73 protein-coding genes, 1 tRNA gene and 2 pseudogenes are annotated in these 87,258 nt (G+C 59.7%); 34 read left to right on the forward strand and 42 right to left on the reverse strand.

The window, feature by feature from the left end:
• Positions 1–977, forward strand: a 977-nt coding sequence (gene cas6, locus HRF49_00695; protein MEP0813169.1) for a CRISPR system precrRNA processing endoribonuclease RAMP protein Cas6, incomplete at its 5' end; no start/stop codon positions are given.
• A 117-nt stretch (positions 978–1,094) separates the two neighbouring features.
• Here the strand turns inward: cas6 and HRF49_00700 are convergent.
• Positions 1,095–1,571 carry a DNA lyase gene (locus HRF49_00700; protein MEP0813170.1) on the reverse strand — a complete coding sequence of 159 codons (477 nt, stop codon included), beginning with the start codon at positions 1,569–1,571 and terminating at the stop codon, positions 1,095–1,097.
• Positions 1,572–1,837: 266 nt separating this feature from the next.
• Here HRF49_00700 and HRF49_00705 point away from each other — a divergent pair, with 266 nt between their 5' ends.
• Positions 1,838–2,299, forward strand: a complete 462-nt coding sequence (locus HRF49_00705) for a tryptophan-rich sensory protein (GenBank protein ID MEP0813171.1) — start codon at positions 1,838–1,840, stop codon at positions 2,297–2,299.
• Between the two features lie 134 nt (positions 2,300–2,433).
• On the opposite strand, the gene HRF49_00710 is transcribed toward HRF49_00705, so the two are convergent.
• The 24 genes and pseudogenes from HRF49_00710 to HRF49_00825 form a co-directional block, all read right to left on the reverse strand.
• A complete protein-coding gene (locus HRF49_00710; protein ID MEP0813172.1) occupies positions 2,434–3,456 on the reverse strand; it encodes an ADP-ribosylglycohydrolase family protein in 1,023 nt (340 codons plus the stop codon).
• A 17-nt stretch (positions 3,457–3,473) separates the two neighbouring features.
• Positions 3,474–4,079, reverse strand: coding sequence for a hypothetical protein (locus tag HRF49_00715; GenBank protein MEP0813173.1), 606 nt, complete (start codon positions 4,077–4,079; stop codon positions 3,474–3,476).
• A gap of 101 nt (positions 4,080–4,180) precedes the next feature.
• Complete coding sequence (locus HRF49_00720; GenBank protein MEP0813174.1) at positions 4,181–5,887, reverse strand: DUF262 domain-containing protein; 1,707 nt, start codon at positions 5,885–5,887, stop codon at positions 4,181–4,183.
• Positions 5,888–5,920: 33 nt separating this feature from the next.
• Positions 5,921–6,130 carry a DUF2188 domain-containing protein gene (locus HRF49_00725; GenBank protein ID MEP0813175.1) on the reverse strand — a complete coding sequence of 70 codons (210 nt, stop codon included), beginning with the start codon at positions 6,128–6,130 and terminating at the stop codon, positions 5,921–5,923.
• Between the two features lie 195 nt (positions 6,131–6,325).
• A complete protein-coding gene (locus HRF49_00730; protein MEP0813176.1) occupies positions 6,326–8,287 on the reverse strand; it encodes an ATP-binding protein in 1,962 nt (653 codons plus the stop codon).
• On the reverse strand, positions 8,277–8,810 hold the full coding sequence (vsr, locus tag HRF49_00735; GenBank protein ID MEP0813177.1) for a DNA mismatch endonuclease Vsr: 534 nt from the start codon (positions 8,808–8,810) through the stop codon (positions 8,277–8,279). The genes HRF49_00730 and vsr overlap by 11 nt, the downstream gene beginning before the upstream one ends.
• Positions 8,811–9,587: a phospholipase gene (locus HRF49_00740; GenBank protein MEP0813178.1), complete on the reverse strand. Its 777-nt coding sequence runs from the start codon at positions 9,585–9,587 to the stop codon at positions 8,811–8,813. It abuts the gene before it with no gap.
• Entirely contained in the window at positions 9,580–11,430 is a 1,851-nt protein-coding gene (locus HRF49_00745; protein MEP0813179.1) for a DUF1998 domain-containing protein, read from the reverse strand. Before HRF49_00745 ends, HRF49_00740 begins: the two co-directional genes overlap by 8 nt.
• A complete protein-coding gene (locus HRF49_00750) occupies positions 11,427–15,224 on the reverse strand; it encodes a helicase (protein ID MEP0813180.1) in 3,798 nt (1,265 codons plus the stop codon). Before HRF49_00750 ends, HRF49_00745 begins: the two co-directional genes overlap by 4 nt.
• A gap of 44 nt (positions 15,225–15,268) precedes the next feature.
• Positions 15,269–19,282 carry a hypothetical protein gene (locus HRF49_00755; protein ID MEP0813181.1) on the reverse strand — a complete coding sequence of 1,338 codons (4,014 nt, stop codon included), beginning with the start codon at positions 19,280–19,282 and terminating at the stop codon, positions 15,269–15,271.
• Positions 19,279–22,458: a DEAD/DEAH box helicase gene (locus tag HRF49_00760; protein MEP0813182.1), complete on the reverse strand. Its 3,180-nt coding sequence runs from the start codon at positions 22,456–22,458 to the stop codon at positions 19,279–19,281. The genes HRF49_00755 and HRF49_00760 overlap by 4 nt, the downstream gene beginning before the upstream one ends.
• Positions 22,451–23,569, reverse strand: a complete 1,119-nt coding sequence (locus HRF49_00765; protein MEP0813183.1) for a DNA cytosine methyltransferase — start codon at positions 23,567–23,569, stop codon at positions 22,451–22,453. Before HRF49_00765 ends, HRF49_00760 begins: the two co-directional genes overlap by 8 nt.
• 16 nt (positions 23,570–23,585) lie before the next feature.
• Positions 23,586–23,789 (reverse strand): helix-turn-helix domain-containing protein, encoded by a 204-nt coding sequence (locus HRF49_00770; protein ID MEP0813184.1) that lies wholly within the window; start codon positions 23,787–23,789, stop codon positions 23,586–23,588.
• Between the two features lie 255 nt (positions 23,790–24,044).
• Entirely contained in the window at positions 24,045–24,593 is a 549-nt protein-coding gene (locus HRF49_00775) for a gamma-glutamylcyclotransferase (protein MEP0813185.1), read from the reverse strand.
• Positions 24,594–24,625: 32 nt separating this feature from the next.
• Positions 24,626–25,405, reverse strand: a complete 780-nt coding sequence (locus tag HRF49_00780; GenBank protein ID MEP0813186.1) for a glucosamine 6-phosphate synthetase — start codon at positions 25,403–25,405, stop codon at positions 24,626–24,628.
• The gene (locus HRF49_00785; protein ID MEP0813187.1) at positions 25,405–25,731 is read right to left on the reverse strand and encodes a DUF5049 domain-containing protein; all 327 of its coding nucleotides are present in this window, start codon (positions 25,729–25,731) and stop codon (positions 25,405–25,407) included. Before HRF49_00785 ends, HRF49_00780 begins: the two co-directional genes overlap by 1 nt.
• A 170-nt stretch (positions 25,732–25,901) precedes the next feature.
• A complete protein-coding gene (locus tag HRF49_00790) occupies positions 25,902–26,972 on the reverse strand; it encodes an amidoligase family protein (protein ID MEP0813188.1) in 1,071 nt (356 codons plus the stop codon).
• Positions 26,973–27,221: 249 nt separating this feature from the next.
• The gene (locus HRF49_00795) at positions 27,222–28,499 is read right to left on the reverse strand and encodes a hypothetical protein (GenBank protein ID MEP0813189.1); all 1,278 of its coding nucleotides are present in this window, start codon (positions 28,497–28,499) and stop codon (positions 27,222–27,224) included.
• Positions 28,500–28,600: 101 nt separating this feature from the next.
• A pseudogene (locus HRF49_00800) lies at positions 28,601–28,801 on the reverse strand (VrlD).
• A gap of 13 nt (positions 28,802–28,814) precedes the next feature.
• A pseudogene (locus HRF49_00805) lies at positions 28,815–32,408 on the reverse strand (DUF4815 domain-containing protein).
• A 50-nt stretch (positions 32,409–32,458) separates the two neighbouring features.
• Complete coding sequence (locus HRF49_00810; protein ID MEP0813190.1) at positions 32,459–32,953, reverse strand: hypothetical protein; 495 nt, start codon at positions 32,951–32,953, stop codon at positions 32,459–32,461.
• A 13-nt stretch (positions 32,954–32,966) separates the two neighbouring features.
• On the reverse strand, positions 32,967–33,377 hold the full coding sequence (locus HRF49_00815) for a hypothetical protein (GenBank protein MEP0813191.1): 411 nt from the start codon (positions 33,375–33,377) through the stop codon (positions 32,967–32,969).
• Positions 33,378–33,550: 173 nt separating this feature from the next.
• Positions 33,551–33,700, reverse strand: coding sequence for a hypothetical protein (locus HRF49_00820; protein ID MEP0813192.1), 150 nt, complete (start codon positions 33,698–33,700; stop codon positions 33,551–33,553).
• A gap of 340 nt (positions 33,701–34,040) precedes the next feature.
• Positions 34,041–34,115: transfer RNA gene (locus tag HRF49_00825), tRNA-Asn, on the reverse strand.
• A 363-nt stretch (positions 34,116–34,478) separates the two neighbouring features.
• Between HRF49_00825 and HRF49_00830 the strand changes: the two genes are divergently transcribed.
• The 4 genes from HRF49_00830 to HRF49_00845 all read left to right on the forward strand — a co-directional run bounded on the left by HRF49_00830 (position 34,479) and on the right by HRF49_00845 (position 37,117).
• Complete coding sequence (locus tag HRF49_00830) at positions 34,479–35,480, forward strand: hypothetical protein (protein MEP0813193.1); 1,002 nt, start codon at positions 34,479–34,481, stop codon at positions 35,478–35,480.
• Complete coding sequence (locus HRF49_00835; protein MEP0813194.1) at positions 35,480–35,770, forward strand: hypothetical protein; 291 nt, start codon at positions 35,480–35,482, stop codon at positions 35,768–35,770. Before HRF49_00830 ends, HRF49_00835 begins: the two co-directional genes overlap by 1 nt.
• 9 nt (positions 35,771–35,779) lie before the next feature.
• Positions 35,780–36,241 (forward strand): hypothetical protein, encoded by a 462-nt coding sequence (locus tag HRF49_00840; GenBank protein MEP0813195.1) that lies wholly within the window; start codon positions 35,780–35,782, stop codon positions 36,239–36,241.
• A gap of 111 nt (positions 36,242–36,352) precedes the next feature.
• Complete coding sequence (locus tag HRF49_00845; GenBank protein ID MEP0813196.1) at positions 36,353–37,117, forward strand: DUF169 domain-containing protein; 765 nt, start codon at positions 36,353–36,355, stop codon at positions 37,115–37,117.
• Positions 37,118–37,162: 45 nt separating this feature from the next.
• On the opposite strand, the gene HRF49_00850 is transcribed toward HRF49_00845, so the two are convergent.
• The 7 genes from HRF49_00850 to HRF49_00880 form a co-directional block, all read right to left on the reverse strand.
• Positions 37,163–37,303: a type II toxin-antitoxin system HicB family antitoxin gene (locus HRF49_00850; protein MEP0813197.1), complete on the reverse strand. Its 141-nt coding sequence runs from the start codon at positions 37,301–37,303 to the stop codon at positions 37,163–37,165.
• Positions 37,304–37,379: 76 nt separating this feature from the next.
• Positions 37,380–37,736 carry a hypothetical protein gene (locus tag HRF49_00855; GenBank protein MEP0813198.1) on the reverse strand — a complete coding sequence of 119 codons (357 nt, stop codon included), beginning with the start codon at positions 37,734–37,736 and terminating at the stop codon, positions 37,380–37,382.
• A 269-nt stretch (positions 37,737–38,005) separates the two neighbouring features.
• A complete protein-coding gene (locus tag HRF49_00860) occupies positions 38,006–38,383 on the reverse strand; it encodes a hypothetical protein (GenBank protein MEP0813199.1) in 378 nt (125 codons plus the stop codon).
• 53 nt (positions 38,384–38,436) lie between these two features.
• Entirely contained in the window at positions 38,437–38,637 is a 201-nt protein-coding gene (locus HRF49_00865; GenBank protein ID MEP0813200.1) for a 2-oxoisovalerate dehydrogenase, read from the reverse strand.
• A gap of 38 nt (positions 38,638–38,675) precedes the next feature.
• Positions 38,676–39,299 (reverse strand): NYN domain-containing protein, encoded by a 624-nt coding sequence (locus HRF49_00870; GenBank protein ID MEP0813201.1) that lies wholly within the window; start codon positions 39,297–39,299, stop codon positions 38,676–38,678.
• Between the two features lie 97 nt (positions 39,300–39,396).
• The gene (locus tag HRF49_00875) at positions 39,397–40,647 is read right to left on the reverse strand and encodes a hypothetical protein (GenBank protein MEP0813202.1); all 1,251 of its coding nucleotides are present in this window, start codon (positions 40,645–40,647) and stop codon (positions 39,397–39,399) included.
• Positions 40,648–40,746: 99 nt separating this feature from the next.
• Complete coding sequence (locus HRF49_00880) at positions 40,747–41,874, reverse strand: hypothetical protein (protein ID MEP0813203.1); 1,128 nt, start codon at positions 41,872–41,874, stop codon at positions 40,747–40,749.
• Positions 41,875–42,068: 194 nt separating this feature from the next.
• Here HRF49_00880 and HRF49_00885 point away from each other — a divergent pair, with 194 nt between their 5' ends.
• Together HRF49_00885 and HRF49_00890 are read left to right on the forward strand one after the other, a co-directional pair.
• The gene (locus HRF49_00885) at positions 42,069–44,120 is read left to right on the forward strand and encodes a hypothetical protein (GenBank protein ID MEP0813204.1); all 2,052 of its coding nucleotides are present in this window, start codon (positions 42,069–42,071) and stop codon (positions 44,118–44,120) included.
• A 188-nt stretch (positions 44,121–44,308) separates the two neighbouring features.
• Positions 44,309–46,930 (forward strand): PKD domain-containing protein, encoded by a 2,622-nt coding sequence (locus HRF49_00890; protein ID MEP0813205.1) that lies wholly within the window; start codon positions 44,309–44,311, stop codon positions 46,928–46,930.
• Between the two features lie 150 nt (positions 46,931–47,080).
• On the opposite strand, the gene HRF49_00895 is transcribed toward HRF49_00890, so the two are convergent.
• Positions 47,081–47,257, reverse strand: coding sequence for a hypothetical protein (locus tag HRF49_00895; protein ID MEP0813206.1), 177 nt, complete (start codon positions 47,255–47,257; stop codon positions 47,081–47,083).
• On the opposite strand from HRF49_00895, the gene HRF49_00900 reads away from it, so the two are divergent.
• A complete protein-coding gene (locus tag HRF49_00900) occupies positions 47,241–49,793 on the forward strand; it encodes a PKD domain-containing protein (protein MEP0813207.1) in 2,553 nt (850 codons plus the stop codon). The two genes, HRF49_00895 and HRF49_00900, sit on opposite strands and share 17 nt — an antisense overlap.
• Before the next feature lie 87 nt (positions 49,794–49,880).
• Here HRF49_00900 and HRF49_00905 read toward each other — a convergent pair whose 3' ends face one another.
• Together HRF49_00905 and HRF49_00910 are read right to left on the reverse strand one after the other, a co-directional pair.
• Positions 49,881–50,885, reverse strand: a complete 1,005-nt coding sequence (locus HRF49_00905; GenBank protein ID MEP0813208.1) for a hypothetical protein — start codon at positions 50,883–50,885, stop codon at positions 49,881–49,883.
• Between the two features lie 17 nt (positions 50,886–50,902).
• Positions 50,903–51,235 carry a hypothetical protein gene (locus HRF49_00910; GenBank protein ID MEP0813209.1) on the reverse strand — a complete coding sequence of 111 codons (333 nt, stop codon included), beginning with the start codon at positions 51,233–51,235 and terminating at the stop codon, positions 50,903–50,905.
• A 66-nt stretch (positions 51,236–51,301) separates the two neighbouring features.
• Here HRF49_00910 and HRF49_00915 point away from each other — a divergent pair, with 66 nt between their 5' ends.
• Positions 51,302–51,511 (forward strand): 2-oxoisovalerate dehydrogenase, encoded by a 210-nt coding sequence (locus HRF49_00915; GenBank protein MEP0813210.1) that lies wholly within the window; start codon positions 51,302–51,304, stop codon positions 51,509–51,511.
• Positions 51,508–51,753: a type II toxin-antitoxin system HicA family toxin gene (locus tag HRF49_00920; GenBank protein ID MEP0813211.1), complete on the forward strand. Its 246-nt coding sequence runs from the start codon at positions 51,508–51,510 to the stop codon at positions 51,751–51,753. The genes HRF49_00915 and HRF49_00920 overlap by 4 nt, the downstream gene beginning before the upstream one ends.
• A 12-nt stretch (positions 51,754–51,765) precedes the next feature.
• On the opposite strand, the gene HRF49_00925 is transcribed toward HRF49_00920, so the two are convergent.
• Positions 51,766–52,923: an acyl-CoA dehydrogenase gene (locus HRF49_00925; GenBank protein ID MEP0813212.1), complete on the reverse strand. Its 1,158-nt coding sequence runs from the start codon at positions 52,921–52,923 to the stop codon at positions 51,766–51,768.
• A 194-nt stretch (positions 52,924–53,117) separates the two neighbouring features.
• On the opposite strand from HRF49_00925, the gene HRF49_00930 reads away from it, so the two are divergent.
• Positions 53,118–55,073 carry an aconitate hydratase gene (locus HRF49_00930; protein ID MEP0813213.1) on the forward strand — a complete coding sequence of 652 codons (1,956 nt, stop codon included), beginning with the start codon at positions 53,118–53,120 and terminating at the stop codon, positions 55,071–55,073.
• A 53-nt stretch (positions 55,074–55,126) separates the two neighbouring features.
• Here the strand turns inward: HRF49_00930 and HRF49_00935 are convergent, their stop codons facing one another.
• Positions 55,127–56,302, reverse strand: a complete 1,176-nt coding sequence (locus HRF49_00935) for an HD domain-containing protein (GenBank protein MEP0813214.1) — start codon at positions 56,300–56,302, stop codon at positions 55,127–55,129.
• A 206-nt stretch (positions 56,303–56,508) separates the two neighbouring features.
• Between HRF49_00935 and HRF49_00940 the strand changes: the two genes are divergently transcribed.
• A complete protein-coding gene (locus HRF49_00940; protein ID MEP0813215.1) occupies positions 56,509–57,315 on the forward strand; it encodes a GNAT family N-acetyltransferase in 807 nt (268 codons plus the stop codon).
• Here the strand turns inward: HRF49_00940 and HRF49_00945 are convergent.
• Positions 57,291–58,184: a prolyl oligopeptidase family serine peptidase gene (locus tag HRF49_00945; protein MEP0813216.1), complete on the reverse strand. Its 894-nt coding sequence runs from the start codon at positions 58,182–58,184 to the stop codon at positions 57,291–57,293. The genes HRF49_00940 and HRF49_00945 overlap by 25 nt on opposite strands.
• Before the next feature lie 29 nt (positions 58,185–58,213).
• The gene (locus HRF49_00950; protein ID MEP0813217.1) at positions 58,214–59,650 is read right to left on the reverse strand and encodes an aldehyde dehydrogenase family protein; all 1,437 of its coding nucleotides are present in this window, start codon (positions 59,648–59,650) and stop codon (positions 58,214–58,216) included.
• A gap of 252 nt (positions 59,651–59,902) precedes the next feature.
• Between HRF49_00950 and HRF49_00955 the strand changes: the two genes are divergently transcribed.
• The 11 genes from HRF49_00955 to HRF49_01005 all read left to right on the forward strand — a co-directional run bounded on the left by HRF49_00955 (position 59,903) and on the right by HRF49_01005 (position 78,050).
• Positions 59,903–63,004: a hypothetical protein gene (locus HRF49_00955; protein MEP0813218.1), complete on the forward strand. Its 3,102-nt coding sequence runs from the start codon at positions 59,903–59,905 to the stop codon at positions 63,002–63,004.
• An 88-nt stretch (positions 63,005–63,092) separates the two neighbouring features.
• Complete coding sequence (locus HRF49_00960; GenBank protein MEP0813219.1) at positions 63,093–64,400, forward strand: aspartate aminotransferase family protein; 1,308 nt, start codon at positions 63,093–63,095, stop codon at positions 64,398–64,400.
• A gap of 97 nt (positions 64,401–64,497) precedes the next feature.
• Positions 64,498–68,154 carry a S8 family serine peptidase gene (locus HRF49_00965; protein MEP0813220.1) on the forward strand — a complete coding sequence of 1,219 codons (3,657 nt, stop codon included), beginning with the start codon at positions 64,498–64,500 and terminating at the stop codon, positions 68,152–68,154.
• A 30-nt stretch (positions 68,155–68,184) separates the two neighbouring features.
• Positions 68,185–68,772 carry a hypothetical protein gene (locus HRF49_00970; protein ID MEP0813221.1) on the forward strand — a complete coding sequence of 196 codons (588 nt, stop codon included), beginning with the start codon at positions 68,185–68,187 and terminating at the stop codon, positions 68,770–68,772.
• Entirely contained in the window at positions 68,769–72,302 is a 3,534-nt protein-coding gene (locus HRF49_00975; protein ID MEP0813222.1) for a M6 family metalloprotease domain-containing protein, read from the forward strand. The genes HRF49_00970 and HRF49_00975 overlap by 4 nt, the downstream gene beginning before the upstream one ends.
• A gap of 37 nt (positions 72,303–72,339) precedes the next feature.
• Positions 72,340–73,959 (forward strand): IPT/TIG domain-containing protein, encoded by a 1,620-nt coding sequence (locus HRF49_00980; protein ID MEP0813223.1) that lies wholly within the window; start codon positions 72,340–72,342, stop codon positions 73,957–73,959.
• 9 nt (positions 73,960–73,968) lie between these two features.
• The gene (locus HRF49_00985; GenBank protein ID MEP0813224.1) at positions 73,969–75,669 is read left to right on the forward strand and encodes a hypothetical protein; all 1,701 of its coding nucleotides are present in this window, start codon (positions 73,969–73,971) and stop codon (positions 75,667–75,669) included.
• A 332-nt stretch (positions 75,670–76,001) separates the two neighbouring features.
• Positions 76,002–76,601, forward strand: coding sequence for a superoxide dismutase (locus HRF49_00990; GenBank protein ID MEP0813225.1), 600 nt, complete (start codon positions 76,002–76,004; stop codon positions 76,599–76,601).
• 111 nt (positions 76,602–76,712) lie between these two features.
• A complete protein-coding gene (locus HRF49_00995; protein MEP0813226.1) occupies positions 76,713–76,940 on the forward strand; it encodes a hypothetical protein in 228 nt (75 codons plus the stop codon).
• The gene (locus HRF49_01000) at positions 76,891–77,829 is read left to right on the forward strand and encodes a S49 family peptidase (protein ID MEP0813227.1); all 939 of its coding nucleotides are present in this window, start codon (positions 76,891–76,893) and stop codon (positions 77,827–77,829) included. Before HRF49_00995 ends, HRF49_01000 begins: the two co-directional genes overlap by 50 nt.
• Positions 77,830–77,879: 50 nt before the next feature.
• The gene (locus HRF49_01005) at positions 77,880–78,050 is read left to right on the forward strand and encodes a hypothetical protein (GenBank protein ID MEP0813228.1); all 171 of its coding nucleotides are present in this window, start codon (positions 77,880–77,882) and stop codon (positions 78,048–78,050) included.
• Positions 78,051–78,201: 151 nt separating this feature from the next.
• Here HRF49_01005 and HRF49_01010 read toward each other — a convergent pair whose 3' ends face one another.
• Positions 78,202–78,495 (reverse strand): hypothetical protein, encoded by a 294-nt coding sequence (locus tag HRF49_01010; protein MEP0813229.1) that lies wholly within the window; start codon positions 78,493–78,495, stop codon positions 78,202–78,204.
• 436 nt (positions 78,496–78,931) lie between these two features.
• Here HRF49_01010 and HRF49_01015 point away from each other — a divergent pair, with 436 nt between their 5' ends.
• A complete protein-coding gene (locus tag HRF49_01015; protein ID MEP0813230.1) occupies positions 78,932–79,666 on the forward strand; it encodes a hypothetical protein in 735 nt (244 codons plus the stop codon).
• Between the two features lie 42 nt (positions 79,667–79,708).
• Here the strand turns inward: HRF49_01015 and HRF49_01020 are convergent, their stop codons facing one another.
• Positions 79,709–80,020 (reverse strand): hypothetical protein, encoded by a 312-nt coding sequence (locus HRF49_01020; GenBank protein ID MEP0813231.1) that lies wholly within the window; start codon positions 80,018–80,020, stop codon positions 79,709–79,711.
• A 338-nt stretch (positions 80,021–80,358) separates the two neighbouring features.
• Between HRF49_01020 and HRF49_01025 the strand changes: the two genes are divergently transcribed.
• Entirely contained in the window at positions 80,359–80,667 is a 309-nt protein-coding gene (locus tag HRF49_01025; GenBank protein ID MEP0813232.1) for a hypothetical protein, read from the forward strand.
• Between the two features lie 97 nt (positions 80,668–80,764).
• Positions 80,765–81,265, forward strand: coding sequence for a hypothetical protein (locus tag HRF49_01030; GenBank protein MEP0813233.1), 501 nt, complete (start codon positions 80,765–80,767; stop codon positions 81,263–81,265).
• A 125-nt stretch (positions 81,266–81,390) separates the two neighbouring features.
• Here the strand turns inward: HRF49_01030 and HRF49_01035 are convergent, their stop codons facing one another.
• Positions 81,391–81,783: a four helix bundle protein gene (locus HRF49_01035; GenBank protein ID MEP0813234.1), complete on the reverse strand. Its 393-nt coding sequence runs from the start codon at positions 81,781–81,783 to the stop codon at positions 81,391–81,393.
• A gap of 612 nt (positions 81,784–82,395) precedes the next feature.
• Between HRF49_01035 and HRF49_01040 the strand changes: the two genes are divergently transcribed.
• From HRF49_01040 to HRF49_01070, 7 genes are all read left to right on the forward strand, one after another.
• Entirely contained in the window at positions 82,396–82,866 is a 471-nt protein-coding gene (locus HRF49_01040) for a hypothetical protein (protein ID MEP0813235.1), read from the forward strand.
• A 79-nt stretch (positions 82,867–82,945) separates the two neighbouring features.
• Positions 82,946–83,560, forward strand: coding sequence for a hypothetical protein (locus tag HRF49_01045; GenBank protein MEP0813236.1), 615 nt, complete (start codon positions 82,946–82,948; stop codon positions 83,558–83,560).
• Between the two features lie 230 nt (positions 83,561–83,790).
• Entirely contained in the window at positions 83,791–84,369 is a 579-nt protein-coding gene (locus tag HRF49_01050; GenBank protein ID MEP0813237.1) for a hypothetical protein, read from the forward strand.
• Positions 84,370–84,379: 10 nt separating this feature from the next.
• On the forward strand, positions 84,380–84,886 hold the full coding sequence (locus HRF49_01055) for a hypothetical protein (GenBank protein MEP0813238.1): 507 nt from the start codon (positions 84,380–84,382) through the stop codon (positions 84,884–84,886).
• A 299-nt stretch (positions 84,887–85,185) separates the two neighbouring features.
• Positions 85,186–85,548 carry a hypothetical protein gene (locus HRF49_01060; protein MEP0813239.1) on the forward strand — a complete coding sequence of 121 codons (363 nt, stop codon included), beginning with the start codon at positions 85,186–85,188 and terminating at the stop codon, positions 85,546–85,548.
• 2 nt (positions 85,549–85,550) lie between these two features.
• Entirely contained in the window at positions 85,551–86,465 is a 915-nt protein-coding gene (locus HRF49_01065; GenBank protein MEP0813240.1) for a hypothetical protein, read from the forward strand.
• Positions 86,466–86,671: 206 nt separating this feature from the next.
• The coding region (locus tag HRF49_01070) for a hypothetical protein (GenBank protein MEP0813241.1) at positions 86,672–87,258 on the forward strand (587 nt) is incomplete at its 3' end.

The raw sequence follows: 87,258 nt of genomic DNA on the forward strand, positions 1-87,258 counted from the left end.
CCGTGCACTCGGTTCCTTATTACAGGCTGGAGGTCGCGCTGAAGACCGGAGGGCCGGTTTGCGTCAACGGATTCTGGGGCGCGCACCTGCGAAGCGCGCTGGGCGTGGCCTTGAGGGAGTCGTGCTGCCCGTTTCCGGGCGCGCCGTGCGACGGCTGCCTTCTGCGGTTCGACTGCGCGTTTGCGACCGCGTGGCACACGTTCGTGCATCCGGACGACGAGGAGAGCGGGCTGCCGCCGGGGGTCACGACGAACCGCTCGCATCCGTTCATACTCCGGGCGGCAAAGAAAACTCCGGACAAAGTCGCGGCAGGAAGGATTATCAAATTCGGGATGACGATTCTGGGCGAGCACACGTACAAGACCGCGTTCTGGATAGTCGCGCTCAAACGGATGGCGGCAAGAGGGCTCGGCAAGGGGACGGCGCCGCTTGAGCTTGTGCAGGTGAAAAGGCTGCTCGGCAAGCGGTCGCGGATTTTGTACGACAAGTCGAAGCGGGCGGTGGGCAGGCCGGGCGAGCCGGACATGCTTCGGATCGGCGAGCTTCCCGCGCGGGCGGACTCGAACAGGCTGGTCGACCTGAAGCTGAAATTCGTCTCCCCCCTGCGCTTGAGGCGCAAGGACGAAGAGCCCGCCGCGCCCACGCCCAGGCTGATTTGGGAGGCGGCCGTGAGGCGCATCCAGGGAATGGCGTCCGCAAACGGGGCGCGGCCGCCGGAAGGATGGGGGGGGGAGTATTATTCCGAGGAAGTTTCGGGATGCTGGAGCAGGATAAAACAGGACAGGTGGAGCTCGTCGCAGAAACAGCGCATACCCGCGACTGGATTCGCGGGCGAAATCGAGATTGCGGACGCGCCGCTGGGCCACGTGCCCTGGTGGAACGCGGCGCAGCTTCTTGGAATCGGCAAGATGGCGGCGTTCGGGCTGGGCGCGTTCGAACTGGAAGTGAAGGGGGGGGAGGATTCGGGCGGGCGATAGCCGCGCCCGTTTCAAGCGGGGATTGTAAGCATGCGGGCATGCCGTCCGGCTTTGCGTTCTTCCACCATGGAGCGCTTCGTGCCGGCGGATGTCGCGGACGGTCCGCGGAAGCGGTGATTATTTTTTGTTGGGTCTAAGCGCGGCGGGATTTCGCGCCAATTGCCCGTGTACCTTCTCCCATTCCTCCACCGGGCCGGGAACGGGAATGAACAACGGATGCGTGCGTATTTCACCGGTCGTTTTCAAGCCGGCATAAATATCCGGCGCCCTCGACGCGAGTTTTCTCAATAGATGGCCGAATTCATACTCAATCTGTCCGGTGGTCACCTTGATTTTTCTGCATCTCGCCTTGCCTTCCAGCTTCGATTGGTCGAATTCATATCCCCGCTTTCCCGCCTCCTCGCATACGTGCCATAAATAGCGGTTGATGGCGTTTGCCGGATTTTGGAAGGCACGGAACCGGATAAGCTGCGGATGATTGAGGTAACCTTTGGTTTTGCCCAGAATGACCGACCTGGCCAGCAGCGCCTCCCGCCAGAGAGCGACAAGCCCCCTGGCGTCGAGATAGCAAGGATGGATCGACCACAGCCTCACGCCGCGCATTATAAACCGCGTGAACGCCTGAAGTTACGGCGGCGGGCGGCTTGATTTTCGCAGGCGTGATTTTAATTCCGTGCTCCGGATTTATTGCGGATTTGACTGTTTCGTCACGGTGCTGTTAGGGGGGAAAGGCAAGGGTATCCAAAATGGTTTTATAATTATGAATCTCTCCAAAACCTGCATGTTCAATCGGATTCGAGAGACAAAAGGAAGTGAATAGATAAATGGCAGGCAAGGAAGCGGTCCAACGCATTCAATCGATGCTTGCGCTGGGAATATGCGTTTCTCTTTGCCTGGGGGTGGGTATGGCGAGCGGGTATCTAACAGCCGATTCGGTTGCGGAATGGTATCCCCGTATTACTAAACCGTCTTGGACGCCGCCGTCGTGGTTGTTCGGACCGGTTTGGACCATACTTTATGTGTTGATGGCGGTTTCGGCATGGCGGATATGGACGCGGCATCGGCACGAGCGGGCGCTATTGTGCTTGGGGATTTTTTCGGTTCAACTTGCATTCAATGCTTTGTGGACCGGGATATTTTTTGGCATGCGAAATCCCTTTCTTGCGTTTATCGAGATAATTGCACTTTGGCTGCTTATCCTTTTAACGATCATTCTGTTTTTCAACCGCGACCGTTTGGCTGGATACCTGCTGATTCCGTACCTTATGTGGGTGACCTTCGCGGCTGCTCTAAACGGCGCCATTGCGTTCTTAAATATGTGAAAGCCTAGGGGTGTTTTAACGGCGCCTTGACCCGCCGGACTTGATCATGCTCCCCCGGGCGCAACCCTCTTCATAACCGTTCTCTTTCTCCTGCTGTTAACCGAAAACCTTCAATTTCAACGGGTTATCAAAAATCATGCGTTTCCCGATGAGGCGGAAGCGGCGTTGAGTCGCATTTCCTCTGCATCCGAATCCTCCGAGCAATCGGTGCCGACCAAACGCTCCGCCAGCTCCAAAGCGTCCACCGGCCAGAAGCACTCCGGGCGGGGACGACGCACATGCGGTTGTCCGGCCGCAGGGCGGCAGTTCAGCACGCATTCGGTCCACTGGGCAGGGATCGCGTTCCGGCCCCACACAGCGCCAAGAAGCGCGCCACAGATGGCGGCGTTCGTGTCGGTGTCTCCGCCGCGCATTACGGTGTCCACGACGGCTTCCTCCAGATTCGGGGCATGCAGAAGCTGCCACAGGGCGTTACGGAATGCCGTCAAAACCCACCCCTGCTGGTGGACATAATCGGCGGGTGGTGATTCGGCTGCACCTCGGACCGTATCCAGGAGACTCCCATCCACATTCATGTCTTCCGCCCAAGTTACAATCTGCTCGTATAAATCTCGGCCATTGCACCCCTGGTGGACGGAATGGGCAATCGCCATCGTGAACAACGCGTTGGCTTGCTGGCAAACCGGATGGGGATGGGTGATCGCGGCATCCTGTCGCGCCCACTCAGCCACATGCTCCAAATCATGATTGGCTCCGAAGATGCCCAGCGGGCTGATCCGCATCATCGCGCCGTTGGCCTGGCTGTCCGGATTGGGACGCCCACGCAGACCACCGGCGACGGTCATTCCGCAATCGAAGGGACCGGAGTCCAGCCAGAAAATGTAGGCATTCCTCGCCTCCTCGGGATCGTACCTTCCCTGGTCCACCAGCATGCGGGCCAGCAAAAGCGCCATCTCGGAATCGTCGGTCGGTTGGCCGGCAATCGTGTTCCAAGTGCCTCCGTCGGCAAGTTCACGGACGCCTTTCGGGTATTCCCGGCGGATGTCATTCCGAGCCCGAAACTCGACCAGGCTGCCAAGGGAGTCTCCGGCAAGCTGGCCGAGCAGACACCCTTGGGCACGGGAAAGCATATCGATGTCGAGGAAGTCGCGGTGCATTGAGCCGTCGCCTTCGTTCAATATTCCCATACGACCTCACAGGCCAGGTATTCGCTCAGCACCATCCGAATAAGCACGCCACCCGTTTCGACCACCGCATATCGATAACGATCAGGTTGAACCACGATCCAACCACCTGAGAGCGGGAGTCGGTCCGGAGATTTCCCGAACGCTCTCAGGAACGCCCGGCTCCCGATTTCCGGCCACAAGTCGATCTTGTCATCGCCGACGACCTGCTCGAACGCCGATCTTTGGTCATCGCTCAATATCTGTAGGGGCGCAAAACCGACTATGCTCGGTTTTTCCAGTTTCGGGTACAACTCATATGCAGCGTGCCCTCTTGCGAGTTTCAGGATCACGTTTCGAACCCGATCGGCTTCCGGCTCCCAAAACAAGTTGTCCGCCGCATCTCCTTTTCGGGCACTTTCTATCCTATGTCTCAGTGGCGGATTTTCTTCCAGAATCCGCTTTATATTAGGACGATGCATCTCGGAAGTTTCTGTACCACCACAGATAACGCAGTCCAAAAAGCAAGCCAGATATTGCTCATCCAGCGAAAACGAGGCGTTGCACCCTTGGCAGGCACCGACGACCGGCAACTCCGGTGGATAGGGTTCATCCAACAGGACCTTCGAGGGAACGTGGTCGCGCGTATCAGGATAGGTGCCGCAATAAACGCACATGCCCGTGTGACGTTGATCGATAAACAGATTCCGTGGGTCCATCATTGCGCCGCTTGTGCAACCTGATTATCCTGAGTCTTCTGCGCGAGAAGATACGAGAATTTATCTCTAATCAACTTCTTGCGCTCTTCAATGAAGTCTTCGAAGCGGTCGATCTTCCAGAGGTCCTTATCCTTCGGTACCAAGTGCATGTCGAGGTAGCTTTCCGGCTTGTCGGCAAACCAGATTTCAGGGAGAGTGTCAGCCTTGCCGCCAGAGCCGTTCTCCGCCTGCGTCAACAACATACAGTTCGCCAACTGGTCGCGCGCATCCTGTTTGTATTTCACGATGCTGAGCCGACCGGTTTCCGGGCTGACGGTCTTGATCTTTCTCAAGGCACTCTGTGGAAAGATGTGATCGACCTGCGGGAGGTTGTTATCGTAAGCAGGCGTGTAGTTGAACTCCCGGTACCACAGATTGAAAAGCAGATGGATCGAATCGGAACCGTAACCCATCTGCCAGAAACGATCCTCGGTAAGCTCGAGACTTCGTCCTCTCGAACGAACGGCATCGAAAAGATGGTTCAAGTCGAAGCCGTTCCGTTCCTTGATTTTTCCGACGCAGTCGTCGATGAGTTGGTCCGGAGTCCCGCTGAAAGCACCGCTGATCAAGGCGCGCAGTAGGTAGTTGTCTATCCCCTGCGCAGCCTTCCAGTTATCCGGGAAATGATAGCGGGAATAGACCAACGGAATCAGGACAAGATAGGACGGCAAGGCCTTGTCACATCGGATGAAGGTTTTCCCGCGGACGAAGTCCAGAACGTCTTTCAGCGCTTTCGTGATGTCCTGCCACCTGGTTTCGATTTCCTCACGCACACCCGGTTTGCGGAACTTCGAGACCTCATAGCGTGCGCCTTGATTCAACAGCGTAAGGCATGATTTCAAAACGAAATCACGTGTGAAAGCGAATCCGTGGCGGTTGAGGTCCGACAGGAGGCCCTCCATTTGTTCGTCGGCGCGGTCCCAGCTCGAGCTCAGCAAGGAAAAAAGCAGATCGGATTTACCCAACCGAGTGCCGCCGGAATTCGCCCGTATAAAGACTTCCACAACGTCGTCTTCGGTGTAGAGTTCGGCGTTTTCTGTGCTGTCGAGCTCCTGGTATGAAATCCCGTCGTCGGAATGAAAAGTCTTGAATACGATGCCGACGTGGCGGCTGATTTTGCGGCGTTCATCAGGGGAGAGTTCGCGGCCCGCTTTAGCGATCAGGTCCTCCGCGGCGGTAAGCGGATCGGCGGTATTGAAGACCAAGTCTTTGAATCTGATCCACGGAAAGCCTGTTTTGCCTGCATCGAGAAACGCAAACCTGAACTTGACGTCGTCCGGGGCGGACACCTCTCCGCTCAAAATGTCGAGGAAAAGCTCCCGCCCTTCATAGCTCCCGCACAGACCGATGAACAGGCTTTGAAGTCTCTGCTGACCGTCCAGAACCAGACATTTCTTCTTGCCGTTTTCGGGGACGTAAAAATCGCTCAACCGAAGCTTGCTGCGGTAGTTGTCGATGAACTTTCTGTGGCGGGCCTCAGCCCTGGTCTTCCATATCAGCAGAGTGCTGATGGGGTATTCCCTCAGAATCGAGTCGAAGAGACGGCAGATCTGGTCCTCGCTCCAGACGAACGGCCGCTGGATATTGGGCAGCCAGAAACCGCCGTCCTCGTCATGATTGTTCAAAAAACTGACGATCTTCCGCAGAGAATGTTTCGGAGTCTTCATTATTCAGCGCCGCCTCCATCGCTTTGCTAATTCTTATCCCTTGGGTGGATATGGGTCCTTGCCGTAGGTGTGCTCCGTTTGAATCGTCATATCCTTCTTGTGGATGACGACCTGCCCGAGCTCCTGGTTCTTTGCAGCTTCCTTGGCGCGGTTGATTGCATCCGCTTTTGTGTCGTGTTTGCTCAGCGCCCTGGACGCATTCTCTTCTTTGACCTTCCAGCCGCCGTCGGTATCGGGTGTCACATGGTAAGTTTTACGCTTCGACATCTTCATACCTCCTGATTTGAGTCGGGTTTCTCTTCGCGCCAGCGGACCGCTGCGAGTATCCGATCAATGCATGCATCGAAATCCTCTTCGACTTCATGCTGCCACAGGCGGATCACCGTCCATTCCATCTGCCGCAGTTTCAGATGGTTCTGGATTACCACTCCTGTCCCTCTAGTCGAACAACCCGTCGATTCGATCTGCCGCTCTCGCCCTTTCGAGATACGAGGCGTATGCGGCCCGAGCCCTGCCGATCAAAATCTCGTAAGTCAAGATTCTCGAACCGGGAGATACACTGTTCATCGCATCTTCGATCCGTTGAGAGGAATCGGGCGGGTTCGCGCCGACGACGAACACGACTTCAATTTGAGCTCGATCCTTTTCCTCCGCAGGCAAGATTTCCTTCATGGCGTCCACGTATTTGGCCCCTTGGCCAGCGAGTTCGTAAATACCAACGCGTACCGACGCTCTCTTCAACTCCACGATTACGTGTTTGCCAGCCAAGGTGCTGTAGCGAATGTCGACTCGACCATACTCCTCCTTAGTCCTGTCGTCATCGCGGAATGGATCGTGCGTACGCAATCTCCGCTCCATCTCCTCACTGCCCGTGGCGCGTTCCCACGCGGGGTCAAGCAGCCAAAGGTGATCGAACAGATACTTTTGCAGAACGCGCTCCCGGTGATTCTCGTCGACTAATCCCTGGAGTTCCTTGATTATGTCCAATCGATTGCGCACGATATCTCGATAAAACGACGCCTCCAAAGAGTCCCGGTCGGCCAGCAGTCGTAGAAGGGCATCCACGCCTTTCGACAACGCTCGTTCAAGCTCCTCGGCGTCCCCACGGAGTCGAAGCCGCTCGAATCCGAAAACTGCATGACGAAGAAGTGTCCTCTGGCTTTCCTCTTGGTCTGTATCGTCCTTTCCGACCTCCATGGTAGCGATACGTTCGAGAAGCTTTTCCGCTTTCGTTTTCCAACCCTCCGGCAAACCGTCGAGCCATTCTCCGATACGCGGATATCGTCCGCGCAATTCACTCGTCTTGTCCGTCGCTCTGAGTTCGCTCCACGTCTCGGCTATCCTGCGAAGTGCCTTCTGGAGGAAAACGGTCAGAGCTCCGACCCGAGCATCATCCTCGATGACCCTCTGCCGGTTGCTGGTCACGATGTCGGCAGATTCGGATGCATCGAGAAAATCCGCTTCTACCTGGCCGGTCAGATACTTTGTATAGACCTCTGCGCCTACTATCCTCGCCAACACATCCTCGTCCACCAACCGTCCCCGAGCGAGGACTATGATCGAATTTAGATTTCCTTCCGGCGTGGCAAGGCGTTTAGGACGATCCACAGTGCCAATCCACCCTTGTATTTGCCATTCTGGATTCCATGTTTCGTCACGGCCGTCCAGACTTTCCGTTTTCTTAAGATTCACGCACGATGTGGTGGCTACTGTCGTGTCGCCAAACGTCCAAAGATATTCGATGAATTTGAGATCTTCTCGATCGGTTGCGGTTACCTCCACCTCATTCACGAATACGCGGAAACCATCACTTCCAATGATGGAAAAGCGGCGGGCCAACCGGCGTCTAAGCGACTCCGGTGCCATCTCGCGAAGACGATTTCGTTTCAAGGAAGATGCAAGAATGTGAGTGCCATGTTCGTTAACGAACGTTCCCTGGGAAACCGCTACCGGTTCGGGATTGTATACACTAAGTCCTGTCTCCATCGCCCTTCTCAAATCACTGGATATGATTTTCAGACCGGCTGGCTCTGCACCGTTTGCTTGAGTCTTTATTTCGATCAGGTCAGCGATTGAAAAGAGCGAGAGCTTTCCGATGCCCTTCCGGCCCATTACCGATCGTCCACCAGGAGTCGTGTCGCCATCTCTCCGGCGTCGATAGCCGACTCTAAGATAGCGTTCGTTAACGGCATATAGGTCCATCCCGATTCCGTTATCTACGATTTCTATGCGGTCTCCGGAGATATCGAGGTCAATCCTCACTTCGGTCGCATCAGCATCCCAGGCATTCGCAACGGTCTCCGTAATCACGGCGGCGACACTACTGTATAGTCCGTCGGCCAAATGGTCGAGCACGTTGAGGTCAATAGTCATCCGATATGGATGTTTGTTATCGCTCATCGCGTTTTTCCTTTACAGGTTTGCCGCCTTCGACGTCGCCGCTCATCTCCAGGTCACGAACCGACACCATATCCGAATAACTAAGCTCTCCGAATCTCTCTTTGGACAATAGCCATGACCGCACGTGTGCACCCAATTTCTCGAGTTCCCCATCTTTCTTGCCTTTGAACGCACATTCCCAAACGACCAAAACTCTCCATTCGCTGGCCAGGAGGGAATCGTAGTTCTTTCTGTCACGCTTCTGATTCGCCTCGAATTTCTCGCGCCAGAAGTCCTTTCTCGATGCTGGCTCGGTAGCGAATTTGCACCCCTCGTGGACATGCCAGAAACACCCGTGCACAAACACAACTGACCTGAACCGAGGAAAGACGAGGTCTGGCGATCCGGGCAACTTTCGGTCATGTAGTCGATATCGTAGCCCCAGTCGATGGAGAGCTCGGCGAAGACGCATCTCGGGACCCGTGTCGCGCTGCCCGACACTGGCCATGATTCGTGATCTCGTTCGCCTGTCCACCGTATCCATTCAAATCCGTTCCACAGTTTCAGTCGCCACGAGGGCTTCGAGGTGCCTATGGAGTTCGTCCGGCAGGTGTCCACCCCGCACGAGCACTCCCAGTTCCATGTTTCTTTCCATGGCCGCCGTACTCAGGTTCGCGCTGGTGATGAAGGCCAGCTTTCCGTCCGAAACCGCGCACTTCGCATGTACGGACCCCGTGGGGTCGGCGACGCCTTTTTTCCCGTTTCCGACATACCAAACGTAAAGATTCACGGAGGGAACGGCGGTCTTCATCGTCCTGAAGGAATCGACCGTTACCTTTCCGCCACGGTCGGTCGAGGATTCCATAAGGATGTCCACCTGGACCTGACGGCCTGCCGCATCCTGCAATGCCTTGATTATCGATGACACCTCGTATGCGACGAAGCTCACGACAAACAGCCGGTTGCGTGCGGACTCGATAACCTCGCAGAGCACCTGTTCCGTGTGTCGGACGGGTACCATTCCCGTCGAAGGCCCTGTCCACACCATTTCCACGGAACCATGCCGCTCATGGAGCGCCGCGGTGGCCGATGCCCCGCGCAAGGCCGCGGCCAACTCGCCTGGACGCACCTGCTTGGCTTCACGCCAGGCGGCGTCCAACCGGCCGATTATGGACTTGTCCGCATTGGGACCGAAGACCGGCTTGACCAGTGCGAACTGTTCAACCGATCCCAACGACTCGATTTTCGAAGCGATTGCCGCCACACGATCGGGGTGCAGTTCCAAGCCGAGCTCCGCGACGATCTGCCATAGTTCATTCATTGCCACCGCCTCGCCCTTGAAAGAAAGCGGCATCGCGGCACTCGAACGTGTTCACGAGCAATGCCCTGTCCAGATAACGATTGCCCCGTTCACACGAGGTCTCTGCAACGAACGTGCAGGCGTGACAGGAAGCCACGTGCAAGGAACGATCGACGCTGGGATCGTGCTCGGAACAAAGCGGATCGGAAGAACAGATGGTCGCGCGTTCGAGAGCCTGGCCGATGAGGCGCCCCAGGTTCTCCGACTTTCCCAGTTCCACCAACCCACCGAGGGTTCCATCGGAATCGGCGGCAGCCGTGTAGATGATGACTCCGGCCATGGGTGAATCGGGGTCCGAACTCGCATAGATGCGCTCTCTGATGCTGGCCGCGTTGTATCCACACTCCAGTGCCAACTCCCGAATCAGGAGATGGGCGAACGTGTGGATCATGGCGTAGCGGATACCGGGGTAGCCCTCTTCGGGGTCCTGTCCACGAGCGTTTCTCCACCCTCTGTGTCCCGCTTCCAGTCTTTCGTTGCGACGCTTGACCGAAGTAATGTCTTCCCAGCTTCGAACGGCCTCCTCGTCGAATCGAATGAAGATTCCCTCACCATGCACCTCGCAAGCGGGAATCCAATCGGGACGTGCACGCGACAACGCCGCCATCGGAGGCCGCTCGTCCGGATCGGTGGTCTCTTCCGGAGCCTCGACTCGGGTGTAACCGATCAATGCGTTCACTTCTCTCAATCTTTCCAAGAGCAGAACGCCTGCGATTCTCCCCGTGTACGCGGCGGGGGGGGGCTCCGGTCGACTCATGAATTGCGGCCAATCGGTCGGAGGAGTGGGTGCCGTCAGCACTTCCCATTCGGGAATCTTGAGATCCCCCTCCGTGACGAAGGTATCGTCGCACTTGCCTTCCCGCCGCTCCTGAACGCAGCGCCAGACGTCTCCGATGTCGAAGCGTTCGATTCCCGGCAGGCTCCCGCTCTTCACCAGAGTCTTGATCACCACTTTCAATTCGTCTGCGGACTCCACGTCCGCAAAATATTCCCAACCGTCGAGGACGAGCTGGCTCAATTGATTCCGTTCAAGGGGGATAGCCAATACCGAAAGAGAGACGGGAAACCAACTGTTTGTGGCCCCAAGCAATACCGCCCGTGGAGATTCCTGGCACGATGCATCGAAAGTGTCGAGATGCGGGTGCCTTCCCCTGCAGGCCGGAAGATTCTGTTGGGCTTCCCGGCCGAACGCGTGAACGAGGGATCGGGCAGCGTCGCACGCATCGCATTTCACCCAGAGGTTCTCCGTCTGGATTGACGCCCCTCGCTCGAAGAAACGCAGCGTGCCTCTACACTCGGAGGGTCCGGCGTGAACGAACCAGTGCCATGGAAAATCGTCGAGATGTCCGTTCCTGCATGCCAGCAGAAAGCGGGCCGGCACCGCATCCGCGTTTTTCCCCTTTTCGCAGTTCGAATGCACGAAATGAGTCTGTTCCGGCCTGTAAGGATACGGCTTGATGTCGAAAAGGCCGGAGTCGTATTCCGCCAGCAACCCGCATTTCACGCAGCGCAACCATCGCGGAAACGGCCTGACCGGCACCCCGATCTTACCCTCCGCCGACATGGGGCTTGCCCCTTCCTCACGGACGAAAGGGGGAACACGCAGACGCTCGACCTGTGGGCCGAGCACCCGGCGAACGGCCGCGAGCAACCTGGCCTCCTCCACCGGCGGACATCGATCGACGTCCCAGCGATCGAGGCCCATGGTCACGACGGACAGGTTCGGAAGATCGACCAGCGCTCCGGGACCGTATGTCCAGAGCAACTGACTCGGGCGGACTTGCCCCACGAGATAGGTACTCATGCCTCACCTCCGTCGCTTTCCGCGTCTCTCGCCCTGGCGCGCCACTGTAGAGGGTCGGAGAGTCTGGCCACGTCCATGACGAGCCGGACACCGGGTTCGACCTCCCTCATCGAAAACGGCACGGTGAATTCGTCCCAGGCCGTCGCACCGGGTTTTTTCAGGAGTGCGGCGACGTCCCCCTGACCGCGCTCGGTCTCGTAGCCCAGTCTTCGTCCCGCCTTGATCGCTTCTTTCACCCATCGATCGATGCGATCCGCCACCATCGTGTCGGCACGCAACCGTGCCGCCTTGTCCTTCACTTTCCAGGCACGATCGGAAACCACGGTTCTCACGGTGGAGGCCTCCGGTCTCCCCGAGTTGTCCAGCGTCTGGGCACCGAGATTCGGATTCAAGTGGTCGTTCACGAGACGCATGACGCTCACCATCGTGCCCGTCAAACCCCTGTCCAACGCCCGGGGTGCGAAAGGCGTGACGGATTGCGCCTCCACGTGTTTGTAGAAAGTCGCGTGGTAGTGTTCGAAGGTCTCGTAGTGCGACAGGTCACGCGGACGTGACCAAGTCAGTACCGTGCAGACCAGACCCGGAAAGACACGGCCGACACGGCTGGTGGCCTGGATGTATTCCGCCGTGTTTTTGGGTTGCCCGTTGACGACCATCAGCCCGAGTCGGTTTACGTCCACCCCGACGGATAGCATGTTCGTGGCGAGGACGATGTCGATGGCGCGAGTTTCGCCTTTGGCCCAGACCGCCTTGAACTTGACCTCCAGTTGGTCGAGCTTTCTCGGTATCTCCTTGTTCGAAACGCGAGAGGTGAGTTCGTCGACGTTTCGAATGGAGCGCTGGCTGAGTCCCGGTCGCGAGACGTCGCTCATCTGGACACGATAGGAACGGGTCTGGACGTCGTCCTCCGCGAGCCGACGCATTCCGCCCAGTTCGCGTAGCGAATTGAAATAGCCCACCAAGGTCATGTACGGATCGGCCGCCTGCCCGAATCGCTCGAACAGGGATTGAGCGGCCGTGAGCAAAGCCACGTATACCCGGATGAGGACGGCGGGACGCGAGCTACCGGGCGAACAGATGCCCATATACCGGCGTCCGGGGTTCCTGTCTATCGATCGCTGGACGGAAAAGAAATTGTCCTCCACGTCGATACCATGAGGAGGAAAGACCGCCACGCGGCGGAGGAAGACGTTGTTGACCTGTTCGTCGGCCTTCCGGACGGTCGCGGTCGAAGCGACGATTTTCGGCCGGACCTTCTTGCCGTCGAACGTCCACGAGCAGAGTTCGTCCACGGCCGTTTCGTAAAGACCGACCATGGTGCCCAACGGACCGCTGATGAGGTGGAACTCGTCCTGGATGATCAAATCCGGCGGACGGATCGGCATCGTCGGTCGTGGTGTGGTCGCCGGGAGAGCCCCCTTTTTCCGATGAGTGCCGCTGCAATCGGCTCCGGGCCAAAGAAGCCCGTGACGCGGACATTCCGTCTCGGCTCTACCGAACAGCGTTCGCACCTGCCCTCGCCAAGCCATCATGGCGAACTTGTCGACCGTGGCGATCAGCATGGAAGGTGGGTGGCGGTATAGCTCGTCGTCCACCACGAGTACCGGTAGTCCGAGGCTCGGTGACTTGACCCTCCCGAATTCGCAGGTTCCGTATTTGTCGCCGCAGAAGATGAAGGTCCGGCCGATGTCACGGACCACTTTGACGTCTCGTCCAGGTACGATCTCGGAGCCGCACCAAGGACAGAAGGTGAGTTGCGCTGGTGTGGAACCGGTTCCGTACTTTCCGTCCCTTTCCCGCTCGATGGCTTCGTGGCTTTCCTGGGTAGTGTTGGGTGTCACGCGCTGTCCCACCCATAGCCCGATCGTGAAAGGCGTGGCACCCCACTTGGCGGTGTCCGCACGTCGCAGCACCTCCATGGCGCACATCAAAGTGGTGGCCCTTTGGAACTGCTGGATGGTGAGCAATCGCAGAGTGTAGCGCATGATCACCGCCAATCCCCGGCCTCCGTCGAGTCCGCCGAGGTTTCCCTGCAATCTGCGTATGGCCATGGTGAAAGCGGCCACGCCGAGGTAGGCCTCCGTCTTCCCGCCGCCGGTCGGGAACCACAAAAGATCGGCAAAGGCTTCCACCGGTTCCGTCCGGTCGCGGTGCGCGGGATTCGCCAGAGCGGGAACGGACAGCAGGATGAAAGCCAACTGAAACGGTCTCCACGAGCGGTTCTCGGGAACGTCGACGCTCGCGAGATCGACGGTTTCCCCCCGCCGCACCCTGAGCGAATGGACGCTGTGGACACGTTGCGACGCCATCGCTCTGTTTGCGAAGCGGAACGCTTCGAGCGCCGCGTCGTCGGATTTCAGAACCTCGATCCCCTCTCGAAGTCTTTCGAGAATGGATTCGCATCTGTCGAGGGCGGCCGTCGCCGGAGATTCGTAACCCCTCGCGTCGATACCTATTCTCGCACGCCGCTCGACAATCCAAGCGGCGTAGTCGCCCGCCAACGCATCGAGGACGGCGACGAGATCGGCACGTTCCATTTCCGCGAGACGCAGCATGTCGAGAGAGCCGTCGGACACCAGTCGTTTCATGACGGGTCTGTCGTCCGGAGCGGTTCCGGGTGCCTCGGTGACCGAGACCTCGTACCGGGGCAAAACGCGGGTCCTGACCTCGACTGCGCGTTCCGGATCGTCGGCCGACGGTGTGGCGTGGACGGAAACTCCGTGTCCGACGGCGAACTCGACCCGCCGCCGGTAGATCATCTCAAGCGATTCGCGTTCTTCGTCCGATCCGATGCCAGACAGCAAAGGTCTCTTTCTGAAGATGGATTGTCCTTCCGGGTCCCTGACGATCAGTTCGGGTTGAAAAACCCACGCCCGATCTTGATTTTCGTCGGGCTTGGTCTGACCGTTCACCAAGAAGAGGGTCACCAGCCGGTCGCCGTTCGGCAGCGGATCGCCGATGGTTCCCTGGACGACCACGTCGGGGCAGGCGCTGTCCATGACGATGGGGGCGACGACCCTGCGGTCGAACGAAACGGTCGCGGTACCGCCCGACGGTATCCGTTTCCAGCAGCGGAAAGGCTTTCCGTCTTCGGTCGTCCGCTCGCTTTCGGTGCGTTCGTACCTTCCCCAACTCGCTCGAACCTCGACGGCCTTCGTCGATCCGTCGACGCAAAACGTGAAACCGAAAGACGAGGGCACCAACGAGTTGCTGGTCGATGCGTCGGCCTCTCGGTCGTCGCCTTCCGGGTCGGCGGTCGCCGCGTCCGGCAGATCTTCCACCTGGTCGTCCGGCACTCGGGTGTCCGGCGGAGCGAGCTTTCCGACCAGGTACCGGTCCCGCACGCTCATCCCCACGATCTCCTCGACAGGTCCGTCGGCGGGCCCGAGCAAGTCGTCTTCGACCGCCCATTGCAGGAGATCCCTGATATAATTCCGTTCCTCCGCCGTTTTCCCTTCGAAAACGGGAAGCGCCGGGAAGTCGATACCACAGGCCGTCTTCAGGGCCGACTCGAAGGATGGCCATTCCAGGCGGGAAACCGCCACGGTCGGCGGCTGGATACCGAAATCGCTCAGAGGTCGGGGAGGTTCGACCGGAAGCAGCCCGTCGAGAAGCAGCGTGGTTTCATCTAGGCCGCACCGCACGCGGTAGACGCGTGCGAAGGATGCGACCCTGAACGATCCGAATTCCTCTTCGACTATCAGAAGAGCGTCGCCTTCCCGGACGCTGCGCAGGTCGGAGGAAACATGATCCACCGTGATCTTGAATCCATCCGAACGAGCATCCGGACCCATGCGGACGATCCACGCGCCTATCTCCACCCGTCCTTTCATATCGTTCATTTCCTTCCCCATCTCCGTCCTCTTACACCTTTTGCCATCGGCGATCTTTCACGGTTGAGTGTGACGAGCCTGTCCAGCAACACGGAAATCACATCCGTGGACAACGCCCACCGCCAGCGGTCGCTCGACGAGCCGCCCTCGAACTCGCGGAAGTCGTAGGCGACTTGCAAGTCGTCCCAACCGTAGGCGCGTGCCACTTCGGCATCGATGACGGCGAGCAGGCGGCGCAGTTCCGAGATCGTCGAGTCGTGATCGTCGGGCGAATGGATCGCGTTCATCACGTCGGTCAAGCCACAGCCATGCTGCCGACTGAACTCGATCGCGAGATGGTTGAAACGGTTGGCGGCTTCGATGCCCGATTGTGCCACGGCCCGGTCGGGGACTGGATACTTGGCGACCGATTCACAGATCGAAAGCGAGAGCGTCTCGCCGAGGTTCCCGCCGCTGAACTTTTCCAACCATGCGCGGAACCCCGTGCTCAGTGAAATGGCATACAGGTCATCCCGCTCAATTCCGATCAGCAGAACTTTGTTCGTGTAAATCCAGCCTGATGGAGCGAGCATCCCCACCGGATACTTCGTGTTCTTGGAGTAGCCGATGAAATGCTCGCGTTGCCGAATGCGCCGCATCAAATCGGCCCGGTGGTTCCAGAACTGCCACCAGCGGTCGATCAACCCCTTGTAGCTCTTGAGCGTCGCGGCCGTGCGCGTCGGTTTCACTTCCTCGACGAGGAAGCGATGCGCGATGGGCCACCGGCGGCGTATCTCATCCAGATCCATGTCCCCGATGTCGAGCGCCCAGCGTTCGATTCGGTTGAGTGCCGAACTCGTGATGTCGTCGCCGGTGACGTAGGGCCTCAACAGGCTGTCCGGTTCGCTATTCAGCCGCTCGAACCACGGGCTACTCGTCGTGATGACGAAGGCCAGTCCCTTGCTGTTGTCCACTCCAGCGAACGCAAAAGGTGCATCGGGTAGTGGCTGCGGCACCCAGACGTCCGCCGCCTCGGGTTCGAGCCGCGGCCCGATGCGCGGACAACGCCGACCATCGGCATCACAGTCGGCGCGCCACTCGCCCTTGAAAAAGCCGACGATGGCGACGACGACCGCTGCCGAACCCGGCCACGGCATTCCCTTCCGGGCGAAAAAGATGCTCCCGTTCCGGGCGATGACGCCGAGACCGACTTCGATCGCGCTGCCTTCGGCGATATTGCTCGTCGCGAGCATCCCGTAGCAACCCTCGGGGCGGAGTAAATCGACCGCCCGCCGATGGAACACGACGCAGAGGTCGATCTTGCCCGGTGACGCGCCGAGCACCATTTGGCACTGCCACTGCATCCTTTCGCCCAATGCGCCTTTCCACAGGCGATTGCCGAGAAACGGTGGATTACCGACGATTGCATCGAATCCGCCTTTTCCATTGACGAACACCTCCGGAAACTCCAACGGCCAATGGAGAGGCTTCCTCGGCGGCTTGCCCGGCGGCAAGTCGACGGAGAGGGCTTCGCGAGCCAGTCGGCTCACTTCTTTCCCAGACTTTTCGTCGCCGATAAGATATTGTCCCGCCAGCATCGCCAATGAATCCAAAGCGGATTCGATAGCCCGTGCGTTTCCGTTCGCTCGTAGGACTTCGCCGATCATGGCGTCCGCAACCAATTCGATGGATTGGAGTTTCTTCCTCGCTTCGGCGTCCAAGCGGGCCATGGTTTCGACATCGCGAATGTCCCGGATCGGAACTGTACGCAGTCGCTTCCTGATTTCCACCGCCTCGGCGACCGCGCCGGCCACGTTCTGGCCGAAGATGCGCTGCTGGTAGGGACCGGCGTCCGGGTTCAGTTTGAGTTTCGTGAGCTGGTCCAGCCGGTGTATGCCCAGGAGACTGTCGCCATGGCGTAAGTTGTGGTCGAGGAATCCGAAGGGACGCCCTTTCGCGAGAGTGATCAGCCAGATGGAGAGCTTGGCCAATTCGACGGCGAGGGGATTGACGTCCACGCCGTAGAGACACCGTTCGGCGATCAGACGTCTCGCGGTCAGCAGTCTTTCGTCAAGACCGCCGGGAAGGGGATCGGCTCCCCCGGCCGATGGCCTGACTTCTCCATCGGCGGTGATGAATCTACCTGCAGCCTCTTCGACCGCCCAGGCCTCGACCAGTCGCTCGGCGAGCCATCGGCACGCCTGCACGAGGAACGCTCCGGACCCCATGGCGGGATCGCAGATCTTGAGATCCAGCAATTCCGCCGGGGTTTTCAGTTTCCACTCCTCTCGCGGTACTCCCTCGGCTGGCCCGATGTAGGCGACCGGTTCCAACGTCGTCTCGACGATGCTTTCGGTGAGCGACTTCGGGGTGTAGTGCGTGCCCGTCTCGCGTCGGTCGGCACCCAGGGTGACCATGAAGGCTCCCTCGCGATAGACGATGGGGTCACCCCATGCGTCGGTTCGGACCAGATTGGCGAAGGGGCGAATGCGCTCGGCGAGCGTCGTGTCTCCGCCGCATACGGCGAGCAGCCGTCCGAAGACGGTGTCGTCGACGGGACGAGCCAATGCGTTTCGTATGGCGGACTCGCTGCGTTCGGTGGTTTCCTTCACCAGGGCGACGAGGGTGTCTTCACCGTCCATGCGCGCCGATTCCAATTCTGAGAGGGGGAGATTCGGGTTCTTCGCCTTTTTGGAACCTGTCAGCCCTATGGTCACGGACGGCGTCCGGGCGACGGTGTGTTCGAGAAGGCCTTCGTAGACATGGCCGATCTGCTCGACGTCGAGCGCCCTGTAGGAGAGCAGAAGGGCACCGCCGTGTTGTTCGAGCGATTGCAGCGAGCCCAGAAGCAGCAGGACCGTTCGGTTGTCTATGGGCAGCGGGTCGGCATCCGAGTCGCGCCAACTCGTCCCCTTGGATCGCCCTTCCAGGAACGGGAAACGATCCGGATCGAACAGCGAACCGCCCAGGGCGGGCATGCGAAGGGACTCGTGGTCGATCCCGCCGTGGACGGCCCTGAAGACCGAAAGAAGGCGTGCCCACGCGTCGTGCCGCCGATCGAGCACCTCGGGACCGTGACGATCCGCTTCTTCGGCGAGCTGCGCTCGCAGCGTGGATACGGCATAACACTCGTCGTAGACGGGATCGCCGGATAGCAGGAGTCCACGTTCTTCGGCGCACAGAACGAACACCAGTCGCATCATGACGGTCAAGCCGGCTTCGTAGAGCTCGGCGGGCGAGACGTCCCGGAGCAACTCTCCGTTGCGATCCGCGTCGGCTTTGTCCAGACACTGGACGAGAACTTCCACCGCACGGCGGACCTGCTCTCCGAGAGTGTCCGTGATCTCCTCCTGGTGCTCAAGCGAGCTGTCGAGCAACGCTTCCAAGGTCTCGTCCGACGGACCGAAACAGCGCCTGACGCTCCACAGGGACTGGAAAGCCTTGAGGGTGACCGGCTCCTGGAACCAAAGACGAGCGTACCAGGAGGCGGCGCTCGACGTCCCTCCCACCGGGGCGTTTACCAACATCCACCGTTCGCCTTCGGTGATCACTCCAAGTCGAACGGCGTGAGAGCGACAGAGTGCCGCCATTCGCTCGAGGAGCGACGCGGGCCATCTGTCGTCCTTTTGTACCTTTTCGAGGTCGGTCCCCGGTCGTTGGATGGAAACGAAAAGGCGAGGCTTGCCATCGGATGGCGACACTACCAGCCAGTCGGGAGCGAACGTCTCGGTTCTCTCCGGAGAAGCCACCGAGTACGCTTTGGCCATATCGGCATCCGTCGTCAGTGTCGAACCGTCGTATTCCAGAATTTCCGTGAACACGAGTCGAATCCACTCGCGATGAAGATCGGCGAGCAGAGAGTCGTCGTTCTCGACTGCATCACACCATTCTTCGTATGCCGCACGGAGGCGTTGCCGTTTTGGAGTCTCGACGACGTCCAAGCCCTGGGGGAACGCCTTCTCCAGGACAGGCACGGCGAGAAACGGCCCGGACACCTCGACGAGGGAAAGCCACTCCGTATGTCTCGAAGGGTTCGTCATGTCGGTCGTACCTTTCCGGTCGAGGAGCGAGGAACGAGGAAAACGACCGCCACGGGGAACGTTCTGGCAGTGGGGTCGGCATAGCGGCTTTCGACGGCGGCAGCCTCGCTTTTCTTCTCTTCGGGGATACGGGCGAGCCTGGCTTTCAACGCCTCGATATCCCTCTTCAACTGGTTGCGTTCTTCCTCGGGCCAGAGCGTCAATTGCACGAATTGCGGTCCCGAGTCGGTCAGTTCTTTCCGGATGCTTTTCGTCAGATCGTCGAGAACGGCCATGAGATCGGCGATCTCGCTTTCCTTTCTGCGATTCAACGTGTTTTCCAGATACTTCATGCGCTCCCGAGAGCGCGCTTCCACGGCCGCCCGGATCGCTTCCTCGTGTCTTTCGAATCGGTCCTTCAGGATCGCGAAAAGATCGTCGCCGGGAGCGACAGGCTCCGCCTTTTCGACGAGAGCTTCGAGTTTGCCCACCTGGGCGATCCTTCTGAAAGACTTGTGTTCCAGTTCGCCGCCGGAGAGAGTCAATTCCTCGTGGAGCCGATGATGCCCGCCGCCAGTGATGACCAGGCGCGACCAGATGGCCACTGTAGGCCGATCGAGTTCCTCGTCGGGAACCGCTCGAACGGTGACTCGATGTAGCGACTTGACGTCGTCCAGCTTCCAAATTTCCTCGCGCAGCAGGCGGAGGCTCATCTGGACCAGCTTGTGTTCGAGGTGGACCAGAACCACGTCGTCACGTCCCTTCGCCACTTCGTGGTCGAAGGTAATGGGGCGTCGTACTCCCGTGTGTGGATGTTCGAGCCCGACGGTCGCCCGTCCCCACGAACCGGGCAACACCGGCACTTCGAACGCCTTGCCATCGGGAACGCCCGGCAACGAAACCGGTTTCAGAGGCGGCTTCTCGGCAAGTTCGAGGGCGATTTCGACCGCACGGTGCAGGTTTTCCGGATCGAGATGAAAATCTCTCTTCGCCTCCACGAGTTTCTCGTGTAGACGTGCGATTCTCTCCTGCAGCTTGCGCTCGGCAGCGACGAACCGTCGCGCTTTCGCAGCCTTGGCCTCGGCGGCACCGGTGTCCAAACCCGTCCGTCTTCCGAGCATGGCCTCTTCTATCTGTTTGGCGATGACGGGGCCTACGCTGCCCAAATCCTCCCGGATCGTGTCCACCTTGAGGACCGCCCTCATGAGGTACTCGTGATCCCCTTCGATTTCGCCGACCTTCCGGTGTCTGGATATTTCACGAGGATCGAAGCCTTGGCTCACCGGGTGCCAGATGAAGACTTCCTTCTGCCTCTGGCCGTGACGGTCGATCCTGCCGTTACGCTGCTCCATGACGTTGGGATTCCAGGGAATCTCGATATGGATCAGGTAGTTGCAATGATTTTGAAGATCGATTCCTTCCGAAGCGGCGTCGGTCGCCAACAGAATCCGAACCGGGGCTACATCGGGATTCGCCTGGAAGGCCGCCTTGACGGCTTCGCGTTCGTCCGGGCGCATGCTTCCGTGCAGGATGGCGAGACGATCCCCTCCGAACCCGTTGGCCGTGAGAATTTGATGGAGCCAGACATGGGTGGCGCGGTATTCGGTGAAGAGGATGACTCTCTTTTCGTTCCAGTGTCCGTCAGGTTTCAGATAGGTGTCGAGCCAGTGGAGGATGGCCTTGGCTTTCGCGTCCACCCGGTTCTTGTGTTTTTCGGCCCATTCGGTGAGGCGGTCGAGCATGGCACGTTCCGTTTCACCCAGCGCTACGGCCATCTCGCTCGCCACTTCGACCGCTTCGAGCTGAGCCTCTTCCGCCTTCGCTTCGTCCGAGTACTCCTCCTCGCTTCGAACGATCGCCTTGCGGAGTATTCGGTCGTCCAATGCCGTGGCGGTCCGGGGGCGACCTCGTAGTAGCGTCTCTCTGTGTTTAGCCAAGGTGATGGCGAAAGCCATCGGAGACGAAAACAGTCGTTTTTTCAACAGCATGTGCACGAAGTCGGTCCCGAACTCGTACCGTGTTCCTTTGACGCTGTGGGCTCTCGTGGTCGTGAATTCGCGCAGCAAGCGATGGATATCCCGTTCTTCATCCGAATAGGCGATTTCCAGGCACTGGAGCCGTCGGACCGGGAAGATCGGTTCACCGTCGGCGTCGACGATGTCGCTCTTCATTCGTCTTACCATGACCCGATGGAGTTGCCTTTCGTCCGGCATCACCGTCCGGGCGAAACGTTGGTCGTCGAGAAGCTCCAGAAGGGAGGTGAACGATTCCTGATATCCGTTGTGAGGTGTCGCGCTCAAGAACAGGCGATGGGAAAAATGGGGAGCCAACGTTCGGATCAGTCGCGTGCGTTGGCTTTCCAGCGCGTATCTGGTCGCGGCCGCGGGCGCGACGTTGTGGGCCTCGTCCACTACGAGGATGTCGAACTTGCGTGGATAGGTCACGTGAGGAGGGAGAATGTCCTTGAGCAGCCGCAGCCCCTCTCCGGCTTTTATCCAGTCCATGGAGGAGATGAGTCGCGGAAAAGACGTCCACGGATTGGCGTGGATTCCCCGTTCCCGACGAAGCGTCTTGACGTAATCGGAATCTACGATACGGAACTCGAGCCCGAACTTCTCCTGCATCTCCATCCGCCATTTGACCTGAAGAGTTGCGGGGCAGACGATCATGACGGATCTCGCTCTGTGGCGCACCAGAAGTTCCTGAATCACCAAGCCCGCTTCGATGGTCTTTCCCAAACCGACGTCGTCGGCTATCAACAGATTGACGCGAGCCATATCGATCGCGCGGACGAGGGGATCGAGTTGATAGTCTTCGATGGTGATCCCGCTTCGAAACGGTGACTGCAGAAAAGACCTGTCCGCGTTGGTCGCGGCCCCCCAGCGAACGGCGTCGAGGAACGCTTCCAGTTTTTCCGTTTCGTCCCAACCGGTGATTTTCGGTAGTCCCGCTCTTTCCAGCACGCGAGCCCCCGGTTCCAATTCCCACAGGACTTGGAGGCTTTCACCGAGGGAGTCTTCGTCGAGGGCGGCCAGAGTGACGAGGTGCTGCTTCCCGTTTCCCGTCGAAGAGAAAGCGGATGCCTCGACGTCGCCCACGACCCACTGACGACGTCTGATCTCGACGAGTTGGCCGGGGTCGGGTACTGAACGGCTCCATACATATTTGTTTGTATCGGATCGTGATATCTCAGGCATTCGCTCTCGCTCCGGCGCTCGTTTTCCTTCGACTTTTTGTCCACCGATCGACATGGCGGAGTATGCTCAGCCCGATCACTTCTCCGAGTTTCGGTGGCACGGCGTTGCCGATCAACCTTCCTACCGATTTCTTGTAAATAGGCTGTCCGGGAGGAACGAATTCGTAGTCTTTCGGGAAGCTCTGCAGAATCGCCCCTTCACGCAACGAGATGGCACGATTTTGATCTGGATGTCCGAAGCGACCGTTACCGAATCCGAAGAACTGAGTGGTGATCGTGGGAGCCGGCTCTTCCCAGCACATGCGACCGTAGACGCTCGGATAGGTCTTGCCGGTTTTCTTCTTGTGACAGTCGGCTACCAGCGTCTTTTGCCAGTCTCGCCAAGTTCCTCCGGGTTTGGATGCCTCGATCCTCTTCTTGTTCAGGTCCGAAAGGATAGAGGCCTGATGCAATGGATCTGTCTCTTCCATCTCGCCCGCTCGCAAAGGCGGCAAATCGGCGATAGCATCCCTCACCGTTGTACGCTTTGACCCGAATTCCCCAGGAGACAGCAAACGAATGGGGCCGAGCTTAGAAGCCAGGAGAACGAGCCTCTGGCGGTGCTGTGGAATTCCATAGTCCTCACAGTTCACGATCCTGTGGTCGACGTGATATCCTGCGTCGTCAAGGCCGTAGAGGAATTCTTGGAAGACACCTAGGCGTTCGAGTCGCGGAACGTTCTCCATCGTTACCAGTTCGGGGGAAATCTCCTGAACGAGCCGGGAGAACTGACGGAGGAGCCACCACCGTTTGTCGTCCGGGGTCGCCTTCTGGTTGTAGGTGGAAAATGTTTGACAGGGAGCGCATCCGGCCAACAGACGGATGCCGTTTTTGCGAAATACCCGTTCGAGGTCTTTCGCCTCGAGGTTTTCGACGGATTTCAGAAGAAACTTAGCGGCGTTGTTCGCAGAGAAAGGATGCTCGCAGACAGGATCGATATCGACCCCAAGGCGGACGTCGATGCCCGCTCGCTCGAGTCCGCACGTCAGTCCGCCGGCACCGCAGAATAGGTCCACGGCGTAGACTTTGCGCTTCGCTCGGTTCCCTGTCTGTATCCGTTCGATCCGTTCCATGTTCTTCGATACCTGCCTACTCGGTCCTCTGGTCGTGTGATGAGGCACCTCCGGCCTTTACCCATTCATCGATTTCGTCTTTTTTGAATTTCCATAGTTGACCCATCCGGTGAGCGGGCATCCGGTGTTTGTCGATCCATCGGTACACCGTGTCGTTGCTGACACCGAGGTATTTGGATATCTCTTCCACCGACAGCCATCGGTCTTCGATCTCGGTCATTTCTCCTGCTCCCGCGAAATTTTACGGTTCACGACTCACCGCTCGCTTCGGACGTTCAAAGAGAGAGGGACGCACCTCTCCCATATTCCAATGGATTATGATACGCCGATCCTTTCCGATTGTCAACCGCAATTTGCCGCAGAAACCTGGATTTGTCTGTATCGATTGCTGCATCGATTTCTCGATTTTCCACCTCACCGGATACATACCGGAATAGATCCCTATGCGGGTCGCAAATCTGGCGTTCGAGAGAAGTTACCCGTTCCGGGGCCATCTTGAGGACCCTAACGGTTGCAGTCCCCGCTCTGTCGAAGGGAAACCGACGTAGAGCCAGACCGGAAGCACGGTTCCGTTGACCTGGACCGGTACCAGGACGCGGCGGTAGAGGCAGGGACCGCCGGGGTGAAACCCCTCCAGCCGGTCGATGGCCGGAAGGCGGGTTTCGGGATCGTCGAAGGTGAGAATCTCCCCGTACACGGGGCCCCAGGGCGCGCCTGTGCCCTTCTTCGGGAGCCGGTCGGGGGTTGGCTCGGAATTGGAAATGCGGGCCGTCACGTGCGCTTGTGTGGCCACGTCGGCGAGCGGGTTGGCGGTCCCGACGGCAAGGATGTCCTCCTCCGGAACCTCCAGGACCGGGATTCCGGAGGATGTCTCGAAGAGGCGGCCGCGGACCAAGGCGTCCCCCACCGCCAGGACTCCCCGGCAGAAGCGGTCGTGGTTCCAGAAACCGCGCTTCGGTGTGCCGTAGACGAAGAGCCTCAGCATTCCGTTTGTGTTCGGCTTCAAGGGTTCTTTCGGGTTCATTGCCTGGTTCATGGGGTTCATTGGAGTGTCTGTCATGGCTCCGCGCCTTTTCTCTCCCGGGCGACGAACTCGAAGGGCTCCACCGAATACGCGGCCAGGTCCTCGCGCCGGAACACCACCAGGCTCATGGGCGGGACCGCAATCTCACGCCAGCCTTTTTCCTCCGCCAGCACGGCGTCGAGGTATGCGGGGTCCGAAGCGTAGAGAACCGTTTTGCGGCGGGGATGCCAGCGCAGTTCCAACGGCCGGTTCCCCTTGAGCACAAAGACGGTGCCCGGGTCGGTCCGGCAGGCGATGACGGCGGTGATCTGCCCGCGGCAGCGGCGGAGCCGCGCCTTGAACCGCTCGATATCCATGGCACCGTCCCGTGCGGCGTTCGCGGCCAGGCGGAACAGAATTTCGCTGTCCACCTCGGCGAAGCGCCGCATCTTCCAGCGCCGGAACAGGTAGTCGGCGTTGTAAATGGTGCCGTTGTGGGTGCCGATCACCTCCCCGGCGCGGATCGGGTGGTTGTTGCTGTTGATCCGTTCGTCCCCGCGGGTGCGCCAACGGGTGTGTCCGATGAGGAGCGCGGCGCGGTTGTTTATGCTGGCCAGGAGTTCGGCGAAGGCCTTGTCCGTCACGAACCGCTCGGCCGTCACCGGGCGTTTGAAGAGCCGGTGCCCGCCGTCGGTGTCGAGCCATGCCGCGCCCGTGGCGTGGGGCTCGCGCTCCTCGCTCAGCAGCAGGCGGGTGAAGAGCCAGGCGAGATACTCCCGATCCTCGGCGCGTCGCCGCTTATTTCCGAAGATGACTCCCGCGAACCCGCACATCAGGATTTCCCTCCCTGCGGATCGACGATGAACCCGCGGAAGACGCCTTCGGCGTATTCCTTCGGATGCTCCTCGATCCAGTGCGCGGCGTCCGGCCAGCCGAGCTCCCCGGCCAGCCGGGCGACGACCGGCCGGTCGAGCATGTTGGTCAACCCCGAGAGCCGGACCGCGTCGATGCCCTGCCAGACCAAGGCGGGAATCGGTATCCGCGTGGGTTTGTCGTCCTGCACCTCGGCAAGGCCGTGTTTGATCAGGGCATCGAGGAAGGATGCCGCTTTTTCCTCGGGCGTGTCGCCCCGGACCGTAAGCTCGACGCCGGACAGCATCTTGGCGTTCCGCAGGACCATGTCGATGTAGTCCTCGAGGTCCCGCTGGTCGGAAAATAACGTGGCCCCTTTCATGGCCAGGACCACGTCGGTCACCGTCGCCCCGCTGAAGACCTCGCCGTCGCCTTCCATCGGCCGCCCATTGAGGGCGGTGTTTCGGATCAGCACTCTCATGACGCGCCTCCTTGCATCCCGCCGGTCTCGTCCCCCGAAAACACCGGAGGCCGGGGTTGACTCGGGCCATCCATGGCCCTCGCCCTTCGGGCGCGCCCTTGGCGCGTCCAATCCGGCTGTCCTGCCGGATTGTCGGGCCAGGCCTCCATGAGGGATTCCGCCTTTGGGGCGGGTTGTTCGTCTGGTTTCACCCTGCCGCGTTTGAAGGCCGAGTCCCCTGGCAGGGCGGCGATCAGATGCTTGCGCGCGGTCTTGAACTCGTCGCCGATGAGCCCCAGGTGGAGCAGGAAGACCCGGAAGTCGTACCGGGCGCTCTGCGGGTCGAAGGACCGCTTGCGGCTCGATGCCGCCCGGCCGTTCAGCGCCTTGGCCGCCACGGCCAGGACCAGTTGGATGTAGGCTTTCACCTTGCCCGCGTGGAGCGTCCCCTCGAACCAGCGGAACTCGACGGTGCCTCGGTACCAGACGTTGTGCAGGTTCACCCCGTGGTAGCGGGTGCTGTCGTAGTGCTGGGGCTGCCGGTTGTGGTAGCCGTACCAAATGTGGTTGAGCTTGTCCCTGGTCCTGGGACGGCGGCGCTCGATCTGGGCGATGAGGTCGTCGCTCACCGGTTTGCTGTAGTTGCGACGGCGGGTCTCGTTCACACCCAGGGCGGTGAGGATGAGCGCTTCCTGCTTGTAGACGATCTTGGCGAGGTTCGCGAGGGTCCGGCCGTCAAAGGCTGTGGCGTCGACGTGGACGTGGATGCCGCAACGGTCGTCCACCTTGGCTCCGCAGGCCCGCAGCGCCCGGACGACCTCCTGGAGGACGGGGATGTCCTCGTAAGACAGGACGGGGCTCACCACCTCGGCCCGCAAGTGTACCGGCACATTGATGAGCGAGCCGTCGGATACCACTTTCCAAACCCGTCCATGGTCGTCGGTGACCTCCCAGGGGTCGAAGCTGCCCGGGCTGCCGATGTGGCGGACCTGGCCGCCCACCACCGATTGGATCGCCTGGGCGACCCGCTCGCGCGTCCGTTTGACTGTCTCGATCTCGATTCCGAAGTTGATCCGGCGTAAGTCCATGGTCTCTCCTTACGTTCTGTAAGCCCGTTCCCGGCAAGGGATTGGCTCTTGTGTTCACACACATACAGGCTTCTTTCCGAACATAAAGCAAGGCGAAATCGACACATAACCCCTATGATTCCAATGAGTTATGTACATTGAGACGCAGCCAGCGGAAACACGCGGGATTACGGGGTTCCCCGGCGTCCGAAGAAAAGAGAGGTGTTCCGGGGATCAGCTCCGCTTCCAGTCGGTGCCGGTGTGTTTCTCTCACTTGCCGCCGCCCGCGAGGTCGGTGTTGAACCACTCGTCGCCCTTGGACGGGTTCGGGAGAGCGGCGTCGCGCTCGGCCTGTGTGCCGACGCCCCGATGGAAGGCCTCCCGCGCGGTTAGCCCCTGACCGAGCCGGTCCGGGCCGAGCAGGTCCCGCCATCCGAGGGCCGATGCCCGCAGCCGGGAAACGAAGGTCCGGTAGGCGGTCGCGTCCTTGGCCGCGCGGTAAAGGAGCAGCGAGCCGTCGGCGTCCCGGACCAGGCTCGGCGTGTAGCAGCGCTCGAGGAACGGCCCGCTGCCGTTCTTGAACACGGGGTTGATCTCCGCCTTGCGCCAGTGGACACGGTCCCAGGACCATGCATAGCCGATTCCTGCGTTTCCCGCGGAGCCCCCGGAGTAGAGCATCCACCATCTCCCGTCGGGAAGCCGTTCCACATGGGCGGCGGAGACGTAGCCGTTCACGCCTTCCCAAGGCTGCGGGTCGATCAAGCCGGAGAGGATCGGACCGTTCCCGAACAGCTTCAATACGACCGCATCGTGGGAGCAGGCCAGACCGAGGCTGTCGTTGCCGCCGGTCGAGGCGATGAAATACATGGCGTAGCGCCAGGTAAAAGGTCTTCCTTCGACCGAAGTGGGCCGCGAGTTGTACCAGAGGAACGACGGCCCGTAATGGCCGCGATTCCAGACCTGGACGCTTCCCTCGGTCACCAGGTCACCGAAACACGGGGTATCGCCCCTGAACGCGGCGGGGGCAACCGACGGATCACAGACTGCTGTGCGCAGTCCGGCCATGGCATAGGGCTGGTTGGGAACGTCCGGGTTCCAGTAGAGGATGCGCAGCCGGTTTACGGTCTCCAGCGTGCAGACCACGTGATAGCCTTCGGCCGCGATGCCGGTGACCTTTTTCTCCGTGTCCCAGGAGAGGCCGTCGTGGGAAAAGGCACAGCTCGTTCCCGCGCCGTCGCCATAATATGCGATGAAGTCCCGAACCCGAGTCCCGTCGTGGAAACCGCCCGGGGTCCGGAGGACGCGGACATAGTAAGCACGAGCTGCCGTCAGAGGCAGGACGTGCGGGTAGCGGTGGTCGAACACGACCGGCGGCAGCCCCTCGGGCGGTTCCGCGCCGGAGGGGACCAGCAGCAGGCCGAGGTCAACGGCGCGCAGCAGGTCCGGGGTCATCGCCTGAACGACGGAGTTCTTCCCGGGGCCGAGCGTACCCGTAAGCCCGGGCAATTCCAGAATCGTATCGGTGTTGCTCTTGATGGTGATGCTCATGGTTGGTTCCTCCCGGCCTGCGCCGCAAGCGCGGCGGCGGACAGATCCTCATGCAGGTATCCGGCGTCCATCAGTTCCCGGTTGATCCGCCCGGCTTCGATCTCCTCCCGCCGGATGCGGGCCATGAGTCCTGCGAACGCCTCCGCGGCCTCAGGCTCAATACCGTGCAGTTCCTCGATGCGCCGCATGCGGGCGTCGAGGTTGGCGAGCAGTTCGAGGGTGTGGTCCCGCAGGACACCGTCGCGCTTCTCTTGGGGTGATGGAATGAACTCCGTCAATCCGCCCTGTCTTCGAACGATCATAACATCCCTCCGATCAGCTCAGCGTCGCGCCGAGGGTGTGAATCCTCGGATACACCAGGTTGTTGCCGGTCATCTCCGCCTTGTAGCGGACCTTGTTTCCGTTCGGATCGGAGAAGGTTCTCGTGAGCGTGTACTCGGTCCACTCCTGATCGATCTCCCGCGTCGTTTGGATCGACATCGGTTCCCAGGTCGCTCCGCCGTTGTTGGAAGCGAACCAGTTGATGGTCGTCCCGCTCGGGATGTTCATCTGGGTGTAGACCTTGGTGGAGGACACGCCTTGGGTGAGCTCGTTCCCGCGGTTCAGATACGCCCCCGCAGGGTCGTTGAGATAGCCGATGAGATTCACGTCCTTGTAGTTCAGCGCCGGGGAATCGTTGACAGCGTTGCTGGAGAAGATGGCCCTGAGGAGCACCTGTCCCGCAAGGTTGGGCAACCGTTCCTCTTCCGCGGGCACGATGGCGTCCCAGATGACACCGCCGTCGGTCGAATACTCCCAGACGATGCCGCAGCCTTCCGGAATGGAGGAATACTCGTCCAGGTTCAGATCGCTGAACTGCACCCCGGTGATGGGCTGAAAGCGAACTTCGCCGGTGGACTGGAAGTCATAGCCATAGATTCTCATGGTGAGATCGGAGCCGTTGAGCGGCGTCCATGTCTCGGCGTTGGAGCTTTCCAGCAGCACACCGGCCACATAGGTCTGCCGGGTGATGACGCCGTTCTGCCCCAGTTACCCCAGGGTGGCGATGCGCACGCTGTAGTTGGTGCTGTTGGTGAGCAGCACGACCGCGTAGCTGGTGTCCGCCTGGGCATAGAAGGGATCGGCGAAGACGATTTTGGTCTCGGCGTTCAGGTTGACCTCGCCCGTGGCTGCGACCTTTTCGGCCAGCACGACCTCGTTCGGCAGTCCGGTTGTGACTCCGCGGATTTGCACCGTCACGGGCACCGTCGCGTCTTTCTGAGTGAACCAGACGCCCACGGCGGAGATGATGCGGTTTTCGGTGAAGCTGAAGGTCTGTGCCAGGGGATCGCGCCTACGGTTGCGGAGCTGCCATCGCCAAACGATCCGCTCGACCGGGACGCGGATGATCCGCGGCGGCGACGGCTGGACGATGATCTGCCGCTGGACGATGGTCCGCTCGACCGCGACCCGCTCGATGCGGGTGATGATCAGGGGATCGTTGATCTGCAGGTTGGCCTGCGCGGAGTAGACGCCGTCGGTTATCTCGACGATACGGTTGCCGTTGCGCGCGTTCTCGGGGATGACGAACGATGCGGTGACTCGGCCCGCGGTATCCGCGTGGACTCCCGACGCCACCACCTGGCCGTCGCAGCGGATTGTTACGTTGTTCGCGTTGGACAGGAAGTTGGCCCCGATCACGACGATCCCGGTCTGGCCGCGTCTGCCGATGTTCGGCGTGATCTCCACTGAGGCGTCGGGTTTTTCGAACACGGCGTAAGGGTTGATGTTCTTGACCTCGGACCAGTCGGTCTGCTCGATAAGTACGCGCCCCGTGGCCGGGAGGAGCGCGAGGCTTTCCTTGAACAAAGCGTTGCTTGCGGAGTGGTTCACCTCGAGCACGGTGGCCGAGGCGGCCCTGGCCGGTGCGGCGAAACTGCGGACCCGGTCGATGCGGGCGCTCCACTCGCTATGGTAGACATCGGATTGAGCGTCGTTCGAGAAGTCGTCGGAATAGACGCCCTTCTTGGTCTGGGCGTCCCGGTTCTGCAGCTCGTTGCTCATCTGAAACTGGGCGTCGTTGTATTTGAGGTCCTCGACGTCCTCGATGATCTCGTGGATCTGGTCCATGGTGATGCGTGTCAGCCCGAAATTGACGACCGTCAGGTCCACCGAGTTCGGCGGACAATCGACGCTGCACAGTCCGAGGGTGCCTTCCGGGACGATGGTCAGCTTCGGCCAGTCGGCCGGAGAACCTGCCAACCGTTTGATCTCGCGGGTGGTGGCGCAAATGATGTCCTTGCGGCCGATGTAGTAATCGTAGTCGATACTGCAGTTGGAGCCGCCCACCGGCTCGTCGCCGATGTTCGTGCGGCCGAAGTTGATGATGGATAGATTGCCGGATTCAACCTGAACGGGAGACATGGTCAGGCCGCTCGTGTTGGAGGCGGGCGGGTTGCCGCCCGCGATCTCGTCGACGCCGTCGTCGATGTAGAACGTGACCCCGGAGGCCACGTCCTTGAGCCGCTGGAAGTCGGCGCGGACCGTGTTTTGCGTGCCGCGATAGATGCGGTATCCGGCTGCTCCGCTGACCGGCAGCCAGGAGAGGCGGTTCATCTCACCGGTCAAAGTATCGCGCGACACGACCTTGGCCGAGTCGTACTGAGTCTCTACGGTGGCGCTCTGCGCGGTGACCAGATAGAAATACTCATCCGCCGCCGGGTGTCCCGAGCGTCCGAACCAGCCGCCGTCCACATAGTCCGTCCCCTTGATCATCTGTTTGGTGTAGGTCCAACGGACGGTGTAAGTCGTGCCGATGGCAGGTTCGTTGCCGGAGCCCAGCCAGTTCACGTAGTTCCCTGACTGCTGCCAGTCCGCGCCTTCCTGAAAGACCATCGCACCCTGGCTTACCTCGAGGATGTCCACCACCGGGTTGGGGACGAGCAGATCTTCGCCGCCCCCGACGGAGCCGCGGGTGATGTTGGAGACGATCTCCACGATGGCTTCGACCTGAGTGGTTTCCTTGAGAGGTGTGCTGTTGAGCGCGTATCGCCGGGTGCCGACCACGTAAGTCTTCTGCTCGCCCCGGACCGACTTGACTGCCGTGGATTTGGGCACCAGAGTTGTCGTGGGCATGTCCTTCTGCAGGCGGAAGCCCTGAATGTAAGCGCGGCCCGCGTTGGTGATCACCTCGACGTTCTCGCCGTCGTTGTCGCCGATAAAGCTGTCGAGTCCTTTCACCAGGTAGCTGCCGGCCTGGTCATAGGTCCGCTCCGCCAGGTTCTGGAGCAGCGAATTCAGCCCTTCGTTCGCGGCGAAGGCGAGTTGGTCCTCGGTGATCGACGCCACGGTAATGCGGCTTCCGGGCAACGTCCCGAGCAGGCCCTGGAGATAGAGGTTCGATTTCTCGCGGACGGTCGCGGTCACGTCGCCGGTCTCACGGTCGAACTTGTGGAGGGCGACCACCTTCCGCTGGGTCACGTTGTTGGGAAAGGCTTCGCCGCTCGTGTCGTGATCTTTGAGAGAAAGAACCCATTTCTCCCGCTCGGCGGTGGGTTCGCCCGTGGCGGGGTTGATGAGCACGGCGTCCTGGTTGCAGCCGTAGTTGTACTTGAGCAGCTCGACATAGACGTAATCCGCGCCGCTCGTCTTGGCCGGGTCATAAGTGAGCACCGCGCCGGGCACGCGCTCCAGGCAGCCGTCGATGTAGACCAGCCCCTCGGCCACGGTAAGCACATTGGCCGCGACCGTCACGCCGAAGCCGCTGACGATGGCCCCCTCCTTGAAGAGGATGTCCGCGAGCTTCCTGCGCTCGTGATTGATGATGTCCTGCTGCTCGTTGAGCTCCGAGTCGAGTATGTCCCGGTCCTGGTGGTAGCGGACCCGCTTGTAGTTTTTCGCCGGGTCGAACCTATCGCGCGAGATGGACATGGTTTTTCCTCCTAAATCTTGATGACCCCGACCAGCTCAACGCGCGTGTCCTAGGTCTTGTTGAAGTCGGGGATATTCTTCACTTCGTACAGGTAGCCGGGATCGAGCACCTCGCCGGTCGGGTTGGTGTCCGGGTGGTGAACGCCGTTCGCCGCATAGTCGGACTGAAGTCCGGCGATGTAGGCCACGTCGCCCCCGACGAAGCCGTATTCCCGGATGGTGATGCCGTTGGCCTCGTTTTCTTCGAAGCGGAAGAAGACGCCGATGGTCTGGGTCTCCTCGGCGGTTTCGATGTAATGGATGCCGTTGACGATGAGCGTCCCTTCCGGGTCCTCCTTGAGAAAGGTGCGCTTGTACTGCTTTTTGCGGGCCCGCTCGTTCTTGAGAGCTGTCTGGTCGATGTCCGGCGCGGGCGGATTGACGGGATCGGTGAACGTGGCGTCGCCCTCGCCGATGGCGCAGTGGGTGATGCCCTCGATGGGATCGCCCATGAGCAGCCGCGCGGTGAGGATGCGGCCCATTTTGACGATGAGTCCAAGTGACATTGGTATTCCTCCTTCAGGTCTGGATCGTGTGGCCTTCGCGGATCAGCACGGCGAAGACGGTCTGGCGCGCTTCCGCTTGACGGGATGTCTCGCGCACCACAAGCTGTTTCGAATCCGCCGTCCGCTCGATCCCGGCGAATACCGCGCAGCGGGTATCGCTCCGCCGTTCGACCGGCCGGTGAATACGGGCGGCTGCGTCGGAAAGGACCGTCGGGAAACGGACCACCCATCCCCGTAGGTCGAAGCTCCGCAGAACCGGCCGCACGATCACGGCCTGGATGTCGGCGGGGGCATCCACCTCCGCCGTGATCCTCAAGGCCGCGTCCGTGTCGCGCCGGATTGTCCGGGTCTCGGATACCGCGCCGACGGCCTCGAAAACGACCGCCGGGAAGGCCGGCATCCGGGCGCGGTTTATCGGAACCACGGGGCCCGCGAAAGGCGCTACGGCGAATCGATTTCCGCTACGGATTGCCACGTCTCAGCCTCCCGGTGATTCTGTTCGCCTTGCCGACGTTCCGGACCACCCGGAACATCGGGGTCAGGCGTCCGGCGTTCGCCTCGATCTCCTTTTTGTTACCTTGCCTCACCGTCATGGGATCACTCCTTCACTGCGCACCAGCCCGGGCCGGACAGGTTGAAAATCTTGTAGGTGACTCCGCCGAGATCGAGGACATCTTCGGAGTCCGTAACACCTCCCCCGCGTGCGTAGACCTCGATCAGTTCGCCCCGCAGTTCCTTGTAGGCCACCGTCGTATGGGCGGCGAGCCACGGAAACAACGCGATGAGCCCCTGGCGCTGGGTTCAGGCATCGTGTAAAAGAGGGTGAAAGGATGCAACGGGGCTGTTAAACAAGGCGGGTCAAAAAACGGAGAACGGGAGAATTCGGAAAGGACATTTTCGGTGAGCGCCCGTAACCCCCAGGGTTGCACCCGGCCCCCGGGCCGCGGGCTTCGAAACGGAGAATCAGTGTAAATGTGCGGGCGGGCGTAAGTCGGCGTGGACACGCCGGAAACGACGAGACCCCGAGGGGATCACCCCACGGGGTCTTGCGTTAACTAAGCACCGCCGAAATCAGCGGATTGAATTTTGGCTCCCCCGGGCGGATTCGAACCACCAACACACTGGTTAACAGCCAGCTGCTCTGCCGTTGAGCTACGGGGGAACGGGGAGAGGAAGTGTACCCCCGCCCTTTCCCGCTGTCAAGAAAAACATCCCATAAGCACCGGAGGAGGGCGCCGCGCGTCGCGCGGCCCGAAAACCGCTCTTTCCGGTTATCTCGATTGCGCGATAAATCGTTTGCGAATAGGTCTTGCGACGCCGCGGCCCGCAATGCCCGCAGCCCTCTTTTATTCACAACTTATCCACTCACACTTCCTTCCGTTGTTGATAACTTGACTATTTCCCCTCGCAAGCTATATCATGCCGGCTGCAGGCGCGCTCCGGCCGGGCTTGTCCCGCGCCCAGCGCCTTCCGCCGCCATGTATCGCCGCCCAATCCATTCTGCCCGCGCGGGCGGGGTGCATCTTTGAGGTACAGACCGAGAAAAAGGCGCAAACCTTGGGCGCTTTTCGTGGTGATAATGCTTTCTGCGGCGGGCGTTGCGTTCAACCAGTTCTACCTCTCGCCGCAAACCCAGGACAGGGCAACGCGCGTCGTCAACGGCGAGCTGACTTACGAGTTCGGCCCGTCCTATCCCGAGGCGCGGGAGATAACCGACCTGCCGCGCACAACCCCGGCCAAGCGGGAGGCAGCGCCCGTTTCCGAGGGCGACGGCGGCGGGATCGCGCCCCCTCCCAGCATCGTGCCGCGCGAGAACGAGGACGCGCCGCCGCAGGAGCCGCCCTCCCAGCCGGTAAAGGCTGAGCCCGCGCAGTTCAAGGACGCGGGATTCTTCGCGGGCGGCAAGGCGGATTCCGGCGTGGTGATATCGGGCATCCGGTTCGGCAGGGAGGCTTCCTACCGGCGCATCGTGATCGATTACGGCGTGCCGGACGCGTCGAATCCGAACAAACTGGTTCCGACCTCGGTTCATCCGAAATACAAGGTCGAGTACCGCTCCTGCCCGTTCCGTTTCACGGTCACGTTCGAGGGCGTGAAATATTCGGACAACGCGACCGTCCAGAAAAAGTACGCGCTGCCTTTCGGGCTTGTCACGGACGCGAAAGGGATGGTCAGACAGCTCGAATTCTTCGTCACGAAGCCGGCGATGTTCAAGGTGATAGAGTGCGACGACCCGGCTCGCCTTGCGATTGACGTGATGTACCGCGAGGACGCGGAGATTCCCACGGTTCAGGTCGTGCAGGTGATCGGAATCGACAGCGTCGCCGCGGCGTTCAACCTGATCGAGACGGGCGCCTTCCCCGAATCTTTCCAGCCGCAGGTTATTGCCATCGGCGAGCAGTTCTTCGTCGAGGGCATTTACGACACGCTAGAGGCCGCGGCGAAGGTGTCGGGCGAGCTCGAGAACATGGGCTACTCGACGATAATAAGCGAGAGGAAAGGCAACGCCTTTCCAGCGGAGAGTTGATGTTTCTCGAAGGCGTCAACTGGGCGGGCGTGGGGCTGATGATGGTGTCGCTCGCGGCGATGTGGATGCTTTTTGCGGCGGCGGCGCGCCGCGCGAAGGCCGAATCCGCGAGGGAGCAACCGCACCTGCGCGGCGTCCGGGAGCGCATCGAAGCGATAGAGGCGCGGGAGCGGATGAAGCACGGGCGCGCGATCCACGCGGACGGGCGCGCGCTGTCCCCGGACGAGATTTCGTTCCTCGATCGCGTTTCAGAGTGGCAGACCGAGCGGCTTTCACGCTCCAAGGGGTAGAATAGCCGGGTGTCGCAGGAAATCACAGCCGGCTCGGCGGGCGGTTCGAGCAAAGGAAAGAAGTGGGCCAAAAAAAAGGCCGGGCGCGGCGCGCTCGCGGTCATACTCGACCTGCTCGCGATCCTGTTCCTGGTAATCATCCTCGGCGCGGCGGTAGGCGCGATCGTCGCAACGGACTACGTTTACAACATCCTTGACGAGATGAGCAGCCTGCATTACGACGTGGTCGAGGAGCGCATCCAAAAGTACCGCGCGTACTTCGACAACCTTCAGCGCGAGGGCAACGACGTGCGGGAGAGCGCGCCGCTGATTGACAAGGGCGAGAAGTTCTATCTATGGCGCGTCACGCGGCGCGGCGAAAGCGAGGGGCGGCTGTACAAGTGGAAGGTTGACCTCCAGACGAACGAGGTCACCGCGGTCACATCCGCCGCGAAGGAGCTGGACGCGGCGCTTGGCTTCGGCGGCGGCTAGCGGGCGCGCAAATTCTCACATTCGCAAAACCGCATCCCGCGCGGGCGCGCGCGCGGTAGAATCGCGGCGCGGGCGCGAAGTCCGCGAATCCGTCTCCTTCGGAGGGAGGCAATGGATATTTCGTTTCGCGATTCGTTTCTGGCGCGCTGGGAGAAGTACTTCCCCGGCGCGGAGCCGCCCGTCGCGTTCTTTTACGCGGAATCGCCGGGCGATGCGGAAGTGCGCAAGCCGCAGACCCAGCACGCGTGCATCATCGGCGACCTGGCGCGCGTGCGCGCGGGCCGCGCGATGGCGTTCGACGAGTGCGGCGCGATCTGCGGCGGTGCGAAGCGGTATCTCGGATTCGCGCCGGGGCTGCGCGAGGGATTCGAATATTTCCTTTCCTACGGAATCCCCGGAAAGATGGATGGCGAGCGCTACAAAAAAACGCCCGAAATCGTCAAAGAACTTCTTGCGAAAATGCCGAAATTCGACGCGCCGAAACCGTACATCGTTTTCAAGCGGTTCGACATGCTTGACGCGGCCGACTCGCCCGACGTCGTCATTTTTTTCGCGACGCCCGACGTGATGTCCGGGCTGTTTACATTATCGGGATTCGACGAGGCGGAGGCCGAAGCGGTAATCGCGCCGTTCGCCGCGGGCTGCGGGAGCATCGTTCAATATCCATACCGGGAACTCGCGAACGGGACGATGCGCGGCGTAATCGGGATGTTCGACGTGAGCGCGCGGCCGTGCGTGCCGGCGGACAGGCTCACGTTCGCCGTGCCGTGGCCCAAGTTCGTGCGGATGGCGGAGAACATGGACGAAAGCTTCCTGATAACGAACTCGTGGAAGCTCGTTCGCAACAGGATGGAAAACGCTGCGCGGCGGGCGTAGGGGCGCACTGCGTGCGCCCGCATTTCTGGGATCTAAATAATTGCGCTATGCAGGAACGGGCATGCCGTCCTCTTCGAGGACCTCGATGTAAAGCCTGATGGCCGTCTTGATGTTGGCGATAGCCTCAACGCGGCTTTCGCCTTGCGTGACGCATCCCGGCAGGCTTGGGCATTCCGCCACCCACATGCCGGACTCGTCCTGGTAAACAAGAACCCTTCTCGAAGCAACCTCGGTCACGAAAAGATTATACCCCGAAATAGACCTAATCCTGATTTATCACGCCGCTGCCGCCCCACAACACCATCACAACGCCGTCCGGGATGCCGTCGGGGACAAGTTTGACCGGCATCATCAGATCGCCGGTCGGAGTCCACACGTCTTTGCCTTCGTTGTTGGGATACGCGAATCCTGCGAGAAAATATCCAGCGGGCTTCGCATCTTTCGGCGCGTCGTAGCGAATTGGCTGTCCGTTGTCGTCCAGTGGAATATAAACGAAATTGCCTGAACACACCATCCGCCTGCGCTTTTTTTCTATCGGCTCGTCCCAATTGAACGGATACGCGTCCCACCACGCGAAAAGATCCTTGCCTAGTTCGTATCCGAGGCAGAGGTTCGCCATTTCTTCCCCGTCCTCGCCAAAGCGCCCGCCTTCGCCCGATAGGGGTCGGGGATCAGATTTAAAAACATGCTTTTGAATCCGCATAGCATCAGATGACTGCGTTTTTAGTGTCGACAAAATGTTAACTGGAAAACGCGTAAGGTAATATTCTGACAGAATGCTTGGATTACTCATTGGGTCAAAAGGGTAATTGCCAATGTCCTCATTGAAACACTCAAGCGCGATTTGAACGTCGTGCAAGCTGTGTTGGGTTTGGCTGTCGTAAGTTATTATGCACATCTTAGTGAACGGGCTTGTGTAGGGATTAAGAAACCACGCGGCAAACGCACCGATGAAAAATCCGACAAAGCAGTCAAAATGGACCTCCTCCCTAAATGGCCAATAAAAAGCGTGAGTGCAAGCGAAAGGACAATAAGGACGGCGGCGAATGCCGCCAGCGAATTGTTGTATCCGATGGCATCGACGGGTCGCGTTTGATTCACAATATCCTGCCATGGAAAAGGATCAAGATTGAGATTCTCATTATTCCTCTGAAGATCCTTTATCCAACTTACTAGGGATACGGCACCTACGCCAAGGTACAAAGACAGGACGAATTTGCCAGTAATCTGCATTGCCCCGCGCCATCCGGGACGATCGACTTCCACCGAAATTTCCTGTTTAGCGGACTCAGTCAATATTGGCCACTTCCCAATTCCCGTCAAGAGCAGGAATAATAAATAGAATTGTTCCCGTCGTTTTCAAAAAACAGCCGCACGGCGTCCCTGGCCATCTCCTTCAACTCGGCCATCGTCTCGCCCTGCGTGAATATGGGATAGCCAAGCGCGCGGGCGCGGTATCCGCACTCCGGATCCTCGCGCACTTCAAAAATGATTTCGCTCACGGAATCACCTCCGGGAATAATATACCCGCCATGCAGGTTACCAATACGCAGCCATGTTACCAGCCCGCGGGCTTATGAATGCTGCCCGTGCCGTCGGTCAATCTGTCGGGCAGTTGGCAAGCGGCAAGCGCGTTTGCGCGAATGGGCCGGTAGAAATCGCAGGCGTTTTGAAGTGCTGCGCTGGCGCGCTTCTGGGGATTTACGATCCCGACGCGCTTGCCAGCCAAATTTCTTGCGGTTCTAATGGCCTCAAGCAAATCCGAGTCGTTTGTTACAACCAGGGCCGAATCAAAGCGATCCAACAAGGCGTCCGCAACCAAGTGTGTCGCCAAATTTACATCGGAGCCCTTCTCCTGAGTCTTAAGCACTTTGACAAGCTTTGGAGCATTTGGTGCCGATCCTGCCAATGGCAGTGCGACAACGTTGGTTAAAAACCTCCCCAGGTGTATCTCCACAAGGGGATTACATCTAAGCGCTCTCAGATAAACCTGTTGCCTGAACCTTTTTCCAGACGAACCGCCCCGGTCTTTCACAAGGGCGGTAAAGTATTTGACGCGCTGAATATCTTGGCCCGGCGCAAGTTTGCGAGTAAGTGCCACAAGATCGAGCCAGCGAAACGGCGAATCCTTAAGGCATCCGTAATACAGGTTGAAGCCGTCGATATAGGCGATTACGCGCATTGGAATGCAAAGGCCGCCGAAAAGGCGGCCTTGAGCCCGGCGCCGAGGCATCCGGGCGGGACGAACGTGCCGATTATACCCAAAAGGCACGGGATAGTCAACTTTTGAGTGGCTGTAAATGGATTTGCAACATTCCCGCCCCGTCCCCCGGCTCCGCGACAAACCACGGCATCTTGCGGCCGAACCGCGCCCGGCCCTCGTCCCAAATTGCCGCGAGAAGCGATTCGCTGCCGCGGATCGCGGCCGCAGAGAGCAGCGCGATCACGCACCCCCCCCACCCCGCGCCGGTCACTCGCGCGCCCAGGCACCGCCTGTCCTGCGCCAGCCGCTCGACCAGCCAGTCCGTCTCCGGAGTCCCGCATCCAAGCGAGCAAAGCGAACCGTGCGAATCGAACATCAGATTCCCCGCCTGCCATGGATTGCGGTGCTCAAGCGCGCTCCTGAACGTTTTCACCCGCTCGTTTTCGAGAAAGAAATGGTCGAGGTAAATCCGGTCGGTTTCGTCGAGCCGTTCGCGCGCCGCGGGATACGCGTCGAGGCCGAGCACCCGCGGATGCGAAACGCGCTCGTCTAGCTCTTTCAATTTCGCCGCGACGGACTCCATCCGCGCCCGAAGCGACGCGTACCGCCCGTCGGAAAGATCGCGGCGCACCCCGCTGAATATCACCGCGAATGCATATCCCATCTCCGCGAGAACGCCGAGCGGGATTTCCTCGAACTCGCGGTGGTAGCAGTCAAGCAAAAGCGCTTGGCCCGCGCGCGCGTGCGCGATCACCGCCGGATCCATCCATCCGCAAGGCGTCCCGGCGCGGCGCTCGGCAAGGGTAGCGATTTCGATTTTGTCGTCCGCCGAAAGTCCTAGCGAAAACATCGCGTCGAGCGCGCCCAGCGTCCCCATCGCGAGCGCCGCGGAGCTTGACAGCCCCGCGCCGACGGGCAAGTCGCCGGAGATGTGCAGGCTGCATCCGTTGATTTCGAATCCGCGCTCAGCGAGAATCGCGAGAACGGCCGCGATAATCGGATAACTTCCGGGCGATTCCGGCGAAACCGGCTCGATTCCGCGATTGGTAAATAACTCCGATGCAACGTTTATTTTTTGGGAGTGCGGCGGCTTGCCGCCGCCTGTTTTTTCCCCGCCTTGAGCACCGGCGAGCCGGTGCACTCCCATATTTCGGCCCGCGGCGGCGTACAGCGACGGGCCGATCGCCATCGGCAGGCAGAATCCGCCGAGGTAGTCGGTATGGTCGCCGATGATGTTGACCCGCCCCGGCGCGCGGAAAATCACTTCCGGCGGGGCGGCGAAAAGCTCCGTGAATCGCGTTCCGGCGGTTGCGGAAAGGTTTTCCATCGCCGCGAGTTTAGCATCGTATGGGAGTGCGGCGGCTTGCCGCCGCCTGTTTTTTCCCCGCCTTGAGCACCGGCGAGCCGGTGCACTCCAAAATCATTTTCAATGCTGCAAAAGCCACTCCCTTATTTGCCCCACCGCTTCCTCCGGCGGGCAATCCGGGCCGACGGGGAGGAATGTCACGTCGTTTAATTGATGCCGCAGCCACGTGACCTGGCGCTTCGCGTACTGGCGGGTGATAACCGCGGTGCGCTCGATCGCGGCCGCCGCGCTCGTTTTGCCGTCTATCACCGCAATCGCTTCGGGATAGCCATGCCCCAAAAGCGCGCGCGCGTCGCGCGGCACTCCCGCGGCAAGGAGCGCGCGCACCTCTTCAATGAAACCGGATTCGAACATCTGCTTCGCCCGCGTGTGAATCCGCTCGGCAAGCCATGCCCGGTCGGGAAGCAGCGCGAAGATTTTGTATTCAATGGTTCCAACCAAACGCGTACCGGGAAGCGCGCCCTTCAGGGCGCGTCCGGAATTCGATTCGTTTTCCGCGCTGCCGTTGTCATCCGCATTTACGCGGCCTGAAGGCCGCGCTTCCCGGTCAATTGTGTTTGCATATGAATTCCACTCCACGACCTGCCTTTCCGCGGCGGCGGCGACGTCCGGCGGCGCGATCCCCCCAAGCGGAGATGCGATTTCGCTCCGATGTAAATAACAATACCTTTCAATCGCGCGGGTGATCCGGTGCGGATTGAAAAACGATTCCGGCTTGATCAGCCCCTCAATCAGTTTGTACACAAGCGGCGCGACCGCGGCGGCCCCCGCGCCCTTCACCCACGCTTCAAGCGGCGGGCGCAACACCGGTGCCGCGGGCGCGTCGTACTCCATCCCGCCGGCAAGCGACTTGACGCACAGCCCGCTGCCGCCGACGATAATCGGAATTCTTCCTTCCGAAACAACTTCCGCGATCGCGCCAAGCGCCATCTCCCGCCAGCCGTGAACCGTCAGGTCGCACTTCGGATCGCACGCGCCGAGCAGCTTGTGAGGCAACACCGAAAGCTCGTCCGCAGACGGCTGCGCGCTGCCGATCTCCATTCCGCGCATCACCTGGCGCAGGTCGGCGGGGATCGCGGTCAGCGGGAAATCGCGCGCCAGCGCGACCGCCGCGGCGGTCTTGCCGCTGCCGGTCGGCCCCATGAGAACGGGAATCGGCGCTCCGAATTGGCTGTTTCTTTCGTTCATTCGCATTTGCCAAGTGAAAATCATAGCGCGTGCGCAAAAACTTTCCGGACATACCTGGCGCGTTGATTTTCCGAAAGCCGATGTTACAATAAATTTGACCGGCCGGTCAGTCAGCATCGGCATCCAGTGATGTGAGGGAATGCTGACGCCGATTCCACCGGAACCGCAATCGCGGAATCAAGGAGGTTTACAAGATGGGGAGTTTCAGATTCGCCGCAGCCGCAGCCGCGGCAATTGCCGTTTCCTTTTTGGCGTTTTGCGCATGCTCGGCGGGCGGGAACAGGAGCGCTTCGCCCGAAGCCTCGTATATTTCGGAAATAGACACTATGCTGGCCCCCTTGGGAACGGACCCGGCGGTTTTCGAAAGCCTGCGCCAGGAATTGAAGCGGCAATTGGAAATTGCCGCCACGGATCCCGGGAGATTCACTGCGAAGGCACCGACCGGCCCAGCTGGATACGTCGGCGACCTCGTCTACAGTCCTGGACCAAATCAGCTTTCTTGGACCTATGTCAACGCAGGCGATTACGACTGCAATGGCGAGGTTGGGGTTGCGGACATAACTCCGATAGCGCTTCACTTCCTGCATGCAATTGTTGTGCCTACAGGATGGCCCGATGCCCAAGATTACTTTATTGACGGCGATCAATCTGCCGAAATAGGCGTTTCGGATTTGACTCCAATCGCCCTGAATTTCCTCAATACCGTGGCTTCCTACGACATAATCACATCGGATTCCGAAAACGGAAACTACACAATGATCGGCAGCATCAGCCTGCCGTCCCCTCCCACTTTTCCATTCACGATAAACGCGGATATGCCGGCCGGATCCCTCGGTTGGATAAGGGTGCAGCCAATCGACGGAAACGGCAACGCCGGCGAACAAAGCAATGCCATTCAAGTAGCCGGAGTAAACCAGCCGCCGGTCGCGGATTTCAGTTATTCGCAAACCGGTGGATTCAATGTTGAATTCAACGGGACGTCCTCATACGACCCGGACGGCGCAATCGCACAGTACGAATGGGATTTTGAAAGTGACGGGACGTACGACTGGCAGCACATTTCCGGTATCGGGAATCACAATTACGGCGGGGCGGGCCAATGGGAATGCACGCTGCGCGTAACTGACGACGACGGCGATACTGGCACGATTACAAAAACCGTGTACGTCGTGCAGCTTGCGACGAATTGGACGCTGGTCGATCCGTTCCCTGTATCCGAGCATTACAGCCTTCCTTCCTGCACTTACATCGGCGACCAGCTTACCGGACAGCCCGCAATTGCTTTTTACACCGGTAATTTCGACACCGGCTTTGCTGCCGCGACCGACGGGTATGGCGCCGCTTGGGGTACGGTCACAACCATCGATACATATTTGATTAAAAGTCTTGCGCTTGCCGAAATCGGCGGGAATCCCGCTATTGCGTACAACGATTACACGAACCAGCAGCTCAATTACTGCAGGGCACAGGACTCCGCGGGTACAACATGGGGCAGTATCGTAGTGGCTGACGCAACGCAGTTGGCGGGTGAGCAGTATCTCGACATGATCGAAGTTGCAGGCAGGCCTGCCATAGCCTATTACATGGACGGCGCAATCGATTTCGTTCGTGCGGCGGACGCAACCGGAGATACTTGGCTTTCGCCTATTCAGCTGCACGCCTGGCCTCCGTCGGGCTCCTACCTTTCGATGGCGATGGTGGGAGGCAATCCCGCTGTGGCGTTCCAAAACAACTCGCCGGTGAATCCCAGGTACACAAGCGCGCTGGACCCGCAGGCTACAAGCTGGTCCCCGGAAGCCGACATTAATTCGGATGGCGATTCGAGCGCATGGATTTCGCTCGTGCAACTGGAAACCATACCCGCAAGGCCCGGAGTTTTCGGCAGCTGGAACGGCGCGACTCAGCTGGTCTTCTACCGAGCGATGGACACAGCCGGAACCACTTGGGAAGCACCCCTCGTTCTCACAGGCGGAACAGACTACGGCATCACCGAGGTCAGCGCCGCAATCGTCGGCGGTTACCCCTGCATTGCCTACGCGGAGCGCAATTACGTTAGCGGCCACACCAATCTCGCGTTCAAGCAGGCGGTCTCGCCGGATGGCTCGGTTTGGGCACCCACAGTCTACATCGGGCTCGACCTGACACCGGAGGACGTGACTTTGATCGATGTGCGGGGCAGGCCGGCGATCTGCTATTACCTACAGAGCGACGACACCACGCATTATGCGTTCAGTCCGGCTCCGTAGACTAACAACTTATAATCGGATTGCTTAGGCAAATCCGGGCAGCCGCCCTGCCAAGTCGCGCGCAATCGGCAATTACTGGTAAAATCATCGCGTCCGGCTTTTCGGGACGCTGACTCATAAAACTGCACGCGGGCTTCGGCCCGATTCGGGAACCCTTGTCGGGGCTCCAAAGCACTTGGAGGTGCGGAATGAAAGGGGCATCACCGTACGCGCGCATATATTGCGCGATATTCGCGGCGATAGCGGCCGCGGTTCTGGTCGTTTCATGCACGAAGGGATTCGGAAGATTCCCGAATCCGGAAAACAATCCCGTCCTGTCCGATATCGCCGCGCTGACGGCGCCCGACGGCGCGGACGCCGCGGTTTTCGAGCGGCTCAAGGGAGAACTCGCGAAGCAAATCGAGCGCCGCCTTGCGGACGGAGAAAAAATAGTCGCGAGCGCTCCAAGTGGAAACTTCGGCCGCGTGACCGACCTCGCGTTCGATTCCGGCGAGAACAAGCTCACCTGGAGCTACGTGAACACGGGCGACTACGACTGCAACGGCGAGGCCAGCATCGCCGACATCACGCCCGTCGCGATCAACTTCGGCGACCTCACCGACGACGGGATAGGCGACGACGCGCTCGAAACATGGATAGACGGAGACAAAAGCGGCGAAGTTGGCGTGGGCGACATCACGCCGCTCGCGCTCAACTTCCTTGCGACCGTCGCGTCCTACGACATTCTCACGTCGGACGAACTCGAACAGAATTACACCGTCATCGGCAACGTGGCTTTCCCAAACACTCCGTTCCCCGTGACATTCAACGTTGACCTTCCCGCCGGTGCGCTGACCTACATCCGCGTTCAGCCGATCGATCCGGAAAACAACGCAGGCGAATGGAGCAATCCGCTTGCGCTCTCCGGAAACGATCCGCCGACGGCCGACCTTCAGGCCAATCCGTCAACCGGCGCGCCTCCGCTTACCGTTGATTTCGACGCGTCCGGCTCGACGGATTCGGACGGCTCGATTACCGCTTACGACTGGGACTGGGACGGCGACGGGGCTTACGAGCAGACCGGCGGCTCCTCGCCGCTCAACGAGCATGTTTACACCCAAAACGGTTCCTACAACGCCACGGTCCGCGTGTGGGACGACCTGGGGGCAAGCGACACCGCAAGCGTTCTCATCGCCGTGTCCGATTCCGGCAACCAGTTCCCGATCGCGGATATCCAGGCGGCGCCGGAGTCCGGAAAGACCCCGCTCACGGTCGATTTCGATGCGGGCGGCTCGTTCGATCCCGACGGCTCGATAGTCGGCTACCGATGGGATTTCGACGGCGATTCCAACTGGGACGAGGACACGGGCGGCGCGCCGGCGGCATCGCACGAATACACGGTCGCGGGAGTGTACGAAGCCGCGGTCGAAGTAACCGACGACATGGGCGCGACGGACACCGACACGGTCACCGTGACCGTGTCCGACAATTCCGCCCCCGATGCATCGTTCACCTGGTCGGAAGGCTCGAATATGTTCGAAATCGATTTCGACCCGTCCGGTTCGAGCGATCCTGACGGGGGTATCGAGACTTACGAATGGGACTGGACGTCCGACGGAACATACGACCTGACCGAAACTACGCCCGACGTCGTCACATTCAACTACGGCCTGCCGGGAACGTACGACTGCACGCTCCGCGTGACGGACGGCGACGGCGCGACCGACACAGATACCCAGCAGGTTGTCGTTTCCGAGCCGGAGATGATCTGGAATTTGATCAAGCCGGCGGGAGACGGCGACTTCAAGTGGCCGGCGCCCGCGTTGATCGGCGGACTCCCGTCCGGCCATCCAGCGATAAGCTACTACGACGCCGACGCGGGCGAGATCCGGTACATTGCGGCGACCGACGATTACGGCGCAACCTGGGGAGCGCCGCAGACGGCGAGCATTGATCCCGTCGCGAACAACACGTTCCTGATTGAGGCGAACGGCAATCCCGCAATCGCATATCTTCACGAAACAGACTTCTTCCTGCGCTGCCAGAGGGCGGATGACCCGGACGGAACAACTTGGGGATCGAATCTTTGGATTGACGACACCTACGCATCAGGCTCGTACATTTCGATGACTGACGTTGCGGGATTTCCAGGCGTCGCCTATACGGACAACGGCTCGTGGGCAAGGTTCAGCCGCGCGCTCGACGCGGACGGCGACAACTGGTCCGCTCCGGTGGAGTTCGATTTGGGGAGCGTTAACGGCTACGTAAGCCTGTGCATGGCCGGCGGGATGCCCGCGATCGCGTACTACGACGATGTGCTGGGCGCGCTTAAGTTCGTCCGCGCGCAGGCCGAGGACGGAACCGCGTGGGGCCTGCCCGTGATAGTTGACAACGTCGGCGAAATCGGCTCCTTCGGTTACATTTCCATGGCGATGCTCGGCACTTCTCCAAACGTTCCGGCGATCGCCATGTCCGATTACACCACCGGCCGCGTTCTTCTTTACCGGGCGACCGATACAGAAGGGACGACGTGGGAAGAGCCGGTTGTTGTGGACGATGTGTTCGCTCATTTTGCGATATCGTTCGCGAATGTGGACGGTGTGCCGTGCATTGCGTATCAATCGTACGATACTGACGTTTTTCAGTACCATATTTATTTCAGGTACGCTTGGGATCCTTCCGGCAGCTCCTGGAGCAGCCCGATTGAAATTTTCAGCTCCCCGGTCTTTTGCCTGCGTTTGATCGACGTCAAGGGCAGGCCCGCCATTTCGTTTTACTCCTGGAGCATGCCCGACTACGGTCTGTATTACGCGTACAGCCCGCCGGGGTAAGCGACGGAGAATCGCCAGCCTCAATAGCATGAAAACCGTTTGACCGGCGCTTCGCGGCCGTGAAAAATCGCGCGCGCAAAACATCGAAAATCCCGGTTTATTTGGGTATTAATTCCTGCCGCCCAGGCCAAGCCGATGGCGGTGCGGAGGTTAGCCGGGCTTTGTTGCCGCTTCCTCCCCTAATAAAACCAAAACCAGGCAAACGAGGCAAAAGGTGATAAACAAAGGATTTCTCAGGCGGGCATTTCTTGCTTCGATCATGGCGGCCGTAATTTTGCTCGCGGCAATATCGTGCGGAAAAAACAGCCGGTTGGTTTCGCCGTCCAATCGCGAATCCGCTATTCGGGAAGTCGAGCGGCTCGAAGCCCCCGAGGGCGTCAATCCCGAAATACTCAACTTGCTCAAATCCGAACTCGTGCGTCAGCTCGAGGCGCGAAGCGACGGCAGAATTGCGTCGGCGCTGCCCGCAGGTGACTCTGCGACCGTGACGGACTTGATTTTCAACTCCCAGTCCAATCAAATGGAATGGACTTACACCAATCCCGGCGATTACGACGCGAACGGGGAAGTCGGCGTGGCGGATATAACTCCGATTGCGTTGAATTTCGGTGCGGTCACAAACGACGGAGCAGGCGACGACGCCTACGAATCTTGGATAGACGGCGACGGAAACGGCGAGGTCGGGGTGTCCGACATAACGCCGATAGCACTTAATTTTCTTGGGCAGATTTCGGGCTATTACCTTCTCAACGGTCCGTCGCAGACAGGGCCATGGACGACTGTGCAGACGATAACGCTCGACCAGCGGCTGCAGGGCTACCCGGTCCGTTTCCAGGGGTTCGGCACGACTTTTCCGGAAGCGTACTTCGCGGTCGTGGCCTTCGACGCGGACGACAACCGCGGCGAAATAAGCAACGTTGTCGCCTATTCCGGAAATGCCCTTCCCTCCGCGGTTTTAAACGCCGATTCGTTGTCCGGGCCTGCTCCCCTCACTGTAAATTTCGACTCATCCGGCTCCACCGATTCCGACGGGGTAATAGAGCGTTTCGAGTGGGACTTCGAGGGCGACGGTATCTTCGATCTGGACACCGGCGCCGATCCTTCCGCGATGCATGTTTACACAGCGCAGGGAAGCTTCTTCGCGACCGTCCGGGTCGTGGACAACTTCGGCGGAAGCGACACGGATTCGATTTGGATAAATGTCTCCGCCGAAGGCAACGAACCGCCCGTCGCCGCTTTGACGGCCGATTACTATCAGGGCAAAACTCCGCTTCTGGTCACCTTCGACGCGTCGTCCAGCACCGATTCGGACGGCACGATTGCATCTTTCCAATGGGATTTCGACGGAGACGGAACTTTTGATGAAGACACCGGCACGACTCCGGCCGCGTCGAACAATTACACCTTGGCAGGTACGTATTTTCCCGCGGTGAAGGTGACCGACGACGGAGGCGCATCGGACACGTTTTCAATCGAGATAACGGTATCCGAAAACCAGTATCCGTCGGGGGCGTTCGTTGTCAATCCGGTGGCCGGAAATCCGTGGGCATTCGAATTCGACGCATCGGCGTCGAGCGACCCGGACGGAAACATCGTGAGTTTCCAGTGGGATTGGGAAAGCGACGGTAATTTCGATTACGACGGCGGCGGCGACAGCATGGCGTCGCATATCTTTTCCGGGAACGGCCATTATAACGTTACGCTCCGCGTCACCGACGACAACGGCGCATCGGCCGACACGACGCATGAGGTGACGGTTGATGTCCCGCCTCTCATCTGGAACAAAACCGAGCCTTACATTTTGCCTTTCGGACAGGGCGTATTGTCCAGCCCGTCGCTTGCGATAATTGAAGGGACGTACGGCCCTGTTCCGGCAATCGCGTACAACGAATACAACCAATTCGTCGGAGACGCCATTTATTACGTTTCCGCCTCGGACTCGACCGGAGTTTCCTGGAATCCCCCCGCGTTCGTGCTGCTTGAGAAGGGCGCCTCGATCGATTTGCTTGAGGTTAACGGCCGTCCGGCGATTGCGTGGGAATCCATTTCCAATCACCTGACATTTTTGAGGGCGGACGACCTTGACGGCTTGACCTGGAGCGGCACGCCTTGGGTCAGCGATGTTTTCGGAAGCGGCCGATTCGCCTCCATGGCGATTTCAGGCGCGGGAAATCCGGTGATCGCTTCGTACAGCTGGTTCGACAAGCTGCCGTATTTTTCAAGGGCGACCGATCCTGACGGCACGACCTGGGCGTCCGACATCGAACTCGAAAGCGTCGCCGATAACGGCAAGCACATTTCGCTGGCGATTTTGGAAGGGTGGCCTTCGGTTGCGTATTACGATTATGCGAACGGCGACCTCAAGTACGCCTCGGCGGTGGAAACTGACGGCAGCGCATGGAACGAGCCGCTTACCGCATATTCGGACGGGGACGTCGGCTCGTACTGCACGATGACGACTATATATCCCGAATCGGGGCCGCCGATGCCCGCGATTGCCTGCTTGGACTACGCGAATCTGCGGATTATGTTCATAACGGCCGCGGACAGAAGCGGCTCGACCTGGAATCCGCCGGTGACTATCGAATCCGAATTTCCAAGCGGCCCCATGGCGCTTGGGCTGGTTGGCGGAAAACCCGCGATCGCGTACACCGCGAACATCGGCGCTTCCACGCCGCAATTGTGCTACAAGTACGCCTTGGACTTCGAGGGAACGGCATGGAGCGCGCGGCAGCAGGTGCATCTCGGGTATTGCGAATCGATAAACCTGGTGGACATCGATGGGCATCCGGCCGTGTCGTTCATAGACAACACCGCGGATCCGACAAAGCTGTACTACGCGTACAGTCCTGGGACGGAGTAACGCGGTTGCGGAATCGCGATGCGGACGCGGAATCTCCCGCGCTTGGTCCAAGCCCTCGCAGGCAGGTTTGGATGTACGTTCGAGCTGTCAATGCTCGACCGCGAATCCCGCAAGCAGGCTGTTCGCGAACACGACGCGCTTTTCGCCGGTTTCGGGATCGTAACGCATCACGCACAACGTGGCCTGCTGTCCGGGCTTTAGAACGCGGGAGCTGAAATACCAGAGCGCCCCGTCCGAGGCGATGTCCAGTCCGGTGGGCAAATTGAAACAATCGTCGATATATTTCGCCGATAAATCGGCGTTTAGCTCTGCAATGCAGCATTTGTTGCCGATCCGGTTATGGAACAACAGGTAGCTCGCCTTTGAATCCGGATTATGCACGATATTCGCAAGGGATGAACCGGTTAATTTCGCGGCAAGCGCACCGTCTATTTTGACAAATGCTTCTTTCGCTTCATATGTTTCCGGATTCAATTCGAAAAACCCGATTTTCTGCTCCCATTTGGAATACGGCATCGATCCGATTCCCGCTTCGTAATTAACTGCAAACAAATCGCCTCGCCCGTCGCTTCTTGGAAATACGACATACGCGTTGCCGACCTTGGTTTTCGGATTTGCATTCAATAAAGGCTTGTCATAAAGGCATGGCATGGGAGCCGTCATTCCAGCCGGAATGGAATCAGGAAAAACAAGATGGCTGGTGATTTCATCTTTCGCTAAGTCAATCCAAAGGATGTTCGATTCGTACGATTTTGCCTGATTCAATGCAGTTGGATGCGCTTCAATTGAAATTGCCACTGATTTTTGCATGAAGCTGTAAGCAGTCCGCTTTGGACCATATATTCCGAGTTGATTTGGCAAGGCAAACTCGTGCTTAACTGCATCGACTTTATCGTCCCGCCATTCCCATATAACTGTTTTGGCGGCGGCGGCGCCTTGGGTAAATCGAGTACTACGATTGTCCAATGCAAAGTGGGTAATCCCGGTGAACGTCGATTTCTTGGGCATTGGTTCAAGGCTGCGGTTGCTGGGATTGAGCATGTAACTTTCAAATCCCAAATCGTTTTTGGCTGGTTCAAAAGTAACGGGCATCTTTCCGCCCAGCAAGTCTATGCTCGGATAGTATGCGGGCTTCTGGGGATCGAAAATTGCTTAAATGTTCTCGCTTTCCACACCTTCTTGCCCTCGATGTCCGACGCCCGTAAAACCAGAAACTCGCTTTTAAACGGCGACTTTTCGCGAATAAACGTGTACATTCTCCGCATAACTGACGGCGATTGAGCGTACGTGCCGGGTAGAAAGGCTGAGCTGCCGATAAAAATCGCCCCCGTCGGCGGCTTCGGGGAGTAGTAATCCCAGAGGTTATAGCCCGCCGCGCCCGCCGCGGCAATCAGCACCGCAATAAATGCAACAAGCCGGATACGCCGACGCATGCGAATCACACGGGGATATTGTACTCCAGATGGCTTATTCTTCAGCGACTCGGAATTTAGGGTATAATCTGCTTGATGGACGAGATTGTATTCATCGTCGAGGAAGACGAATCGGGCGGTTACTGCGCCCGTTCCGTGGGGCACGGAATCTTCACGGAGGCGGACGATCTGGACGAACTGAAAGCGATGATAGAGGACGCCATCGAAGCCTATTTCTTCGACTCGCCCGCAAAGCCCTCGTCGTACTCCATCACCTACAGCAACATTCCCGTTCCCGCAAGATGAGGATTCCGAGGGATTTAAGCGGTCGCGAGTTTCTAAAGAAGCTCTCAGTTCTCGGCTACGAATTCCGCTATCAAACAGGAAGCCACCTGATTTGCGAAACGCTGCAAAACGGTAAGCACCGCGTCAGCATACCGAATCATAATCCGGTGAAGGTCGGTACGCTATCTTGGATACTTGGCGACATAGCGGATCATCACGGCAAGAGCCAAAAGGAATTGATGCTTTTGCTTTTCGGCAAATAATATCCCTTGCACCTACATCTTCCTCAGCACCTCGTGCGCGATGACCATCCGCTGTATTTCGTTCGTGCCCTCGTATATGCGCTTGATGCGGGCGTCCCGGTAGTAGCGCTCGAGCGGGAAGTCCTTCGTGTACCCGTACCCGCCGTGAATCTGCAGCGCCAGGTCGGTCACCTTCCCGCACACCTCGCTTGCGTAAAGCTTCGCCTGCGCGGCCTCCAGCGTGCACTTGCCGTGGTGCGCGTCCTTCGCCCACGCGGCGTAGTAAACCATCAGCCGCGCGGCCTGAAGCTCGGTCGCCATGTCCGCGATCATCCACTGGATCGCCTGGAAGTCCTTGAGCTTGCTCCCGAACTGCTCGCGCTCCTTCGAATACTTGACCGCGGCCTCCAGCGCCGCCTGCGCGATGCCGACGCTCGCCGCTCCCACGCCGATGCGGCCAGAATCCAGCGTCTTCATCGCCATCAGGAATCCGCGCCCGACGCTTTTCGGCCCGCCGAGTATGTCCGTCTCCGGAATCCGCACGTTCTCGAAGTGAAGCTCGGTCTGCACCGTGCCGCGGATTCCCATGGTTTCCTCTATTTTGCCCGTTGTGAATCCGGGCGCTCCCCGCTCCAATAAAAAGGGCGTTATCCCGCGCAGCCCCGCTTCCGGATTCGTCGTCGCCATGATGATGAAAACATCGGCGTAGTGGCCGTTGGTGATCCACTGCTTGTGGCCGTTAAGCACGTAATCGCTCCCGTCCTTCACCGCCCGCGTCCTTATCCCCGCGGCGTCGCTTCCCGCGGATGGCTCGGTCAAGCCGAACGCGCCTATTTTTTCCGCGCTGCAAAGCTGCGGAAGGTAATGCTTCTTCTGCTCCTCGGTACCGAACATGAGTATCGGCATGGAGCAAAGCGAGCAATGCGCGCCCATTATCGTCGCGGTCGAACCGCAGGCGCGGGCCACTTCCTCGCCGATTATCGCATACGAAATCGTGTCCAGGCCGGGTCCGCCGTACTCCTCCGGAATGGGCGGAGTGAGAAGCCCGAGCTCGGCCATCTTTTTCAAATTTTCCTTCGGAAACTCGCGCGTCTGCTCGAGCTGCGCGGCGGCGGGGGCCAAAACTTCCTCGGCGAATTCCCGCGCCATCTGGCGGATCATTTCGTGCTCTTCGGAAAGGGCGAAATCCATATGCAACTCCCAAAAACGTACTTCCGGCGCGGCCCGCCCGCTGGCTGAATCCGGACGCCGGATGCCGGATTATCGCGCCGCGGCGCGTCCGGGTTGCTCTCGGCCGCCGAATCCCGGAATTTCACATGCCCCGCAAAATGCCGGATTCGGCCGGTAGTAATACTCGTCCCGGCGCGCTGCCGGGGGAGGCTCGAATGGGTAAATCCGTTGCTGCGAAGATACTTGAAAGCCACCTGCGGGAGGGCGAACTCGTCGCAGGCGAGGAAATCGGCATTGCGATTGACGAGGTGCTGGTGCAGGACATAACCGGCACCGTCGTGATGCAGAATTTCGAAGGGATGGGGCTGGCGCGAGCGCGAGCGCGCGTCGCGGTCGCGTACGGCGACCACAACGTGCTTCAGTTCGACACGCGCAACTCGCAGGACCACCGCTACCTTGCGAGCGCATGTCGCAAATACGGGATGCACTGGGCAAAGCCGGGCGCGGGAATCGGCCACCAGATCCACCAGGAGCAATTCGCGCGGCCCGGCGAAACCGCGCTCGGAGCGGACAGCCACACCCCGCACTGCGGCGGATTGGGGATGATCGCCATCGGCGCGGGCGGGATGGATGTCGCGGTCGCGCTCGCGGGCGGCACTTATTACCTGAAGATGCCCGAAATCGTGAACGTCCGTTTGACCGGCGCGCTTTCGCCGTGGGTGACCGCGAAGGACGTGATCCTCGAAATGCTGCGGCGGCTCACGTGCCGCGGCGGGCTTGGCAGGATTTTCGAATACACCGGGCCGGGAATCGCGGGCTTGAACGCGCAGCAGCGCTGCACGATCACGAACATGGGCGCGGAGCTGGGCGCGACGACTTCGATATTTCCGAGCGACGAAACGACGAAAGCTTATCTCGCGACCGTGGGCCGTGAAAATGAATGGGCCGAAATCCTGCCCGACGCGGACGCGGAATATTCAAGCGTGATCGAAATAGACCTTTCGCAAATCGTCCCGCTGGTCGCAAAGCCGTCGCTTCCGGACAACGTCGTTCCGATAGATGAAATCGAGGGCACGCCGATTCACCAGATTATCGTCGGCTCGTGCACTAACGGCTCGTACATGGATATGGTCTCTCTTGCGGAAATCGTGCGCGGAAAACGGATCGCCGACGGCCTTGAGTTTATCCTGCACCCGTCGTCGCGCGCGGATCTTGAATTGCTAGCGCGCGAAGGGTACGCGGCCGAGCTTATTGCCGCGGGGATAACTATCGGTGAGCCGACTTGCGGGCCGTGCATCGGCAGCGGCCACGTCCCGGCGGAAGGCACGAACAGCCTGCGCGTCATAAACCGCAATTTCAGCGGGCGCAGCGGGCTGAAAAACGACAGCGTCTACCTTTCGTCAACCGAGGTCGCGGCCGCGACCGCGCTTACCGGCGTCCTTTCAGACCCGCGCAAGCTGGGAATCGCGTATCCCGGCCAGCGCATCCCGGAGAAGCTGGGCGGCAATCCCAACCTCGTTGCGCCCGCGCCGGAAAATGAAGCCGCGAATCTCGCGGTCGAGCGCGGCGACAACATCGTGCCGGTTCCGGTCAAATCGCCGCTCGCGGAAACCGTTTCCGGCAAGGTGCTTCTGAAAGTGGGCGACGACATCACGACCGACCACATAATCCCGGCGCAGGCGAACATTCTGATTTTCCGCAGCAACATCCCGAAGCTCTCCGATTTCGTTTTCCACCGCGTCGACCCGGAGTTTTCAGCACGCGCCAAGGAATGGGGCGGCGGCTGGATTATCGGCGGGACGAACTACGGCCAGGGGTCCAGCCGGGAGCACGCGGCGATCTGCCCGATGTTCCTCGGCGTGCCCGGAGTGATCGCCAAGACGTTCGCGCGCATCCACAAGAGCAACCTGATGAACTGGGGGCTTTTGCCGCTCACGTTTGCGGACGGCGCGGACTACGACAAAATCGATTCCGGCGACGAAATCGAGCTGCGCGATCCGCGCACGCTTGTCGATCCGGCGAAGATTTCCGGCGACGATACGATTACGAACGGAGTCGCGATAAACAAAACGAAAGGTTTCCAGTTCGCAGTCACGCTGGATGCCACAAAGAGGGAGCGAAAGCTGATACTCGCGGGCGGCAGGCTGGCGGAGGTGAAGGGAGGGAGCTAGCTCCGGAGAAAATGTCAAAACAACCGTAAGCCGCCGGCCTAAATCGCTTCGTCCTATTTCCCTATCGCCTTCCAGATGAAGCGGTCGCGGCTCTCCGCCAGATTGACGGGCTGCGGATCGCCAATCCGCACGTGGTTTCGGTCGTACATAAGATGCACGACGGGCTGTTTGAAGAACATCGGATTTATCTTGGTCACGATTCCAAGCTCGCCGGTGTTGAGCAAAACCACGGTTCCGACGGGGTACAGCCCGACTTTGCGCAGCAGCCTGTGCAGCACCTTGCTGCCGAAGTGGCGAACATCGTCCTGTATGAGCAGGTTGATCGCGTTGGAAGGCTGAAGCGCTTTGCGGAAGGGGCGGTCGGTGATGAGCGCGTCGTAACAATCGCAAATCGAAAGAATAAGCGCCTGGAACGGGATGTCTTTGTCCGCAAGTCCGCGGTGGTAGCCTTGGCCGTCCAACCGCTCGTGGTGCGCCGCTATCATTTCCATCGCGGCTTGCGCCAGAGGAAGCGAAGAGGAAAGCATCTCGACGCCGTCCGGGGGGTGCTTTTTAATGCGCCTGAACTCGTCCGGGGTGAGGCGGCCGGGCTTGAGTCTTATTTCCTCCGGTACGCGCAGCATCCCGACGTTATGCATAAGAACGCCCTGCACCAATGCCTCCAACTCCGCCGACACCGCAATTTCGTCTTTGTTCAGCGTGATGAAAAGCGTGGCGGTTCTGATCGCGTGCGCGTACTCGTACTGGTCGTGCTGCGCCATTTCGTACAGCATCAGCGCGGTGCCGTTGGTTCCGAGCACTTTCGCGATAAGTTCGCGGGCCAATTCGGCCAGCGCCTTTTTGTCCGCCGATGAGCCGGTGATAACCTGGGTTATTACTTTCGAAACGTGCTCGAGCGATTGCCTGAAGAACGCCGGCTCGAGGATCGGCTTCAGGCCGATGTCGGAGATGAATTCCTTCAGTTCCTCCTGCTGCGGCATTTCGGGCTCTTCTGCGGGAGGCGCGGATTCGCCGGCTTGGCCCGCTTCCTCGGCGGCCCGTTTTTTGCCGAGCTCGATGATCATTTTCGAATCGGTGAGGATTTCGGTAATGCCGCGCGCGGAAAGCCTCCTCAAGATGTCGGCCGTTAATTCGGTGCCCTTGACCAGGAGGAGCTTCAAGTCCTCCGTGTAGATGTTCTGATCGATGACGTCGCCTGGCTTGAGAACCGAGACAGGAACTTTCTCCAACTCAAAACTCCATAGATGACCTGGCGGCAATCGAACGTGCAAAAACGCGCCATCCCGCCAACATGGCGGAATCCGCGGCGCGCATACAGCATTGTACCAGCGTTTTAAAAATCTGACTACATCTCAACGGGCTGTTGGGAAAAATTTTTACATCGGCGCGCCGCGCTTGCACAATAGTTGCGAAACGCTTAGGCTATACTTGCGGCGTGGACGACAGGAACAGACTGTTCGCATTGCGCAAACTGGCCGAAACGGAGCTGAAAATCGCCGCCGCGGCAGGTGAAATGCGGGATTTCGGCTGGTGCAGGCTTGCGGTTTCCCAGCGGTTTCCTTTTTACTCTCCCGGCTGGGCGGTCTTCCCGCAGTTTGCGCCGGGCGAAGGCGATGCCGCGAAGGACTTGGAGTCCGTAATTGGTTCCATTGCGCCGGAGATGAAATCCTGCGGCGCGTCCGGCTTGCGCGTCGTCTTTTCACCTGAACTGACGGGAGACTACCTCGCGAAAAATCTTTCTGAAGACCTGTTTCTTCTTGATTTCAAGCAGGAAATCCGCGACGTATATGCATGGGTCAAGGCGAAAAAGCCCGCGTCCCAACCCGGAATTGAAATCCGCGCCGCAAGCTCGGACTGGGAGGCCGCCGCGCCCGCTTTCGAAGAGCCGGAAAGCCCGATGCCGGCCGCGGACAGGATGGCGATCCACCGGATGAGGGACGGGAATTTGCCCGGATACAAAACGCTGATTGCTTTTCTGAACGGGGCGCCCGCCGGCAGGATGGCATATTTCAACGACGGGGTGGCCGGCAGGCTGCACGGCTTGTACGTGCTTCCGGGATTCAGGCGCAAGGGGGTCGCAACCGCTCTGATGGATGCGGGACTCGCCGCGGCGCGCGACGCGGGGAATATAGTAATCGGCGTAATCGCGCGGCGCGAAAGCCCGGCGCGGTTCCTTTATGTCGACTTCGGATTCGCCAAGATCGGCGAGATTGCAATTTACGAAGGCAAAGCGCCGCTTTGATCCGGCTCCGCGACGGAGAATGGGAGGCCCAAGGCCGAGAGGAATTTCATCTTGATATCCAGCACCGCGCCCTCGAACAGCTTGGGACTGCGCCCTTCGCCGTCCAGTATGTAAAAGTCCGTCGGGATTCCGGCGGCCACGAGAGCGTTCGCCATTTCCTGCGATTCGTTCCAGTTCGTCACATTGTCGTTGCGGCCGTGAAACAGGAGCACGCGCCCGGTGATCCTTTCCGCGAAGAACAGCGGCGAGCGCATCCGGTAGGCGTCGGAATCCCGTAACGGGCTTCCCAATTCCGCTTCGGTTAAATCCAAAATCCGGCGCCGGCTTTCCTTGCGTTCGTCCGCGAGTCCGGCGGCGTATTCGGCCGCGTCGTAAAATCCCGACGAGGCGATGACGCCCGCGACTTCCGTTTTAGTCGCGGCCAGCATCGCAAGATACGCGCCTTCCGCCCAGCCTTCGATCACGACGCGGTTTTCGTCCAGCCTGACATGCCGGCGGATGTATTCGAGAGCCGCCAGAACGTCCATCAGCGCCGGGCCGCCCAGCGCTCCCTCGCGAAAGTCCGGAGCGAATACGGCGTAGCCCAGCGGGGCGTATACCGCCCCGCCGTCGCGGAAAAAGGAAAGCGCGTCGGTTGATTCCCCCCCCCCGCCGTTGAGAAGCAGCACGACCGGATGCGGCCCCTCGCCCGCCGGGATGTAAACCAGCGACCTGCAAATCGTGCCGTCCTCGACGCGCACGCGCACCGCGGCGGGCTCCGGAAAATACCGGCCAGGCTCGTTCCCGCGTTCCGCGGCGGACAAGGCCGGCGGCGCCGCTATTAGCGCGGCGAAAATCGAAGCTGCAAGCAAACTTTTCACGCGTGACATTTGACTGCGCAAGGCGGCGGCGCGTTCGGTCATGCTCCCCAGTAGTTGTTGAACAACATATCGCGCGGCGCGGTCATTTCTTCCACCGCCCACCGCAGTCCCGCCAATCCGCTCCGAGCGGCCGAGGCCGAGCGGTACTGGACGCCTTCCTCTATTTCCAGCGGGTATTCGTTCATTATTATCGTGCCGGCGTTCAGATTTTCCAGAAGGTACAGCCCGTCCTCCTGGTCGCGGGAAAACAATGCCGCAATGAAGTCGCTGCCGGTGGCATGCATGAATTTCACCGCCGCATCCAGCGAATCTACGCTGTGCATCACGGCAACGGGTCCCATCGGGCGGGGATTGGCGGCGATAAAATCCTGCGGGAGATCTTCTATCAGCGTCGGCTGGAACAACGCGCCCTCGCAATCGCCCCCGGCGACAACCCGCGCACCCGCGCTTTTGGCGCGCGATATCCAGTCGGCGAGCCTTTCGGCCTCGTTCTTGTACGTCATCGGGCCGACCAGCGTTCCGGGATCGAGCGGATCGCCCGCTTTGACGTCCAACTCCACGGCGTCCACCATCCTCTGGCGGAACTGCGGATAGATTCTGTCGTGGACCAGCACGTTTTCGATCGCGAAGCACGACTGCCCCGCGCCGGCGAACGCGCCGCGAGCGATCGCGCCTGCCGCGTATTTAACGTCGCAGTCCGGCATCACAATCGCCGCAGCGTCGCCGAAAATGTTCATCGAAACGTGCTTGTTTCCGGCGCGCTCCGCGATTTTGGACGCCATCCGCTTCGAACCGAAGTACGAGAGCATCGCCACCCGCGGATCGTCAATCGCCGCGTAAAACAAATCGTAATCCATCGGCAAAACCGAGAACCAGCGGATTTCGCCCATTGCGTCGCCGACGATATCGGCGAACCGGAGCACCGAAAGCGCGGCGCCCGTCGGAGGGCGTTGCACGACGACCGTACCTGCGGCCGCCGCCGCTGCGAGCTGGTGCGCGCACAGCGAAACCGGATTGGTGAACGGAACCGCGGAAAGAACGACGCCGCGCGGGAACCGCCTTATCATATTCATCCGCTGCAAGCTGCCAACCGGAACAAACATCGGCTCGATGATGTTGCGCTGGCGCACGCACTCCTTTGCGCCGGCCTGGAGAAGTCCGGTGGCCGATTTGATTTCGCCCAAGGCCAGCGCTATCGGCTTGCCGGTCTCGCGGCAAAGAAGATCGGCAAGGCCGTCGCTTTCCACGCGAAGCCGCGCCGCCGCCGCCGAAAGCAGCTTGGCGCGTTCCGCCGGATGAAGCGCGCGCGCGCGCAAAAACGCCGCCGCCGCGCAATCGAGGAACAAAGGAAGCGCCGCGCTGCCCGCGCGCGTGTAACCGCCGAGCTTCGACCCGTCGAGAATTGAAAAGGCCTCGACTTCGGCCTCGCCCGGTATTTCCTCTCCGGCTATCGTCAGGGGAAAGCGGTGGTTCATACATCCCCGCAAAAGCAAAATCGGCCCGAAAAACGGGATTGCCCATTATACGCCATCCGCACGGCGCAGGGATATGGGTGCAAGGACATCCTTGTTAGGCGGGCGCAGCCAACCGCCCGAAGGCGGATTGGTAACTTTACTGACGGTGCTGCGCTTGTCCGGCCGACGGCCCGCGCGGCAAGCGCGTAAAATATTGGTATCGCAATGCCGGTATTTACTTGAGTTCTGCAATCCATCCCAAGGGGGAAACCAATGACGAAATTTGCAACGAGCGGCGTTGCTCTTGCCCTCTCGATTCTTCTCGCATCGCTTATTTTCGCGTGCGGCAAGTCAGCGAATCCTCCGGCTGCCCCCGCGTCGGGTGACGGTGCCGGGATTCCGATTGATTCGGTTGAATCCGGCGGCAAAACCGCGCCCGTGGGCGGCGGCTGGCCTTCCGAGCTTCCCGACGACCGCCCGCAACCATGGGAAAAGCTTGATGAAAACGGCTATGTGATTGCATCCGGCGGGGATAAGGACATAAGCTCCATCAACACCGACACCGAATTTGCGGCCGGCGTCGAGCGCTACATCGAATTTGGCGACGTAACGGACTTCGGCGAAGCGTCGCGGTTCGCGAGCGGTGCGGCGGGTGCGCGCAGCGTAAGCTGGGCGCTCTACCGGCTTTCGATGGGGGCTGGCCAGCCCGGCGTCGTCGCTGCGGACGTAAATCCGCTTCCCGCGGGCGGCGGCCTGATATCAAACTGGTACGCCGGGATTTCGGACTACGGAAACGGAACCTGGAAGTGGTACGGGCCGTTTTCGGATTCTCATGTGCGGATTTCGATACCGCAGGGTGATTTCACCTCGCAGATAGGCAATACGTTCGTGGCGATAGTCGCGTTCGACGGCGCGGCGTTCGACGTCGTCGGCGTCGGCGCGAATCCGCGCGACGATTCGGACGCCTCCGCGCCGCCTGCTCCTGGAACGCCCACCGTCACCGCGGCCGCGGGGGGGGTCGTCGTCGAGTGGCCCGACGTGGTGGCAATCGATCTTGCGGGGTACCGGCTTTATTTCTCGAACGATCCGTTTTCGCAGCCCGACGACGCGGGAGTAGGGGCGGTCGGGTATTTGCTCGCGCAGCCGCGGTTCTTCCTTCCCGAAATCGGCGACGAAGTCATTGTCGGACTTACCGCGGTGGACGTCTCCGGAAACGAAAGCGCGCTTTCGCCGACCGCGGGCGCGGTTCCTTTGCCGGGCGATCCCCCAAGCGCATCGCTTCAAACGGATGCGGCGGGAGGCAAGCGGGCTGGCACAATCACGCTCACCGCCACAGGCGGCGAGACTTACGATTTCGATATTGACGGCGACGGCGTGTTCGACCTTACCAATACTACGGGCACGGCGCTCGCGGATACTTCTAACACGGGAATAATCCGCCCCGCGGTTCGCTGCACGAATTCGGGCGGCGGCGTTTCGTTCGCCGCGGTCTCGCTCATCATCACCTCAAACAGCAGGCCGCTGGCGGAAGCGCACGTTTCTCCCAGCACCGGAGTCGTGCCTTTCAGCGCTTTCTTCAACGGTTTCGGATGGGACGACGACGGAACGATTGCCGAATGGGCCTGGGACACGGACGGCGACGGAAACTACGAATACACGAGTTCGAACGATCCCGAGGCTCCCCCTTACGAATACACGTATCCGGGGCTTTTTTCCGCGCGGTTCCGCGTGACCGACGACCAAGGAAGTTTCGACGTAGACACGGCGTGGGTTCTCGCCAACCCCGCTGGCGGCGCCGCCAACCAGCTGCCTTCCGCAAGCCTGGATTCGGGCGCGCAATTCCATCAGGCTGGCTCGGCTGTCATCTTCGACGCGTCGGGCAGCGTCGATCCCGACGGAGTGATCGAGCGGTACGACTGGGATTTCGACGGCGATTTCCTGTGGGACAAGACGAGCGATTTACCGGTAGCGTCGCACATTTACACCGGATACTACGACGGCACAGCGTCGGTGCGCGTGACGGACGACGGCGGCGCATCCGAGACGGCGACCATTCCGGTAAGGATCAACGTCGCGCCTTACGCGATCGGGATCGCGAATCCTGACGAGGCCGAGAACGGCCAGACCATTCTGCTTGACGCGTCCGGCAGCTTCGACTCGGACGGCCAAGTGACGCTTTACGAATGGGACGTCGATAACAACGGCGAATATGAAGTCAACACGGGGACAAGCCCGTATTATCAAATCGCCGACTACCCGTCCGGCAGATTCACAGTCGGATTCCGAGTGACGGACGACTTGCAGGGCCAGGGCGAAGGCACGATTTTCTTCATTGTCAAAGGATGGAGCGCGTTGTACAGCGTGGCGGGGACCGAAGACTCGTTTCATTCGATGGCGCTGGTATACGGGCGGCCCGCGATAAGCTTTTACAACTGGAGCGACTCGGATCTGATGTACACCCGCAACCAGGACGAGTTTGGATATTCTTGGACCCAGCCTGTGACGGTGGATTCTGGCGGCGTGGTCGGGCGCGACAGCTCGCTCGCGGTCGTCAACGGTTTTCCGGCGATCGCGTATCTCGACCAGGGCAACACGGCGCTGAAGTACTGCCGCGCCTTGGACGAAATCGGAAACTCATGGGGAATGCCCGTGACCGTGGACAACGCCGGAGACGTTGGCGAGAAGCCCTGCCTGCTCGTCGTCGGAGGGCGTCCCGCGATCGCGTACATCGACATCGGCAACTCGAACCTGAAGTACGTCCGCGCGAACGACGAAAACGGCGCGACCTGGGGCTCACCGGTCACGCCGGACAATTCCGGCACCGTCGGCGTCGGCAGCGTGTGCATGATGATGGTCTACGACCGTCCGGCGATTTCGTACTACAACGACAGCACGAAAGACATTATGTACGTGCGCGCGGCCGGCCAGTACGGGACGTCGTGGGGCGCTCCGATCACCGTGGACTCGACCGAAGATTTGGGCAGGTTCAACTCGATGGCGATGGTGGACGGCAGGCCGGCGATCGCGTACTACAACGAGACCCAGAATTGGATCCAATACAGCCGTGCGGCCGATTTCAACGGCGTTACTTGGGGCGGCGAAGTGCCGATCACGCACGCGGACGACATCGGCCAGTACCTGTCGCTTGCGGTGATAAACGGTTATCCGATGATCGCGTTTTACAACGCCACGGAAACGGACTGCTATCTTGTGGAAGCCTACTTCCGCGACGGCTCGGAGTGGCAGACGCCTTTTCAATTTCTTTCCAGCTCGGACTACGGCAAGTACACGAACCTGATCGAATATTACGGCCAGCCCGCGATTGCCACTTTCGACAACACGTTCGATCAAATCGTATTCATCCGCAAGTATTAGGCCGGCTGCAAGGGATGCGCCTCAAAGCGCGCCGGCTTTACGGCCCTCCCTTATAATCTCCCCGCCGGTTTGTTCCGGCGGAGGACTTATGGAATCACGCGGAACGGAATTGCGCGGCGCGGCCTCTCTCGGCCCTGATTACTGGCGCGCGCTCGACGCCGAGGCGCTGCGCGGGAAATTCAAGCGCAACTTGAACGAGGGGCTGTTCTCGCTCATCGCGTTCATGGGACTGGACGAGGCCGAAATCGAGGCCGAAGGCTGGCTCGTGCGCGACGGGAAGGGCCGCGAGTTCATAGACTGCCTGGGCGGGTACGGCGTCTTCAACTTCGGCCACCGGCATCCGGAAATAATCGCCGCGGTCGAGGCGCAGCTTCACCGCCAGCCGCTTTCGAGCAAGCTTCTCATGTCCCCGCCCGCGCTGGAGCTTGCCGCGACGCTTGCCGAAATCACGCCGGGGAAACTGCAGAAGTGCTTCTTCTGCAACAGCGGCACCGAGGCCGTCGAGGCGTCGCTTAAGCTCGCGCGGCTCACGACGGGGCGGAAGGGGATAATTTACGCTTCCCGCGCATTCCACGGAAAGACGCTCGGCTCGCTTTCAGCGACCGACCGCGAAAAGCACCGCGCGCCGTTCGATCCGCTTCTCGGAAAATTCACCGTCGTCCCGTTCGGCGAAGCGGACGCGCTCAAATCCGCGGTGACCGATGAAGTCGCGGCGGTGATACTCGAGCCGGTGCAGGGCGAGGGCGGTATATTCCCCGCGCCGCCGGGCTACCTTGCGGCCGCGCGCGCGGCGTGCGACCGCGCGGGTGCGCTGCTTATCTTCGACGAGGTGCAGACCGGGATGGGACGCACGGGGACGAACTTCGCCTGCGAGCACGACGGCGTCGCGCCCGACGTGATGGCGCTCGCCAAGGCGCTGGGCGGCGGCGTGATGCCCATCGGCGCGGTAATCGGCACGCCCGAAGCGTGGGCGGGATTCGAGGCGAATCCGCTTATCCACACGTCCACGTTCGGCGGCAACCCGCTTGCGTGCGCCGCGGCGCTTGCCGCGTGCAGGGTGCTCGTGCGCGACGGGCTTGCGGAGCGCGCCCGGCTTCGCGGACTCGAATTTCTCGCCGGACTGGAATCGCTGAAATCGGATTTTCCGGAGCTTGTAAGGGACGTGCGCGGCCGCGGGCTGATGATCGGCATCGAGTTCGCCGCGCCGGACGTCGCGGAGCTTTTCATCGCGATGATGATCGAGCTTGGCGTCTTCGTCGCGTTCGCGCTCAACAAGCCGGACATAATCCGCGTCGAGCCGCCCCTGACAATCCCGCCGGAGGTGGTGACGGAAGTCGTCTCCCGGATGCGCCAGGCGTGCGGCCACGTCGCGGGGATCGTGAGGGAGTTGGGGTAGGTTGATAAAGATTGGCAAGCAAGCTGCCGTGTGCGAAGCAACTGGCAACTGTCAACTGTCAACTGTGAACTGTCATCTAATTGAGGGGCGCATCCAATTGAGGCTTCATCCAGCGTTTTTATCAATGGCGCTCGCCCTCGCGGCGGCGGCGCTTCTTGTTTCCTGCGGCAAGGGCGGCGCGTCGCAACCGCCTTCCTCCACTCCGGCCGGCGCGCCCGCGGCCGACGCCGATCCCGGTGCGCGATACGTCCCCGGCGACCCGGAGCTTGCTTCCGGGCTGCGGATTCTTCCCGATCCGGACGTGGACTCGCTTCCCCCGCCGCGCCGGCCGGCCGTCGCCGGAGTCGACTTCGCCGCCGACCGCTTCATCGCAATTTTCGAAAAATCCCCGCAGGCTCCCGCTCTCGCGCCGTACCTTACGGGCTCGCCCGAAGGGCAAGGCGACGACGCGGTGCGCCCGGACGACAACGCGCCGCTGGTGCGGCATCCTTATTTCCGCCAGGTCAGCGTCGCGCTCGCCCGGAAGTACGGACTTTCGCTTCACTCCCGCGTCTTCTATAAGGACGTTAACTTTGCGGTGTATGAGGTGCCGGGCGTGGAAACCGCGGCCGACCTGGACGCGGCGATGCGCCGCGTCTTCGCCGAGAACGTGGGGCTCGTCCGCGAAGTCTGCTACGACTATTTCGTGAAGGCGGTCGGCCGCATCGGCGGATACGACTACGACCGGCTGCTCGAAAACAACCCCGCCGGGCTCAAAAGCGCATCGGAAAGCGCCGATACGGACAGGACGGCCAGCGCGCCTCCCAACGACCCGATGCACCTGAACAAGCGCGGCACCGACGGCGGCACATGGTGCAACTGGCGCGTCAAGACGATTGACGGTCTGGCATGGGGCTACACGACCGGCTCGGCGGACGTCGTCGTGGCGGTGATAGACACGGGCGTGCGCTATACCCACGAAGACCTCGCGGCGAACGCGATCGATCCGCAGAACGATCCGCCCTACAACGAGCCCGGCGTGCTGACCGACGTTATAAACAAGGACAACGATCCAAACGACGACCACGGCCACGGCACCAATTGCGCGGGATGCGTAGGCGCGGTGGGAAACAACGGCAAGGGACTGGCCGGGATGAATCAGACCGTCACGATTCTTCCGGTCAAAGTGCTTTCGTCCGGCGGAAGCGGCAGCGATTCCCAGGTGGCGCAGGGGATGCTCATCGCGGACTACCTCGGCGCGGACGTGCTTTCACTTTCGCTCGGCGGAGACTTTCCCGATAGGACGACCCAGCTCGCCGCAAAACAATGCTGGCAGGACGGGCGCGTAATCGTGATCGCCGCGGGAAACGGCAACGTCAGCGCGCCGCACTATCCGGGCTATTACCACGAGGCGATCGCGGTAGGCGCGACGACGCTGGTCAATTCCAGCGACAACCAGGATTTTTCGCTTGTGGACGGCGAGCTTCCGGTCGATTCGCGGTTCGACGCGCGCGCGACGTTCAGTCATTACGGCGAATGGGTGGACATCGCCGCGCCGGGAGTGGAAGTGCGCACCACTGCAAGGTTCAGCGACTCGTCTTACACGGCCGCGACCGCTGGCACTAGCTTTTCCTGTCCGTACGTGGCGGGATGCGCCGCGCTTCTATTGGCGTACGACGATTCGCTGACAAACGAGGACGTGCGCGCGGCTCTCCTGGGCGGCGCGACCGAAATGACGCATCTCAACAACGGCGCGAATCCGAAAGGATTCCTGAACGGTACGTCGAACGGCAACGTGCGGTTCTGCAACGTGAAAAACTCGCTCGACCTGGTCGACGCGGGGTTGGGTACGGCGCCCGACGTGGAATGGGACAATCCCGCGGACGGCGACACGGTTTCCGGAACGCAGGAAATCCGGATTGCCGTTTCGGGCGGCACCGGCAACGTGAATAGGGTCGAATTCGAAACTCAAACGCGATTCCTCGGCGTCGTGACGGAGGAGGACGACGGTTTCTACCGGCTGGACTGGGACACGACCTTCGAATTCAACCGCGAAATGGAGCTATTCGCGAAGGTTTACACGGACGAAGGCAGAATGAACCTTTCCTCAATCCATGTCACTCCCTCGAACGAACACTGGGAGCCGCCCGATTCGGAAGATTTCACCGGCGTCGGAAACAACGCGATTCCAACCGGCTGGTACAAATTCGACGGCAACCAGGGAACGACGAACACATCTTGGGGAGCAGACGATACGGTTTTCTTCACCGACGCGCCGTCAATGCATTCGAGCGGTACGACGGGCAACTACGCGACGACCAGCAACGACTGGCTGTTCGCGCCGATAGTGGATTTGCGCGGGCATGCGGCGTCCACGGTGACGTTTCAGCGGCGCTATCAGACCTCCAACGGTTACGCGGCGTATTTCATTCTGACCGACGACGACGCGACGTACTGGGGCGACGGCTTCGCGAACGGAACGATGCAGGAATGGGACGACTATTCCTACGACATGTCGCAGTTTGCAGGCAAGGAAGTACGGATTTTCTGGATACTTGAGGGTTCGGGAACAACCACCGCGCCCGGATTCTGGTTCGACGACCTCACGATTTCGGGACAGACCGGAACGCCTCCGGCGATTGAGATAACTTCGCCCTCCAACGGCGGGTCGGTGTCGGGCAAGGTTGCGATCGAAGTCACGGTCAGCGACGATACGGAATGGATAGGCATCGAACCTGTGCCGCCGGTTCTGGGCAATCTGATTTACTCGCCGATTCCCGATAACGACAGTGGAAACGACACCAAAACGTACACCGTTTATTGGGATTCCCGCTGGACGTACAACGGCGGCGCGCTTTTGACGCTTCGCGCCTACGACGACGAGGACGAAGACGACATACGTGACGATCTTGTCGCGGCCGACTCCGTTTCGGTGAATGTTACGAACACGCATCGCAACCCGGACTGGCACGAAGGCTTCGAAAATATCACGACGCTCGGCGGATACTCGGGGGACGATTTCGACGGCGACTGGTTCATTTCGAGCAGCGGGACGAGCATATGGCGGATTACCGGCGAGGATTCGCATCTGGGCGGCAAGTGCGCCAAGATGGGGCCGTCCGCGTCCGGGGGAAACTACGGCGCGAACGAGTTCGACCAGCTTTATTCGCCCGTGCACGACTGCTCCGGGGCGACGCGGCCGCACCTACGCATCTGGCACCGCGTCGACGTCGAAAATTCCGGCAGGGGAGACATTGCCAAAATCCTGCTCGTGCGTTACGACGGAACAGACGATATGGAAACGCCGATCGCCGAATACCGCGACGACACCGCGCCCGCGGGCCAATGGAAGGAGCAATGGTTCAATTTGACGGATTTCAAGTCGGCCCCATTCCGGTTGAATTTCCTTTTCGACAGCGATTCGGATTCGAATTTCGGGACGGGATGGTTTGTTGACGATTACGAAATCCTGGACGCCGATCCGCAGATCGATTCCATAACCGATCCTTCCGGCGCTCCCGGCAAGGCGGTAGTGATAAACGGCTCGAATTTCGGTAAAATCCAGGGAACCAGCACGGTCACTTTCGCCAAGGAGGGCGGGGGAAGAACGCAGGCGGCGGTGTCCTCCTGGGGGGAGGACGCGATCGCCGTAACCGTGCCGGCCGACGCCGCGAGCGGCGACGTGATCGTGACTGTGCTAGGATTTGAGTCCGCGGGCGAGTACTTTGGGGTGTCGCTCGCCCCGCCGAACCTGACGGGGATCGGGAAGATTTAACCCGCACTTTGCGGGATTGGCGGAGGAATAATGCGAAGACTGCATTGGATGGCGCTTGGAATAGCCGCGGCGCTGCTTTTCGCCGCGCTGGCATCGTGCGGGCGCGGGCACAGGGCGCCGGTCTCCGGTCAAATCGGCCGCGGCGGGGCGCCTCTGCAAAGCGCGGACGACGCGCCCGGTGCAGGACACAAAATCCCCGATAGAACCGCTTTGTCCGTGATTTGGCCGTCGCTTGCGGGCAGCGAAGCCGGAGCCGAATTCGACGTCGCGATAAGGCTGGCGAATCCGGGCGGCGTTTTCCAGGGATGCGGCAGGCTGGTTTACGATGCGGCGATGGTCGAGCCGGTTTCGGCCCGGCGTGGGGCGTTTCTTCCTTCCGAGGCCGTCGCCTTTGTCAAAACCGATGTCGGCGGGTACGTCCCTTACGCGTTTACAGGCAGGGAAGGATCGGGCGCGCTTCCGGCGGGGGAAGGCGACATTTTCGTCGTCCGGTTCAGGCTCAAAAGCGAAGGCGCTCCTAAGTTCGGCCTGCGCAACGAAGCGGAGTTTCTGCAATTGCGAAACGACAAGGGGCAGAGGATTCCGTTCGACCTCGCGACGGAGGTGACCGCGCGATGATTCACCTCCGGCGCTCGACTCTCGACTTTGGACCATCGGCTGTGAACGGGCGCACGCAGTGCGCCCCTACGCCGCTGCCCGCTGCTCACTGCTCCCGGTTTCGGATACCGCTTTTCATCGTGGCGGTATTGGCTTTTGCGCTGTGCGGCCAATTCCCGGTTCGGGCGATGGAGCCTCCCCCTCCGGGGATGATCGACGAGATGCGGCAGGCGGGCGAGCTCGACCGGGCGATAAAATTCGCCGAGCGGATCGGGAACCACAGGATGAAGGTTCCGGCGCTGGCGGCGGAGGAGCAAGGCGCGGATCCACAGACGATCGCCGACAGGATTTCGCAGAGCTACGGGATGACGCTCGACGGCAGGGAGCCGAGCGCGCTCGGAGCGCAATCGCCGGCCGATCTCAAATGGCTGAAGCTGGACAAAAACCGCGATCGCGTCGTGGACGAGCGAGATGTTCTTGCGCTCGGATTCCCGGAGCCGAAGGTGGCGGCAACGCTGCCGTCGCTGGGCACATCGGAAACATTCTGTTTGATAATAGAGTTTCCGGACTACGACAACTGGTTTTCAAAAGCGGAGTTCGAAAGCAAGCTGTTCGGCGCGGGGGACACGAGCTATTACTACCGCGGGCTTAAATATTATTACGGGCAGGCGTCGTATTCGCAGCTGACGATTGACGGCAGCGTTTACGGCTGGTACACCGCCGCGCACAACCGCGCGTGGTACCACCCGAACGACAACAACGACTATCCCGAAGACGACCTGCGCCGCGAGCAGCTGATATTCGAAGCGATTGACGCCGCGGACGCGGCGGGCGAGGATTTTTCGCAGTACGACAACGACGGCGACGGGTACGTTGACTATTTCCTGGTCGTCTGGACGGGGCCGCACGGCAACTGGGCGACCTTTTGGTGGGGCTACCAGACGAGCATTTACGTTCTCGCGAACAAAACGGTGGACGGAGTGCGGTTCGGCACATACTCCTGGCAGTGGGAGCAGTATTACGGCTTCAGCCAGCAGCCGCCGAACCCGTCCAAATGGGATCCGCTGGTCACCATTCACGAAACCGGCCACGCGCTCGGACTCCCGGACTATTACGACTACGACGGCAGCCAGGGGCCGGACGGCGGCGTGGGGCGGCTGGACATGATGGACGGCAACTGGGGGGATCACAATTCGTTCAGCAAATACGTGCTCGGCTGGCTTACGCCGACGGTCGCGTTCACGAACTTCAACGACGAGCAGCTTTCGAAGTCGAATGCGAACGGCGACGCGGTTATCTTCATGCCCGGATTCGATCCGGTAATGCCCTGGTCGGAATACTTCATCGCGCAAAACCGGTACCGCGAAGGCATAGACCAGACGTATCCGACGGACGGGCTTTTGCTGTGGCATGTCGACGCCAATGTGGACAAACGCGGCAACGCGCTTTGGGACAACTCGTATACTTCCCACAAGCTCCTTCGGCTGATGGAGGCCGACGGCCTTGAAGAAATCGAAACCGGCGACGGCAACGCGGACGCGGGCGATTTTTATCAAAGCGGCGAGCAGCTGACTCCCACATCCACGCCGAATTCGAACAAATACGACGGCTCAAATCCCGGCATCAATTGCACCGATATTTCCGCTGCAGGCCAGAACATGACGGCCGACTTCACGCTTTACACCAGCAATCCGCCGACCGTGTCCATTGACGATCCTTCGCCCGGAACCGTATCGGGCGACGTGCCGGTGACGATCACCGCGACGGACGACGGCACGGTGGACAAGGTTCAGCTCCTGATCGACGGATTGATAGTCAAGGAATGGACGAGCGGCCCGTACGAATACAGCTGGAATTCACGCGTCGATTTCAACAAATCCTTGAATCTCGTCGCGCGTGCATGGGATGACGAACTGCAGGTCGGAAGCGACACGATTTCCGTGACCGTCAGCAACACGGGCGTGACGAGCGTTTTCGACGATTTCGAAGGGACGACCGACAACGGCCTCGCCAAGTGGCGCGTGATAAACGACGCGAATGTCTCGCAGGGCGCGTACACGCATTGGAACACGCGCACCAGTCCGGGCTCTCCCACTCCGATGGGCAGCGGCAAGGAAGCGTACGTAAAGTCGTCCGACATTACGGTCACGCATACCGCAAGCGACCATCTGCGAAGCCAGCGGATAAACGCGACCGGATTCACCCGTCCCGTGCAGGTGAAGTTCTTTTACCGCACCGGCGACTACTACGGCAATACGGGCGTATTGACGCTATGGGCGACGACGGACAACGGCGCGACCTGGGAAAAGCTCGATTCGCTTGCGAACAACAACAACTGGTCGCTGTATACGAGGACGTTCGATTACGCCGGCGAGACGGTTTACTTCAAGCTGAGCTACACGGGCAGCTTCCGCGAGAACCAGAACAGCGGCCGAAGCGCGAACATTGACAACTTCTACATCAGGGAGTGTCCCAGCAATCCGCCGACCGCTTCGTTCACCAATCCATCCGACGGCTCCGACGTTTCGGGCAGCCAGGATTTCGACGTAAGCGCATCGGACGACGGAACGGTCGCGAAAGTGCTGTTTTATTTGAACGGAACGCTTGTGTCCACCGACACTTCCGCGCCGTGGCGTTACACGCGCAACACGCTGAACGACGACAACCATCCCGAAATCGTCGTGATGGCGTACGCGATCGACAACGACGACATCGCGTCCGACCACGCCGAAATTACCGTCGCGTTCAAAAACGCAAGGCCGTTCCCGGCTTCCGACGATCTCGAAGGCGGAACCGGCGAATGGAGCGTCACGAACGACGGCCAGCAGCCCGAGTGGATTTACTCGACCACCCAGAGCAACTCCGCGTCGCACTCGTACGGCTGGGAAGGCTCGGGCTGGCAGACGTACAACTGGGACCAGTTGGTGTACAAGGGAGAAACTCCGTCGTCGGGTTACCAGACAATCGACCTTTCCGGCAGCGGCGTTTCCAGTCCCGTGCTCAAGTATTATTTGAAGGCCGATTTTCCGTCGAACGGATACATCAGGATTTATTTCTATTCGACGTGGCTCGGATGGACGACGATCGACATAGTCAGCGCGGACTCCGCAAGCTGGACGCAGAAAAGCGTTCCTCTGGATCAGTTCATAGGCCATTCCGGCCGCATCGTCTTTTACGCGGCGAATTCAAACGCGATAAACGGCACGGGCGTTTGGATAGACGACATTTCCGTCGACAACGGCGCGCCGTTCATTACTTCGGTCACCCCGAACCGCGCCAAGGTCGGCGACGAAATCACGATTGCGGGCTCCGCATTCGGCTCTACGCAGAGCGGCGGCGAAGTGCGCTTCAACGACGGCTCCGGCGGATACGTATCGCAATCCACGGTGACCAGCTGGAGCAACACCGAAATCGTCTGCGACGTACCCGCGGGAGCGAAGTCGCACGCGACCGACGGCGTCTGGGTGCACAAGGGATCTGACGATTCCAACAAGAAGCAGTTCACGGTGATACTTCCCAGCCCGAATCTGGGCGGACTCGATCAACTTTAGGCTTCATCCCGCGCCTCGCGGGACAAGGAGGATCAAGATGTGCAAATTATTGGGGACGATTTTGATTGCGGCGGCGGCCGCGCTTGCATTATCCTGCGGGGGGGGAGGCTCTCCCGCGCCGGACCGGCCCGATCCGGTTCCCGGCCCGTCCAAACCCGCCGGCCCGCCCGTGGATACGGACAGCACCCAGCAATCGGGCCGCGATGGATTCACGGCGGAAATTATCAAAGACACGAGCGGCCTTCCGACGGGCGTTCGACTTACCTGGGACTGGCAGTCCGAGGCGGACGGCGGATACAACGTATACCGCGACACAAATCCGATGGAAGACGGCTTGGGAGATCCCGACCTCAAAATCACGGATACGCCGATCGAAAATCCCGCCTCCGGGCCCGACGTCACATATGACGACCTGGACTTCGATCCGGATACCGCGGGCAACCAGCCGCCGACGTGGGGCGAGACTTACTATTACCGCGTGACGAACATCAACGACACGAACGACGAGAGCGACGTGTCGAACGAGCTGAACATCACGATCGGCGCGGCGATAGACAGCTTCAATCCGGGCAACGCAAGCATCCTGGACGCGGTCACGGTGGAAGGCGAAGGCTTCGGAGACAGCCAGGAAGGCGGCGACAAGGTTCAGTTCCACGATACTTCCACGACTTGGATCGACGCGACCGTAACCTCCTGGAGCGACACCGCGATTGACGTCACTGTGCCCGTCGGAGCGATCACCGGGCATGTCCGCGTGGTTCTCGAAGGAACGCAGAACATCGAATCCACGACGAATTTCACCGTCGATCCCCCGGCGATTACAAACTTGTCTTCCGGAAGCGGACGCGTCGGCGACACGATAACGATCACCGGCACCGATTTCGAAAACGACCGCACGACAGCGCAGGGCAAGGTTTTCTTCGGAAGCGTCGAGGCGGCTTCGGGCGATTACGTCAGTTGGTCGGATACTTCGATCCAAGTCAAAGTTCCCACAAACGCCGTTTCCAACGGCGACGTCAAAGTGAAGACCGGCAACAACGAAAGCAACGTCGTCGGTTTCGACGTTCTTCCCAAGATAACGGACGCCGATCCCAATCCGGAGGAAATCGGCGAAAACGTGACGATTACCGGCTTCACCTTCGGCAGCTCGCAGGGCGACAGTTTCGTGGAATTCGGAACGGAAACCGCCACGATCACGAGCTGGTCTTCGACGTCCATAGAGTTGACGGTTCCCGGCGACATATCCGGCAATGTGAATATCAAAGTCACGGTCAAAGCGGACGTCAGCGGCGACAGCGGCCTGGAAACACTCGAAAGCAACCTTTTCTCGTGGAACGTCAAGCCTTCGATTTCATCGCTTTCGAACAACCGGCGCACCGTCCAGCAGCAGCTCACGATCAACGGCGACGGATTCGGCGCATCCCGCGGAACCAGCACCGTATGGTTCGACAACGGAACGCCGTCCAATTTCACGGACGATTCCGAGGTTCCAAGCGATGATTACGTCAGCTGGAGCCAAACAGCGATCACGATTGAGATTCCCGACACCGCCAAAACCGGAAGCGTTTACGTCAAGGTCGCAAACGTTTCGAGCGACGGCGAGAGCATCACCATCGTTCTTCCGCCTCCCAATCTGGGGGGCGCAGGCCAGATTTAAGGAATTGAAATGACGCGATCTCATTTTGGACTCGCAATCGGCTTTGCACTGGCGACGGCGTTCGCCGCGCTGCTCGCGGCATGCGCGGGCGGCTCCGGCGCGCCGTCGCCGATGGTGCGGACGGCCGAGCTGTCCCCGCCGACGATTCTATCGGCGCTGCCGGCGGACGTCCGTACCGTATCCGGCCTGCCCGTCGGCATCCGCGTGTTCTGGGAGCGCGTGAGCGATCCAAGCGCCGTCGGCTACTACCTTTACAGAAGCACCTCGACGATTCCGGACAGCGAGCGCGGCAATCCCGCGCTCCGGGTGAACTCCGGCGGCCAGATTCCCCAGCCGCCGTCGGGCTCCACCGTCGAGTTCGACGACCTGGAGTTTCCGGGCGGGCATCCCGAAGTCGGAACCACTTACTTTTACAGATTGTCCGTCGTCAACGACACGGGCGGCGAAAGCGACCTGTCGAACGAAATCCAGTACACGGTCGCCCAACAGAATGTGACGGGATTCTTTCCGCTCGCGGGCTTTTACGGCGAAACGGTGACGATTGAAGGCGAATTCTTCGGCGCGCACGACGCGGAAGTGGACGAAGTGCACTTCAGCGGCGCGCGTGGCACAATCCCCGCCGAAATAATTTCGTGGAACGACACCGAGATTGCAGCTGCGGTCCCGGATCTTTGCGTCAGCGGTCCGGTTTTCGTTATCATAGACGGAACAATCGCGGCTTCGGACGAGGATTTCATCGTTCTTTCCCCGAATCTTACAGGCATCTCCGCCACACATGCGAAGGAGGGGGACGCGATCAGCCTGTTCGGGGAAAATCTGGGCGCTTCCCAGGGAGCGAATGAAATAGCGTTTTCAATGGAGGAATCCATCCCCCAGGTTTTGTCTTGGAGCCCGACCGAAATACAAGTGGTTGTTCCGCCGATAGAAGTCACCCAAACCGCATCCACGATCACGGTTACGGTGGACGGCTCGCAGCTCCAGCAGTTCGCCATCGACATCGAGCCCGTGATCGAATCCCCTGGGTCGCTGAATCTCGCGGACGGAGAGGAGGCGGTGATCGAAGGGCGCCACTTCGGAACATCCGGGAACTTGATAGTCGGTGCTTCCGAGGTTTCGACGGAGTCATGGTCGCCGATTTTGATCCGCGCGATTGTTGATTCCGCCTGGACGGACGGCGCGCTGTTTGTGGTCACCGCGCATTCGTCGAACGCCATTCCGTTCACTCGCGACGCGGCGCTTTTCGCATCGGCTCCGGACGGCTTCGACAACTCGGTGCTGGACATTCTCACCGGTGAATTCCGGCTTGAAATAGAAACCAATTCGAACGCGGAAAGCGTGGACTTCATAGTGGACGGAGTGATTCGCGATACAGATTCCGCCCCGACGGACGGATTCGCGACCGTCTTCGACCCGGCGGACTTTTCGAATTTCCGCCACTTCCTGGTAATCCGCGTGCATCGCCGCGGAATCCAGCTTGATAGCGCGCCGATTCCGTTCTTCGTCCGATCGTTCGACGGCGACTATAACGGCGACGACGAAATCAACGATTCCGACGCGCAGTCGCTTCTGGACTTTTGGACCGGCACGATCCTGCAGTCCGGAGACAACGGAGCGGCCCAGTTCCCGACGTACGACGGCAACCGCGACGGCGTCATAGACGAGCGGGACGCCGCGCTGGTCGGATACAGATACGGCGATACGCGCACCTAGCGGGAATGATTGAGAAGCGATTTTTTAAAGCGGGCCGTCCGCCCGCTTTTTTTTGCCGTCCATATGCAGCCGGCTATTCGCGATGTGATTTTCGCAACCGGAAATAAAATTGCAATCTTCGAGGTAATCAGTCGTGCCCGAAAAGGGAAGAGGAGCGATGGAAGAGGTAAGAGAAAAGAGTGAAGAGGTGCGAAAGCGGCCGTTTTGAAGAATCTTCCAGCCGCCTTGGTTTTCTCTTCACGCTTCGCTCTCCGCGCTTCACTCTCCACCCGCAGGGACATTTATTACTTAGAGGATTTGAAATGACTTCTTCTGCGATGCAGACAAGCGAAATGGGATGGAACGGCAGCGAGTACATCCTGCCTCCCCTCCCGTACGACTACGCCGCGCTCGAGCCGCACATTGACGAGGCGACGATGAAGCTGCACCACGACAAGCATCATCTTGCCTATGTGAACGGCCTCAACGCCGCGCTCGGCAAGCTCAAGGCGGCGCGCGAATCCGGCGACTTCGCCGCGGTCAAGCACCTCTCGCGCGAGTGCGCGTTCCACGGAAGCGGACACGCGCTTCACGTCGTCTTCTGGAACAACATGTCGCCGGACGGCGGCGGCGAGCCGTCAGGCAAGCTCGCGGACGCGATAAAGGACAGCTTCGGCAGCTTCGGCGGTTTCATGGGCCAGTTCAAGGCCGCGTCGACGGCCGTCGAGGGCGGCGGCTGGGGCATCCTCGCGCACGAGCCGCTGGCCGACCGGCTTTTGGTGATGACCGCCGAAAAGCACCAGGATTTGACGATCTGGGGGATGAAGCCGCTGCTAGTGCTCGACGTATGGGAGCATGCGTACTACCTCAAGTACCAGAACAACCGCGGCGCGTACGTGGAGGCGTTCACGAACGTCATCAATTGGGCGGACGTGGCGAAAAGGCTGGGGTAGCTTCTGGAATAGTTGGCGGAATTGCATAAAACGAAGTATAATTTAATTGAAGCCCCAGTAAGCTCCGGTTGCCTACGCCGGTTCTGGCGCTTCGCAGAGGAGGTTCGGGTCATGAAGAAGTCAGTTTCCGTGCTTGACGGATTCAAATTGCTTGGCCTGGAGTTACAGCGCGAAAGGGAAAGATTCATTTTCGGTCCCCCGCCTTGGGGCAGCCCAGTAACCACGATGATACGTTTCACATCGTATTTGTCAGATTCCGCTGACAACAAGCCCATTGTTGAAAAAATAGATGCGGAGGGAGAAATTGCCAAGTTGGACGGAGATTTTACGGGAGATTAGCGTTGGTCATGATGCTATCCGCAGGAAATATCTGAAAGCCCTTTCGGAGAAAACTGGGCGAAATATTATCGCTTATTACTCCGGATGGTTGCAGAAAGATCAATTAGCCGTGCAGGGCGTTTTTGACTTCGGCATTAACGATGAAGACAAATCGGGTTTTATGGCGGCTGTCTATCAAATGGACAGAAGCAAAGGCCTGGATTTGATACTTCATACTCCGGGCGGTCAAATGGCTGCCACTGAATCACTTGTAGATTACCTTCGGTCAAGATTCGGAACCAATATTCGCGCAATCATCCCGCAAATAGCCATGTCTGCCGGAACGCTGATTGCGCTGGCCTGTAAGGAAATTGTTATGGGAACCCACTCTAGCCTTGGGCCGTTCGACCCCCAGGTTTCAGGAGTTTCGGCGCATGGCGTTTTGGAGGAGTTTGAACGAGCATGCCGGGACGTAACGGAAGATTCTAGGTTAATTCCCATTTGGCAGCCTATAATCGCGAAATACAATCCTACACTGGTCGGAGAATGTGAGAAAGCAAGCAAGTGGGCAGAAGATTTGGTTAGAACTTGGCTGGCAAGTGGAATGTTTTCAGATGAAACTGACACGCGAGGACGAACCGAAAAGATCGACCGCGTAATCCAAGAATTGGGGGAGCACTCCTGGACGCTTTCGCACGCCAGGCACATTTCCGCTTCAAAAGCTTCCGAGATCGGTCTGCGAATTTATGAACTTGAAGCTGATAACGAACTCCAAGACCTGGTTTTGTCGGTTCATCATGCGTTCATCTTGACATTTTCCGGAACTGCTGCGGTTAAAATAATTGAAAATCAAGAAGGGAAAGCCTTTGTGAAGCAGGTTAGGCAAAGCCTTGTCGCCATGCCCGGATAAATATCAGATTTTCCATCGACTACTATCTGCTGGCCGACCGGCTTTTGGTGATGACCGCCGAAAAGCACCAGGATTTGACGATCTGGGGGATGAAGCCGCTGCTAGTGCTCGACGTATGGGAGCACGCGTACTACCTCAAGTACCAGAACAACCGCGGCGCGTACGTGGAGGCGTTCACGAACGTCATCAATTGGGCGGACGTGGCGAAAAGGCTGGGGTAGGATCGCGGCAACTTCCCTATCCGAATGACGTCTGTCTACATACGGGCGGAATTCAATTGAATGTGAAAGCAAAAAGGCCGGGCGCAAACCCGGCCTTTGTATTTCTTGACATGGGCGGATGATGAAACTCCCGCTTTTGCGGGCCGACCGCTCACTCCACCTTGAATATCTCCCGGTACCCGCTCTCGATGAGGTCCATGTAACCCTTCATCGCCTCGCCGATTTCCGGTTCCTGCGATACCTTCTGCGCGACGCCCAGGTACTCATTCAGATTGTCGGTGGTGTTTTCGACGACGACCGTCCAGAATCCCGCAGACACGTCGGTCAAAAGGCGTACCTGGCCGGCCGTGGACTTCTCGATAAGCGGCTGGGCGGCCTTGAATTTTGCGACAAGCGCTTTCGCCTGGCCGGGCTTGGCGCGGAATACGTTGCGGACTACGTACATATCTTTCTCCTTTATTAACTTCGTTGAAACGCGGTTTGCTACCGTCGCCCGCGGCGGAATATCGTCCGGTGCGCGGAAGACGCCGCGATCGCCGCGGCGCGCAAAAAGCCGCGCATGCCCGATTCCTGCTTGAGTGCATTATGGGAACGCGATTTTGCCGTGCCCATTCATTCTCCCTTGGTATGCATCAGAAAATAAGCGGAAAGTTGAATGGGCGGGTTTGCAATGTTGATGCGGCGGACGTGAGCACGGTTTGCTGAAGCCATTGTTTCGTAAATCACGTAATAAAATTCCCGCCGCTTTGCGAACAGCGTCGCCGAAGCGCGCAGGTATGACAATTCTCGCCAAGCGAAAATAGCCGGCCTTCAGCGGCCGTTTTTCGACAGTGGTATAATCCCGCGCCCCGCGCAGATTGAAAATGCAGGGAGTGCGAAGATTGGCAAAGGCGATTTTAGGCGGCTTTTTTTCCACGCCCGAGGCCCGCTTCTGGAACTGGTTCTCCAGGAAAAGCGGCGAGATAGGCGCGTGGTACGACGCCAACTACTTCAAACTCGCCAAGCTGCATCCGGAGGAGCTGGTCTGGGAGAAGGCGATCCGCGCGCGCCTGGCCGCGGTGCGCCGCGGCGTGACCTGCGAAATCGGCGGCAAGCTTGACGGCCGGCGCAAACTCACGCTTTCGGCCGACGGCGACGTCGCGCTCTTTCCGGCGGTGCAGAGAATATTTGATGCGGCGCCGCCGCTGCAGGGATGGAGGTTCGCCGCTTTCCGAGCGCGTGAGCCGCTCCCGGCCGGATTCACCTGGGGTGAAATCGAGCTGCCCGCTTCCGAAATGTTCTTTTCGCTCGCGCGCAACGAGCCGCTTTCCCCCGCGCAATCCGAAGCGCAAAACCTCCGGCAGCCTCCCGCGCCGCCGTCCGCGATCGACGTTGCGCTTTTCATTCCGAATCTGCGGGAACTCGATAACGATGCGGCTTCCGGAGCCTGCCGCGCCCTCTTGGAGCATATCCTCGGCGAATACGACTCGGCGATGCACCTGGGCGCGGTCCGCCTGCGCACCCCGCCGCGTTCCCCCGCCGACTCCGGCCTCCTTCCGCTCGCCCGCCTCGCCGCCGAATTTGACAAGGCCAAGGCGCGCGCATCCGCGACGCGGCCTTCCGAAACAGCGCGATAGTCCGCGATAATCCCGCCGTCCGCGCCCCGCCCGCGCCGCGGGTCATTTGCCCTTGCGGCGGGGGTCTTCCGCCCTGAAAATCCTGCCGAGAAACGTGAATATGGTGACCACCACGTAGTAGACGAGGTAAATCGGCCATGCAAGCCACACGATCACGACGAAACAGCCCAGTTCGGTGTCGTCGCTGGTCTCCTTGCAGTAGCTGGCCCATTTGCTCTCGCCGTACAGGTATCGGTGGAACAGGTCTATGAATACGACCGCAAGCACGCCCCAAAGGGCGTAGGCCAGAAAGAAATGCCCGTTCAGCTGCACGGCCCCTCCGTCCCAAAGTTGGACATGGCCGGATTGTATCATACCCTTCCGCGCCCTTTTGCAATCCCGCCCGCCGTGAATCGGCGCAGTCCCGCCTCCGGCGCGCTCTCGCAAGACGGGAATTCCTATCGGTTTGGTATGAATTAAACTTCATTGTTTGCGAAAACCGCCGCGAACTGCCCCTTTCGGGCACTTTTTTCGCCATCCGTCGCCACACCCTATTGCATTTGCCGCGAAAACGTGCTATAAGGGACATCCGAACGGGCAGGGCCTATTGGCCAGGGAAATATACCCGTCTCGCATCTTTAACATGGGCGGCTTTTTTGCGCCTGGTAGTCATCTGGGATTCACATTGGCGCTCCGCATCAAGGGGGTGGAGCATGAAAGAGGGTCATCATCCCACAAATCGGGATTTTGCATCAAGGGCCGAGAGTCTGCAGCCCGGCCCGGACGAGGCGCTCGATCGCATCGAGGCCGCCTCAACCAACGCGGCCGCCCTGTGGCGGTACCTCGCGCTCATTCCGCCCGACCGGCCAGAGTTGCGCAACCTGCTTTGCCTTATGTGGGACGGCGTGACGTGCAACTCCGAGCTAGGCCGGCTGACGGGCGTCCACCGGCACACGGTGCGCCAGCGAAAGAAGCAGCTTAAGGTGCTTATCGAGCGCCGGCTGCGCACGTTGCAGTTCTGAAAGTTTAAGCGCGGCATCCGCCTCCGGCATGAAATATCCGGCCGCGGCCGGCGGCGCCGGGGAACCGCCGCCTTCGCGCCGAGGCTGAAATAAATAAATGAAGGACAAGCCAAAATCGGCTGGGGATAATCCGTCCGGCGGAAAACCGCCGCGCGACGATTCCGCCCGCAAAAAGAAAGCCGCCGCGCCCTCCCCAAAGCCCGCGCCCGAAGCCGAAAACGCATCCGGCCGCGGCCGCCCGCCGAAGAAGCCGCCCTCCGCCGCAGCCTCGCCGCCCGATGCGCACGCCTCCGGCCCGCACGCGCCCGCCCGCCGGTTCGTCGCGCACGACCTTTTGCGCCTGATGGACGGCGCCGCCGCGCCCTCCGACCTGCTTGACGCGCTGCAGAACACTTCAAGCGCCGTCTGGGTGCTTTGGATGCACCTGCAGGTGATCCCGCCGGAGCGCCCGGAGCTGCGCTCGCTCATCTGCCACATCTGGGACGGCGTGACCAGCAACACCGAGCTTGGCAGGATGATGGGCGTGCACCGCCACACGATACTTAAGTGGAGAAGGGAGCTGGCGAAGTACTGCGAGAACCTCCCGACGGGAGATTAAAAACAAGTTGACAGTTGGACGGTTGACAGTTGACAGTTGGACAGTTGGACAGTTGGACAGTTGACAGTTGACAGCGCCAAGTTATTTAGTTATTTAGTTGCCGAGTTGCCTAGTTGCCTAGTTGCTTAGTTGCCGAGTGGCCTTGCCGGTTGTGTCCGCTGCTTCAGGTAGCTGCGAAGGCCACCGATGAGCAACGACACTTCGTTCGCAAGGTCGTAAAGCTCCCGAAACTCGTCATCGCTAACGTATCCCGCGTCCTTTCCAACGTACAGCAAGGACTGCACTTCCGCCGCAGATCCCGATGCGATAAACAGGAAATGAACAAATTCCTTGGATGAGGATCGGGCGAATCCTTCCGCGATGTTACTCATAACCGATATGGCGGAGCGCCAAAGTTGGTCGCGATAGCTGAAATCGCGGCGGAGCTTTTCTTTGAGGAGGAGTTTATGAAGCTTTGTGCATAGCGTGCGCGCCTTCTGCCAGGCAATCACATCTTCGAACTTCTTGATTATGGCCATTCCCGTTCACCTGTCCTTTCAAGCTCCAAAACCGAGAACTAGGTTACTAGGCCACTAGGCAACTTGGCAAATTTTCAACTCCAAAACTCAATAACTCAATAACTCATTTACTTGGCCTCGGTCTACTAAGCAACTAGGCAACTAGGCAACTAGGCAACTTATCAACTCCCCTATCCATTCTTATACACTTTTCGCCGTTTTTATACACATTTCGACGATTCGCTCCACTTTTCGACGGTTTTATACGCTTTTCGCCATTTCGCTCCAGTTTTGGCCGATTCGCTCCAATCGCCGCGGCATGTTTCATGTAGGGGGTCGCACGCTTCGGCGGTTATCGCGCCCGCGGCATTGCCGGAGTTTGCGGTTCGCCCGAACTGTCGTTGGAACGTTGAAAAAAGTTGAGGCTTGCCGGGCGGTACGGTCCGAAGGACGCATCCGGGTGCGCCCCGTCTCCGGAACCGCAAGGCAAGTTGATTAGTGGCCGAGTGGGCCAGTTGCCGAGTTAAGACCAAACCTGAGCTCAGCCACTAAGCCACTAAGCCACTAGGCAACTAATCAACTTCCGTTTTTTCGTTGTTCTGTTTTACCCGATCTTTTAAGGAGGATCTTGAAATGAGGTACTTGCTTCTTGTTTTGGCGCTGCTCGTCATGTTCGCAGTGCCCGCGATGGCGGCGGACAGCGATCCTGTTACTATCGACGTAACAATCACCGATTTTTACACGATTACCGTGACCGGCGGGCCGATAACGTTTACTTTCGATGGCCCCGAGGACTACACAACTCCTCCGGAATTCACCGGCCTTACACTTTCCGGCGTCACCAACGACTCGACCGCCAAAATTTACATGACTGTTACTGAAGGAGCAAATTGGAGCGGTTACGGTGTGGCTTTCGAAGCATGGGATTTTGACACCAGCTCCGACAGCTGGGAAGATGAAGATACCTGGGAAATTGAATTTGGAGCCGGAGCATATACGTATGACTATGCTGACGATGGCTTGAAATTCAGGTTGACCGGGGTTGACTATGCCGAGAACGACGTCGCTGACGGATCAGTCGTTTTCACCGCCACCTCTGCATAGCGAGAGCGCGACATGGGCGCCGGGATTTCCCGGTGCTCCGAAGTGACGAGTTTGCACAAATGCAAGGAAGGTACAGCGAATGCGCAATTTCCTAAAGTACAAGCCGGTTTTCCTCTTCCTGCTTTTGGCGCTCGCCTGGTGTTTGATTCCCGCTGACGCGTATGCCGACGACGAAGCTGAAACCCAGATCGATGTCGTGATTACTTCGTTTTTCGACATCTGGTTGACTGAAGTTGGACCCAACCTGGATGTGCCGACCACTGTTCCTCTTACGCTCGTCGAGTTTCCCGATGCCGATTATGATGATCTGGTTGCAGGGCACTTGCACCCGTATCCGGAGAGGGATAATGACAATGACAGGGACCATGTCGGTCACATCCATGTCACTGCAAACCATGCTTTCCTTGTCGGCGTCGAGATGACTGGCGGTGCTTGGGCCGATTACGACGGCAACGGCGACGGCAACAGCGACATGTACTTGTATGTATGGCAGGATGCCCAACCAAAAGTTCTGCTTCGGCAGGTTGGGGATGACGGCGGGCTTGGCTGGAATGGGTCGCCTGCATACGATTCGTATACCAAGCTTCGTATGAGATTTGAAGGCTTGAGCACTTCCACTCCGGCAGGCTACTATTCGGGAACGCTTACGTTCACCGTCTGGTCAGAAGACGGAGACGACCCATATGGTGGCTAGCTCGTATTGTGAAGGTATTAATGGCCGAATCAAACACGCGACTCTCCCTTGTGGGATTCGATAATGGCGGCAACGCCGCAAACCAGGTGATTGCCCCGCAGGGAGTTTGACAACCTGAAGTAAACAAGGGGACGGCCGGACCCCGGATAATCCGGCCTCCCCTTTTGCAGTTTCGTATTCATTCATTCATACGTTGATCGAAGGATTCATAGATGATATTCTTCCGGCCGGTGAAACTTTGGCTTTTCGCGCTCGCGGTTTTCACGCTTGCGGCCCTGCCGGAGATTGCTAAGGCCGGAGACTCGGACTCGGTCGAAGTGACGGTCACGATCGAGCCGGTGATGGAAGTTGAGTGGGAGGGGGGCAGCCTCGAGATAAAGTTCAACCTCAACTGGCTGAACGTGCTCAAGGGCTATAAAAAGCATTCCGAATACGGCGACCTATACTGGTGGAGCAACGTGGACGACTGGGTGATTACGACGACGCGGACCGAATGGTCGCCCGCTCCCGACGAGGACGCCGAGCTTGCTCTCTGGGTGCGCTGGGGGTTTCCGCCCGAAAACGACGACGAGGCCGAGCCGCCCAATCCCGATCCGGAACTTTATCCCGACCTTGGATTGTACGAATGGGATCCCGTTCCCGCGCCTTCCGAAGACTGGGGCGGCGATATAATCTGGATAGACGGCTCCAACTACGGCGCGGGTTCGGGCGTTTTCGCCGACGTGGACTGGCTTGCGACGTGGTACCCGTGCTATCTTAACAAGGGAAAGTACACAAGCGTCGTCACGATCTCGATATCGGCGGGGTAGAGGAACTGCGATGAAAAGACTTGGAAACAAATTGAAGCTTTTTCTTGCGGCCCTCCTTGCCGCCGCATTGCTTGCGCCGTCCGCCGCGTTCGCCGGAAAGGAAAAGGACGGCGAGTTCGAAATTGACTGCCCCGAAGTGCGGTATCTGGAGCTCGACACCGACAACCTGGATTACCAGGTGACCGGCCAGCAGATGCTGGACGGCTGGACCCAGACCAAAACCATCGTCGCCAAGATAAGCGCGAACTGCCAGTGGGTGCTGAACATATACGGAACGAGCGAGTATTGGACGAAGGAAAACGAGGACGGGAATTTCAAGTCCGTCGGCGACATCTGGTGGAATTATTCGCAGAATCCGTTCCAGGCGCTGACTCTTACCCCGAACCAAATCGCCAGCGGCGGGAAGAAGTACAACCAGGCGTACCCGGTGCATATCAAAATCGCACTCGATATTTCGCAGGACGGCCCGGGGGTTTATCATTACGAGTTCGTGACGTTCGAGATCACCGCGCCATGACCGACGCAAAAAAAAAAAGTGAATTAACCGAATATACCGCCGGACTCCAGTCCGGCGCATCCGTTTCGTCTCGTTTCATTGCCGCCGCGCCGATCTGGAGATCGGCGGTATATGTTTTGAGGTTGTTTTTGATAGCGGTCCGGGCGAGGCGCCCGGCCTCCTTTGACGAAAATATACCGCGCTTCGCCGGAAGGGCGCATACCGGTTTTCAACTGTCAACTGTCAACTGTCAACTGTTAACTTGTCTTTTCCTCCTTCTTCTCTCCACTCCCGCGTTCCCGGCAACTCAATCAATATCGGTGGGGGACATCACATTCGGCACCGTCGGCGAGGACGAGTACCTTCGCGGCTTCGCCTACCTCCCCGACGTCCCGGTGTACTGGCAATCCGACGTCCCGTGGATTATTACCGTCCGGTCGCTGGACCCGGATCTGGGAGCCAGCCACGACGGAACCTACGTCAAGCCGCTGTCGGATCTTATGTTCCGGCCCTCCGGCGAAAAGAACTGGCGCAGGATGCGCCAGGACGCGGAGGAGATCGCAAGCGGAACCGAAACGGGCGAAGGGACGATTTACGCGGACTTCCGCGTTATACTCAAGTTTCAAAACGACGTTCCGGGCAGGTACCGGACGACGCTGATCTTCACGATCGAGGAGCTGTAGATTTGATACGGATCTTTTTTGCGGCTTCGCTCTTCGTCGTTTTCCTCGCGGGCGGCGCGCTGGCGCAGGGATTCTCGGTCGCGCTGGGCGGCCAGGAATTTACAGCTTCGCCCGGCGAGACCGTGAGCGGCAGGATTTCGGTGTCCAACGGCTCGGAGAAGCCGACCGGGGTGAAGGTGTACGCGGGCGACCTGGTGCGTGACGCCGAAAAAACGCAGTCCTACCAGTTCAAGGACGAAGGCGGCTATGAATCCCGCTCCCTTATTCCGTGGCTGACGTTTACGCCCGACCAGATAACGCTCGATCCGGGCGGATCGGCGGAAGTTCTGTACCAGATCGAGATTCCGGCGGATGAGTCGCTTTCGGGCAGTTACTGGGGCGTGATTTACGTGTCCTCGATCCCGTCCGAAGAGCCGCTCTTCAAAGAGGACGAACCCGCCGAGGAAAAGAAGCCCAAAATCGGAATCCGGATGGTCTTCCGGTACGCCGTCAAGATTTACGTCACGATAAAGGGCACCGAAACGAGAGGCGGCACTTTCAAAGCGTTGAATGTTGCACCTGCGAAAGGCGGGTTCGACGCGACCGCTCTGTTCGAAAACACCGGCAACGTTTGGATGCGCCCCAAGTGCTGGCTGGAGCTGCGGGACGCGACGGGCGCGGCGGTTTTCACGCAGGAGCACAGCGAGCAAACCGTCCTGCCCGAAAGCGCGCTCGACTTCAAGTTCGAGGTGCGGGGCGCGCCCGTTCCGCCGGGCGAGTACCTTTTGATGGTGATCGCGGACTACGGCGGCGAGAAGCTGGTCGCCGCCCAGGCGCGCGTCAACATATCCGAACCGCCGCCGGAATCCGAATCCGCCGCGGAATCGTCCGCGGAAACGGAAGCCGGATCGTCCGCGGAGGCGGAAGTTGAAAATTGAAAGTTGCTTAGTTGCTTAGTGGCTTAGTGGCCTGGTAGCTTAGTGGCTTAGTGGCTGAGTTTTGAATTGGTTTTAACTGGGCAACTGGGCAACTAGGCAACTCGGCAACTAGGCAACGGAATTACTGGGCATCTTTCCAACTGTCGACTGTTAACTTTTGATTTGTTGTTTTCCCTTTCACAGGGATGTCGAAGGGGGGCATGATTATGAGGAAGAACGACCGAGGCGGCGATTATGCTGGCGAGCGCGGCTCCGGCTGGAGCGCGTCGTCGCGCGACATCGAGTCGCGGCTGTCCCGGCTGGGCGGCAAGGTCAAGCAGTTCTGCCGCAAGCTGAAGATGGAAGAGGCCGCCGGGCGGCTGGTGCGGGAGCACCTTCAGTACTCGTCCGCCGCGGCGCACCAGGCGCTGGCCGACGCGCGGCGGGCGAAGGACGAGCGCGAGGCCCAACGGCTGCTCGGCGCGGCGCTGCAGCAGATGAACGCGCTGATATTCTGGCTGGGGCAGCTCGAATATATGGGCGTGCAAGGCAGCGACGCGGCCAAGGCGTGCCGGGCGGCGGGCGAGCAGCTCGCGTTCGAGATCAAAACCGCGATGGCCGAGGGCGGAATAGTCCGAGGAGAAAGGATGGAAAACCGGCGGCGGGACTACCACCTGCGCGGTCTGATCGATTCCGGCGAGTACGACCAGGCGCTTTTGTACGTGGATACGATAGCGCGGATGGGCGACGAGAACGACAACGCGGAGCTTGCGGACCGCTACCGCGGCTACCGCGGGCGGATAATCCAGATAAT

The sequence above is a fragment of the bacterium genome (genome assembly GCA_039961635.1).
Classification (GTDB): domain Bacteria; phylum 4484-113; class 4484-113; order JAGGVC01; family JAGGVC01; genus JABRWB01.

Excerpts from the sequence above, each read along its gene's own strand:
- HRF49_00770 (MEP0813184.1), bottom strand. The coding sequence starts at position 23,789 with ATGACCGAGATCGAAGACCGATGGCTGTCGGTGGAAGAGATATCCAAA.
- HRF49_00960 (MEP0813219.1), top strand. The coding sequence starts at position 63,093 with ATGGAATCACGCGGAACGGAATTGCGCGGCGCGGCCTCTCTCGGCCCT.
- HRF49_01005 (MEP0813228.1), top strand. The coding sequence starts at position 77,880 with ATGACCGCCGAAAAGCACCAGGATTTGACGATCTGGGGGATGAAGCCG.
- HRF49_00930 (MEP0813213.1), top strand. The coding sequence starts at position 53,118 with ATGGGTAAATCCGTTGCTGCGAAGATACTTGAAAGCCACCTGCGGGAG.
- HRF49_00795 (MEP0813189.1), bottom strand. The coding sequence starts at position 28,499 with ATGAGCATCACCATCAAGAGCAACACCGATACGATTCTGGAATTGCCC.
- HRF49_00880 (MEP0813203.1), bottom strand. The coding sequence starts at position 41,874 with ATGAACGAAAGAAACAGCCAATTCGGAGCGCCGATTCCCGTTCTCATG.
- HRF49_00875 (MEP0813202.1), bottom strand. The coding sequence starts at position 40,647 with ATGGAAAACCTTTCCGCAACCGCCGGAACGCGATTCACGGAGCTTTTC.
- HRF49_01000 (MEP0813227.1), top strand. The coding sequence starts at position 76,891 with ATGCGGAGGGAGAAATTGCCAAGTTGGACGGAGATTTTACGGGAGATT.
- HRF49_00850 (MEP0813197.1), bottom strand. The coding sequence starts at position 37,303 with ATGTGGGTGGCGGAATGCCCAAGCCTGCCGGGATGCGTCACGCAAGGC.
- HRF49_00985 (MEP0813224.1), top strand. The coding sequence starts at position 73,969 with ATGACGCGATCTCATTTTGGACTCGCAATCGGCTTTGCACTGGCGACG.
- vsr (MEP0813177.1), bottom strand. The coding sequence starts at position 8,810 with ATGGATACGGTGGACAGGCGAACGAGATCACGAATCATGGCCAGTGTC.
- HRF49_01030 (MEP0813233.1), top strand. The coding sequence starts at position 80,765 with ATGAAGGACAAGCCAAAATCGGCTGGGGATAATCCGTCCGGCGGAAAA.
- HRF49_01020 (MEP0813231.1), bottom strand. The coding sequence starts at position 80,020 with ATGATACAATCCGGCCATGTCCAACTTTGGGACGGAGGGGCCGTGCAG.
- HRF49_00730 (MEP0813176.1), bottom strand. The coding sequence starts at position 8,287 with ATGAGCGATAACAAACATCCATATCGGATGACTATTGACCTCAACGTG.
- HRF49_00950 (MEP0813217.1), bottom strand. The coding sequence starts at position 59,650 with ATGAACCACCGCTTTCCCCTGACGATAGCCGGAGAGGAAATACCGGGC.
- HRF49_00975 (MEP0813222.1), top strand. The coding sequence starts at position 68,769 with ATGATTCACCTCCGGCGCTCGACTCTCGACTTTGGACCATCGGCTGTG.
- HRF49_01055 (MEP0813238.1), top strand. The coding sequence starts at position 84,380 with ATGAAAAGACTTGGAAACAAATTGAAGCTTTTTCTTGCGGCCCTCCTT.
- HRF49_00785 (MEP0813187.1), bottom strand. The coding sequence starts at position 25,731 with ATGCTGTCCGGCGTCGAGCTTACGGTCCGGGGCGACACGCCCGAGGAA.
- HRF49_01035 (MEP0813234.1), bottom strand. The coding sequence starts at position 81,783 with ATGGCCATAATCAAGAAGTTCGAAGATGTGATTGCCTGGCAGAAGGCG.
- HRF49_00750 (MEP0813180.1), bottom strand. The coding sequence starts at position 15,224 with ATGGGTCCGGATGCTCGTTCGGATGGATTCAAGATCACGGTGGATCAT.
- HRF49_00905 (MEP0813208.1), bottom strand. The coding sequence starts at position 50,885 with ATGCCCGTTACTTTTGAACCAGCCAAAAACGATTTGGGATTTGAAAGT.
- HRF49_01025 (MEP0813232.1), top strand. The coding sequence starts at position 80,359 with ATGAAAGAGGGTCATCATCCCACAAATCGGGATTTTGCATCAAGGGCC.
- HRF49_00745 (MEP0813179.1), bottom strand. The coding sequence starts at position 11,430 with ATGAGTACCTATCTCGTGGGGCAAGTCCGCCCGAGTCAGTTGCTCTGG.
- HRF49_00855 (MEP0813198.1), bottom strand. The coding sequence starts at position 37,736 with ATGGCGAACCTCTGCCTCGGATACGAACTAGGCAAGGATCTTTTCGCG.
- HRF49_00790 (MEP0813188.1), bottom strand. The coding sequence starts at position 26,972 with ATGGACTTACGCCGGATCAACTTCGGAATCGAGATCGAGACAGTCAAA.
- HRF49_00870 (MEP0813201.1), bottom strand. The coding sequence starts at position 39,299 with ATGCGCGTAATCGCCTATATCGACGGCTTCAACCTGTATTACGGATGC.
- HRF49_00810 (MEP0813190.1), bottom strand. The coding sequence starts at position 32,953 with ATGTCACTTGGACTCATCGTCAAAATGGGCCGCATCCTCACCGCGCGG.
- HRF49_00955 (MEP0813218.1), top strand. The coding sequence starts at position 59,903 with ATGACGAAATTTGCAACGAGCGGCGTTGCTCTTGCCCTCTCGATTCTT.
- HRF49_00990 (MEP0813225.1), top strand. The coding sequence starts at position 76,002 with ATGGGATGGAACGGCAGCGAGTACATCCTGCCTCCCCTCCCGTACGAC.
- HRF49_00705 (MEP0813171.1), top strand. The coding sequence starts at position 1,838 with ATGCTTGCGCTGGGAATATGCGTTTCTCTTTGCCTGGGGGTGGGTATG.
- HRF49_00780 (MEP0813186.1), bottom strand. The coding sequence starts at position 25,405 with ATGTGCGGGTTCGCGGGAGTCATCTTCGGAAATAAGCGGCGACGCGCC.
- HRF49_00775 (MEP0813185.1), bottom strand. The coding sequence starts at position 24,593 with ATGAACCCGAAAGAACCCTTGAAGCCGAACACAAACGGAATGCTGAGG.
- HRF49_00945 (MEP0813216.1), bottom strand. The coding sequence starts at position 58,184 with ATGTCACGCGTGAAAAGTTTGCTTGCAGCTTCGATTTTCGCCGCGCTA.
- HRF49_00720 (MEP0813174.1), bottom strand. The coding sequence starts at position 5,887 with ATGAAGACTCCGAAACATTCTCTGCGGAAGATCGTCAGTTTTTTGAAC.
- HRF49_00835 (MEP0813194.1), top strand. The coding sequence starts at position 35,480 with ATGTTTCTCGAAGGCGTCAACTGGGCGGGCGTGGGGCTGATGATGGTG.
- HRF49_00765 (MEP0813183.1), bottom strand. The coding sequence starts at position 23,569 with ATGGAACGGATCGAACGGATACAGACAGGGAACCGAGCGAAGCGCAAA.
- HRF49_01045 (MEP0813236.1), top strand. The coding sequence starts at position 82,946 with ATGCGCAATTTCCTAAAGTACAAGCCGGTTTTCCTCTTCCTGCTTTTG.
- HRF49_00890 (MEP0813205.1), top strand. The coding sequence starts at position 44,309 with ATGAAAGGGGCATCACCGTACGCGCGCATATATTGCGCGATATTCGCG.
- HRF49_00760 (MEP0813182.1), bottom strand. The coding sequence starts at position 22,458 with ATGCCTGAGATATCACGATCCGATACAAACAAATATGTATGGAGCCGT.
- HRF49_01040 (MEP0813235.1), top strand. The coding sequence starts at position 82,396 with ATGAGGTACTTGCTTCTTGTTTTGGCGCTGCTCGTCATGTTCGCAGTG.
- HRF49_01010 (MEP0813229.1), bottom strand. The coding sequence starts at position 78,495 with ATGTACGTAGTCCGCAACGTATTCCGCGCCAAGCCCGGCCAGGCGAAA.
- HRF49_00885 (MEP0813204.1), top strand. The coding sequence starts at position 42,069 with ATGGGGAGTTTCAGATTCGCCGCAGCCGCAGCCGCGGCAATTGCCGTT.
- HRF49_00925 (MEP0813212.1), bottom strand. The coding sequence starts at position 52,923 with ATGGATTTCGCCCTTTCCGAAGAGCACGAAATGATCCGCCAGATGGCG.
- HRF49_00915 (MEP0813210.1), top strand. The coding sequence starts at position 51,302 with ATGGACGAGATTGTATTCATCGTCGAGGAAGACGAATCGGGCGGTTAC.
- HRF49_00980 (MEP0813223.1), top strand. The coding sequence starts at position 72,340 with ATGTGCAAATTATTGGGGACGATTTTGATTGCGGCGGCGGCCGCGCTT.
- HRF49_00920 (MEP0813211.1), top strand. The coding sequence starts at position 51,508 with ATGAGGATTCCGAGGGATTTAAGCGGTCGCGAGTTTCTAAAGAAGCTC.
- HRF49_00740 (MEP0813178.1), bottom strand. The coding sequence starts at position 9,587 with ATGAATGAACTATGGCAGATCGTCGCGGAGCTCGGCTTGGAACTGCAC.
- HRF49_00755 (MEP0813181.1), bottom strand. The coding sequence starts at position 19,282 with ATGACGAACCCTTCGAGACATACGGAGTGGCTTTCCCTCGTCGAGGTG.
- HRF49_00995 (MEP0813226.1), top strand. The coding sequence starts at position 76,713 with ATGAAGAAGTCAGTTTCCGTGCTTGACGGATTCAAATTGCTTGGCCTG.
- HRF49_00710 (MEP0813172.1), bottom strand. The coding sequence starts at position 3,456 with ATGCACCGCGACTTCCTCGACATCGATATGCTTTCCCGTGCCCAAGGG.
- HRF49_00845 (MEP0813196.1), top strand. The coding sequence starts at position 36,353 with ATGGATATTTCGTTTCGCGATTCGTTTCTGGCGCGCTGGGAGAAGTAC.
- HRF49_00970 (MEP0813221.1), top strand. The coding sequence starts at position 68,185 with ATGCGAAGACTGCATTGGATGGCGCTTGGAATAGCCGCGGCGCTGCTT.